82 protein-coding genes and 5 tRNA genes (2 of these 87 only partly in view) are annotated in these 115343 nt (G+C 41.5%); 60 read left to right on the forward strand and 27 right to left on the reverse strand.

Annotated elements, in window-relative coordinates; translation table 11 throughout:
• On the reverse strand, positions 1–402 hold the 5' end (the start) of the coding sequence (locus E2P86_RS02695; RefSeq protein WP_134430562.1) for a BamA/TamA family outer membrane protein. It extends 879 nt beyond the left edge of the window; the window shows 402 of its 1281 coding nt (coding positions 1–402); the start codon lies at positions 400–402; its stop codon lies off the left edge, out of view.
• 202 nt (positions 403–604) lie between these two features.
• Between E2P86_RS02695 and E2P86_RS02700 the strand changes: the two genes are divergently transcribed.
• The 15 genes from E2P86_RS02700 to rpoC all read left to right on the forward strand — a co-directional run bounded on the left by E2P86_RS02700 (position 605) and on the right by rpoC (position 15391).
• A tRNA-Thr gene (locus tag E2P86_RS02700) sits at positions 605–677 on the forward strand.
• 28 nt (positions 678–705) lie between these two features.
• A tRNA-Tyr gene (locus tag E2P86_RS02705) sits at positions 706–786 on the forward strand.
• 47 nt (positions 787–833) lie between these two features.
• A tRNA-Gly gene (locus E2P86_RS02710) sits at positions 834–906 on the forward strand.
• 89 nt (positions 907–995) lie between these two features.
• Positions 996–1067, forward strand: a tRNA-Thr gene (locus E2P86_RS02715).
• A gap of 77 nt (positions 1068–1144) precedes the next feature.
• Positions 1145–2332 (forward strand): elongation factor Tu, encoded by a 1188-nt coding sequence (gene tuf / locus E2P86_RS02720; protein WP_085472253.1) that lies wholly within the window; start codon positions 1145–1147, stop codon positions 2330–2332.
• Between the two features lie 228 nt (positions 2333–2560).
• Positions 2561–2631: transfer RNA gene (locus tag E2P86_RS02725), tRNA-Trp, on the forward strand.
• 25 nt (positions 2632–2656) lie between these two features.
• The gene (secE, locus tag E2P86_RS02730) at positions 2657–2851 is read left to right on the forward strand and encodes a preprotein translocase subunit SecE (protein WP_085472252.1); all 195 of its coding nucleotides are present in this window, start codon (positions 2657–2659) and stop codon (positions 2849–2851) included.
• A gap of 16 nt (positions 2852–2867) precedes the next feature.
• The gene (gene nusG / locus E2P86_RS02735; protein ID WP_085472251.1) at positions 2868–3413 is read left to right on the forward strand and encodes a transcription termination/antitermination protein NusG; all 546 of its coding nucleotides are present in this window, start codon (positions 2868–2870) and stop codon (positions 3411–3413) included.
• Positions 3414–3726: 313 nt separating this feature from the next.
• On the forward strand, positions 3727–4755 hold the full coding sequence (locus E2P86_RS02740) for a glycoside hydrolase family 18 protein (RefSeq protein ID WP_134430566.1): 1029 nt from the start codon (positions 3727–3729) through the stop codon (positions 4753–4755).
• Between the two features lie 170 nt (positions 4756–4925).
• Positions 4926–5369, forward strand: a complete 444-nt coding sequence (rplK, locus tag E2P86_RS02745; protein ID WP_085472249.1) for a 50S ribosomal protein L11 — start codon at positions 4926–4928, stop codon at positions 5367–5369.
• A 22-nt stretch (positions 5370–5391) separates the two neighbouring features.
• Positions 5392–6090, forward strand: coding sequence for a 50S ribosomal protein L1 (rplA, locus tag E2P86_RS02750; RefSeq protein WP_085472248.1), 699 nt, complete (start codon positions 5392–5394; stop codon positions 6088–6090).
• Positions 6091–6092: 2 nt separating this feature from the next.
• Positions 6093–6611, forward strand: coding sequence for a 50S ribosomal protein L10 (rplJ, locus tag E2P86_RS02755; protein ID WP_085472247.1), 519 nt, complete (start codon positions 6093–6095; stop codon positions 6609–6611).
• A 77-nt stretch (positions 6612–6688) separates the two neighbouring features.
• Positions 6689–7066 (forward strand): 50S ribosomal protein L7/L12, encoded by a 378-nt coding sequence (rplL, locus tag E2P86_RS02760; protein WP_085472246.1) that lies wholly within the window; start codon positions 6689–6691, stop codon positions 7064–7066.
• A 164-nt stretch (positions 7067–7230) separates the two neighbouring features.
• Positions 7231–11040, forward strand: a complete 3810-nt coding sequence (gene rpoB, locus E2P86_RS02765) for a DNA-directed RNA polymerase subunit beta (protein WP_085472245.1) — start codon at positions 7231–7233, stop codon at positions 11038–11040.
• 73 nt (positions 11041–11113) lie between these two features.
• Complete coding sequence (rpoC, locus tag E2P86_RS02770) at positions 11114–15391, forward strand: DNA-directed RNA polymerase subunit beta' (protein WP_085472244.1); 4278 nt, start codon at positions 11114–11116, stop codon at positions 15389–15391.
• 41 nt (positions 15392–15432) lie between these two features.
• Here rpoC and E2P86_RS02775 read toward each other — a convergent pair whose 3' ends face one another.
• Both E2P86_RS02775 and E2P86_RS02780 read right to left on the reverse strand, forming a co-directional pair.
• Positions 15433–16080, reverse strand: a complete 648-nt coding sequence (locus tag E2P86_RS02775) for a beta/alpha barrel domain-containing protein (RefSeq protein ID WP_134430568.1) — start codon at positions 16078–16080, stop codon at positions 15433–15435.
• Position 16081: 1 nt separating this feature from the next.
• The gene (locus E2P86_RS02780) at positions 16082–17074 is read right to left on the reverse strand and encodes a sugar kinase (RefSeq protein ID WP_134430571.1); all 993 of its coding nucleotides are present in this window, start codon (positions 17072–17074) and stop codon (positions 16082–16084) included.
• Between the two features lie 153 nt (positions 17075–17227).
• Here E2P86_RS02780 and E2P86_RS02785 point away from each other — a divergent pair, with 153 nt between their 5' ends.
• The 3 genes from E2P86_RS02785 to E2P86_RS02795 are packed head-to-tail and all read left to right on the forward strand — an operon-like array spanning position 17228 to position 20697.
• Entirely contained in the window at positions 17228–18049 is an 822-nt protein-coding gene (locus E2P86_RS02785) for an SDR family oxidoreductase (RefSeq protein WP_085472241.1), read from the forward strand.
• Positions 18034–19218: a mannonate dehydratase gene (uxuA, locus tag E2P86_RS02790; protein ID WP_240775564.1), complete on the forward strand. Its 1185-nt coding sequence runs from the start codon at positions 18034–18036 to the stop codon at positions 19216–19218. Before E2P86_RS02785 ends, uxuA begins: the two co-directional genes overlap by 16 nt.
• Before the next feature lie 42 nt (positions 19219–19260).
• Positions 19261–20697, forward strand: a complete 1437-nt coding sequence (locus E2P86_RS02795; protein WP_134430575.1) for an MFS transporter — start codon at positions 19261–19263, stop codon at positions 20695–20697.
• On the opposite strand, the gene E2P86_RS02800 is transcribed toward E2P86_RS02795, so the two are convergent.
• The 6 genes from E2P86_RS02800 to tyrS form a co-directional block, all read right to left on the reverse strand.
• Positions 20692–21723, reverse strand: a complete 1032-nt coding sequence (locus tag E2P86_RS02800; RefSeq protein WP_134430577.1) for a LacI family DNA-binding transcriptional regulator — start codon at positions 21721–21723, stop codon at positions 20692–20694. The two genes, E2P86_RS02795 and E2P86_RS02800, sit on opposite strands and share 6 nt — an antisense overlap.
• 17 nt (positions 21724–21740) lie before the next feature.
• Positions 21741–22382 (reverse strand): LolA family protein, encoded by a 642-nt coding sequence (locus E2P86_RS02805; RefSeq protein ID WP_240775565.1) that lies wholly within the window; start codon positions 22380–22382, stop codon positions 21741–21743.
• Position 22383: 1 nt separating this feature from the next.
• The gene (locus tag E2P86_RS02810; RefSeq protein ID WP_085472236.1) at positions 22384–25029 is read right to left on the reverse strand and encodes an FtsK/SpoIIIE family DNA translocase; all 2646 of its coding nucleotides are present in this window, start codon (positions 25027–25029) and stop codon (positions 22384–22386) included.
• A 134-nt stretch (positions 25030–25163) separates the two neighbouring features.
• Positions 25164–26114, reverse strand: a complete 951-nt coding sequence (locus E2P86_RS02815) for an energy transducer TonB (RefSeq protein ID WP_134430583.1) — start codon at positions 26112–26114, stop codon at positions 25164–25166.
• Positions 26115–26195: 81 nt separating this feature from the next.
• Entirely contained in the window at positions 26196–27164 is a 969-nt protein-coding gene (locus E2P86_RS02820; protein ID WP_134430586.1) for an energy transducer TonB, read from the reverse strand.
• A gap of 116 nt (positions 27165–27280) precedes the next feature.
• Complete coding sequence (gene tyrS / locus E2P86_RS02825; RefSeq protein WP_085472233.1) at positions 27281–28564, reverse strand: tyrosine--tRNA ligase; 1284 nt, start codon at positions 28562–28564, stop codon at positions 27281–27283.
• A 90-nt stretch (positions 28565–28654) separates the two neighbouring features.
• Here tyrS and E2P86_RS02830 point away from each other — a divergent pair, with 90 nt between their 5' ends.
• Together E2P86_RS02830 and E2P86_RS02835 are read left to right on the forward strand one after the other, a co-directional pair.
• Positions 28655–29329: a hypothetical protein gene (locus E2P86_RS02830; RefSeq protein WP_134430589.1), complete on the forward strand. Its 675-nt coding sequence runs from the start codon at positions 28655–28657 to the stop codon at positions 29327–29329.
• Between the two features lie 121 nt (positions 29330–29450).
• Complete coding sequence (locus tag E2P86_RS02835) at positions 29451–31142, forward strand: amino acid permease (protein ID WP_085472231.1); 1692 nt, start codon at positions 29451–29453, stop codon at positions 31140–31142.
• Between the two features lie 137 nt (positions 31143–31279).
• Here the strand turns inward: E2P86_RS02835 and E2P86_RS02840 are convergent, their stop codons facing one another.
• Entirely contained in the window at positions 31280–33226 is a 1947-nt protein-coding gene (locus E2P86_RS02840) for a KUP/HAK/KT family potassium transporter (RefSeq protein ID WP_085472230.1), read from the reverse strand.
• Positions 33227–33453: 227 nt separating this feature from the next.
• Between E2P86_RS02840 and E2P86_RS02845 the strand changes: the two genes are divergently transcribed.
• Together E2P86_RS02845 and E2P86_RS02850 are read left to right on the forward strand one after the other, a co-directional pair.
• Entirely contained in the window at positions 33454–33858 is a 405-nt protein-coding gene (locus E2P86_RS02845) for a T9SS type A sorting domain-containing protein (RefSeq protein ID WP_134430593.1), read from the forward strand.
• A gap of 87 nt (positions 33859–33945) precedes the next feature.
• Complete coding sequence (locus E2P86_RS02850) at positions 33946–34362, forward strand: copper resistance protein NlpE (RefSeq protein WP_085472228.1); 417 nt, start codon at positions 33946–33948, stop codon at positions 34360–34362.
• Positions 34363–34376: 14 nt separating this feature from the next.
• On the opposite strand, the gene E2P86_RS02855 is transcribed toward E2P86_RS02850, so the two are convergent.
• From E2P86_RS02855 to rsmI, 4 genes are all read right to left on the reverse strand, one after another.
• The gene (locus E2P86_RS02855) at positions 34377–35510 is read right to left on the reverse strand and encodes a cysteine desulfurase family protein (RefSeq protein ID WP_085472227.1); all 1134 of its coding nucleotides are present in this window, start codon (positions 35508–35510) and stop codon (positions 34377–34379) included.
• Positions 35511–35546: 36 nt separating this feature from the next.
• A complete protein-coding gene (gene lnt, locus E2P86_RS02860) occupies positions 35547–37157 on the reverse strand; it encodes an apolipoprotein N-acyltransferase (protein WP_134430596.1) in 1611 nt (536 codons plus the stop codon).
• A 3-nt stretch (positions 37158–37160) separates the two neighbouring features.
• Positions 37161–37883: a PH domain-containing protein gene (locus E2P86_RS02865; RefSeq protein WP_134430599.1), complete on the reverse strand. Its 723-nt coding sequence runs from the start codon at positions 37881–37883 to the stop codon at positions 37161–37163.
• A 70-nt stretch (positions 37884–37953) separates the two neighbouring features.
• Positions 37954–38622: a 16S rRNA (cytidine(1402)-2'-O)-methyltransferase gene (rsmI, locus tag E2P86_RS02870; RefSeq protein ID WP_085472224.1), complete on the reverse strand. Its 669-nt coding sequence runs from the start codon at positions 38620–38622 to the stop codon at positions 37954–37956.
• Between the two features lie 433 nt (positions 38623–39055).
• Here rsmI and serS point away from each other — a divergent pair, with 433 nt between their 5' ends.
• The 4 genes from serS (at position 39056) to E2P86_RS02890 (ending at position 43921) form a co-directional block, all read left to right on the forward strand.
• Positions 39056–40327 (forward strand): serine--tRNA ligase, encoded by a 1272-nt coding sequence (gene serS, locus E2P86_RS02875; RefSeq protein WP_085472223.1) that lies wholly within the window; start codon positions 39056–39058, stop codon positions 40325–40327.
• 217 nt (positions 40328–40544) lie between these two features.
• The gene (locus E2P86_RS02880) at positions 40545–41855 is read left to right on the forward strand and encodes a DUF6600 domain-containing protein (protein WP_134430602.1); all 1311 of its coding nucleotides are present in this window, start codon (positions 40545–40547) and stop codon (positions 41853–41855) included.
• Positions 41856–42035: 180 nt separating this feature from the next.
• Positions 42036–43208 (forward strand): nicotinate phosphoribosyltransferase, encoded by a 1173-nt coding sequence (gene pncB / locus E2P86_RS02885; RefSeq protein ID WP_134430605.1) that lies wholly within the window; start codon positions 42036–42038, stop codon positions 43206–43208.
• Positions 43208–43921, forward strand: a complete 714-nt coding sequence (locus E2P86_RS02890) for a class I SAM-dependent methyltransferase (protein WP_085472220.1) — start codon at positions 43208–43210, stop codon at positions 43919–43921. The genes pncB and E2P86_RS02890 overlap by 1 nt, the downstream gene beginning before the upstream one ends.
• On the opposite strand, the gene E2P86_RS02895 is transcribed toward E2P86_RS02890, so the two are convergent.
• The 5 genes from E2P86_RS02895 to E2P86_RS02915 all read right to left on the reverse strand — a co-directional run bounded on the left by E2P86_RS02895 (position 43918) and on the right by E2P86_RS02915 (position 50574).
• Positions 43918–44940, reverse strand: coding sequence for an asparaginase (locus E2P86_RS02895; protein ID WP_134430607.1), 1023 nt, complete (start codon positions 44938–44940; stop codon positions 43918–43920). The genes E2P86_RS02890 and E2P86_RS02895 overlap by 4 nt on opposite strands.
• A 9-nt stretch (positions 44941–44949) precedes the next feature.
• Positions 44950–45732, reverse strand: a complete 783-nt coding sequence (locus E2P86_RS02900) for a TatD family hydrolase (protein ID WP_134430610.1) — start codon at positions 45730–45732, stop codon at positions 44950–44952.
• 116 nt (positions 45733–45848) lie between these two features.
• Positions 45849–46832, reverse strand: coding sequence for an FKBP-type peptidyl-prolyl cis-trans isomerase (locus E2P86_RS02905; RefSeq protein ID WP_134430613.1), 984 nt, complete (start codon positions 46830–46832; stop codon positions 45849–45851).
• A 21-nt stretch (positions 46833–46853) separates the two neighbouring features.
• Entirely contained in the window at positions 46854–47864 is a 1011-nt protein-coding gene (locus E2P86_RS02910) for a DHH family phosphoesterase (RefSeq protein WP_085472216.1), read from the reverse strand.
• An 88-nt stretch (positions 47865–47952) separates the two neighbouring features.
• Positions 47953–50574, reverse strand: coding sequence for a PQQ-binding-like beta-propeller repeat protein (locus E2P86_RS02915; RefSeq protein ID WP_134430616.1), 2622 nt, complete (start codon positions 50572–50574; stop codon positions 47953–47955).
• 309 nt (positions 50575–50883) lie between these two features.
• On the opposite strand from E2P86_RS02915, the gene E2P86_RS02920 reads away from it, so the two are divergent.
• From E2P86_RS02920 to priA, 4 genes are all read left to right on the forward strand, one after another.
• Positions 50884–51273 (forward strand): DUF423 domain-containing protein, encoded by a 390-nt coding sequence (locus tag E2P86_RS02920; RefSeq protein ID WP_085472214.1) that lies wholly within the window; start codon positions 50884–50886, stop codon positions 51271–51273.
• Positions 51274–51455: 182 nt separating this feature from the next.
• Positions 51456–52748 carry a Gfo/Idh/MocA family protein gene (locus E2P86_RS02925; protein WP_134430619.1) on the forward strand — a complete coding sequence of 431 codons (1293 nt, stop codon included), beginning with the start codon at positions 51456–51458 and terminating at the stop codon, positions 52746–52748.
• A gap of 51 nt (positions 52749–52799) precedes the next feature.
• A complete protein-coding gene (locus tag E2P86_RS02930; RefSeq protein WP_134430622.1) occupies positions 52800–54635 on the forward strand; it encodes a glycoside hydrolase family 2 protein in 1836 nt (611 codons plus the stop codon).
• Between the two features lie 110 nt (positions 54636–54745).
• The gene (gene priA, locus E2P86_RS02935; RefSeq protein WP_134430625.1) at positions 54746–57226 is read left to right on the forward strand and encodes a replication restart helicase PriA; all 2481 of its coding nucleotides are present in this window, start codon (positions 54746–54748) and stop codon (positions 57224–57226) included.
• Positions 57227–57247: 21 nt separating this feature from the next.
• On the opposite strand, the gene ispG is transcribed toward priA, so the two are convergent.
• Complete coding sequence (gene ispG / locus E2P86_RS02940; protein ID WP_134430629.1) at positions 57248–59269, reverse strand: (E)-4-hydroxy-3-methylbut-2-enyl-diphosphate synthase; 2022 nt, start codon at positions 59267–59269, stop codon at positions 57248–57250.
• A 29-nt stretch (positions 59270–59298) separates the two neighbouring features.
• The gene (locus E2P86_RS02945; RefSeq protein WP_134430631.1) at positions 59299–60228 is read right to left on the reverse strand and encodes a LiaI-LiaF-like domain-containing protein; all 930 of its coding nucleotides are present in this window, start codon (positions 60226–60228) and stop codon (positions 59299–59301) included.
• A 286-nt stretch (positions 60229–60514) separates the two neighbouring features.
• Here E2P86_RS02945 and E2P86_RS02950 point away from each other — a divergent pair, with 286 nt between their 5' ends.
• From E2P86_RS02950 to E2P86_RS02960, 3 genes are read left to right on the forward strand one after another with little or no spacing between them, the layout of a single operon-like run.
• Entirely contained in the window at positions 60515–61249 is a 735-nt protein-coding gene (locus E2P86_RS02950; protein ID WP_085472208.1) for an MlaE family ABC transporter permease, read from the forward strand.
• A gap of 2 nt (positions 61250–61251) precedes the next feature.
• Positions 61252–62007 (forward strand): ABC transporter ATP-binding protein, encoded by a 756-nt coding sequence (locus E2P86_RS02955; protein WP_085472207.1) that lies wholly within the window; start codon positions 61252–61254, stop codon positions 62005–62007.
• Positions 62008–62038: 31 nt separating this feature from the next.
• Positions 62039–62941, forward strand: coding sequence for a class I SAM-dependent methyltransferase (locus E2P86_RS02960; protein ID WP_134430634.1), 903 nt, complete (start codon positions 62039–62041; stop codon positions 62939–62941).
• An 87-nt stretch (positions 62942–63028) separates the two neighbouring features.
• Here the strand turns inward: E2P86_RS02960 and E2P86_RS02965 are convergent, their stop codons facing one another.
• Positions 63029–65080, reverse strand: a complete 2052-nt coding sequence (locus tag E2P86_RS02965) for a RagB/SusD family nutrient uptake outer membrane protein (RefSeq protein WP_134430637.1) — start codon at positions 65078–65080, stop codon at positions 63029–63031.
• Between the two features lie 13 nt (positions 65081–65093).
• A complete protein-coding gene (locus E2P86_RS02970) occupies positions 65094–68318 on the reverse strand; it encodes a SusC/RagA family TonB-linked outer membrane protein (RefSeq protein WP_085472204.1) in 3225 nt (1074 codons plus the stop codon).
• Positions 68319–69046: 728 nt separating this feature from the next.
• Between E2P86_RS02970 and E2P86_RS02975 the strand changes: the two genes are divergently transcribed.
• The 11 genes from E2P86_RS02975 (at position 69047) to E2P86_RS03025 (ending at position 86578) form a co-directional block, all read left to right on the forward strand.
• Positions 69047–70552 carry a glycoside hydrolase family 30 protein gene (locus tag E2P86_RS02975; RefSeq protein ID WP_134430640.1) on the forward strand — a complete coding sequence of 502 codons (1506 nt, stop codon included), beginning with the start codon at positions 69047–69049 and terminating at the stop codon, positions 70550–70552.
• A 16-nt stretch (positions 70553–70568) separates the two neighbouring features.
• Complete coding sequence (locus tag E2P86_RS02980) at positions 70569–71771, forward strand: alginate lyase family protein (RefSeq protein ID WP_085472202.1); 1203 nt, start codon at positions 70569–70571, stop codon at positions 71769–71771.
• A 30-nt stretch (positions 71772–71801) separates the two neighbouring features.
• The gene (locus E2P86_RS02985; RefSeq protein WP_134430643.1) at positions 71802–73838 is read left to right on the forward strand and encodes a glycoside hydrolase family 16; all 2037 of its coding nucleotides are present in this window, start codon (positions 71802–71804) and stop codon (positions 73836–73838) included.
• Positions 73839–73978: 140 nt separating this feature from the next.
• On the forward strand, positions 73979–75631 hold the full coding sequence (locus tag E2P86_RS02990; RefSeq protein WP_085472200.1) for a DUF6377 domain-containing protein: 1653 nt from the start codon (positions 73979–73981) through the stop codon (positions 75629–75631).
• A gap of 79 nt (positions 75632–75710) precedes the next feature.
• Positions 75711–77123: a sensor histidine kinase gene (locus E2P86_RS02995; RefSeq protein WP_134430646.1), complete on the forward strand. Its 1413-nt coding sequence runs from the start codon at positions 75711–75713 to the stop codon at positions 77121–77123.
• A gap of 16 nt (positions 77124–77139) precedes the next feature.
• Complete coding sequence (locus tag E2P86_RS03000) at positions 77140–77826, forward strand: response regulator transcription factor (protein WP_085472198.1); 687 nt, start codon at positions 77140–77142, stop codon at positions 77824–77826.
• 97 nt (positions 77827–77923) lie between these two features.
• Positions 77924–78490, forward strand: coding sequence for a discoidin/SUN/FTP domain-containing protein (locus E2P86_RS03005; protein ID WP_240775566.1), 567 nt, complete (start codon positions 77924–77926; stop codon positions 78488–78490).
• A 16-nt stretch (positions 78491–78506) separates the two neighbouring features.
• A complete protein-coding gene (locus E2P86_RS03010; protein WP_085472197.1) occupies positions 78507–81596 on the forward strand; it encodes a SusC/RagA family TonB-linked outer membrane protein in 3090 nt (1029 codons plus the stop codon).
• 27 nt (positions 81597–81623) lie between these two features.
• On the forward strand, positions 81624–83432 hold the full coding sequence (locus E2P86_RS03015; protein WP_134430649.1) for a RagB/SusD family nutrient uptake outer membrane protein: 1809 nt from the start codon (positions 81624–81626) through the stop codon (positions 83430–83432).
• A 96-nt stretch (positions 83433–83528) separates the two neighbouring features.
• On the forward strand, positions 83529–85868 hold the full coding sequence (locus E2P86_RS03020) for a GH92 family glycosyl hydrolase (protein WP_394346505.1): 2340 nt from the start codon (positions 83529–83531) through the stop codon (positions 85866–85868).
• A complete protein-coding gene (locus E2P86_RS03025) occupies positions 85865–86578 on the forward strand; it encodes a basic secretory family protein (protein WP_240775567.1) in 714 nt (237 codons plus the stop codon). Before E2P86_RS03020 ends, E2P86_RS03025 begins: the two co-directional genes overlap by 4 nt.
• A 115-nt stretch (positions 86579–86693) precedes the next feature.
• On the opposite strand, the gene E2P86_RS03030 is transcribed toward E2P86_RS03025, so the two are convergent.
• Positions 86694–87653: a glycoside hydrolase family 43 protein gene (locus tag E2P86_RS03030; protein WP_134430653.1), complete on the reverse strand. Its 960-nt coding sequence runs from the start codon at positions 87651–87653 to the stop codon at positions 86694–86696.
• Between the two features lie 199 nt (positions 87654–87852).
• Here E2P86_RS03030 and E2P86_RS03035 point away from each other — a divergent pair, with 199 nt between their 5' ends.
• Positions 87853–88977, forward strand: coding sequence for a lipid II:glycine glycyltransferase FemX (locus E2P86_RS03035; protein WP_085472194.1), 1125 nt, complete (start codon positions 87853–87855; stop codon positions 88975–88977).
• Positions 88978–89083: 106 nt separating this feature from the next.
• Here the strand turns inward: E2P86_RS03035 and E2P86_RS03040 are convergent, their stop codons facing one another.
• Positions 89084–90157 (reverse strand): cytochrome-c peroxidase, encoded by a 1074-nt coding sequence (locus tag E2P86_RS03040; protein WP_240775568.1) that lies wholly within the window; start codon positions 90155–90157, stop codon positions 89084–89086.
• A gap of 153 nt (positions 90158–90310) precedes the next feature.
• Here E2P86_RS03040 and E2P86_RS03045 point away from each other — a divergent pair, with 153 nt between their 5' ends.
• From E2P86_RS03045 to E2P86_RS03055, 3 genes are read left to right on the forward strand one after another with little or no spacing between them, the layout of a single operon-like run.
• Entirely contained in the window at positions 90311–93025 is a 2715-nt protein-coding gene (locus E2P86_RS03045; RefSeq protein ID WP_134430659.1) for a TonB-dependent receptor, read from the forward strand.
• Between the two features lie 4 nt (positions 93026–93029).
• Positions 93030–94391, forward strand: coding sequence for a DUF4876 domain-containing protein (locus E2P86_RS03050; RefSeq protein ID WP_134430662.1), 1362 nt, complete (start codon positions 93030–93032; stop codon positions 94389–94391).
• A 26-nt stretch (positions 94392–94417) separates the two neighbouring features.
• Positions 94418–95935 (forward strand): DUF6850 family outer membrane beta-barrel protein, encoded by a 1518-nt coding sequence (locus tag E2P86_RS03055; protein WP_166785132.1) that lies wholly within the window; start codon positions 94418–94420, stop codon positions 95933–95935.
• A 24-nt stretch (positions 95936–95959) separates the two neighbouring features.
• On the opposite strand, the gene E2P86_RS03060 is transcribed toward E2P86_RS03055, so the two are convergent.
• The gene (locus E2P86_RS03060) at positions 95960–96541 is read right to left on the reverse strand and encodes a pentapeptide repeat-containing protein (RefSeq protein ID WP_134430669.1); all 582 of its coding nucleotides are present in this window, start codon (positions 96539–96541) and stop codon (positions 95960–95962) included.
• A gap of 97 nt (positions 96542–96638) precedes the next feature.
• Here E2P86_RS03060 and E2P86_RS03065 point away from each other — a divergent pair, with 97 nt between their 5' ends.
• The 8 genes from E2P86_RS03065 (at position 96639) to E2P86_RS03100 (ending at position 107110) form a co-directional block, all read left to right on the forward strand.
• On the forward strand, positions 96639–97043 hold the full coding sequence (locus E2P86_RS03065) for a DUF1801 domain-containing protein (RefSeq protein WP_134430672.1): 405 nt from the start codon (positions 96639–96641) through the stop codon (positions 97041–97043).
• Between the two features lie 120 nt (positions 97044–97163).
• Positions 97164–97757, forward strand: coding sequence for an RNA polymerase sigma factor (locus tag E2P86_RS03070; RefSeq protein WP_166785133.1), 594 nt, complete (start codon positions 97164–97166; stop codon positions 97755–97757).
• 91 nt (positions 97758–97848) lie between these two features.
• Positions 97849–99027: a FecR family protein gene (locus tag E2P86_RS03075; RefSeq protein WP_134430678.1), complete on the forward strand. Its 1179-nt coding sequence runs from the start codon at positions 97849–97851 to the stop codon at positions 99025–99027.
• Between the two features lie 258 nt (positions 99028–99285).
• A complete protein-coding gene (locus E2P86_RS03080) occupies positions 99286–102834 on the forward strand; it encodes a SusC/RagA family TonB-linked outer membrane protein (RefSeq protein WP_234991118.1) in 3549 nt (1182 codons plus the stop codon).
• Between the two features lie 11 nt (positions 102835–102845).
• On the forward strand, positions 102846–104300 hold the full coding sequence (locus E2P86_RS03085; protein WP_085472184.1) for a RagB/SusD family nutrient uptake outer membrane protein: 1455 nt from the start codon (positions 102846–102848) through the stop codon (positions 104298–104300).
• Between the two features lie 3 nt (positions 104301–104303).
• Complete coding sequence (locus E2P86_RS03090) at positions 104304–105188, forward strand: putative zinc-binding metallopeptidase (protein ID WP_085472183.1); 885 nt, start codon at positions 104304–104306, stop codon at positions 105186–105188.
• Between the two features lie 11 nt (positions 105189–105199).
• On the forward strand, positions 105200–106201 hold the full coding sequence (locus E2P86_RS03095) for a DUF4302 domain-containing protein (RefSeq protein ID WP_134430681.1): 1002 nt from the start codon (positions 105200–105202) through the stop codon (positions 106199–106201).
• A 69-nt stretch (positions 106202–106270) separates the two neighbouring features.
• Positions 106271–107110 (forward strand): hypothetical protein, encoded by an 840-nt coding sequence (locus E2P86_RS03100; protein WP_134430684.1) that lies wholly within the window; start codon positions 106271–106273, stop codon positions 107108–107110.
• A gap of 16 nt (positions 107111–107126) precedes the next feature.
• Here the strand turns inward: E2P86_RS03100 and E2P86_RS03105 are convergent, their stop codons facing one another.
• Positions 107127–108287: an aspartyl protease family protein gene (locus tag E2P86_RS03105; protein WP_134430687.1), complete on the reverse strand. Its 1161-nt coding sequence runs from the start codon at positions 108285–108287 to the stop codon at positions 107127–107129.
• Between the two features lie 292 nt (positions 108288–108579).
• Between E2P86_RS03105 and E2P86_RS03110 the strand changes: the two genes are divergently transcribed.
• The 4 genes from E2P86_RS03110 to E2P86_RS03125 form a co-directional block, all read left to right on the forward strand.
• Positions 108580–109413 carry a glycoside hydrolase family 16 protein gene (locus tag E2P86_RS03110; RefSeq protein WP_085472179.1) on the forward strand — a complete coding sequence of 278 codons (834 nt, stop codon included), beginning with the start codon at positions 108580–108582 and terminating at the stop codon, positions 109411–109413.
• Positions 109414–109607: 194 nt separating this feature from the next.
• Positions 109608–112847 (forward strand): SusC/RagA family TonB-linked outer membrane protein, encoded by a 3240-nt coding sequence (locus E2P86_RS03115; RefSeq protein WP_134430690.1) that lies wholly within the window; start codon positions 109608–109610, stop codon positions 112845–112847.
• A 21-nt stretch (positions 112848–112868) separates the two neighbouring features.
• The gene (locus E2P86_RS03120; RefSeq protein ID WP_134430694.1) at positions 112869–114650 is read left to right on the forward strand and encodes a RagB/SusD family nutrient uptake outer membrane protein; all 1782 of its coding nucleotides are present in this window, start codon (positions 112869–112871) and stop codon (positions 114648–114650) included.
• A gap of 65 nt (positions 114651–114715) precedes the next feature.
• Positions 114716–115343, forward strand: the start of a protein-coding gene (locus E2P86_RS03125) for an arylsulfatase (protein WP_134430697.1). The gene runs 863 nt beyond the window's last position; only the first 628 of its 1491 coding nucleotides appear in the window; its start codon is at positions 114716–114718; its stop codon lies beyond the right edge, outside the window.

Consider the following 115343-nt stretch of genomic DNA (forward strand, 5'->3'; position numbering starts at 1 on the left):
GATCAAAATAATGTTTGATGTCCGGCTTTCCGGGTTATTTTTATCGGTAAAAAAATTATAAGTACTAGCAATTCCATACTCGAGTCCTGTTTCTTGTGCGTAGCCAACCGCAGGAATTACCATGAAACTTCCGTTCTTAGTCGAGTCTTTTTCGGTCGACAGAAATTTTTTCATGGTTTTTTTTATGATATTATTGTCTTGTGCGAAGCTTTCTTTGGCCGGTAAGATACCAAGTATGATGATCGAAATAAGGGAGGTGTTGCGAATAAAATTAAAAGCCATGAATAGTGAATTAAAATATGTGCCTGAAAAAGGCGTCGCAAGTTGTAAATTATTTCCTTGCATATCAAGTATATCGTAGAAAAAGCCATTTTTTTTTGTCAAATATTTTTGAAGTTTCATCTGAGTCGCTATCTTTGCATCATCAAAATCAAACGGATGTATTTCCAAAATGATTTAGAAAAAGAAAACGTTCTTTAACACGAAAAAAAAGTTTAAAAAAACTTGCAGATATCAAAAAATAATTAGATTTTTGCACTCGCTATCCGAAAGGAAGAGAGTTCTTGAAATAACGAGAAGTTTAAATTAAGCTTTAAAAATATTAGCCTCCTTAGCTCAGCTGGTAGAGCAACTGACTTGTAATCAGTAGGTCATTGGTTCGATTCCGATAGGAGGCTCAATAAATGCAGTGTAAGCTGCAGGTCTGGAGGGGTTCCAGAGCGGTCAAATGGGACGGACTGTAAATCCGTTGCTTCGGCTTCGAAGGTTCGAATCCTTCTCCCTCCACACTACTTATTTCGTTTCGCTAGCTTCGGCTAGCGAGCGAAATTATTGCGGAAGTAGCTCAGTTGGTAGAGCGATAGCCTTCCAAGCTATAGGTCGCGAGTTCGAACCTCGTCTTCCGCTCATTTTTTAACATTTGATTTACGTCTCTGCTTTTTTGATAAATATGTCTAATAAGGTGGGGGCATTAATCTGTAAATAAGGTTTTAGAAGCCGAAGTAGCTCAGGGGTAGAGCACTTCCTTGGTAAGGAAGAGGTCGTGGGTTCAAATCCCATCTTTGGCTCGAAAGGAAAACGTAAGTTTTCGCTTTAACAAAGGATTTAATTAAGAAATATTTTATAATTACTAATTCGCATAAACATGGCAAAAGAAAAATTTGACCGTAGTAAACCGCACTTAAACATTGGTACAATCGGTCACGTTGACCACGGTAAAACAACTACTACAGCTGCTATCACAAAAGTATTGTCTGATAAAGGTTTATCGGAAGCTCGTTCATTTGATTCGATTGACTCCGCTCCTGAAGAAAAAGAACGTGGTATCACTATTAATACAGCACACGTTGAGTACTCAACAGCGAACCGTCACTATGCACACGTTGACTGTCCAGGTCACGCGGATTACGTTAAAAACATGGTAACTGGTGCTGCTCAGATGGACGGTGCTATCATCGTAGTTGCGGCTACTGATGGTCCAATGCCTCAAACTCGTGAGCACATCTTATTAGGTCGTCAGGTAGGTATCCCTGCTTTGGTTGTTTTCTTGAACAAAACTGACTTAGTAGATGATGAAGAATTATTAGATCTAGTTGAAATGGAAGTTCGTGAATTATTATCATTCTACGACTACCCAGGAGATGATGTTCCAGTAATCAAAGGTTCTGCTTTAGGTGCATTGAATGGTGAGCCTGAGTGGGTTGAGAAAATCATGGAATTAATGGATGCTGTAGATAACTACATTCCAATTCCTCCACGTTTGACTGATCTTCCTTTCTTGATGCCTATCGAAGACGTATTCTCGATCACTGGTCGTGGTACAGTTGCAACAGGTCGTATCGAAAGAGGTGTAATCAACTCTGGTGACCCAGTTGAAATCTTAGGTATGGGTGCTGAGAACTTGAAATCTACAGTAACAGGTGTTGAGATGTTCCGTAAAATCTTAGATTACGGTGAGGCTGGTGATAACGTAGGTTTATTATTACGTGGTATTGAGAAAACTGATATCCGTCGTGGTATGGTTATCTGTAAACCAGGTTCTGTGAACCCACATACTGATTTCAAAGCTGAGGTTTACGTATTATCAAAAGCTGAAGGTGGTCGTCACACTCCATTCTTCAACAAATACCGTCCTCAATTCTATTTCCGTACAACAGACGTAACAGGAGAGATCTCGTTACCAGAAGGTACTGAAATGGTTATGCCAGGTGATAACGTTACAATCACTGTTAAGTTGATCAACGCTATCGCAATGGAAAAAGGTCTACGTTTCGCTATCCGTGAAGGTGGTAGAACAGTAGGTGCTGGTCAGGTAACTGAAATCTTAGGTTAATCTTTTAGATTATACTTGAAAATAAAAACAAGCTAATCGGCGTATGCTGGTTAGCTTGTTCTTTTCTTAGGAAAGAACGTTCTTATACATCTAAATCGTAATTGCTTCTAGCACAAGCTTTATGGTTCTCCCGCTGACATCTCGGGTAAAAAATGTTAAAAAAAGGCAAATATTATTTGCGTCAATAAGGCTTAAACGCTATATTTGCAGCAGTAAAAGAAATTCTACACGGGCATAGTTTAAAGGTAGAACGAAGGTCTCCAAAACCTTTGGTCTGGGTTCGAGTCCTGGTGCCCGTGCTAACATAATTTAGGTAAACTAAAAATGGCTAAAGTACTTGATTTTTTTAAAGACTCTTACGTCGAGATTACGGAGAAGGTAACTTGGCCTACGTGGTCACAACTGCAAAACTCTGCAGTTATCGTACTTGTGGCTTCTATTATCATTGCGTTATTAGTTTTCGTAATGGATAAAGCAGCAAGTAACTTGTTAGAGTTATTGTACGGAATCACTTCCTAATTATCATTAAATATTTATGGCAGATCAATCTTTAAAATGGTATGTAGTTCGTGCCGTTAGCGGAAAAGAGAAGAAGGTAAAACAATACGTTGAAGCAGAAGTAAGCCGCTTGGGTATACAACATTTAGTTCCACAGGTATTAATCCCTATGGAAAAGTATTACCAAATGAGAGATGGTAAGAAAGTTGCCAAAGAACGTAACTATTATCCTGGTTATGTGTTGATCGAAGCCGCTTTAGATGGTGAGATAGAGCACGCAATCAAAAACTTGAATAGCGTAATCGGTTTCTTAGGAGATAAAGCAGGTAATGCGATTCCGTTGAGACCATCTGAAGTAAACCGTATTTTAGGTAAGGTTGATGAGATGGCGGAGCAAGGTGAAGCAATCAATGTTCCTTACTACGTTGGTGAAACAGTAAAAGTAAACGATGGTCCATTCAATGGTTTCACCGGAGAAATTGAAGAAGTTCACGAGGATAAGAAGAAGCTTACGGTTATGGTTAAAGTATTCGGTCGTAAAACACCACTTGAACTTAACTACATGCAAGTAGAAAAAGAATAAGCAATGCGCTTAATAGATATAAAGAAACCCAATCATGTCAAATGGTTGGGTTTCTTTTTTTTGATTTATTTTGTTATTTTGGTTGTTAACCTGACGAATATAAGATGAAGAAAAAAACACGTGCTAGATTTATGATAGTGATTACTGTTGTGGTACTCCTAGTGGTAGGGCTTGAGCTTTTCCGAGAATTTAAATGGAGTATGTTTGGTGCATTTGTATGTCTGCTAGTTGCGTGCGGTCTGTTTGTTACGGCATATAAGCGCGCAGAAACTGAAACCTAATTTATCTATTATACATCCTAAACCTAACCAACATGAACACCCACAAAAGATTATTAAAACTAATTTTTCTTTTACCTTTTTTATTATGGGCATTATTACCTGGCTCCTTGTTTGCAAAAACTAAAGATAAGGTTATTGTGGCTTATGTTACGTCGTGGACTTCCGTTATTCCAGATCCCGCTTATGTCACCCATATTAATTATGCATTTGGGCACGTTAATAAAACCTTTGATGGTATACGTGTTGATAATGAAGCACGATTACGAGATGTTATTCTTTTAAAGAAGAAGCATCCGCATTTAAAGGTTTTACTTTCTATCGGTGGCTGGGGTTCAGGTGGCTTTAGCGAGATGGCTGCTGATCCTGGACGTCGGGGTCAGTTCGCTGCTGATTGCTTACGTGTTGTTGAATTATTTGGTCTAGATGGAATTGATATTGATTGGGAGTATCCAACAAGCAATGCTGCGGGAATTTCTTATGCGGCTGAAGATACGGATAATTTTACGTTGCTTATGAAAGATATTCGTACGGCCATCGGCGTGGAGAAGCTATTAACATTAGCTACAGCAGCTAATGGGAAGTATATCGCCTTTGCTTCGATAAATCCTTTTGTTGATTTTGTGAATATCATGACCTACGACTCTGGGAATCCACCTTTCCATCATGCGAGTCTGTTTCGTTCCGATAAGTCGGGAGGTGTTACCTGTGAGGAAGCCATTGCAGCTCATGTTGCTGCAGGCATGCCCATAGAGAAGTTGGTTCTTGGGCTTCCATTTTATGGTCGGGGTAATAAAACGGATGTAAAAACATTTATTGATTACAGAGACATATTGCAACTGGAGGGCTTGGAGCGGAAGTGGGATGATGTTGCGAAGGCGGATTATATGGTGAATAAGGGCGGTGATTTTGTCTTGACCTTTGAGACACCAGAATCGATTCGGCTAAAGTGTGAATATCTGTTACAACGAAACATGAAAGGGGCCATGTATTGGGAGTACGCCGGAGATACGAATGACGGTATTTTGCGGAAGACAGTATTCGAGGGTGTATTTGGAAAGTAGTGGGCGGGATAAAAATATTTACAACGTAACCTTTTGTAATTCAAAACTTATTATTATCTTTGCACCTCGTTTAGTTGTATAACTGTGTTGTACGCTAATCGAGAAAAATAAATGTTACAGTTTGCTTCCAACTTACTAACAGACATTTAACATATTAAATTCAAAACAAAATGGCAAAAGAAGTCGGTGCGTTAGTAAAATTACAAGTTAAGGGCGGTGCTGCAAATCCATCTCCACCAGTAGGACCTGCATTAGGTGCTAAAGGTGTGAACATTATGGATTTTTGTAAGCAGTTCAATGCACGTACGCAAGACAAACCAGGGCAAGTATTGCCTGTTGTCATTACCGTTTACACGGACAAGTCGTTTGACTTTATTATCAAGACTCCACCAGTAGCGATTCAGTTGAAAGATGCTGCAAAGCTTAAAAGTGGATCTGGCGAGCCTAACCGTAAAAAAGTTGCTAACATTACATGGGAGCAAGTTGAGGTTATCGCGAAAGATAAAATGGTCGATTTGAACGCGTTTACAGTAGAGGCAGCAATGAAAATGGTTGCTGGTACGGCGCGTAGTATGGGAATTACCGTATCCGGTAACGCTCCTTGGAACAATTAATTAACGAAATCAATTTAAGAAAGTGGCTAGATTAACAAAAAATCAAAAAGCGGCACTATCCAAAATTGAAGCTGGTAAAGCATATTCTTTATTAGAAGCTGCGGCTTTAGTAAAGGATATTACAACGACCAAGTTTGATGCTTCTGTGGATATCGACGTTCGTTTAGGCGTGGATCCTCGTAAGGCAAATCAAATGGTTCGTGGTATAGCAACATTACCTCACGGAACTGGTAAAACCGTTCGCGTTTTAGTTTTGTGTACTCCTGATAAGGAAGAAGAAGCAAAAGCGGCTGGTGCAGATCACGTAGGTCTTGACGATTATATCAGCAAAATCGAAGGTGGTTGGACTGACGTTGATATCATTATTACTATGCCTAGTGTGATGGCTAAAGTTGGTAAACTTGGACGTATTTTAGGTCCTCGTAACTTGATGCCTAACCCTAAAACTGGTACAGTTACTACAGAAGTAGGAAAAGCTGTAACAGATGTAAAAGGCGGTAAGATCGATTTCAAAGTAGACAAAACAGGAATCATCCATACTTCAGTTGGTAAAGTGTCATTCTCTCCAGAGAAGATTTATGAAAACGCGTTAGAGGTATTACAAACTATCTCTCGCCTTAAACCTTCAGCTGCAAAGGGAACATACTTCAAAAGTATTCACATCTCTTCAACTATGAGTCCTGGTATTCATATTGAAACTAAATCAGTAGCGGGTATTTAATCATGAGAAAAGAAGAAAAACAAGAAATTGTTCAAGCTTTAGCCGAACAGATTAAATCTTATGGTAATTTTTACATTACTGACACTGCTGATCTTAGTGTAGAGAAAATCAACAACATTCGTCGCAAATGTTTTGAGCAAGGTATTGTGATCAAAGTGGCTAAGAACACGTTGATCAGTAAAGCCTTACTTGAAGCTGGTATCGATTCAGAAGAATTACGTAGCGTTCTTAAAGGCGCTTCTACATTATTCCTTTCTGAGAGTGGAAATGCGCCTGCTAAGTTGATCAAACAATTACGTAAAGAAGGTGATAAGCCTGTTTTAAAAGCAGCTTACATCCAAGAAACTGCGTTTGTTGGTGATGATCAATTGAATGCATTAGTTACCCTTAAATCTAAGGACGAGCTTATTGCAGACGTTATCGCATTACTACAATCACCTGCGAAAAATGTTATTTCTGCACTTCAATCAGGTGGAAATACTATTTCAGGTTTAGTAAAAGCTTTAGAACAAAGAGACTAACGAACACTCTTTTCAAAAAACAGTTCGTGCATTAATTAAAAATTATTTATTAAGTACATTCAAAAATTCAAAATAAAATGGCAGATTTAAAACAACTTGCTGAACAGTTGGTTAACTTAACGGTAAAAGAAGTTAAAGAATTAGCTGATATCTTAAAAGACGAGTACGGTATTGAGCCTGCTGCTGCTGCTGTTGCAGTTGCTGCTGCTCCTGCTGAAGGCGGTGCTGCTGCTGCTGAAGAGAAAACATCTTTTGATGTTATCTTGAAAGAAGCTGGTGGTCAGAAATTAGCTGTAGTTAAATTGGTTAAAGATTTAGCTGGTCTAGGCTTGAAAGAAGCTAAAGATTTAGTAGACGGCGCTCCTAAAGAGTTGAAAGCTGGTGTTACTAAAGACGAAGCTGAAGCGTTGAAAAAACAATTAGAAGAAGCTGGAGCTGTTGTTGAGATCAAGTAATCTCACATATTAAAGCACCTAAAAGGTTTAGACTCTGTCAAGTTTTTGACAGAGTCTATTCCTGTTTTATATTATTACATGTGTCAAATGGGTGCTGACATTTGACAAAACCATGATTTCAGCATAGTTAGCTCAGTTTTTTTAAAACTAAAAATCTTATTCCCTTGGCAAACAATAATATTCAAAACGAAAGAGTGAATTTTGCTACAAGTAAGAAGGTAATCGATTATCCGGATTTCTTGGACGTGCAATTGCAATCTTTCAAGGAGTTTTTTCAACTTGAAACTACTTCTGACAACCGCCATCAGGAAGGGCTGTTCAAGGTTTTCGCAGAAAACTTCCCTATTTCTGATTCAAGAAACATCTTTGTACTGGAGTTTTTGGATTACTTTATTGATCCACCGCGTTACGATATCCGAGAGTGTATTGAACGAGGGCTCACATATAGCGTTCCATTGAAGGCTAAGTTAAAGTTGTCTTGTAATGATGAGGAGCACGAGGATTTCGAAACCATTGTACAGGATGTATATCTTGGAACAATCCCTTACATGACACCAAAAGGTACATTTGTTATCAATGGTGCCGAGCGCGTAATCGTTTCGCAGTTACACCGCTCACCTGGCGTATTCTTTGGTCAGAGTAGACACACAAACGGTACTAAACTTTATTCTGCAAGGGTAATTCCTTTTAAAGGATCATGGATCGAGTTTGCTACAGACGTAAACAACGTGATGTATGCTTACATCGACCGTAAGAAAAAATTCCCAGTTACTACTTTATTACGTGCGATCGGTTACGATTCGGATAAAGATATCTTAGAATTATTTGATCTTGCAGACGAGGTTAAGGTTAGTAAATCGGGATTAAAGAAATACGTTGGTCGTCGTTTAGCGGCTAGGGTATTGAAAAAATGGATCGAAGATTTCGTTGATGAGGACACTGGTGAGGTGGTTTCTATCGATAGAAATGAGATCATTTTAGAACGTGAAACTGTTTTAGAGGAAGATCACATTGACTTGATCATTGACGCGGGTGTTAAATCTATCATTCTTGCAAAAGAAGATGCTTCGAACAACGCGGATTACTCTATCATATATAATACATTACAGAAGGATACTTCAAACTCCGAAAAAGAAGCGGTGGAGCATATCTACCGTCAATTGCGTAACGCGGAACCACCTGATGAAGAAACAGCACGTGGTATCATCGAACGCTTGTTCTTCTCGGATAAACGTTACGATTTAGGTGATGTTGGTCGTTACCGCATCAACCGTAAATTGAAACTTGATACGCCTGATGAAACAAAAGTATTAACGCGCGAAGATATTATCGCGATCGTGAAGTACTTAATCAACTTGATCAACTCTAAGGCTGAGGTGGATGATATTGACCACTTATCGAATCGTCGTGTACGTACGGTAGGTGAGCAATTATACGCTCAATTTGGTGTTGGTCTTTCTCGTATGGCTCGTACAATCCGTGAGCGTATGAATATTCGTGATAACGAGGTATTCACGCCTACAGATTTGATTAACGCGCGTACGTTATCATCGGTAATCAACTCCTTCTTCGGAACGAACCAATTGTCTCAGTTTATGGACCAAACCAACCCATTGGCGGAGATTACGCACAAGCGTCGTCTGTCAGCTTTAGGTCCTGGTGGTCTTTCTCGTGAGCGTGCCGGTTTCGAGGTTCGTGACGTTCACTACACACACTACGGTCGTCTTTGTACTATTGAAACGCCAGAGGGTCCAAACATTGGTTTGATTTCTTCTCTAGCGGTACACGCGAAGATCAATAACTTAGGTTTCATCGAAACACCATACCGTAAGGTAGAAGATGGTAAAGTCGTTGTTGACCAGCCAGTTGTTTATCTATCTGCGGAAGATGAAGACGGTAAAACTATCGCACAAGCAAACGCACAGTACGATGATAAAGGTAACTTTGAGGATCCAAAAGTAAAAGCAAGATACGAGGGTGACTTCCCGATTATTGAGCCTGAGCGTTTGGATTATATGGACGTTGCGCCAAACCAAATTACATCTATCGCGGCTTCATTAATTCCTTTCTTGGAGCATGATGATGCCAACCGTGCCTTGATGGGATCGAACATGCAGCGCCAAGCGGTGCCATTGTTGCGCCCATCTGCACCGATCGTAGGTACAGGATTGGAAGGACGTGTTGCTTCTGATTCACGTACATTGATCAACGCAGAAGGTAATGGTGTTGTGGAGTATGTAGATGCCAATGAAATTAAGATTCGTTACGAACGTACAGACGATGATCGTTTGGTTTCGTTTGATGATGATATTAAGACATATACTCTTACTAAGTTCAAGAAAACCAACCAGAATACATGTATCAACTTGAAACCAATCGTTATCAAAGGCGAGAAAGTTTTCAAAGGTCAAGTATTATGTGAAGGTTATGCGACAGAAAATGGTGAGTTAGCATTAGGTCGTAACTTAAAAGTAGCGTTCATGCCTTGGCAAGGATATAACTTTGAGGATGCGATCGTAATCTCTGAGCGTGTTGTATCACAAGATTTGTTCACTTCATTACATATTGAAGAGTTCGAATTAGAAGTACGTGACACCAAACGTGGTGAGGAGGAATTAACAGCTGATATCCCGAACGTATCAGAAGAAGCGACTAAAGACTTAGACGAAAACGGTATTATCCGTATTGGTGCTGAAGTTAATGGTGGTGATATCTTGATCGGTAAGATTACGCCAAAAGGAGAGTCTGATCCTTCACCGGAAGAGAAACTTCTACGTGCGATCTTTGGTGATAAAGCAGGTGATGTGAAAGATGCTTCTTTGAAAGCTTCTCCATCATTGAAAGGTGTTGTTATCGACACTAAATTGTTCTCGCGTGCGAAGAAAATGTCTAAAGAAGTTGAAAGAAAAGCTTTAGATAAACTAGAAGTAGCGCACGATAGAGCGGTGAAGTCATTGAAAGAGCGTTTGGTTGAGAAATTATTTACAGTTGTAAATGGTAAAACGAGCCAAGGTGTATACAATGTGTATAAAGAGCTTTTAGTACCTAAAGGAGCGAAGTTCACACAAAAAATCCTTATGGATTTAGATTATACGCACATCAACCCAACTGGATGGACTACAGACGACGATAAAAACGAGTTGATCAAATTGGCTCTACACTTCTATAACATTAAAGTTAATGAAGAGCTAGGTGCTTTCAAACGCGATAAATTCGCTATTTCAGTCGGTGATGAGCTTCCTTCAGGTATTGTTCAGATGGCTAAAGTTTATGTTGCTAAAAAGCGTAAACTAAAAGTAGGTGATAAGATGGCGGGTCGTCACGGTAACAAAGGTATCGTTGCACGTATTGTACGTGATGAAGATATGCCTTTCTTAGCAGACGGAACACCAGTCGATATCGTTTTGAATCCACTAGGGGTACCTTCACGTATGAACTTGGGTCAGATTTACGAAACCGTTTTAGGTTGGGCTGGCCAGAAGTTAGGTATGAAGTTCGCTACACCAATCTTCGATGGTGCCGAAATGGGACAAGTAGAAGAGTGGATCGAGAAAGCAGAATTACCAAAATCAGGTAGAACATACTTGTACAACGGTCTTACTGGTGAGCGTTTCGATCAGCCGACTACCGTGGGTGTTATCTACATGTTGAAATTAGGTCACATGGTAGATGATAAGATGCACGCACGTTCAATCGGACCATACTCATTGATTACGCAGCAACCGTTAGGTGGTAAGGCACAATTTGGTGGTCAGCGTTTCGGAGAGATGGAGGTTTGGGCACTTGAGGCATTCGGTGCATCTAACATCTTGCAAGAGATCTTGACTGTTAAGTCCGATGATGTTGTGGGTCGTGCTAAAACTTACGAAGCGATCGTGAAAGGCAATAACTTGCCGACACCTTCCGTTCCTGAATCTTTCAACGTATTGGTTCACGAATTGCGCGGATTAGGTTTAGATATCACATTAGATTAATAAAAGTAATAGGTCTGACAAGTATGCATGTACTTGTTAGACTTTTACATACAGCTTTAACTTTTTATAAGGTATGTCTTACAAAAAAGATAATAAAATTAAAAGTAACTTCACATCGATTACGATTAGCTTATCGTCTCCAGAAACAATTTTGGAGCGTTCTAGCGGTGAGGTTACGAAACCAGAGACGATCAACTACCGTACGTACAAACCCGAGCGTGATGGTTTATTCTGTGAGCGTATTTTTGGTCCTGTAAAGGACTACGAATGTCACTGTGGTAAATACAAGCGTATCCGTTATAAAGGTATCGTATGTGACCGTTGTGGTGTTGAAGTTACAGAGAAGAAAGTACGTCGTGAGCGTATGGGACATATCAGCTTGGTTGTTCCTGTAGCACACATTTGGTACTTCCGTTCGCTTCCGAACAAGATTGGTTATTTACTAGGTCTTCCAACTAAGAAGTTGGATATGATCATCTACTACGAAAGATATGTGGTTATCCAAGCCGGTATCAAAGAGGATGATGGTATCAGCTTTATGGACTTCTTAACGGAAGAGGAATATCTAGATATCTTAGATACGTTACCAAAAGAAAACCAATACTTGGATGATAATGATCCACAGAAATTCATCGCTAAGATGGGTGCTGAGGCATTAGAAGAGTTATTGAAACGTATTGATTTAGATCAGTTATCATACGACTTGCGTCACCAAGCGGCGAACGAAACTTCGCAGCAGCGTAAAAATGAGGCGTTAAAGCGTCTTCACGTGGTGGAAGCATTCCGTGGTGCTAATACACGTATCGAGAACCGTCCGGAGTGGATGATCGTGAAGATCGTTCCTATTATTCCACCAGAGTTGCGCCCATTGGTGCCTTTGGATGGTGGTCGTTTCGCTACATCCGATTTGAACGATTTATACCGTCGTGTAATTATCCGTAACAACCGTCTTAAGCGTTTGATCGAGATTAAAGCACCAGAGGTAATCTTACGTAACGAGAAGCGTATGCTTCAAGAAGCGGTAGATTCATTGTTCGATAACTCGCGTAAAGTAAATGCGGTTAAGACAGAAGGTAACCGTGCTTTAAAATCATTATCCGATATCTTAAAAGGTAAGCAAGGTCGTTTCCGTCAGAACTTACTTGGTAAGCGTGTGGATTACTCGGCACGTTCGGTAATTGTTGTAGGACCTCACTTGAAGCTCCACGAATGTGGTCTTCCTAAAGATATGGCTGCGGAGCTTTACAAACCGTTCATCATTCGTAAGATGATTGAGAGAGGTATCGTAAAGACTGTAAAATCAGCTAAGAAAATCGTTGACCGTAAGGATCCGGTTGTATGGGATATCCTAGAGAATGTATTGAAAGGACACCCAGTGTTATTAAACCGTGCACCTACGCTTCACCGTTTGGGTATCCAGGCTTTCCAACCAACCTTAGTTGAGGGTAAAGCAATTCAGTTACACCCATTGGTATGTACGGCCTTCAACGCGGATTTTGACGGTGACCAGATGGCGGTTCACTTACCTTTAGGTAATGCTGCAATTTTGGAAGCCCAAATCTTAATGCTTGCTTCGCACAACATTCTTAACCCGGCTAACGGTTCTCCAGTAACGGTACCATCTCAGGATATGGTATTGGGTCTTTACTATATTACTAAAGGCCGTCGTTCAACTGCAGACCGTAAGGTGCGTGGTGAGGACATGACTTTCTATTCTGCTGAAGAGGTAATCATTGCCTTGAATGAGAATCAGATTGATCTACATGCCCACATCAAGGTTAAGACAAACAATAAAAACAAACAAGGACAAATCGTTAATTCGATTATCCCAACAACAGTAGGACGTGTAATCTTTAACCAGATTGTTCCTGAGGAGATGGGCTTCATTGACGAATTGTTGACTAAGAAATCGTTGCGTAATGTCATCGGTGAGATTGTGAAAAATACGGGTATGGCTCGTGCTGCACAGTTCTTGGATGATATGAAAGAGTTAGGATTCCAAACAGCCTTCAAAGGTGGTTTGTCATTCAACTTGCAAGATTTAAATATCCCAGCTGCTAAAGTTGATTTGATTGCACAAGCGACCAATGAGGTTGATGAGGTAATGAACAACTATAACATGGGTTTCATTACGAACAACGAGCGTTACAACCAGATTATCGATATCTGGACGCGTATCAACAACAAGTTGACGGCACACGTAATGGATATTTTATCGAACGATAATCAAGGTTTCAACTCGGTATACATGATGTTGGATTCTGGAGCGCGTGGTTCCAAAGAGCAGATTCGTCAGCTTTGTGGTATGCGTGGTTTGATGGCTAAGCCACAGAAATCTGGTACATCAGGCGGGGAGATTATCGAAAACCCGATTTTGTCCAACTTTAAAGAAGGACTATCGGTACTCGAGTACTTTATCTCTACCCACGGTGCGCGTAAAGGTCTTGCCGATACGGCCTTGAAAACAGCCGATGCGGGTTACTTAACTCGTCGTTTACATGACGTTGCTCAAGATATGATCGTTGTTGAACAAGATTGTAACGGTCTTCGTGGTATCTATAAGTCTGCACTTAAAGAGAACGACGATATCGTTGAACCATTGTTCGATCGTATCTTAGGTCGTACGCCTCTAAATGATGTTGTTCACCCGGAGACAGACGAACTTATCGTTGCTGCGAATGGCGAGATCGATGAGGAGATTGCAGCAGCTATCGAAGCGGCTGGTATTGAAGGTATCGAAATTCGTTCGGTATTGACATGTGAGTCTAAGCGTGGTGTTTGTGCTTCCTGTTACGGACGTAACTTGGCGTCTGGTAAACGTGTACAACTTGGAGAAGCGGTTGGTGTTATTGCAGCACAGTCTGTCGGTGAGCCAGGTACACAGCTTACACTTCGTACTTTCCACGTGGGTGGTACGGCCTCTAACATTGCGGCCGACTCTAGTATCGTGGCGAAGTATGAAGGTAAAATCGAATTTGAAAACGTTCGTACGGTTGCGAAAGAAGGCGAAGATGGCCCTTACCAAGCGGTAATTGGTCGTTCTGGCGAGCTTCGTATCGTAAATGATGATAAGAAAGTTCTTTATACACAAGTTATTCCTTACGGAGCTAACTTGTATGTAAATGAAGGTGATAAAGTTGAAAAAGGAAAGCTTCTTGTTGACTGGGATCCATATAACGCTGTTATTATCTCTGAGTTTGCAGGTAAGATTGAATTTGAGGCGATTATCGAAGGTGTAACCTTCCGTGACGAATCTGATGATCAGACAGGTCACAAAGAGAAAGTTATTATCGAGACTCGTGATAAAACGAAAAACCCGACGATCAAAATTACAGATCTAACAGGCGATGCGTTACGTTCATACAACATTCCTGTAGGGGCACACGTTTCGGTTCAGGATGGTCAGAAAATCAAAGAAGGTACGATCTTAGTTAAGATTCCTCGTGCGACAGGTAAGACCCGAGATATTACAGGTGGTTTACCACGTGTAACGGAATTATTCGAAGCGCGTAACCCTTCTAACCCAGCTGTTGTAACAGAGATTGATGGTGTGGTAACCTTAGGTGGTGTTAAACGTGGTAACCGTGAGATTTCGATCGAGTCTAGAGATGGACAGATCAAGAAATACTTGGTTCCACTTTCTAAACACATCCTAGTACAGGATAATGACTTCGTGAAAGCGGGTATGCCATTATCTGATGGTTCGATTTCACCTTCTGATATCCTTTCGATCAAAGGCCCTGCAGCGGTTCAAGAGTATATCGTTAATGGTATCCAAGAGGTTTACCGCTTGCAAGGGGTAAAAATCAATGATAAACACTTTGAAACCATCGTTCACCAAATGATGCAGAAAGTGAATATCGAGGATCCAGGAGATACACGTTTCTTAGAGAAAGAAGCTGCTAACAAATGGGACTTCATGATCGAGAACGATTCGTTGTTCGACAAGAAAGTTGTTGTTGATGCAGGTGATTCTACAACCCTTCGTCCAGGACAGATTGTAACGTTGCGTAAGTTACGTGAAGAGAATTCTACTTTGAGACGTCAGGATCAAAAAACAGTAGAAGTGCGTGATGCTATTCCTGCAACTTCGAGTCCATTGTTACAAGGTATTACAAGAGCCTCTTTAGGTACGAAATCGTTCATTTCAGCAGCTTCCTTCCAGGAAACTACGAAAGTGTTGAACGAGGCCGCTATCGCAGGTAAACGTGATGACTTGTTAGGCTTGAAAGAAAACGTAATTGTTGGTCACTTGATTCCTTCAGGTACTGGTTTACGTGAGTACGGAAGTATCATCGTAGGTTCTCGCGAAGAGTACGATCAATTGTTAGCTTCTAAAGAAGAAGATTAATTAGACGATACTATTTAATAAAAAAGGTTAGTGCGCAAGCACTAACCTTTTTTTTGTACCCAAGATAGGAGTAATTTGCAGCGCTCAGACAACCACTCGTCGTTTGTCGCATCTGGAGGTGCTTGAAACAGTTTGGACCCGAGTCCTACAGCGTATACCCCCGCTTTGAACCATGCGTCAATATTGTTTTCTTCCACATCAACCCCACCGGTTGGCATAAATTTGGTATTCGGGAAGAGTGGCTTAATGGATTTTAAGAAGTTGGGTCCTAATGTATCACCCGGAAACAATTTTACTAAAGGAGCTTGTACTGCTTCCGCTTGCGCGATTTCAGTTGGCGTCATACAGCCTGGAATCCAAAGAATACCTTTTTCCAGTGTTTCTTTTGCGATAGCGGGTACGATGACAGGACTCACAATAAATTCAGCACCAAGTTTAACGTATGTTTTCGCTAACTCGGGGGTCTTAATGGTTCCGATGCCTAGTTTTAAGTCGATCAGGTGTTTCTTTTTATACGCCAATAATGCTTCAAAATTTTCGACCGCTTTTTCTCCACGGTGTACGAATTCAAATACGCGTATCCCGCCACGGTAGCATGCATCTACAACCGCAATACAGGTCTCCAGATCGTCGTGATAAAAAACGGGAATCGCGGGATATGTTTTAATGTGGTTCAGTATATTTTCCATGTTAGTCTATTTTTCCATTTCCAAAATCACCTTTTACGAATAGCTTTTGAAAGCCTGCTCCGGTGGCTGTATCGACGATTTGCTGGGGCGTCATCTCGTGTCGAAGCGCGTGTATAAAACCGGCCATAAAGGCGTCGCCGCTCCCGATCCGATCGATTACCGCGTTGGTTTCATGCGTTGCGGATACGGTATGGTTTTCTCTTGTATGGTATGTTCCGTAAAAAAGATTATGTGTCGGGTTATCCATAAAGCGGAACGTATAAGCGATATGTTTACAGGTTGTGAATTTTTGAAATATTTCATTTGCCGACTGTTGAGCGGCTTTCATATATGTCTCTTTCGATGTGTAGCGGTCTAGGTTGCTATCCACTTGGGTTCCCAACATTTTGTTAGCGGCCCAAATATTACCCATTATCACATCACAATACGATATGAGCGTTGGCATTACCTCCAATGGTTCCACACCATATTGCCATAACTTGTTTCGATAATTTAGGTCTACGGAGATTATGATTCCTCTTTCCTTTGCGGCCTGTAGTATCTGTTGCATCACTAGCGTGAGGTTTTCATTTAATGCGGGGGTCAAGGCTGTCCAGTGTAACCAATCTACATCTTGTAGGAGATCGTCTATATCGATATCTGCGCGGGTTAGTTGGCTGAAACTGGAGTACTTTCGATCGTAGATGACTTCTCCTTTGGATAAACCATTTGCTGACAGTAGGAGATAGGTTCCTATGCGATCACCCTTGAAAAGTGTTTTAGCAGTATCTACGCCATACTTCTTCAAGATATCAATAATCTCGTTCGACAATGCATTTTCGGGAAAAGCACTTACATAGCTGACGGCATTATCCATCTGTGCCAATGCGGTTGCGACATTGGCTTCTGAGCCGCCAGGGTAAATAGATAAAAAATTATTTTCTGCTTCGAAAAAGCTTGTACCAACACTTTGCTGCCGGATAAGGATTTCGCCAAATGCAAGAATCTTTTTCATACTGAGTTTTCGGTTTAATGGCTTTAAGTTACTTTAATTTTCTCTATTTGACGCTTTCGTTTTTACGCAATCGTTATCGTTGATTATTAGGCGAAAATTCGTTGTGCCCACAGAAAATAAGTATTATTGGGTATTATAAACTGTGTTATCAAAATGAATGTTTTAGAGCGTTTCTCTTTAAAAGGGAAAGTTATCGTGATCACCGGCGGAACGGGCGTTTTGGGGGGATCTTTTGTAAAGGCGATCGCCGAGGCGGGTGCTAAGTTGTGTATTATTGGGCGAAGTGAAGAAAAAGCGTTAGAACGGGTCCGGTTAGCGGAATCGTATGGAGCGGAAGCTATTGCCGTTGTGGCCGATGTGATGGATGAACAGTCCATGATATTGGCAAAGGATGTTATCCTGCGTAAATGGGGAACGATAGATGGCTTGGTCAACGCGGCGGGTGGTAACATCCCTGGGGCAACTATTGGGCCGGATCAGGATCTTTTCGATAATAAGATTTCGGATACTATTAAGGCAATTGAGCTTAATTTATATGGAACGATTATTCCCACGCTAGTTTTAGGCGAGGTAATCGCCAAGCGGGGGAGTGGCGCAATCGTGAATATTTCTTCATTGACTGCCAAAAGACCTTTTACACGGGTGCTCGGCTATACCGTTGCGAAGCACGGTATTGATGGTTTTACCAAATGGATGGCTGCTGAATTGGCTTTACGTTATTCGGACAAGGTTCGTGTAAATGCTATTGCACCGGGGGTATTTTTGACGGAGCAGAATCGTTCTTTACTAACAAAAGAAGACGGCAGCTATACGGATCGTGCGCAACGTATTGTTAATGGGACTCCATTTTCGCGTTTAGGTGATCCATCCGAATTGGAGGGGACGTTAATTTATCTTCTGAGTGATGCTGCAAGCTTTATATCGGGGGAGACAGTTTTTGTGGATGGTGGTTTTAATGCATGGACTGGTGTATAATGGGGAAACTTTTCTTAGAACAAACATGGCGTTGGTACGGTCCCAATGATCCTGTAACATTACAAGATATCAAGCAAGCAGGCGCGACTGGTGTAGTCACGGCATTACATCATATTCCGCATGGGGAGATATGGCCGATAGCTGATATAATGGAGCGAAAACGTATCATTGAAGAGGCTGGGTTACGCTGGTCGGTGGTAGAAAGTGTGACCGTGCACGAAGCAATTAAGACGCGTTCAGGAAATGTTACACATTACCTCGAAAACTATAAACAGAGTTTACGCAATCTTGGGGCCTGTGGTATAAAGACTGTTTGTTACAACTTTATGCCGGTCCTCGACTGGACGCGGACGGCGCTTGATTTGACGATGACCGACGGTTCAAAAGCACTTTACTTCAATTGGATCGATCTGGCTATCTTTGATATTTTTATCCTCGAAAGACCTGACGCAAGAGATTCCTATTCAGAAGCTGTTGTAGAGCAGGCACAGGAGAAATACAGTTCTTTTGTGGAGGCCGATAAAAAAGCATTGAAAAATAATGTCCTTATGGGCATTCCCGGAGAGAAGGATGCGTCTTTGCTTGATCTTAAAAATAGTATTGAGGTTTATCAAAAAATTGGTTTCGAAGGACTGCGGGACAATCTTCTTTTCTTCTTGTCGGCTATTGCCGGTGTTTGTGAGGAGCTTGGTATAAAGATGACAATTCATCCTGATGATCCACCATATCCCATATTGGGATTACCTCGAATAGCGAGTAACCTATCAGACCTATTATATATTCTTCAAGGTGTTGATAAGCCATTTAATGGGATTTGTTTTTGTACGGGTTCACTAGGTGCAGGACCAATGAATGACCTTCCTGATATGTTTCGACAAGTTAAAGATCGTGTTCATTTTGCGCATTTAAGAAATGTAAAGCGCGATGTGTTGGGTAGCTTCTATGAAGCTGATCATTTGGATGGGGATGTTGATATGTATGCGGTGATGAAAGAGTTGGTCGCTGAAAATCAAAAGCGAGATGTGCCTATTCCGTTTCGACCTGACCATGGCCATCAGATGTTGGATGATTTACATAAAGAGACTTTTCCGGGCTATTCGGCTATTGGAAGACTACGTGGATTGGCCGAATTGCGGGGATTAGAATTGGGGATTATTCGCTCTTCCTAAATAAAACCAAACTGATTTTTAACCTTGTATGATAAACCAATTATGATGACTAAACCGACAACGTATAGATGGACCATCTGTGCTTTACTGTTCTTCGCTACAACTATAAATTACCTTGACCGACAAGTGTTGTCTTTGACTTGGAAAGACTTCATTGCGCCGGAATTTCATTGGACAAATAATGATTACGGAAATATTACAGCTTTGTTTTCTATTTTCTACGCTGTCTCCATGCTATTTGCGGGGCGTTTTGTGGATTGGATGGATACGAAGAAGGGATTTCAATGGGCGATTGGTGTATGGTCAGTAGGTGCAATTTTACATGCTTTTTGTGGGATTGCTACGTCAGGCGTTATCACGGGCAACTGGTGGGTTGGTTTTCATGAGTCTAAGGCGATTATTGCGACAGTAAAGGATGTATCTCGGGTCATTAACGTGAGTGTTGTTTTATTTATTTTTGCGCGCTTTGTGCTCGCTGTTGGAGAGGCTGGGAATTTTCCGGCGGCGATTAAAGCCACTGCGGAGTATTTTCCCAAAAAGGACCGTGCTTTCGCCACGAGTATCTTTAATGCGGGCGCGACTATTGGCGCATTGTTGGCTCCATTGACTATTCCTTTGATTGCAAAGCAATGGGGGTGGGAGATGTCCTTTATTATTATAGGTGCTTTAGGATTTGTTTGGATGGGCTTTTGGCACTTTATGTACTATAAACCAAAGCAGAATCCTAAAGTAAATCAAGCGGAGTTGGATTATATTGATCACGATACCTTGTTGAAAGATCAAGATTCGCCCGCTGCTTTGGCAGAGAAGGTATCTATATTAAAGTGTTTGAAATATAGCCAAACCTGGGCTTTTATTGTGGGCAAGTTTATGACCGACGGGGTATGGTGGTTCTTTTTGTTTTGGATGCCTGCTTATCTGAGTTCTGTGTATGATATTAAATCCTCTGATACAGAAGGACAGGTTGCCATTTTTGTGCTTTACATGATTACGTTATTGTCTATTATTGGCGGTTGGTTACCTACGTATTTTGTTGAAAAGAAAGGTTTGAATGCATACGAAGGACGGATGCGTGCGATGTTGATTTTCGCTTTTTTCCCATTAGTCGTATTGTTGGCACAGCCTTTAGGCCATATTTCATACTGGGTTCCTGTTATTTTAATTGGAATTGGAGGGGCTGCCCATCAGTCTTGGTCGGCAAATATTTTTTCGACGATAGGAGATATGTTTCCAAAAAAAGCGATAGCAACGGTTACTGGAATTGGTGGTTTGGCCGGTGGTGTAGGGGCTTTTATCATTAATAAAACTTCGGGTGTTTTATTTGATTACGCCGAAACCGCAGGCCTGTCATTCTTTGGGTTTCACGGATTGGAAGCCGGTTATTTTATTATATTCTCGATCTGCGGTATTTCTTATTTGATCGCTTGGTGTATTATGAAAAAGTTGGTTCCACAAATGAAAATCGTAACAGACCTATAGGTTTATTTTTGTGGATTCTCGAAGTTGAATGGTAGTGGGAAGTTTAATATCTTCCCATTCTATTTGATTTCTATACTTTTTATTCAATATAGCTAACACCTTGGCAAATGAAATTGCTCCAATATCTTTGGCGGGTTGATATATGGTGCTCAATGATGGATTGAGTGAGAATGCTAAGTCTGTATTTGCAAATCCGATAACGGCAATCTCTTGTGGCACTTTAATACCGAGTTGTGATAAAATCCCTAAAGAATGCGTGGTGATGGTATCAGAAATACCAACTACAGCGGTTGGTGGTTCTGGGAGGTTTCGTAGTTTCTGTATGTTCCGACTTAAGCCTTCATGTAGTTCTGCAACACTTTTTACATTGAGGTAAATAATATATTCTTCTTGAACGGGGATATCAGCTTCCTTGTGTGCTTGTTTATAGCCTGCAACTCGATCTGCTGTAATACCTTGATGTGCTCCTCCTAAGATGGCTACTTTTCGGTGCCCCATATCAAAGAGGTGCTGACAAGCCGCATGTGTACCTTCTGTATTCAGAACACCAATTTTATGTGTATCTATGGCGTAGTTGGTGCGGTCAAAAATAACGAATGGTGTGTTTTCTGAGATCTGTTTAACCAGATTAATGTTGGAGTGCTCATGGATAGGACAAAAGAGTATTCCATCGACCCCTTTAGCGACCATAGAGCTGATATTACTCTTCTCCATGGCTTCATTTTCCATGCTGTTCATAATCACCACACGGAAATTCTCTTTGGTTGCTGCCTCTTGTATTCCTTCTATAATCTGGGATTCAAAAGGGCTACTCATTTTGGGAATTATAACGCCAATTGTATTCGTTTTCCCTGTTTTGAGCGTTTGCGCTATAATATTAGGTTGGTAGTTATGCGCGGTGGCATACGCTTTAACCTTTGATTTTGTTTCCTCACTGATTTCATAGCTGTCATTTAATGCTTTAGAAACAGTGGAGACGGACATATTTAATCCTTTCGCTAGACTCTTTAAGGTAACTTTTGCCATAGACAAACTACTTCGTATTATCGTAAATCAACAATTTCGTACTTTGGATAATCTTTTGCATTGAACGTAAACTGAGACGCATTGATTGGATGGTTTACGTAAAGCGATTTTATGGTATAGGTATATTTTGCTCCAGATTTATCAAAGATCAGTACATCATGAATATGTTTGTTCTTGTTAATGCGGAGTTTGATCTTAAAGTAGTTTTTCTTTGTATCAATAGGGCTTAGCTCGATGACGTTAAGAACGTCTTGACCTACGCGCTCGTTATCCATACTGACATATTTAAAACCTGTTTTGTAGAAGGTAAATAAATTGTTAGGACCAATAGCATCGTTGCTGTTATCTGCTGCCGTTACCTGCACCTCTTGGTCTTCCTTAAGGACGGACCAGGTCGATTTACCATCGCTGATCAAGTTTTGGGTGGTCAGTTGAATTCTATATTGATTTTTAGGTTTATTTAAATAAAGTACTCCTTTGTCCGAATAAGGTGCGCCCTGCGGTTGTTGTGCATCAAAGGTGAAATCCGCTTGGATTGTCCGGTAGCTATCGTACTTTTTAGAGACCTCATCCAGTAATTTTTTTGCGGCAGCATCTGTCTGCGCAAATGCACTGATCAGGGCAAATACGCTTAGCAATAATAATACTGTTTTTTTCATGTTAATCATTTTTTCGCAACGTTTCTAAATATTGTTCCAGCGAGTATTCATCAGGGTAAAGCACTTCTCGTGCTTTACTGCCTTCAAATGGACCGACAATACCAGCCGCTTCCAATTGATCGATTATTCGCCCCGCTCTGTTGTAGCCGAGTTTTAATTTACGTTGAATCAATGATGTGGATCCCTGTTGGTGCATTACGATCAATCGTGCTGCTTCTTCGAACAGTTGATCTCTACTTGAAGCATCAAAATCCATTACGGCACCTTCCTCTCCATTCGGGTCAATATACTCCGGAAGAAGGAATGCTGATGGATATCCGCGTTGGCTACCGATATAATCAGAGATTTTATCGACCTCCGGTGTATCGACAAAGGCACACTGAATCCGTGTCAAATCACTTCCTGTAGACAATAACATATCCCCTCGACCGATCAACTGATCAGCTCCACCTGTATCCAAAATTGTACGGGAATCGATTTTTGACAATACCCTAAATGCTAATCGAGCCGGGAAATTCGCCTTGATCGTACCTGTAATAATATTGACGGATGGGCGCTGTGTCGCAATCACTAAGTGAATACCCACGGCACGTGCTAATTGTGCTAATCGCGCTATTGGTGTTTCTACCTCTTTACCTGCGGTCATCATCAAGTCTGCAAACTCATCAACTACCAGAACTATAAAAGGTAAGAATCGATGACCCTCCTGAGGGTTTAATCGGCGGTTTACAAATTTTACATTATACTCTTTTAAATTACGTACCTGCGCATTTTTTAGTAGGTCGTAACGTTGATCCATTTCGATACACAATGAGTTCAATGTGTTGATTACTTTTTTGGTATCGGTTATGATGGCCTCTTCTTCGTTTGGAAGCTTCGCTAAAAAGTGTCGTTCAATTTTTTTGAATAAGGATAACTCTACTTTCTTTGGATCGACCATCACGAACTTCAGTTCGGCTGGATGTTTTTTATATAATAGCGAGGTGAGGATGGCATTGATACCTACTGATTTACCTTGCCCTGTTGCTCCGGCAACCAGTAAGTGAGGCATCTTGGCCAAGTCCGCAATAAAGACCTCGTTGGATATTGTTTTTCCTAATGCTATCGGCAAGTCCATATCTGTCTTTTGGAACTTTTCTGTTGCCAGTACAGACCGCATGGAGACCATTTCCGGGCTGCTATTTGGCACTTCGATACCAATTGTTCCTTTACCCGGCATTGGAGCAATAATACGAATGCCGAGCGCGGCAAGGCTTAATGCGATATCGTCTTCCAGATTTTTGATACGAGAGATACGTACGCCAGGTTTTGGGATAATTTCATACAGGGTTACCGTTGGGCCGATAGTTGCCTTGATATGTTCAATCTCAATATTGTAATTGCGAAGGGTTTCGACGATTCTGTTTTTATTGGCTTCGAGTTCCTGTTGGTTAATCGTAATTTTACCTGCACCGTAATCTTTTAATAGATCCAATGTTGGATATTTATAACCAGATAGGTCTAATTTAGGGTCATATTCACCGAATTGAGCAACCAAGTCATCTGAAGTGATTGCTTTTTCTTCAATGATATCTTCAACGGCTAGCGATAAATCTTCCTCTTCTTCCGGAATTTCTACTGCAGGATCAATAGAGAGCGGGATGCTTGTTGCATCACTTTCAGGTGCTGAGATTGAAAATGAAAAGTTAAGTTCTTCTTCGTTTGCTTCTTCCTCTTCTTCAGCTTCAGGAGTGATCGCAGATAATTCTTCTTGAAAAGGTGCTTTTATGAGGTTATGTTGTGCTTCTGCGGTGTTCGAAATAATATCTTCTTCCTCGATTGTACGATCCGGACTAGTTGTTCGGTCGAAGCTACGGTTCTGTGCATTTACACGCGTGAACGATTCAAAATTATCTTCGGCATGGTCTTCTAGATCTTCCTCCGGAATTTCTTTGCGCGGGAACCAGGTTAGTTTGAGGTCAAAATTATAGATGACGATGAGCGCAGTTAAGTAGGCGAAGATAAGAAGCCCTGCGACTCCGGTGGAGCCGATTTGTGCTTTTAAGAGTTGGTTGGTCCAGTATCCAAATTTTCCTTCAAGGATATGCGGTGAATCCGTTATAAAATCTTGGAGAAAACCGAGGGTTACGGAGATGAAAATAATACCTAGAAAAGTATATACTATAGTTTTCCAAATTGGGAGTACAGATTTTTTGTACAAAAATTTATACCCCACAACAAAGAAGACCAAGACGAAGAGAAAAGAGGCTACTCCAAACCATTCATATATGAATTGATTGGCTAGAAGCGCACCAAGTTTCCCGAGTTTATTCTCAACGACGGGCAGATCGATTGCTTCATCGGCTATTTCATCGGCCGATTGAAATAGCGTTGACCAACCTCCATTTGTTTGTGCAATATAGCTTTGATCTTGCTTCCATGTGAATAGGTAAGAGACAAAGGATACGGCAAAGATAAAAGATAGGAAAAGCAAGAATATTCCCAATATCTTGAGTGCCTTACGTTGTCCTTCCGAGAAATTTATATGCTCAAACGACTTAAATCGTTCTTTTTTAGCTTGTATGGTGTTGTTTGGGACACGCGCTGTGCGCTTGCTCGAAACACTATTTCCACCTGAACTTTTGAAACTATTTCCTTTATTTGACATGAAAAATCGATAACCCTCCTAAATACAAACATAAACAAAATTGCCCGATTATAGTGGGAGATTATATGTGTTTTAGTGTGCTATTTCTTACAGAATAATTGTCAGGCTGAAGCTGGCGTGCTATTGCCTTGTTATTACTGCAGATTCAGGGTCAGGGGAATTCGATATGCGACTCGTACGGGTTTCCCTCTTTGTATTCCTGGTTTCCACTTTTGGCTGGTTTGGCGAAGTGCCCTAATGGCTTCTTGGCCGGTACCATGTCCAAGATCTTGTTCTACTTTAAAGTTGCTCATTGTGCCGTCACGTTCTATAATAAAGCCAACAATTACAGTCCCGGAAACGCCTTCGGCCATGGCTTTTGAAGGATATCGATAGTTGTTTCCAAGATTTCTGCGTAAGGTGTTTAATCCACCCGGATATTCCGGTTCCAGGTAATAATTGTCTTTATTGTAGGTTGATGAAACACCGGAGGAGTCTTTAAGTGTACCGCTGACGAGCTCTTCGTTTTCCCAAATTTCGACAAAAGTATCCTTCATATACTTTCCTGTCCATTGTCCATCTTTCTTGTTGTTGACTATAGGTCCTGATTCGTAATAGTTGTCACTATACACGAGACGTAAGAAGCCATTTCCATTGACAACGAGTTTTTTACCAAGGCTATCTTGTAAGAGTATATATTCGATTTTATCGGCATTTTTTTTCTCTGGGTTGTACACTTTTATGGATTCTATCGCTCCGTTTTGATAGTACTGATAAGCGGTGTCTGTTAACTGGTGCCATTGATTGTATTGTTCCCGTGTATATAGTTTTCCGTTTGGATAATAAGCCAGCTTTTGTCCAATGACCGAACTCACCACATGGGGTGTTTTAACGAAGGCAGAAACCCGTAATACATCTCCCTTTAGGTAATATTCTGCATACTTAAAATAGGTTGGATTCAAGCTGTCCTTTGAGAATGTACGATACACGTAAGCACTCGTGGAGTCTGTTGCCTTGTTACCTTTTCGATCAAAATATGTCTTTTGCTGCGCAATGGATGCGAAATAACAGACCATGCCTAACAGGAAAAATGTGATGTGTTTCATAATATATTCATAGTACAATTCAACAAATATAGTTTTTCTGTTTGAGGGACTGTCAGAAAAAATACGGACTAAGTTTACCTGTTACTGATTTAAGCTTAAGGTAATAGGTAGACGATAAGCTACTCGTACTTTGTTGCCGCGCAGAATACCTGGGCTCCATTTTTGTCTTACCTGGCGGAGCGCATCCATGGCCGCTTCTCCGGTGCCACTGCCTAAATCTTGTTCGATCTTGATGGTACTCATGCTTCCATCTTTTTCTACGAGAAAACTCAGTATCACCGTTCCAGAGAGACCTTCACGTACGGCCTTCGCTGGGTATTGGTAATTGGCTCCCACAATTTTGCGTAATGCATTGATGCCGCCTGGGTATTCGGGAGATACCTCGTAGTTGTCTTTATCATACGTGGTAATCGTTCCTGTCGAGTCTGTCGAAACACCACTGATTAAAACGTCATTTTCCCATTGTTCGGTGTAGGAGCTTTTTTTACTTTTCCCCGTCCATTCTCCATTTTTTTTGTTGTTTACCAAAGGACCTTCTTCTATATTGTCGGCACTAAATCTATACCGTAGATTTCCATTCCCATGGATTACCTCTTTGTTACCTAAGCTATCTTGGGTCAATACAAAATAGACATCCTGTTTGGCATCTTTTTGGGGTTTGTATATTTTGATAGACTCGGTTACACCGTTAGCATAGTAGCGGTAGGCGGTATCGACCAATTGATATTTCTCATTGTATTGTTCACGGGTATGCAGCTGACCGTTGACATGGTAGGTTAGCTTTTCACCAACAGCGGTATGGGGAAGACTTGCATTTTTAATCCATGCGGTCGTTTTTACGAGGTCGCTCCCGGTGTAAAATTCCGCATATCTAAAAAGGTCCGGCTGTGCCGGATCTTTGACCACGATGCGGTAGGAGAATGATTGAGCTTCATCTTTTGTCGGTTTTCCTTTTTTATCGAGATGGATAACTTTGTTTTCCTGTGCGGTGGAAAAAGAACTGTACATAAGTCCGAAAAAAAAGAAGAGTAGGTATGCTTTAAATTTCATATATCTAGAAAAAGGTTAAAAACAAAAATAGCTTATTCTGGGTTAGAAAACTCCTGAATAAGCTATTTTTATATCGAGAAAAGTCGACTTGTAGCGCCTACTTTACAGCATTTGTGTTAATCTGCTATAATTAAGAAGTAGTTTTTCTTGCCGCGTTGCGCAACAAGGTAACGGTTGCTGATTAGATCTTTGGTGTCGATTATTTGTTCCAGATCGGTAAGTTTAGCTTTATTAAGCGAAACACCACCTCCCTGTAACATCTTTTTAGCTTCACCTTTCGATGGGAATACTTGTGTGTCTACCGCTAATAAATCCAGAATGTTTATGCCATTGGCAAGGGATTCTTTCGCGATGGTAAATTGTGGTACACCGTCAAAAACATCCAGTACGGCATCGTGCTCCAGGTTTTCTAGGAATTCCAAGGAACCATTGCCGAATAAGAATTCCGAAGTTTTTACTGCGGTTTCATAGTCTGCCTCCGAGTGCGTACGGATCGTAATATCTTTAGCAAGTGCTTTTTGTACCAATCGTAGGTGTGGTGCTGCATCATGTTCCGCAATAATGGATTCGATTTCAGCCTGTGTCTTTAGTGTAAAGATCTTTATCCATATTTTGGCATCGTCGTCCGTTGCGTTTAACCAAAACTGGTAGTATTTGTAAGGCGATGTCTTCTTCGGGTCTAACCATACGGCACCCGATTCCGTTTTACCGAATTTCTGTCCATCTGCTTTTTTGATCAATTGCGTGGTAATCGCATAGGCGGTACCTTGATCTTGGCGACGAATCATCTCGCTACCTGTCACAATATTTCCCCATTGGTCGGAGCCTCCCATCTGTACTTTACAGTTGTGGTGTTTCCACAAGTAGTAAAAATCGTATCCTTGGATCAGCTGATAGGTAAATTCTGTAAAAGAGAGACCATTTTCGCCTTCTAGGCGTTTTTTTACAGAGTCTTTTGACATCATGTAATTCACGGTAATCAATTTACCAACATCACGAATGAAGTCTAAAAATTTGAAATCTTTGAACCAGTCATAGTTGTTGACCATTTGGGCGTCATTTTCGCCTTCTCCAAAGTTCAAGAATTTTGTAAGTTGCTTTTTGAGGCTGTTTACGTTAAACTGTAAGGTCTCTTCATCGAGTAGGTTTCGCTCGGCGGATTTAAATGAAGGGTCACCAATCATACCCGTAGCGCCGCCCACCAAAGCAACAGGTTTGTGTCCTGCATTTTGGAAATGGATCAGCGTCATGATCTGTGTTAGGTGTCCCACATGTAATGAATCTCCGGTGGGATCAAAGCCTATATATCCGGACACTTTTTCTTTATTCAATAAGTCTTCGGTTCCAGGCATGATATCTTGAAGCATACCTCGCCAGCGTAATTCTTCTACAAAACTCATCTTTCTAGGGTTAAGATTTTTATATTTAAGATTGCAAAGATACGAGAATTAACCTGTATCTTACGATAAATAAAAGGATAAGTTAAGCTAGTGAATTTTCTATCACATTACTATTTTGAGCGTTATACGGGACATTCGGAGCGCGTGCTAGGAGGCTTGTTGCCTGATTTATTAAAGAATGTAGATAAGGGTTATAATTTTCAGCCGCAACGTTACGAGTCCCTTTTTTTTAACAGCCCCGATACGACGCATATCTTGGAGGGTTGGTACCGGCATGTGGAGGTAGATAAATTATTTCATGGTTCTCCATATTTTTTAAATCATTGTCATGTATTGCGTAAGCTTTTGGTTCCTGTATTAGCGGGAACGCCTATTCGACCTTCTTTCATGGCGCATATTGCGGTGGAGTTGTTATTGGATCATCTATTGATTGCTGAAGATCTGGTGAATCCTTTACGTCTGTATGAGCACTTAGAGGCTGTTAAGCGTCCCGTATTACAGCGGTCGATAGAGATTTTAGAAACCGTAGATGTAGCCCGTTTTATGGTTTTCTACGATCGATTTCTGGAATCTAAATATATTGTACAATACGCTGAAATTCCTAACCTGAGTTATGCGCTTTTCAATATTTGTAAACGTATATGGGCTTTTGAAGTGGATGCCGAGCGAAGAGAGGCATTAACCATTGTTTTACGCGATTATTGTTCTCAAAATATGCACGACTTTCGAGCTGTGTTCCATTTTGTACAGGATGGTTTAACGTAACCCATTTCTAATTCTCGGAGTCGTCGTTAACTTTTATGTTATATGTCATCGATTTATACTGTGTATGAAAGCAAATTTATCTAAGTTTGTAATACATAAGTCAAATTATTAACATAAACGTATGATGAGTAAACTTTTCAGGAAGAAGAGCGTAGACCAGATTCTTATAGATGCGCAAGAAGGATCGGGCCTATCGAAAGTGTTGGGGGTTAGAGATTTAGTTTCTTTAGGGATTGCCGCCATTGTTGGCGCAGGTATATTCAGTACCATTGGGTTGGCCAGTTTTGAGGGTGGACCTGCTATATCTTTGTTATTTGTGTTTACCGCATTTGCCTGTGTATTTACGGCGCTTGCTTATGCGCAATTTGCATCTACCGTTCCCGTTTCGGGGAGTGCGTATACGTACGCTTATGTAGCCTTCGGGGAACTTTTTGCATGGATTATTGGTTGGGCGTTAGTGCTTGAATATGCGGTTTCCAATACGGTAATCGCTATTTCTTGGTCTCAGTATTTTTGCTCGATGCTAGAAGGATTTGGCATCCATATTCCGGGATGGCTGAGCATGGCCCCGGCCTATGCGATTGAAGCTCATGATAAGTACCTCGCGGAGGGAATGTCTGCTTTATCTATCGCAGATAAAGCAGGGTTAGAGGCTTACTTATCGGCACCACGCATTGGTGATATTCCTATTATTTTTGACTTTCCCGCTGGGCTTATTACGGTGCTCGTTACGTGGTTGGTATACGTGGGAATTAAGGAGTCTCAGCGCGCTAGCAATATCATGGTAATGATTAAGGTTGGGATTATTTTGGCTGTCATTATTGGGGGTGTATTCTTTATTAAACCAGAGAATTGGTCTCCTTTTGCGCCGAACGGTGTTAAAGGTGTCTTACGTTCTGTAGCCGCTGTTTTCTTTGCTTTTATCGGTTTTGATTCTATTTCAACTACGGCTGAGGAGTGTAAAAATCCACAACGTGATTTGCCTCGAGCTATGATTTGGTGTTTGATTATCTGTACGGTTCTTTATGTTGCGATTACTTTGGTTTTGACGGGGATGGTTCATTATACGGAGTTAAATGTAAAAGATCCGTTAGCCTTTGTCTTTAAGTATGTCGGTTTTGACCATATGGCTGGGATCATCTCTGTTACATCGGTTATAGCTATTACAAGTGCTTTGTTGGTTTATCAGTTAGCGCAACCTCGGATCTGGATGACGATGAGTCGAGATGGCTTATTGTCAAAGAAATTCGCACGTATCCACCCGAAATACAAGACTCCATCTTTTGCGACGATTGTAACGGGTCTTGTGGTGGCAGTACCTTCCTTATTTTTTAAGATGGACTTCTTTGTCGATCTTACCAGTGTGGGGACATTTTTTGCATTTATTTTAGTCTGTGCGGGTGTATTGTATATGGATCATTCGGGATTGTCTAAGAAATCGAAATTTAAGGTTCCCTATATCAATGGTAAATATCTAGTGGGTTTAGGTTTTGTTGCGGCTTGTTTTGTGCTGTTTTACTATGGGCAGGATGTTATTAATGAATGGAAAAGTTTAAGTGCGCTGTACATTATAGAGCATAAATCGTTAACGATCCTTTTCTGGCTTGTGTGGATTGTGCTTGCTGGTATGGCGTATAAGTTTAATTTCTCGCTATTGCCTGTGATGGGGATTTTGGTGAATTTGTATTTAATGACAGAACTGGGGGCGAGCAATTGGATTATCTTTTTAATTTGGCTGGCGATTGGATTAACGGTGTACTTTGTGTACGGTTATAAACATTCAAAATTGAACAAAAAGGTGGAAGCTAATTAAGCCTTCTCTTTGTTATAAAAAAAGCCTCTTTCATATCGAAAGAGGCTTTTTTACTTTTCTCCTAAGCGATGGTCATCCTGCGCCTGTCGAAGTGTTATCTAAGGACAGATAGCTCTGTTAAGAGATCTCTTTTTGTGTTATTTTGTTAATCGTGTCAGTTTTACATCCGTTGTAGTTGGGATGTTTAACGGGACACGTTCTAGTGTCACAAAACTGCTGTCCAAGCCAAATCCTTTTTCTTCAGAAAGGGAGAAGCGTTTTAGTAGTTTATAGATCTCCAGGATGATTTTCTCATGCCACTTTAGGTCGTGTGTTTTAGAAATGATTTTTTCAAGAACTACAAAGTTAAAATCACCAGCTATTTTGTGCTTTTTCAATGTTTCATAGTTACTTGTGATATCTATTTCACCCTTCTGCACCATATCTTCCACTACTTTACGGAACAGTAAGCTAATGCGTTGTTCTTCGCGGAAACCGAGTTTAAAGTCGACCCGTATTAGTTTGTTCGGGATGAGTTGGTCTACGACATAATCGCGTGTGTGTGGATTATCCATCACGTCTACGTGAACCAACCAATACACGTCAGCACGCTTTGGTTTTTTATTGATAATCGAATAAATTATTTTTGATTCAATTTCGTTCTTTTTGTTGGCACTTGTCAAGTATACAAGATGCGAGGCATATAAAGGAACACTTTTATCTTCTGTTAATTCGGAGATAATAGGGTAATAGTTTCGGATGTCATTGAACTTAACAAACCTATTTTTGATTTTGCGCGCCCCATACCAAGAAAACATGGCGGTGAATAAAACGGCTGCCAATAGTAATGTTAACCAACCTCCATGGTGTATTTTGGAGAGGTTACCAAAAAGAAACCCAAATTCTATTACAAAGTAAAAGGTACCAAATAAGGCGATCCAAATTTTGTGTACATGAACACGAGCTAAGAAGAAGCACATTAAGATCGTTGTGGTCAGGAATGTTAGATTGATTGCTAAACCGTATGCTGCGTCCATTTTACTGGAGTCTTTAAATACAGCGATAACTAGCATACAACCGAGATACAAAATAAGATTAATCGAAGGGACATATAGTTGTCCTTTTTGGTCACTTGGGTATCGTATAGCTACTTTAGGCCATATATTTAATCGCACGGCTTCTGATATTAAGGTATAAGACCCCGAGATCATGGCTTGACTGGCAATTACTGCTGCCATTGTTGCAATGGCAATACCATATACAATGAAACCATCGGGCATAATGGCGTAGAAAGGGTTTCTGTCGCCGAGGACACTCCCTTGATGTTCTAGGAGCCAAGCTCCTTGTCCCAAGTAGTTGAGAACCAGTGCAATTTTAACAAAGATCCAGCTTATACGTATATTTTTCTTTCCGCAGTGCCCCATATCTGAGTATAATGCCTCGGCACCTGTTGTACATAGGAAAATAGCACCGATAAGAATTAAAGCTTGTGGGTGATTTACAATTGTTTTAATGGCATAATACGGATTAAGGGCGTATAGTACTTCGGGCGAATGGTGCACATACATTGCGCCTAGGGTGGCTATTGTTGTAAACCAAATAAGCATTAAGGGGCCAAATACCCGGCCTACTATGGATGTTCCAAAGCGTTGGATCAGGAACAGCAGGCTGATAATGACGACAACAATCGGAACTGTTGGTACGGTTGGGTTATGAATGGCGATCCCTTCAATTGCTGAGGAGATCGTGATGGCCGGCGTAATCATACCGTCAGCAAGAAGTGCACTGGCACCAATAATTGCCGGAATAATCAGCCATTTGGCTTTTTTGCGTACTAAAGAATACAAGGATAGGATACCGCCTTCGCCTTTGTTGTCTGCGTTTAAAGTAATCCAAACATATTTAACTGTTGTTTGTAACGTTAATGTCCAAAAAACGCAGGACAGACTTCCAATAATTAAATCCCGATCGATAGTACCTTGGTGGAATACGGCTTTGAATACATAGAGAGGAGAGGTACCAATGTCTCCAAAAACTATCCCTAAGCTAATTAAAAGCCCCGCGAGGCTTAATTTGTGCACGTCATCGTGCTTTGTTGGTTTCATTTAGTAAAGATTATGCGAAACACCTGTGTTAAAAAGTGTGCCAATCTAGGCAAAAAAGTTTGATAACGTATAATCTTGTTAAAAATTGTTAAATGCAAAACTTTATTTCAATTATTACACTTTACTTCTATAAAAAAGAACTAGATTTGTATGAGGTGATTGGGACTTGAAGCGTGAAATTATAAAGTATTTAAACCAAACAACCTTTTGTTAGTCAGTATACCAAGATGATAAAATCGATAACTAAAGCAGCTGTATTCTTTATGCTTTGCGTTTATACGCTAGGTGCGGGGACAGTTGTTGCTCGTTCGGTCGAATCAACCCCAGGTTTTATTGATAAAAATGAACGTGCAGATGAAGCGGTTGAGAAGCTTATAAATAATGTGAAAGTTTTTTATAATCCGATCGCAGAACAAGTAACTGTAAATTTTAAGCTCGGTAAGCAAGCCAATGTTACCATTAAAGTAATGGATGCCTTAGGGAATGAGGTTTTAAATCTAATGAATGGACGTTTGGATGGCGGCATACAAAATTTATCTTTTGAAAGTAACAGTAAGCTGACTACTGGGGTTTACTTTGTTCGCGTGTCATCAGGTGCCGAAACTGTAGTAAAGCGTATCTCCGTACGCTAGTTTTATTCGGCTTTCTTTCGATATAACATTTCGTTAACATTTTGTGGTATTTTTTTTGATAAGGTATAGGTATTACATGATTTTGTTATGCGCTGGATTGTCTCTATTTCTGTATTATTTGTGCTCTCGGGTTTGTTTACCGCTTGTATGAATCAACATGCGACAAGTAATACCGCAGATACAGGGAAATTTGGTAAAGTAACAGAAAGTAAGGTAATAGGTGTTTATAAAGGAGACTTACCTTGTACAGATTGTGAAGCAATCAAGACTGTGCTTACGCTGACTGAAAATAAAGAGTATGTGCTAGAGTATATTTATGTTGGAAAAAGCCAAGAGGCATTTTCTAAATCTGGCAAATGGGAGTTATCCAACACGGAACTCGATCTCTCGGACTTAGACTATAGGTATAAAGTTGAGGATAAGCAATTGCGGCAGTTGGATCTTTCGGGAAAAGAGATTGCTGGAGAGTTAGCCGATCGCTATATACTACGGCAGCTTCCTTAAAGTAGGAAAATCTCCTACTTTTCCTCACATAAATCTTTTAACGTTTTTACTGCAAAATCAATATCTTCTTTTGTATTGTATTTACTAAATGAAAAACGTACGGATGGACGACTAGCATCGCAGTTCAAGGCTTGTAGTACATGGCTTCCAATCTCAGAGCCGGAACTACATGCGCTTCCTCCGGATGCAGAAACACCTGCAATATCGAGGCTAAACAATAGCATATCTGCAATTCCGGTACAAGGAAGAGAAACGTTTAGTACGGTATATAGCGAGTTATTTGCCGTTGTTACGCCATTGAATCGTACATCAGGGATAGCTTTTTGAAGCTCTTCTTTCATGTACTCTTTTAAGGCTTGAATATGGGCATGATGCTCGGCCATTTGTTCGTAGCTAATCTCAAGGGCCTTCGCCAGACCAACGATACCATAAACATTTTCGGTCCCTCCACGCATATTCCGTTCTTGCGCTCCCCCATAAATCATAGGCTTAATTTTGTTCTTTGCATTAATATACAAGAAACCTACGCCTTTTGGTCCGTGGAATTTATGTCCTGCTCCTGTAATAAAGTCAATGTCTATATCGGTAAGGTCATGTGGATAGTGCCCCATGGTTTGTACTGTATCGGAATGAAAAACAGCATTGAATTCACGGCATATTTGGGATACATTTTTGATATCGGTCAAATTACCGATTTCATTATTGGCATGCATCAACGATACAAAAGTACGCGGGTTCTCTGCTAAGAGCTCCCGGAGGTGTGCAAGATCAACATTGCCTTCTGCATCAACACGTACTAAATTAAGCGTTATATTTCCTAATTTCTCTTGCTCTTCTAGCGTATGCAAAACTGCGTGATGCTCTACGGGAGAAGTAATTGCATGCTTGATTCCTAGATCCATAATAGAGCGTACGATAGCCATATTGTCGGCTTCTGTACCTCCGGATGTGAAGAATATTTCAGCCGGCGAGGCTTTTAACAAATGCGCTACTGTTTTACGAGCCTTTTCTACAATAGTTTTTACTTGACGGCCGTGTGCATGGATAGATGATGGATTACCATAGTTTTCCTGCATCGTTTCGGTCATCACTTTTATAACTTCAGGGTCTAAAGGTGTCGTAGCTGCATTGTCTAAATATACTTTCATGCTGCAAATTTAAGGAATGGAATTGTAAAAATAATGTTATTTCCGCTTTGGAATGATAATTAGTAACAAGGAGAATAAACTTGAAACCAACACGATATATATTAGAAGGTCACCATGTTTGGTATAGAAGGTTAGTTCCTCATTGAGATTAATTTCTTGGGTAAGCGCATCGGGTTGCCACCAGGTTGTTTTTTGTACGATATCGCCACGCTGGTTAATGAAGCCTGATATTCCGGTGTTTGCTGACCGGGCTACCCAGCGTCGGTTCTCAATAGCTCGCAACTTTGCATATTGCAGGTGTTGATCTTTTCCGGACGTATTTCCCCACCAGCCGTCATTTGTTACGATGGCAATAAACTGTGCCCCTTGTCGTGCATATTCTGCGACATAGTCGCCCCAGATCGACTCATAACAAATCACTGGTGCCGCACCGATCCCACTGGCTGCGTAAAAAACCGAAGGCTCTTCTTGACTTCCATAACCTCCGGTTGTCCCGCCAAAGTGTGCAAATAGTGGCTTCATGAAAGCCAATGCGTCACTAAATGGCATTTGTTCGACGCCTGGTACGAGTTTAGATTTATGGTAAAATTGCAGCTTGCTGGATTGATCAACAAGGACTGCCGCATTAAAGGCATCTACATATGTATTGGCGCTCCATTTGCGTGCTGTTGGTGTTTTTTGTGCGTTATAGACGCGGTAGCTTTCAATTCCAGAAAGGACATTTCCGTTTTTGTACTTATCGAGAAAAGTTATAATTCGGCTGTAAGCAGTTTGCGATCTAAATTCATCTTCATTGATTCCTTGTTGCGCCGAGATTGCGGTTTCGGGCCAAATAAAGAACTCCGTGTTGGGTTTAGCGACTTTTTCGGATAGTGCTATCAAAGTCGTTAGCTGCTCTTCGGGTGTAATTCTACCGAATTTCTGGTACGGATCAATGTTCGGTTGCACCACCACGATTTCAGAAGGGTTGCTATGTTCTTCGAATGTGTTGTACTGAACGAGGGAAAGGACCGTTGGTATAGTAACGACAAGAAGCGTAATAATCCAAAGACGTAGATTGGGAATCGCTTCTATCTTATTCATCTTTTGCCAAATCAATAAGAAAAGGAGGATATTAACCATCCAAATCCATAGGCTACCGCCATAAACTCCCGTTATGCTATACCATTGAACAAGTTGATGGAAATTTGCGAAACCGTTTCCGAGTGTCATCCATGGGAAGGCTAGGTCCCATGATTGGTGCAAAAACTCGTAGCTCAACCAAAAAGAGACCAGCCCAATAAAACTGTATACGATTGATTTTTTCTTTCGCAGTTGATAATATAACCGAAAGGCTGTCGCCATCAATAGCGGTGCTAGGGTGAACGGGATGAGTGCGATCAGCAGCGATATATATCCTGGAAGGTAGGCGTTCATTGCATTATACACCCAGTAGATCGAAGCAGTGTTCCAAACAAACCCTGTCAGGAAGCTAAGCCAAAAAACCTGGCGTCCTTTATTGTTTTCGTGGCTACGGATCACTTGTTCGATTGCTACCAATAAAGGAACAAAGGCAACAAAGAGTACAGGTGCAGAGTAGGGCACTGGCGGCCACCCGAGCCATAGTAAAAATGCGCTCAGAAGAGCAAGTATAATTTTATTCTTCACAGATTATAGCTGAGAGAGTAAGTCAGACTTTTTGTTTTCGTATTCGGCTTGTGTGATCAGCTGACGGTCGTACAAGTTTTTGAGTTTTTTTAATTTCAGCGTTAATTCATCGTCTTCTACGATCGCTGGTTCTTCGTGGATCACTGGTTTTGGTTCAGTTACGCTAGGCAATTCCTCTGGGGTTTGTAAATTTGTGATTTCGAAAGTTGCTTCAGCTTCTTTGTTTACGACCGTGTGATCTTGCGGTGCATGGATTTCTACTTTAGGTTCATCCTGATAAGCCGGTGTTGTAGGAATCGGTGTTACCGTTGTTTCCGTTTCTATTTTGAAGGCAGGATTATTCACATTTTCTAAAGCTTCTTTTATTAGTTGATACAGTTTTCTTGCCTGTACCTTAGGGATGTAATCTACGGTAAGGTTTTCTCCTGTAAAGGGTATTACTGTTACTTTAGAGCCGAAAATCTCTTCTTTAAAGGCAATATCTTTGATGTCACTCCAAGAGAATATCTCGAAGTTCGTTGCGAGTCCCAATTTGGTAAATTCGCATAAGAAAATACGTTTGTTGCTTACCGTTATGCTATCCGGTAATAGGGTCACTGCCGGTTTTTTCTGTAGGGAAATATATTGTATAAATTCACCAGAAGTAAGCATGTCCAATATTTTGTCGTGAATTTTCTCAACAACCTTTGGATCTTGTCCGTCTTGTAGAAATTTTACTATGCTCATTATTAAATCAATCTATAAGTCAAAAAATAAAAACCATTTCTTGGTTTGGGTCAGAAGCGTCGTTTTACGATTAGTCTTCTAATCCTGCTACGCAAAATACGAATTCTCCTTTAATCGGATGGCTTTCAAAATGTAATTTTAAATCCTGAAGGGAACCGCGCACTGTTTCTTCATAAAGTTTACTGAGTTCACGTGATATTGAGGCTTGTCTTTCTGCGCCAAAGTAGGTGATGAACTCGTCTATTGTTTTGAGAATACGGTGCGGTGATTCATAAAAAATCATTGTTCTTTTCTCTTCTGTAAGCTGTTTCATTCGTGTTTGTCTTCCTTTTTTTACCGGTAGGAACCCTTCGAAACAGAAACGATCATTTGGAAGTCCGGAGTTCACCAATGCGGGGACAAATGCCGTTGCACCGGGGAGGCATTGTACATCAAGTCCCTCCTTGATTACTTCGCGAACAAGTAAAAAACCGGGGTCTGAAATTGCCGGTGTACCCGCATCGGAGATTAGGGCGATATTTTGCCCTTCTTTGAGAAATTTTATGATCTCAGCTACTGCTTTATGCTCGTTGTGCTGATGGTGTGCGAACACCCTTTTCTCGATTCCGAAGTGTTTTAATAGCGGGGCACTGGTACGCGTATCTTCCGCTAAAATAAGGTCGACCTCTTTTAGTATGCGGATAGCACGGAAAGTCATATCCTCCAGATTGCCAATAGGGGTGGGTACTAAATATAACATAGTCAAAGGTAAGATTTTTTTACCTTGGATTTTTGTTAAGAAAGTTGTTTTTGATTGAGATTGTTGGCGAGGAAATGCCAATAGGAATCGCGTTTTTTACGCTTAATCTTCGAAGTTCACGAAGTCATCACCGTCGTAAGAAAGCTCCTGGAGCTCTGTGTACGTTTCAAATTCAAATAGTTCTAAATCTTTAATCATATTCTTTTTATTTATTAATACAATGATCGTCTTTATGTGTAAACTCCGTATTATTCATACATGAATTTTTTGTTAAATAAATCACTATAATCGTAAATATATAAAATAAAGATAAAAGATGCAAGGTTTTGGTGTGATTATTTTATTTTTGACGGCATTTTGTTGCTGTTTTTACTAAAATACGGTATTTCAATTTCACTTCTTATCTTTGTACCTCATAATATTTATTCATTATATGTTACAGTTAAATTATATCCGGGAAAATCGGGATGCAGTAATCGAACGATTAGCTGTAAAGAATTTTAAAGATGTCGAAATCGTTGATGCCTTAATTCAGCTCGATGAGTCGCGTCGTAAAATTCAGAACGAATCTGATGCGATTGCGGCGGAAGCAAATGCTGCGGCAAAGCAGATTGGAGACTTAATGCGTCAAGGCAAGAAAGAAGAAGCTGAAGTCGTAAAGTCGCAGTCCTCCGGATATAAGGAACAAGTAAAACAATTGACAGACAAATTAGCGGAAGTAGAATTAGCTTTGCATAATAAATTGGTGCTTTTGCCTAATTTACCTCATATATCCGTGCCTGTTGGTTTTTCTGCGGATGATAATGAGGTTGTGCTGGAGCACGGTGAAATTCCAACTTTGTCAGAAGGAGCCCTGCAGCATTGGGACTTGCTTACGAAGTATGATATTGTTGATTTGGAGTTAGGCGTGAAAGTTACAGGTGCTGGTTTTCCGGTTTATAAAGGAAAAGGTGCGCGTCTGCAACGTGCTTTAATTAATTTTTTCTTGGATCAAGCTGCTGAGGCGGGATATGCAGAGGTACAGGTGCCTATTATGGTGAATGAAGCTTCAGCTTTTGCTACAGGCCAGCTACCAGACAAGGAGGGGCAGATGTATTATGTTACCGAGGATGATCTTTATTTGATTCCTACTGCGGAGGTTCCTGTCACTAATATGTATCGTGATGTGATCGTGAAAGAAGAACAGTTTCCGATTAAACATTGTGCTTACACGCCTTGTTTCCGTCGTGAGGCGGGTTCTTACGGTGCGCATGTACGTGGGTTGAACCGATTGCATCAATTTGATAAAGTAGAGGCAGTTCAGATCGTTCACCCAGAAAAGTCTTATGCGGTGTTGGAAGAAATGAGCAGCTATGTTCAAGGGTTGTTGCAAAAATTAGGGTTACCTTACCGCGTATTGCGTTTGTGTGGTGGGGATATGGGATTTGCATCTTCACTGACATACGATATGGAAGTGTATAGCTCTGCGCAGGAACGTTGGTTAGAAGTTTCTTCTGTTTCTAATTTTGAAACCTACCAGTCTAATCGTTTAAAGGTTCGCTTTAAAAATGAGGAAGGTAAGATGCAGTTGGCACATACATTAAATGGATCTGCTTTGGCATTACCCCGTATTGTGGCTTCTATTTTGGAAAATAATCAAACAGAAAAGGGAATTCGTATTCCTGCAGTTTTGGTTCCTTACACCGGATTCGAATATATCGATTAAGCGGGATTTTCCGTTCATATTGCGAAAGCGGAGTGGCCTTTGGGCGACTCCGCTTTTTTTATAAGTGCCTGGCAGGTCGTTGTTTTTGTGTTTTCTGTTTGGCGACGCTAAACCTTTGCACTCTTTTGATAGTCCTACTATCAAATTGCAAAACCACTGGTGTATGGTGACAGACAATAGGGGATGCAGAAAAATAAAAAGTGTAAATATTGGGCATATGAAAAGTAGAAAGACATCCGCATTTATTGTCGCGTTAGTAGCCATTTTACTAGGTTTTTTGGCGCCTAAGCATGGAGTAGCACAGCCTTTTGAGCGCGTTTCCTTTGACTTGTTTTACGATGAGCTTTCTCCGTACGGTTATTGGGAGCAGGATCCACAGTACGGTGATATTTGGTTTCCTCGTACTAATCGTGATTTTCGTCCGTATGGTACGAATGGTTATTGGGTGATGACGGAATATGGTAATACATGGGTTTCTAATTACGATTGGGGTTGGGCACCATTTCATTACGGCCGTTGGGTATATACCCGATACAATGGTTGGGGTTGGATTCCCGGATACGAGTGGGGACCTGCTTGGGTAGATTGGCGCACAGGTGGCGGTTACTACGGATGGGCACCAATGGGACCTTCTTTGCATGTATCGGTATCGGTTGGTTTGCCTATTGACTTGTGGATCTTTATGCCTTCGAGACGTATCTATGAACGGAATATGCCCCGCTATTGGAGCTATGGGCATAGAAATGTGTATAACAGAACTACGATAATTAATAACACGTATATTGTAAATAATCATCATTACTATGGCGGGCCTAGCCACCGCGATGTTGAACGTAGCATAGGACGTCGTGTAGATGTGCGTACAGTTCGATCGTCGAATTCGCGGACAGGTACACGGGTAGATGACCGTTCGGTTTCGATTTATAGACCGGATCGTAGTGCTACACGGGGTACATCTTCTTCACGCGGAGATGACCGTACATCGACACGTGATAACAGGATCGATAACTCTTCGCGTGTAGGAACGCGTACGGGAACAAGTTCACGCGGTGATGGTCGTGAAGGAACGGTGTCTCGCGAATCGGGACGTAGCGGAAGTACGGTAGGTACACGAGAGTCTTCTCGCGGTAATTCTTCCATATCAAGAACGGAAGGCGGTCGTTCGGACCGTAGTAACACAAACGTTGAACGTCGAACTACGCCGGAGCGTGGAACAAGCACCGATATGCGATCTGGTTCTACCCCTAACAATTCCGGTAGAGCGTCATCTGGCCGGGAAGCAATGCCATCCAATCGGGAAGCTACACCGAGACAACAACCTAGTCGGGAACAACCTACTAGGGAGCGTTCTAGTCGTGGGGAGGGGGCTCCTTCTAGACAATCAACGGGTAGTAGTGAACGTGTTTTCCAAGCGAGCCAACGGAGTACAAGCGCACCTGCTGTGGAGCGTAGTACAAGCTCTAGAGGGCAGTCTGAAGGTCGCTCTGCCAGTAGAGGAGAGCGTTCTGGCGAACGAGGAAGTAGATAAAGGTTTACTGTAAAAAAAATGCGCCCCTGTGTGTCGCCTGCTACTAGGCGACACACAGGGGCTTTTCTTTTATTTAGGTTTTTTGTACAACTTGATACTGAGTGTTTTTAGGATTATTAATTGTTTTGCCCTAACAATTTCATAACTTCATCTGTTATTTTTAGGAATAAAGGTATAAAGATGGCAAAACTAACGTCTATTTTAGATAATGATTTCTATAAGTTTACCATGCAGTATGCAGTGGTTAAATTATTTCCGAAGGCTCGTGCCCGGTATGCATTTATAAATCGGGGAAAACACAAGTTTCCCCCTGGTTTTGATCATAAATTAAAGGAGGCGATTGCCGAGATGGCGGGTTTGAAATTATCGAAACAAGAGAAGGTTTTCTTTGCCGCTAAGTGTCCCTATATAGATCCTACTTACTTTGATTTTCTAGAAGGCTATCGGTACGACCCGGAGGAGGTTCATATTGTTCAAGAAGGGGAAGACCTAACGGTACGTATCGAAGGCTATTGGTATCGTACGATTTTATGGGAAGTGCCTATCATGTCTTTGATCTGTGAGCTTTTTTATGAATTTACTGAACAAGAACGGATTGATGATGATGCGGTACGACAGATTGTGCAAGATAAAATGGTAAAGTACGACAAACTGAATATTACCATCGCCGATTTTGGTACGCGTCGTCGTCATTCCTACGCGGTGCACGATTTGGTTATTGAAACCCTAAAGGCAAATCTTTCGAAAACATTTATTGGGACGAGCAATGTACACTTTGCGATGAAATACCAAACCACGCCTATTGGCACGCATGCACATGAATGGTTTATGTTTCATGCGGCTAAGTATGGGTACAAAATGGCAAACCTTCTGGGTTTGGAACATTGGTCTGACGTGTATCGTGGGGACCTTGGTATTGCACTTTCGGATACCTATACGACAGAGGTGTTTTTTAAGCAGTTCGATAAGAAGCTCACCAAGCTTTTTGACGGTGTTCGACATGATAGTGGTGATCCTGTTGAGTTTGCCCAATTAACGATTGATCACTACAAAAGTAAGGGGATTGACCCGAGATCGAAGGAGATTATTTTTTCTGACGGATTAGATTACGATAAAGTAGAAACCATTGTTCGGTTCTGCGAAGGTAAGATTGGTCATTCCTTTGGTATCGGTACCGACTTTACGAATGATGTGGGTTTACCACGTATGAATATCGTGCTAAAGATGGTGGAGGCTAAGCCTGAGGATAGTGCTTGGACGCCTGTAATTAAACTATCGGATGAACCCAATAAACATACCGGTGAACAGGATGAGATAACGATTGCAAAAAAGATTCTTAATATAAACGATTAATGGAGAGAGATGTGTATGGCGAAGCGCTGTACGATTATTTAGCGCTCGGTGAGCTGGGTGAGCCCTTGCTTTTACATAGTAGCTATGGGGATATTGAAGAGATGCCTGTTGAGGTTTTTTACCGTGATGCCGATGATTTTCCTGAATTAGAGCATATTGCATTGGCACTGTGCGATGGTAAGGTGTTGGATGTCGGTGCTGGTGTTGGTAGTCACGCACTCTTTTTACAAGAAAAGGGATTTGATGTTACGGCTTTAGAGATATCTGCGACGGCATGCGATATTATGGCAAAACGGGGGGTGCAGCATTTGCTTCACGAAGACTTCTTTGAACTAAAAGAACAACGGTACGATACGTTACTCTTTTTGATGAATGGGATAGGTTTGGCCGGATCCGTAGAAGGCTTTAGAGATCTACTGCGGTACAGTAAAAATTTATTAACGGAAAGAGGCCAGTTGATTTTCGATTCTTCCGATATATCGTATCTCTATGAAGAGTACCGTATTGCTAAACCTAGCCATTACCTGGGGCAGATAAAATATCAATATGAGTATAAAGGGCATAAGGGGAAACCATTTGATTGGCTTTATATTGATCAAACGGAGTTGATACGTATTGCTCGGGAGGAGAATTGGGTGGTACAGATTCTCTTTGAGGATGAGAATGATCAGTATTTGGTACGTATGGAACCGAGAAAACCGGTTAACGACTAGTCGTTAACCGTAAGTTCTCCTCGAATATCTTTTTCAATCCAATAGGCCACAGATGCTTGGTCTTCGAAGTGGCCTTGTAAGTACATCAGTTTGGTTACAGCGGCCTCAAAAGTCATATCGTATCCATTCAATACGCCGAGTGCCTTTAGTCCTTGGGAAGTCTCGTAGCGCCCCAGCTCTACAGATCCAACTTTGCATTGGGAGATATCTAGAATGTTTTTTCCGTTACGGATTGCTTCACCGATAAGGTTTAGGAACCACTCGTCGGTCATCGTATTTCCGGAGCCGAATGTTTCCATAATGATACTTCGTGCATTAGAATTCAAGATTGCTTTGATCGTCTCGGGGTCTATGCCAGGGAAGAGTTTAAGCACGGCCACTTTGTTGTCTATTTTGGTGTGCATAATAAACTCTTTATCTGTATTGTCCAAAAGGGCTTCGCGGTTGTAGTTTATATAGATTCCTGCTTCTGCCAGAACCGGATAATTTGGTGAACGAAAGGCTTCAAATTTGGCTGAATTGTATTTAAAAGAGCGGTTGCCTCGGAATAACTTATTATCAAAAAGGACACATACCTCTTGAATAATAGATTTACCATTTTCTTTGGCAGATGCTATTTCTAATGCGGTCATAATATTCTCCCGGGCATCTGTTCGTATTTCTCCGATTGGAAGTTGTGACCCTGATAGGATGACGGGTTTTTGTAGTCCTTCCAACATAAAGCTGAGGATCGAAGCGGAAAAGGACATAGTATCTGAACCATGTAGAATTACAAAACCATCGTAATGGTCATAGTTATCTTTGATAATTTGTGCCATTTCTACCCATATCGAAGGCTTCATGTTTGAGGAGTCGATGATTGGGTTGAAGGAATGTACGGTAAGTTTGTAATTAAGGCGAGCTAGGTCTGGCAAATTACGTGCGATCAGCTCGAAGTCAAAAGGTACAAATGTGCCTGTTTCGGGATCCTGAACCATCCCGATCGTACCTCCTGTGTAAACAATAAATATATTCTGCATCGTTTGTTGTTAAATTCCAAAAATACGTTTCGCATTTTCGGTGGTAATTGTAGCTAGGGTCTCGATCGTTACTTCCTGTAGATCGGCGACTTTCTCGGCTACATGGTATAGGTAGCTGCTTTCGTTTTCTTTTCCTCGAAATGGGGTAGGTGCCAGGTAAGGTGCATCTGTTTCCAAAACGATATGTTTTAAATCAACTTGTTTAACTACTTGATCCAAGCCTGAATTTTTGTATGTCACTACGCCTCCGATACCGAGTGCAAATCCCAGGTCAATTGCCTGTTTAGCCTGCTCCAGCGTTCCTGTAAAGCAATGGAGGATGCCGAAGAGTTTGTCATCTTTCAGTTCTTTGAGTAAGACGAACAATTCATCAAATGCTGCTCTACAATGTATGTCTATGGGTAAGTTCAATGACTTGGCCCATGCTACTTGTGTCCGAAAGGCATCTTTTTGTATTTCGAGTGTTGTCTTGTCCCAATATAGATCTAAACCAATTTCACCAATCGCATATATTTTATGTTCTGCAATAGCTTTTTCTATGTTAGCCAATTCTTCCTTGTAATTTTCTTTTACGGAGCAAGGGTGTAGGCCGAGCATGGGGAAACAATGTGTTGGATATGCATGAACGGTATCCATTACCAAGGGTATTGACTCCGTATCGACATTTGGGAGGAACAGTTTCTGGATGTTCCGATCAAAGCAACGGTCCATCTGTTCCTTTAGCTTTTCTGTGCCGGCATGGTAGTAGATGTGCGTATGTGTGTCGGTAAGTATGTAGGGTTTAGAATGCATATATGCTTGATAATCGGCCTAAATTTAGGCTTTTCGTATTAGACGACCTAATAGAACATAAAAAAACGCAAGATTTTTAAAAATCTTGCGTTTTCCTTGCTATTTTTTCAGCGATGTTATTTTTTTGTTGCTGCTGAATCTACTGGTAAAGTTGCTGCTGGAGCATCCCCTTTTGGACCAGGAATGATATTCACAACCTCTACTTCGAATACCAAAGGAGCATATGGAGGGATTGTACCACCACCACGCTCGCCGTATCCTAAGTTCGAAGGAACTAAGAATGTAGCTTTTGCACCTTTGTTCAATAACTGCATACCTTCAGTCCATCCTTGGATAACCGGATCGTGACCTACGCGGAAACGAATAGGCTCGTATTGTTTCATCGGATTGAATGTTTTTTCTTTCTTCGCAGTCTCTGCACTGTTTGTGTCGAATACTTTACCGTTTACTAATTTTCCAGTGTAGTTTACAACAACTGTATCACCCACTACAACTTTATCACCTTTACCTTCTTGGCTGATGATGTACTGTAAACCAGAAGCAGATTTTTTAGGTTCTAATTTTTTGTCGGCAACGTATTTTGCTAATTTACCTTCTTCGGATTTTTTCAATCCTTCGATTTCGCCTTTAAAGTAAGTGTCGATTTGTGCATAAAGTGCCGAGTCTGTTAGGTTGCCTTTTTTGAAGTGCTTTCTAACTTTAACAGTGAATGTAACAAATTTATCTGCAAATTCAGGTTTTGGTTGACCTGTTTTTGCGGCCATTGTATCCAAGTTTAAACGGAAAACAGCGCTATCGCCTTCACCTAAGAATTTAAACATAGAGTTATAATCTCCCGCGTATAAGCCAGGGATTGAATCTGGTGCTATGTTGATAATTTGTGGTAAACCAATATCGTACGTACTTTGTAGCAACGAATCTTTACGGTCTGACGTTACTGTCATATCTACCGATAATAAATCACCTGCTTTTGCTTTTTCAGCACCTTCATCCTTCACGATCTTGTATTCAAGACCACCATCTCCCTTTTTGAAATTCTGACAAGCTGCCGTCGCTAATAGGGTAACAGCTGCCGATAGGAATAAAATTGATTTCTTCATTTTTTTGATATAATCACTAAGTTACTTTGTTAATATTTCTTTGTATTCTGGTAATATAGATTTGAACCGCTCTACAACAGCTTCGAGCTCTTCTGTTGAGCTACCACCTGATGCGTTGAGATGTCCTCCTCCGTTAAAATATTTCTTACAAATCTCATTGCAAGGGATTTCCCCTATCGAGCGCAAAGATAATTTAATTAATTCAGTTCTGTCAATAAATAAACCGGCCAAACGAATTCCTTTAATCGATAAAGCATAATTCACTAAACCTTCCGTGTCTCCGGTTGTAACCTGGAATTTTGCTAAATCTTCTTTGGTAATCGCAAAAAGAGCCGTGTTGTATTCGGGGATAACCTCTAAACAGTTTAAAAGACTATATCCTAAGAATTTCAACCGGTTTTCGGTGGAACTATTATATACTTTTTCGTGGATCTCCCAGTTTTTTGCCCCAGCATCAATAAGATGAGCTAGGATATGGTGTACGGCAGCGGTTGTGGATCGAAAGCGAAAAGATCCCGTATCTGTCATAATACCTGCATATAAACAGGTTGCAATATCTGCTGTTATGCCTTCACAATCGTTGTTTACTTCGGCAATAAAGGTGTAGATTAACTGGGCTGTTGCTGCGGCATTGGAGTCCCAATAGGTTAATTGTGCGAAATCTTCGGGGTCTAAATGGTGGTCAACCATCCACTTTTGTCCTTTGGCTTCGCGAATAAGAGGCTCCAAAATATTTGTCCGGCTCAACGCACTGTAGTCCAGGCAGAAGATGATATCCGCAGATTCAACTAATTTAGTTGTCCGTTCCACCTCTTGGGGGTAAATAATTACATTGTCCCGTCCAGGCATCCAATCCAAGAAGGATGGGAAGTCGGATGATAGAACCACCTCAACGTGATGTCCTTTGGCCTGCAACCAATGGTATAGTCCAAGTGATGAACCCAACGCATCGCCATCAGGCTTGTGATGTGTTGTGATGATAATGTTTTGCGGTGTGGCTAGTAATTGTAAATTATTTTCTCCTGTAAGCATAAATAGTATAAGACTGCAAACCTACTACAATTTTGTTGTTTATTGAAATTTTTTACTTGAGAGTATGTATTTCTAGGCGCAGTTTTTTTTAGTTTTTGAAAGCGTATAACTTCTTGTCTCTCCGTATACATAGCAGGTAGTTTCCACTGTTGTAATCGATCTTGCCGTAGTAGAAATTAGGAAGAGCCTCGATCGGAAAACCATTTACGACAGCCCCTTTTTCGTCGAATAGATAAATTAAGCTATTCGCGCGTTCTGCGACACCAATAAAGACACTGTTCGCGTCGTTTCGGAAAAATTGAGGCCTATCTGTTACTTCTTGCGTAAAGTTGAATCCGAATATTTTACTCGTGTCCCTTACGCTGTATGTGGCCAGCTCTTTCTTATTTAAACTAACCATCAACGGGTTGTTCCGGTTCACGGTACTTTCAAAGGCTAAGCGTGTTTTGCTATCCCAGTTGGATATCTTTCTTCTTGTTGGTTTGTTCACAAAGTCCAGGGTATACAGGTAACCATCGGTGTCGACCGTATATAATACAGATTTGTTGTCGCTGTTCGGGGCTACAGTAATAGGATTCTTAAAGGTCGTACTGTATAGAATTTCTTCCTTGAGAAGTTTTCCATGGTCATCATACTGGTAAAAATGCCCGTTATCTGTTCCAACATAGACATGACCTTCTTGTATTTTTATATCAAAGAGGATTTGTCCGTCTATTGTTTTATTCTTCCAACTTTCGACTTCTTTGCCCTGAATATCATATACGAGCATTCGGCGTCCCGCGGGTATGAATATCAATTGTTCGTTGTTTATTTGGGCAATCGTTGGCGTTGCTGTTGGCGTTGCTGGCAGTGAAATGGAGAAACCAGGCAAAGGTTTGCCGGATGTGTCAAAGCGATAAAGTCTGTCTTTATCGGTGAGAAGGATAATGGAGCGATCGTCTAGTTGTTGTGCTTCACCGACCACTCTGCCGGAGAATACGGTTGACCACAGTTTTTTTCCTGCGGGATGTATACCATGAATCGTATGGTCTTGTTCTTGTACTACAATAAACTGACTGGTATCGGAATGTTGGAAGACCCAGGGCTGCGTAATCGGTCGGTTCTCAAATTCGTATGTCCATTCCGGGGTGGCTCCCAGGGCAGCTTTGCTTTTGAAAATACCGTATATGCTTGATAAGAAACGACCATTGTTTCCCGAAATCTGGAACGACCAAGAGAAGAAATCTTGGTATCCATAGTTGTCTTTATTGGTCAATGTTTTCTGATAGGCTGGTTTCAACAATCGCTGAATTAACGAAGAGGATGTCCTCATGCGTAAGAAGTAGGTTATATTAGCTTCGTTACCTTGTATTTTTTCAAAGTTCTTAAATCCTAATGTGCCTACCAATAGGTTTGCGCGTCGCCAATCTTTTTGGTATTCCTGTAAAGTTTGTAAGCTATTTGCTAACACCAATACATCACCTATTTGTGTGAAATATGGCCGAGGGAAGGCTTTTGCGGGATCACCCAATAGGCTGTATAGAATATTTGATTGGTCAAACCGTTGTATGGAATCTGTTACTGCTGAGGCTAGTCGTGCCAATCGTGACGTAATGGTAGATTTGTCTTTTAGTCTTATAAAGAGAAGTTCTGCTTGGTTACTTTGCTCCACAACAGCGAATTCACTGCCCAGTATGGCACCGATGTCTGTTCCAATATGAATCCCTTTTTGTTTTTGAATATTTTCTTGCAAGGTGTTGACCGTCTTGAGTTCGTTCCTTTTTTCAAAAAGTTGGCGTAGGTCTTCTTTGAATCGATCATTATTGCTGATGGAGAACGATAAATAGGAGGCCGTATTGTCGGGGAAGTAATTGTATAAACTTTGTGTTGTTTTTGTTTGGTAACTGAACAATTCGATGTAGTTTTCTTTTTTGTGTTCCGTTTCACTCTCACCACTGAGAATGAGCGCATCGTTTTTAAAATTGAGATTCCATGCGGATTGTCCACCGAGATTATCGAAAAGGGCTATTGTCTTACCGTACTTGGAACGAAGTATATGCGACCCCATATTCTTTACCTGATCATGAATAAAATAGACGCTTAATGGCGCTTTTCTACTGTTGTTATCTACAAAATAATTGATATGGGCTTTATCTAGTTTAGGCTTGTTGTTATCCAGAACCAGGAGTATGAGTTCTTTCGATGGTGAGGCAAAGAAAATATCTTTTACATAGGTAACATATAATAGAGAGTCTTTAGCACCATAGTCCATACTAAAAAGGGTGTGACCCAAGGTATCTTGTTTGTTGACTTTAAAGCTTTTTTCTAAACTGGTGAGTAGAGCCGGAAGATCAACATCTTTAATTTTATCCACTGTAGGAATTGTGATCAAGGTGCTAATTTTATCTTTTTCGGGGTGGAAAGAGACGTATATTTCCGTTGCCTCCACATAGGGTTGCAATGCGGTGCTTCGTAGTAGTTTGGATTTTAGTAGTTGCAGTTGTTTTGTTTCTTGCTTTCCGAGGATGGCTTCAAATATTTCAAAATCCTTGAAAATATTATCGGTAGTTGGATCATTTTGAAAAGCAGTAATCAAAAAAGTCTCCTCAGGCAAGAAGGTAAGGGGTTTTACGGTTTCCTTTTTCTCGCTATTTAATCCTGAAAAATAGTATATCGAAGCACCTATTACGGCAATAAACAGTAAAACGGTGACAATTATGGTGTTTCTCATTACGCACAAATCTGTATCAAAACCAAAAGTAAACAATATCCTTAATGCCTTTGCTTATGTATCATAAAAATCATAAACATTCAGGTAATGTGTGTTTTCGGTTTAGGTTTTGATGGTGAATAAAACAAAAATAGTAAAATATCACTTAATTATATAGTTGTCATGTGCCGTTTTGGTGCCTCCTTTAAGGTCGTCCAATAAGGGGGCTAAATAGTGATTCTCGCCACAAAAAAGACAAAAATCGTGTTTTTATGGAGTATATTTTATACATTTATAAGCGTAATTAAGTTTGAGCAATTAATCCCTTTTATGAATAAACAGATTATATTAATGGCGTCGTTGTTTGGCGTATTTGCCGTGATATTAGGTGCCTTTGGAGCACATGGTTTGGAAGGTAAAGTTGATGAGTACCACTTGGGGACGTGGAAAACAGCAAACCAGTATCACTTTTATCATACGCTTGCTCTTTTGTTTTTATCTACTTTTTCGCGGGCAAAAAATGCTTCTATCCGGGTTTCTTTTTGGGCATTTACGGTAGGTATTATTTTGTTTTCGGGCTCCTTATATCTCTTAAGTGTGCGAGATTTAATAGGCTTAGAGGGGTTTAAATTTTTGGGTCCAGTGACCCCGATCGGTGGATTGTTTTTCATTGTCGGTTGGATTGGGTTATTTATCGCCGCCTTGAGAAATCGTTCCTAAGGCACGTAAAGAATAAATGGAAAGCCACGCTGCTCGCAGCGTGGCTTTTGTTGTTTTTAGGACATTGTAATATTTTTGTAGCATAGTGTTGGTCTTTCGAAAATTCGCGAAACAATGCTATCTTACAGTGTGATACGAAAAAGTGCGGGAGCCTTTTACCAGCTAATCAATAACTAAACCGAATGAATAGAAAAGATTTTATTAAAGCATCTGCTATATTAGCAGCTTCTACTGTTTACCTGAAGTCGTTTGCTCATCCTCTTACCTCCTTTAATCAACAGATTCGCGTCGCTCTTATTGGCGCTAATGGTATGGGATGGTCTAATTTAAATGCCTTGTTAAAAACGAATCGAGCAGTTTGTACTGTATTGTGCGATATCGATGAGAATGTGTTACAAAAACGTGCCAATGAGCTCAAAGAGCGTGGTATCGAGGTGAAGACTTGTGTGGATTATAAAGATGTGCTTCGTGATAGTAATGTGGATGCCGTTATTATTGCTACGCCTGATCATTGGCATTGTCTGCAGTTTGTTGATGCCGTGAAGGCCGGAAAGCATGTCTATGTAGAAAAACCAATTGGGAACTCTATCCGCGAGTGTGAGGTTATGCTAGCTGCGGAAAAGAAGGGGAATGTTATTGTACAGGTTGGGCAATGGCAACGTAGCCAGCAGCACTTTCAAGATGCGTTAGACTATGTTCACTCAGGTAAGCTCGGGAATATACGACTTGTGAAAGCGTGGTCCTACGTTGGGTGGAAAAAGAATATTGTAAAGAAACCGGACACCGCTGTGCCCGCTGGTGTGCATTATGATAGATGGCTGGGCCCAGCACAAAAAAGAGCTTTTAATCCCAATCGTTTTCACTTTGAATTTCGTTGGTTCTGGGATTATGCCGGGGGATTGATGACAGACTGGGGGGTGCATATGTTGGACTATGCGTTGATGGGGATGAAGGCGACTACTCCAAAATCGATTATGGCTACCGGTGGTAATTTTGCGGATCCTAATGGTGCTGCTGAAACACCTGATACATTGACTGCTGTTTATGAATTTGATAATTTTTATATCCAATGGGAGCATGCATTGGGGATGGATCTAGGTCCTTATGACCGGACACATGGCGTTGCATTTATTGGGAATAACGGGACATTGATTGTGAATCGAAACGGTTGGGAAGTTATTCCGGAGAAAGATGGCGGGCCGGCTGTTCCGTTGCAGAAATCAAGTGATAATGGACTAGAAAAGCATATGGTTAATTTTGTAGATGCTATTGTTGCTAAAGATAAAGGGATGTTAAAAGCACCCTTAGAAGCGGGGGCTCATATCGCTATTTTTTCGCAGATGGGAAATGTGGCGTATCGGACGGGGCGAAAAATCTACTGGGATAAGGGTAAGCAGCGGTTTACCGATAGTGAGGCGAACAAATACCTGGCCGCACCGTACCACAACGGATATAAAATTCCGCACGAAAGCTAAATAAGATTTAAATCAAACTAAACTAATCACCTATAAAAACCACATTATTTTATGAAAATGAAAATGACCGCCTTTTGCTTGATGATGGTAAGCTTTTTTTCCACGTCTGGGCAGGAGGGAAATGTCGTTGGGCATAAGATAAAGACGAGATGGGGGGAGACCCTTGATCCACTACGTCCGCATCAAGAGTACCCACGGCCACAGCTTGAGCGAAAAGGCAATTGGAAAAATTTAAATGGAAAATGGCGATATACCGTTGTTGACCAAGATCAAAAAGAGATTCCAACACATTGGGATGGCGATATTGTTGTTCCTTTCGCGATCGAATCTGCGCTTTCTGGCGTGGGGAGAACCGTTGCTACCAACCAATCTTTATGGTATCAACGGGAAATATCCGTAGATAACAGCTTACGGAAAGGAAAAGTGTTGTTGCATTTTGGCGCTGTGGATTGGCGTTGTGATGTGTACGTGAATAAGCAGCATATCGGTCAACATGAGGGAGGTTTTGATCCTTTTAGTTTTGATATTACCGACGTGTTAAAAAAAGGAGAGCGGCAAGAGATTGTGGTGCGTGTTTGGGATCCGACAGACGACGGCCCTCAGCCTCGTGGGAAGCAAATTAGAAATCCACATGGTATCTGGTATACCCCTGTTACTGGTATTTGGCAGACCGTTTGGTTAGAAGGTGTGCCGACCAGTTATATTGCTAAAACAAAACAGACGCCAAATGTTGATGAATCCGCTTTGTTCTTTTCGGCGGATATTGCATCGGCTCGGGGGGATGAGGAGGTGGTTGTGGAGGCGTATGATGGTGCGACTAAAATTGGAGATTGGAAAACGAAGCATGGTGTAGAGACTAAGCTGTCGTTACCGGGTGTTTCTTTGTGGAGCCCGGACCATCCTAAGCTTTACGATTTACGCGTGAAATTGATGCGAAGTGGGAAGGTTGTGGATGAGGTGAAGAGTTATTTCGCTATGCGGAAGATCAGTATGCAAAAAGATGATAAAGGGATTCAGCGCATGTTGTTGAACAATAAGTTTGTTTTCCATTACGGACCATTGGATCAGGGCTGGTGGCCGGACGGTTTACATACTGCTCCGTCGGACGAAGCATTGAAGTTTGATATCGAAAAGACGAAGGAGATGGGATTCAATATGATTCGTAAGCATATCAAAGTAGAACCTGCTCGCTGGTATCGTTACTGCGATAGCATTGGTATTTTGGTGTGGCAAGACATGCCTAGCGGGGATTTAGGCGGGAATGCATGGGATATGCATCCCGGAAAGATTTCCAGTGGCCAGCATGATAAAGATAGGAGTGCTGATTCTGAAAAGATGTATAGAAAGGAGTGGCGGTCAATAATGGATGCTTTACACAATTTCCCAAGCATTGTTATTTGGGTTCCTTTTAATGAAGCGTGGGGGCAATTTAAGACGAAAGAAATTACAGATTGGACCATGAAGTATGATCCTTCCCGATTGGTCAATAGTGCTAGTGGAGGTAACTTTGCGTATGTGGGCCATATCCTTGATCTACATAATTACCCGGATGCTGCAATGCCTGATCCAGGGCTGTTTGGAAAGGATTTTGTCTTGGCGTTGGGCGAATTTGGAGGATTAGGTCTACCGGTAGAAGGACACACCTGGCAACAAAAAGATAACTGGGGTTATCAGTCTTTTAAAAATGGGGAGGAGCTTAAGAAAAGGTATGCGGGTTTGGTAAAAGACCTTCATAAGTTGATCCCACGTGGTCTATCGGCTGCTGTCTATACCCAGACTACCGATGTGGAGATTGAAACGAATGGATTGATGACGTATGATCGTAAAATTATTAAGATACCTGTTGACGAGTTGCATGAAATGCATCAGGTGTTGTATACCTATTAATACGTTTATGTTTTAGATTTTATAGGAGATACGTTACCATGAAAAGGTAACGTATCTTTTTATAGGTACCCACTATAGAGACCGAAAAACTTCCGTTATATTTGTTGGGTATGGTAGCATCATCTTTGTTTAGTGCCGGTCGGGAAACCTACTTCGTGGAAGTTATTTTGCCTTTGTATATCGCAAAGACCTATACGTATCGTGTTCCTGTGGAATGGAACGATCATGTGGCGGTAGGGAAGCGCGTTATTGTGCAATTTGGGCGCAATAAGATCTATGCTGCAGTTGTACATAAGGTTAGCCATGAGGCTCCTTTGGGCTATGAAGCAAAATATATCCTGAATGTAATCGATGATCAACCGATCCTCGATCCCACGCAATTGACTTTATGGGAATGGATGGCAGATTATTATTTGTGCTATCTGGGGGAGATTATGCAGGCCGCATTACCTGCGGCTATGAAAATGGCCAGTGAGACCAAAATTGTTGCTGCGGAAAATGAAGACCTGGATCGTTCTCTCCTTACCGATAAGGGATATATGATTATGGAGGCGTTGGATGTTGCTGGAGAATTAACGATTAACGATGTCGTTAAGTTATTGGGACAGAAAACAGTTTTTCCGCTATTAAAAACCTTGTTTGACGAAGGATACCTTTTGATTTCAGAGGAAATTAAGGATCGGTATAAGCCGAAAGTCAAGACGTTTCTTTCTTTGGATTCTCAATTTTCGGATGCGGAGGGGAAACGTATTTTGTTAGATTCCTTGAATAAAGCTCCTAAGCAGCAAGATGCGGTGTTGGCTTTGTTGCAGTTACAAAAGACGAAAGAAGATATTACTCGGCAAGATATTATGGAGGCGGCAGGTATTAGTGCCGGCGTGGTTGCTTCGTTAATTGAGAAGGGCGTATTTGTCCTTCAAGAAAAGATTGTTTCTCGCTTGGGTGGGGAAGATCTGGAGATTACGGCCGACTTTACATTGAATGAGAGGCAGGAGGCAGCATTGGCGAGCATTGAGGCTGACTTTCAAGCAAAGGATGTGGTTTTGCTCCATGGTGTTACCGCTTCAGGGAAAACCCAACTTTACATTCGATTAATCGAATCTGCGATTGCATCTGGAAAAAAAGTATTGTACCTGTTGCCGGAAATTGCACTAACTGCGCAAATTACGGAGCGGTTGCGTCTTCATTTTGGAGATAAACTAGGAGTATACCATTCGAAGTTCAATGATAATGAACGTGCGGAGGTGTGGCGTAAGGTTCTAAATGGGGAGTATGAAGTTGTTATTGGTGCACGATCATCTGTGTTTTTACCGTTCCAGGAGTTGGGATTGATTATTGTTGATGAGGAACATGAGAGTTCCTATAAACAATATGAACCAGCCCCACGTTACCATGCACGGGATACCGCGATTTATTTAGCTGGTATTCATAAAGCGAAGGTATTATTGGGATCGGCCACGCCATCGATCGAATCCTATTACAATGCAAAAGCAGGAAAATATGGTTTGGTGGAAATGAAGGAACGTTACGGTGCTTCTCAACTTCCAATCATCGAATTGGTGGATGTTGCGGAGGCCGGCCGCAAAGGACAAATGTTCAATTATTTTAGTGGTACTCTATTGCAGGGGATCACGGATGCACTCGGACGAAAGGAGCAGGTTATTCTTTTTCAGAACCGACGTGGACATACGCCTTTTGTGCAATGTAACACCTGTGGGTGGGTGGCAAAATGTGTGAACTGTGATGTGAGCTTAACGTATCATAAGTCGACCAATCACCTACATTGCCATTACTGTGGACATCATGAACCACCGATTCAGATTTGTCCGGGGTGTGGGATGGCACATATTGAAAGTAAAGGCTTTGGTACGGAGCGGATCGAGGAGGAGCTTGAGCTGCTGTTGCCTGAAGCGCGCATCGGTCGACTTGATATGGATTCGGCAAAGGGGAAGCATGGCTTTGATAAGATTATAACATCATTTGATGATCATGAGTTTGATATTCTGATCGGAACGCAAATGGTGGCCAAAGGATTAGACTTCGGTCGTGTTAGTCTTATTGGTATTATCAGTGCAGATGCGATGATTAATTTCCCAGACTTCCGCGCTTATGAACGGGCCTTTTCTTTGTTCTCTCAAGTGGCCGGAAGAGCGGGACGTCGGGATCAACAAGGAAAGGTGATTATTCAGACACATACGCCCAATCATCGGGTTTTAGAGCAAGTGCTGCACAATGATTATGAGGGGATGTTCATGACGGAGGTGAAGGAGCGAAAAAATTATCAATATCCACCGTTTTATCGTATCATTAAACTTGATGTGAAACATACAGACTTGCAGCTAACTCATGATGCTGCAGTGCGATTGGCGAGTTTGCTTCGCGGAAGTTTAGGCGCACGTGTTTTAGGTCCTGAGCCGCCTTTGATATCACGGGTAAGGAATTATTTTATTCAAACGATTACGTTAAAAATTGAACGTGGGCAGGTTAGCATCGTAAAAGTGAAGGAGCTGATCCGACAGGCGATCACCCATTTTGAGATTGATAAACAGAATAGATCCGTACGGATTTCAATTGATGTCGATCCGTACTAAGTACGGATCGTTTTTTTTGGATTAATTTTCGATCGATTCCGCAAGGTCGACATCGACCCAAAGTCCGTCGTTCTTGATAATATCTATGAGTTCATCGAGCGCTTTTGTCGCGCCTACATTTCTTTTTACGACTTCCTTTCCACGGTATAAAGTAATCTTGTCTGGGCCTGCGCCAACATATCCATAATCGGCATCTGCCATTTCACCTGGGCCATTTACAATACAGCCCATAATGGCTATTTTTAGTCCTTTTAGATGGCTTGTGCGGCTTCGGATCATCTGTGTTGTCTCTTGCAGATCAAAAAGTGTACGGCCACAACTTGGGCACGATATATACTCGGTCTTTGAGATGCGTGAGCGCGTAGCTTGTAACACACCAAAGGAAATCGAAGCCAGGTGGTTTATTGATGTGGCAGGAGAGTCGATCCAAATACCGGAGCCTAGTCCATCGATTAACAAAGCACCTAAGTCAGTCGCTGCGTATAGCTGTAATTTGGAAATCGGTTCTTCCGGGTCCATGATGTCGCCTACAGGTCCTGAAAATTCAGCTGCGGGGTAGCTTCTTCGGATGATCACCGGTGTGTCGAGACCGATTGACTTTATATTATTAAAAAATTGACGCTGGTCTGCCATACCGTGGGTATGTGTTGTTTCGAGTAGGAAAACGACAGTCTTATCCAACGATAGATGTGCAAACTCATCTGTCAGGAGGTCGTCATTCGTGATTCGAACGAGGTTCAAGGAGGCGTCCTTATCGGTTGCGTCCAAAAATGCAGTAAGGGTGTATACCGGATGTTTATTCGCTTTGTCTTTTAGTGTCAACCATGTTGCATAATTGTACAAGACTTTCAGGTTTCCTGGTAAAGTGAACGATGGCAAGGCATCTCCTAAATACACAAAATCGACAGACTGATCGCCCATATGGTATTTGTCATTTAGGGCATCGTATCGATATCCTACGGCGGTCAAGATGAACGGGTCTTTAAGGTTTTCGCGAGAGATATCTACGATTACACGTGGAACCAAGGCTCCGCCCACAAATGTATTTACTTCGGCAGCTTGATAGGGTTCGGTCTTTGTGTTTCCTGATATATTAATGATTTCGCGCGTTGGCGCAGTGGATAATTGCTTGGCTCTGTTGCTGTACCTGTTGACTAGAGCAATGGCTACAGGGGCTTCTTTTTCTGGCTCTTCGGTAAGCGAAACACGCACCGTGTCCCCGAGACCGTCTTCCAATAAAGTGCCGATGCCGACTGCCGATTTTATCCGGCCATCTTCACCGTCTCCCGCTTCGGTGACTCCCAAGTGGAGCGGGTAGTTCATTTGTTCGGCCACCATTTTCTCCACCAGCAAACGGTACGCTTGTACCATCACTTGTGGGTTGGACGATTTCATTGAGACCGTAAGATTATAGAAGTTGAGATCCTCACAGATACGCATAAACTCCAGGGCTGATTCTACCATCCCTTCTGGGGTATCGCCGTAGCGGCTCATAATGCGATCCGATAGGGATCCATGATTGGTGCCGATACGCATGGCTGTCCCGTATTCTTTACAGATACCGACTAATGGGGCAAACTTTTTATAGATACGTTCGAGCTCCCCCTGGTAAGCCATATCGGTATATTCCAGTTGGTCGAACTTCTTCTTGTCGGCATAATTTCCGGGATTGACACGTACTTTTTCGACGATCCGTGCTGCAACTTCGGCTGCATTCGGCGTAAAATGTATATCTGCTACTAGGGGCACATTATATCCTCGTAGACGAAGTTCTTTTTTTATGTTACCAAGATTTTCTGCTTCCTTGATACTTGGAGCCGTGATACGCACATATTCACAACCGGCATCAACCATCTTCATGGTTTGGGCTACGGATCCCATCGTATCCATGGTATCGACTGTTGTCATACTTTGGATACGGATTGGGTGATGTGCGCCCATTGGAACATCTCCAATGGTAACTTCTCTGGTTAAAAAGCGACTATATGTTGTTTTGGAGTTACAATATAACCCCGGCAGTGTGCTTGCGTTTTCTGTGTCCATCTCTACCTACAAAGTTAGGTATTTTCTACTTAGTAACGGTGAATCGAAAAGGTATTTGCTGCTCCATCAATCTGGATTTCATATTTGTTTGTAGCGGCATCAAAGTTTTGTGTCTGCGCGACTCCCTTTCCTTTGGTTTCTAATCCTTCGAAACTGTTGCTGGATAAGAAGGCTGAATATTTCACGCGTACCGCTGCATCCTTTGGAATATTGAAATCAATTGTGGATGCTCCTGTTGCGATTTCAATTGATGATACTCCCGATTGGGGCATGCCTAGCTTCAGGCTCATTGTACTTGCTCCGGTATTAATTTCCAGTGTTTTAACCCGTAGGGTCGAAAGGTCTCCGGCAATGGTTGCTGCGCCATAATTTAACTCCATGTTCCATAGTACATTGGAATTAAGTGTGATGTCTGTTGGACCAGCTTTCTTTTGTTTTTTTTCCAAAGGTTTCACGTTGAGTTCTACCTTTGGCATGCTATCTGACACCGTTCCTTTTACGTATAGTCCCGAAGAGTTGTCTTTGTTGATTCCGTGAATGAGGTTATTTGAGGCTTCAGCTTTTAAGTTGAATGTGCCTGCTCCACCATTGAATTCCAGTTTTGCTTCTGTGGTGAGGCTGTCTAATGGTAAACTGACCTCACTAGCGAAGTGCTCATCACCATCCAGGTCGCTTATGTTTACGTTCCTGTTTGTAAATAATGCTTCCCGCCAATCGGAACTGCGGGAGGTAAGACCGACGAATAATATCCATCCCAAAAAGAGAACGTTCGCGCCAATCTTAATATAGGTGCCATATGTTTTATTTTGTACCATCAGATTTATTCCGATGATCACAATCAGGAGCGGCCAAAATTTTAGGGTAGCCCAGAAATTGAAGTCAATAACGTTTAAATTATGCAGCAGCAGAATCAATCCTATAAAGACAAACCAGATTCCCGAAGTTATTTTATTTTCCATACGTTCTAATTCTATGTAAACTTATATAATTTTGCTTTCATGTGCAATTTTTAATGGCGCACGGATAAGCGTTCCAAAAGCACCTTCACTTTGCTTTAATTCACCTTGTGTCCGGTTTGCAGCGCGTCACTTTGTATGATGCGAAAGTAAAATTTACGGTCGTTTTATCAAACCTCTTTTAGGCTACTTTGTTATTATAGTCGGTGAAATAAACCTTTGTATCGGTAAGTTTTCTTCCCCTAATGCGTATATTGCGATAGTATTAACAATAAATGAATAGCATTCTATGATATTCCACCACTTCGGTAAGTATGTACTCCTGCTACGGAGCGTTTTTAGAAGACCAGAGAAATGGAAAATTTATTTGAAAGAGATTTTTCATGAAATGAATGAAATAGGTATCGGTTCATTGGGGTTGATTTTGATTATTTCTACTTTTATCGGTGCCGTCATGACCTTGCAAATCGCGTTTCAGTTGGTTTCCGATTTGATTCCGTCGACTGTAATTGGGCAGATAAATCGAGATTCTAATATTTTAGAATTAGGCCCTACGATTTCGGCATTGGTTCTTATGGGAAAGGTCGGTTCTTCCATCTCTTCGCAGATCGGTTCTATGCGTGTGACAGAGCAGATTGATGCTTTAGAAATTATGGGTGTTAACGCGCCGGGTTACTTGATTTTACCTAAAATAGTTGCCGGCATTATTATGATGCCCGTACTCGTTATTATCGCTATATTTTGTGCTATTTGTGGAGGTTTGATCGGTGGGGCTATGTCAGGTGCCGTTGCACCGAATGACTATATTCAGGGTATTCAGGGTGGCTTTAATGGTTTTACCATTGTCGTTGCACTAGTGAAAGCGTTTATATTCGGTTTTATTATTACTTCGGTACCGGCGTACAAAGGATTCTATGTGCGTGGGGGAGCGCTCGAAGTTGGGCAGGCAGGGACGCAAGCGGTGGTAATCGGTTGTATTGCTATTCTTGCTTGTGATTATATAATTACTGCATTGATGTTGTAAAGATGATTGAAATACAAAATATTCATAAGTCCTTTGGTGATAATCATGTCCTTAACGGGATTGATGCTACTTTTGAGCCGGGGAAAGTGAGTTTGATTATTGGAGGGTCAGGATCGGGAAAGAGTACCTTATTAAAGTGTATTGTTGGTTTGCATGAACCGGAGGAAGGCCATGTTTTCTTCGATGCACAGGAGTTTACGGTCATGAATGCCGATGAACGCGTATCTATTCGTCGAGAGATTGGTATGTTGTTTCAAAATTCGGCTCTTTTTGATTCTATGACGGTGGAACAGAATATTGTTTTTGCTTTAGATATGTTTACGGACATGAGTCGTAAAGAGAAGTTGGAGCGTGCAAATTTTTGCTTGGATCGGGTAAACTTAAAGGACACAAATAAGCTTTATCCTTCAGAGCTGTCTGGCGGAATGAAGAAGCGGGTGGGAATTGCTCGGGCGATTAGTATGAGTCCGAAGTACCTTTTTTGTGATGAACCTAACTCTGGACTTGATCCGGCAACAGCCATCCTTATTGATGAGCTGATTCAGGAACTTACCGAGGAGTATCAGTGTACAACTATTGTGGTTACGCACGATATGAATTCGGTAATGGGTATTGGAGATTACATTCTCTTTTTGTACAAAGGAATGAAGTTTTGGGAAGGTTCGAACAAAGATATGCTTCAATCAGACGTTCAGGAATTAAACGATTTTGTGTTTGCCAGTCCGTTGATGAAAGCCGCACGATCAACAATAAAATAAATGATGTATCTTTGCCCCAAATTTTAATACTTTGTCGACAACAACACAAATACAACTTCTTACACCACAACATTGGAAAGATTATGAATTAATCGACTGTGGTGATTTCGAAAAATTAGAACGTTTTGGTGATCTAATTTTGATTCGTCCGGAGCCACAGGCCGTTTGGCCGAAAACTTTAGGCGATGCCGAATGGAATAAACGTTACCACATTAAATTTAGGGGACGGTCGGCAACTTCTGGGGAGTGGATGAAGAAGAATCCACATACACCGGATCGTTGGCACATTACGTATAAAAATAAAGACGCTGCGATTAAATTTCGCTTAGGATTGACTTCGTTTAAACATGTTGGTATTTTTCCGGAGCAGGCTGTCAATTGGGACTATATCTCGGAATCTGTAAAGAGTTTCCAGACGGAGAAACCTAAAGTACTTAACCTTTTTGCGTATACGGGTGGAGCTTCATTAATGGCGAAGGCCGCTGGGGCAGATACAACGCATGTTGACTCGATCAAGCAGGTTGTAACCTGGGCCAATGAGAATCAGGAGATTTCGGATTTAGATAATATCCGTTGGGTTGTTGAAGATGCGTTGAAGTTTGTGAAACGCGAGCTGAAACGTGGGAATACGTATAATGGTATTATCTTGGACCCACCAGCCTATGGGCATGGTCCTAAAGGGGAGAAATGGAAACTCGAAGATCATATCATGGAAATGATGACGGATGTTGTGCAGTTGTTGGATCCGAAGGAGCACTTCTTGATTTTAAATACCTATTCGTTAGGTTTTTCTTCTGTAATTGTAGAGAATTTGATTAAAACTGCTTTTCCGGCGGTAGAGAATTTAGAAATTGGTGAATTGTATTTGCAAGCGACAGCAGGACCTAAATTACCTTTAGGGGTGTTTGGTAAGTTTCGCAAGTTTGCAAAATAGTACGCACCGACGCTAGTTTTTTAAATAATAAAAGCGCCCTGATTAGTAGGGCGCTTTTTTATTGGAAAGCATTAAAATTGATTGCGATTAAATAACAACAGGCCATAATGGATTTTGCACCAACAGGCGGCCTTTGCTTTTATTAATTTCATTTTGTGGCACCGGATACCAGTAGTATTCTTTGACCCATCGACGGTTTTCTATTTTTGTTCGTTGGAAGAAAGAGTCTGGATCTCCCAAAGGCTTTACCGTTGTTGTGGTATTACCATATTTTATTGCGACATTATCAAAACCATTCATATTCATCCCTGACATTCGTGTCATATCACCATCGACTCCGCCTTTATCGGGTTGATTTGTCTCTACGGGATCACAGATCATCCAGCGGCGTAAATCAAACCAACGTTGGCCTTCTCCGAGTAATTCCACGTGACGTTCTTGTACAATAGCTTTGAATTGTGCCTCTTTATTGCCTATCACGCCGGTCTTTGTTTGGTTCGCGTTCATTTGCGCGTAGCCTGGTATGCCTGCTCGGATCCGAATTTTGTCTATGTATTCAATAATTTTGGGATCATTTGGATTAATCTCGTTTAACACTTCTGCATAGTACAAGTAGAAATCTGCCAGTCGGAATAGGATGGATGGCCTAGACCATGAGGTGTACACGGTAAATGGTGATCCTGGTGCGCCAGCAACTGCTATAGATGTCCTTCCTTGTGCAATTCTGCGATGCTTGAATTTGTACAACAGATATCCGGCTCTAGGCCAGTTTTCGCCTCCTGCAATTCCCGATGGTTTTCCTCGACCATACCATTGGTAGTAAACGCCACTTGGATTATTATGTTCATTGGCATGAAGGTGCCAGCTTTTACCGTTGTATCCTACCGCAGCATAAAAACGGGGTTCTCTATCTGCATACATATTGTACACATTTTGATCTCCATTGTTGTTTACGTGCGTTGGGTTTTTTACGGTAATAAAGTTGTTTTCTTTATACCCTGAACCTGAATCGTAGATTGTTTTTCCATTACTCATAAAAAAGGCATCTACCGTTTCTTGGGAGACTCCAATATTTGCAAAATTGGTCGGACTGGCGTATAGATCTACTGGATTTGAACGTCGTTCTTGCGCATTTGGATCACTGTAGTTGTTATATGCCGTCGCCCAGATAATTTCGTCATTGTATTTTTGGAATACCTGATAGACGGACTCATGTGGGTTGATCACTGTTCCTCCTGTGTTGTACTCCACATGTAATTTATGGCCTAAACCATGTGCATACGCTAGAAATTCTTCCAGACGTTGTTTTGCTGTTTGCCATTTCTCAGGATTGTAGTCTGGAAAGAGGCGTGCTCCATCTTTATTGGCAATGGATAAACTTTCCGTGAAACCTCCGTTAAAAAGCTTTGAGGCGGCATAAGTCCATAATTTGGCGCGCAAGGCATAAGCGGTTAAGAGTGTAGGGCGTACCATTTCCCCGGTGTTGTATGGGGTAACGGTGCTTTCGCTTTTGATGGTTGCCGGTAAATTTTTGGATGTAATAACGGCGGCCAAAAGACCGTCGATATAATTGATTACATCATCCATAGATGCTCTTGCATAATCAATATTTTGGTTTTCCGCATCGGCAAGCTCGGTTATTAAAGGGACCGGGCCGTATAACTCCAATAACGTGAAATAGGCGTAGGCAAGAAGAAAACGTGATTCATCTTTCATGCGATCTACTTCATCTTGCGGGAGTGCTGTGTTTCCGGTGCCTGAAATAGCTTTGGCCCGTTGTAAGAAGATGGTCGCTTGTCGGATATACTGGTATTGGGTTGCCCAGCGGTGGTACCCCGCGCTTCCCGCGGTGTAACCGGAAACCATAATGTTTCGTGCAAAGTTACTGACCAACTCGCCTGATATAGCTGACCATGGGTTACTCATAGCATCTGCGCTTGAGGCATTTTTGGAATACTCGATGATACAGTTAAACGTGTTTGCATGCCAACGTTTTGTATAATCTGCGTTCTCAAAGACCCCCTCTATCGTTAGGTTATCCGCTAATTCAGAGGATACGTCTAAGTATTTTTTACAGGATACGGACAAGGCCGTTGTGGCGACCACTGTACATAAAAGAATTTTATTGAAAATTTTCATCGTTTAAATCGTATTAAAATGTTGCGTTCAAACCAAAAGTCCATGTCGAACTGATCGGGTAGCGTGACCCAGAGCGTGCTGTTACTTCAGGATCCCAGAACTTTACTTTGTCCCAGGTGTGTAAGTTTTCTCCTTGCAGATATAGGCGCACTGCATTTATATGCATCTTTTTCACCCAGTCAGACTTTACGGTATATCCCAATTCTATATTTTTCAAACGTATATAGGAGGCATCGCGATACCACCAGGTACTGGTGCGTGTATTGTTGCCATTGTTTGCGGTGCTAAGTCTTGGGAAAAGAACATCCTGATTGTATGGGTCTAGGTGTGTCCAGCGATTTGTTGCTTCTTCGCGAAGTGCAGCATCGGTAATGGAACGCTGGAAGGGGAAGAAATTCTCTGTTTTGCCTAAGAGATTGGTCGAAAACTGACCCGCTCCCTGGAAAAAGATGCCAGCTGTAAATCCTTTCCAGTCTGCTGTTAATCCGAATCCATAAACGATTCCCGGTGCACTTGCGGAAAAGTACCCGTTATTATACGTTTGATCGTAGTTGTCTATGATGCCGTCTCCATTGAGATCCAGGTATTTTATATCACCGGGAGCGACAGCAAAGCGTGGATCTGGAAGATCTGGTTTTAACTGGTAGGTTTCGCCCCCATTACCATTGCGTGTGATGATAAAATCATCTGGCGTATATAAGCCCTGAGATATATACATAAACGGTTGTCCTATACGCTGGCCGGTGTAGGATTGGTACGGGAACGATGGTGTAATTTCATCGTACTCCATAATTTTGTTTTTAGAGTAGGTGTAATTAACGCGTACACCCAAATTTACCTGATTGATTTTTTGTGTTCCTGTCACGTTAAAATCGAAGCCTCGGTTGTTCGTGCGGCCAAAATTCTGTACGGGATTAACGCGTAAACCAGCGGCAGTAGGTACGGTGTTACGGCGTATTAATATATCTTTCCGTTGATTGTAAAAAAAGTCGATCGTTGCGTCGATTCGGTTACCAAAGAGACCAATGTCGATCCCGGTATTAAATTTGTCCTCTTCTTCCCACTTCAAGGTCGGTGTGTAATAGTCATTTTCTATTATCCCCGCTCCGGGACTACCTGATCCTTGGCCACTGTTGCCTACACCTGCTCCCCCGGTCCAACTGTAATTATAGCCCGAACTTCCTTCATTAAGTTTCTCCCGATATGGAAAACGTGTTAGGTCAGCCGAAACGATATCGTTTCCAACGCGACCGTAAGAGACACGAAACTTTAGCTTACTAACGGTCTTTTCGATGGGCTCCCAGAATTTTTCGTTGCTTACCCACCAGGCTGCACCTACGGAAGGAAAAATTCCCCAACGGTTTCCTTCTGCAAAGTTTTCGCTACCTGTCATCCCCATACTGGCTTCCAAGAGATAGCGGTTGTCGAAACCATATGTTCCGCGAGCTACGAGACTTTGTTTACGAAAAGGAAGCATATCGAGGCCGTCCGTTCTATTTTGATATTGACGTTCTTTTTGATTGTATAATAGTAAACCTGTTACATCATGGAGGTTGATTGTTCGTTTATAATCGAGCGCGGTTTCCAGGTATATGTTTCGTTCTCCCGAACTTCCTGCAGATGCGGGGTTCGATAAAGCCGCTCCCCCTCGAATCTGACCAAAGATTAGGTTGCCATTGTCATCGCGGGAGTTCGCGTAGTAAGAGCGTGCTTCTTTCGTTCTGTTTGTTCGCCCCTGTGAAAGGTTGTCAAAGCCCACCGCACCTCGCCATGATAATCCTTTGGTCAGCACATCGAGCTGTTGCACGAGGTTAACCTTGGATTGTAACGTTACTTCTTGATTGCGGCTGTATCCCATATTGTTTAGCATATTGTATGGGTTTGCTCGTTCACCGGTTCCGACATTTCCTGCCGAATACATTGGGTGTTCGGAAAACGTACCATCTGAATACATCATCGGAAAAAGATAGCGGGGAGAGAGGGTAATAATGCTCCACAACTGGTCGGCGGTGGCGATTGGCGCATTTTGTTTTACAAAATAACCAGCAAGATCTACCGACATCTTTGTGGTATTGGTCAAGTCCATATCAATATTTGAGCGGAGGTTAAACCGTTCGTATTTTAGATTGGCGTTGTAGTTTTCGACGGTATTACTTTTGTATAAACCATCTTCGGTATAATAAGCGCCCGATGTAAAGAAGCGTACGCGATCACCTCCACCGCGGAAATTAACGGTGTATCGCGAAACATTTGTATTGGGTTTTAAAAGATCTAACCAATCGGTGTTCGGATAAAGATCGGGATCAATGTTCGTGCGATATTTTTCTAAGGTATTATCATCATAGGTTGGTAACCAGCCGGACGTCGGGTTTCCCTTTTCATTCCATGTAGCTTCATTGTATAGTTTTAATGTCTGGTAAGAGTCCAGTGATTTTGGCAAGCGTAATGGGGTACGAATCGCATGCTGTAGATCGGTCGATATCATCGTCTTTTGCGGCATTCCTCGTTTTGTTGTGACAATCACTACGCCGTTAGCCCCTTCGGCACCGAATACGGCTGTTGCCGCGGCATCCTTAAGTACCGAGAAACTTTCGATATCTTCAACTGGAATATTGCTCATATCGGCTTTGCTTCGTGGTATTCCATCGATAATAATGAGTGGGCTTGTTCCACCAGCAAAGGAGCTCATACCTCGTATCCAGAAGTTGGAGTCGTCGTATCCGGGCTCACCGGATGGTTGTATGGCGATAATACCCGGTAATTTGCCGGCTAATGAATTGGATAATCCGCGGCCTGTTACCGCGAGTTCTTTAGCAGAAATTGTACTGATGGAAGAAACGACACTTGTCTTTTTTTGCTGACCATACCCCACTACGACGACCTCGTCAAGATCGGCAGCGCTCTCTGTCAATCGGATATTGACGATATTTTCATTTGCTTTTAGGGGGCGTTCTTCTGTTTGGTAACCAATATAGGTGAATGTCAGGATATCCCCAGGGGATGCCTGTATGCTGTATTGCCCCGAGGAGCTGGTGTTGGTTTGGTGATTTGTCTGATTCTTGATGGATACGGTTACGCCTGTTACAGGGTTCCCTTTGGCATCGGTAACCAACCCCGATACTTTTACTTCCTGGGCAGATAAACCAAATGATATTCCCGAAAGCAAGAATAGAAATAGTAGTTTCCAAACGAGCGAATTTCGTGTAAACATTTTTTTTGCTGTTTTTTTTGTTTTCATAATTTCAGTTTACTGCTTGTTCCAGATAGTTTGATCTTCTTTTCGACACCTCATAATCCGAGGAGCTAACGGACGTGATTTTTTTAATTCTCATGATAGCGATAAGTTGGTTAGCAGGTTTTTTTGTTTTGTGATTTTAGAGGGAAGCACTTCCAAATGCATCCTTGTTGGGGCGTTATGTGTCGTTAAATACGATACAACTACCCGAGACTTCGTGTGTAATTGTTACATCATGATTAGATTTTGATTTATAAGTTTGGTTTTACTGGTTCGTTTGTTTCTGCATGGCCATGGTCGCGGAATACAATTGTAACAGGACAAATCTATTAGTAAAGGGCTCTAAATAATAGGGGGGGCATTCAAAAGTGAGATGTGTGGGACTGTTGTTTTTGCTGAATCGTCTTATTATGAGTAATTTATGTTTTTGTGTGCTCGTTGAAAAAGTGGATGCAAGGGTTCTTTTTAAGTGAAAAATCGAAATTTACCAGCGCGTCATGAGGATGGATAAATTCCCTCTTTTTATGGAATTGGTTATAAATTAACTACTTTTTCACTGCGATCTTTTATTTTTAACATGTTGTTTTTTAGTAGTTTATGGTTTTGTTCGGTAAGTGGAAATCTCATTTTTTAATCCTTTGGATTTTTTGAACTGTTTGAAAGAATAAATTTGTAATCAAGTGGGCTGCAAAAAAAATACTTGCCCGAGAATAGTATAATCTAAACCTTTTATGAGAATTCTAAATTTCTACAATCTATTATGTTGTCACCTTATTGTACGCCCGTATCTAATCGGTCTTTCGATTCTATTCACCTTTTTACTGTCTATTTATCATCCGGTTTTTGCGGTTGATGGATTAGGTAAAGGAGAGGTGGAAGCTTATGTAACAACAAATACGAGATCGCATGAACTAAAACGAGTAACCTTTAAAGCAAACTCCTTAAGCAGTAGGACGACAATCCATCTTGATCGGAATACACGATTTCAGGAAATGGATGGCTTTGGTGCTGCAGTGACTGGATCGACATGTTATAATTTGTTAAAGATGGATAAGAAGTCGCGCACCCAGTTTTTGAGGGAGACTTTTGATCCTGTTGCAGGATATGGGCATAGTTATATTCGTATCGCTATCGGGTGTTCTGATTTCTCGCTCAGTGAATATACGTGTTGCGATGCAGAAGGGATCGAGAATTTTGCGTTGCAAGAGGAAGAGCTCCAATACGTGATACCTGTGCTAAAGGAAATTCTTGCCATCAACCCTACGATAAAAATCTTAGGCTCACCATGGACAAGTCCTCAATGGATGAAAGTCGATAACCTTACTGACCTAAACCCTTTCCATTCTTGGACGAGTGGCCACCTTAATCCCCAATATTATCAGGATTATGCGATCTATTTTGTGCGATGGATTGAAGCTTTTCAACAAGAAGGGATTGATATTTTTGCTATTACCCCACAGAATGAACCCTTAAATAGACGTAATTCGGCATCGCTATTTATGGGGTGGTTGGAGCAACGGGATTTTATAAAATCAGCATTAGGGCCTCAGTTAAAAAAGGCAGGACTTCGTACGAAAATATTTGCCTTCGATCATAACTATAACTACGATAATATGGCGGACCAGCAAGGTTACCCTTTGCATATTTATGAAGATGATGCAGCGGCTCAGTATATAACAGGTGCAGCTTATCATAATTATGGCGGCAATAGACAGGAGCTTTTGCGGGTTCATGATCGTCGACCTGATAAGCAGCTTCTTTTTACGGAGACATCGATCGGAACATGGAACCATGGTCGAGATTTTGATAAACGCTTGATCGAGGATATGGAAGAGGTTGGTCTAGGAACGGTCAATAATTGGTGTACGGGCGTGATGGTTTGGAATTTAATGCTGGATTCTGATCGTGGGCCATGGCGAGAAGGAGGTTGTAAAACCTGTTACGGGGCGGTTGATATCGATCGAAAAGATTATAAAACAATTACCAAAAACTCGCACTACTATGTTATTAGTCATCTTTCGGTGGTTGTTAAACCTGGAGCTGTACGGATCGGTAGTACTGGTATGGGGGACGAGGAGTTGGTGTATACGGGTTTTGAAAATAAGGACGGTTCGATTGCGCTCGTTTTGCTGAATAAAAGCAAGGAGGCTCGGACTATTTCGGTGGTTGATAAAGCAACGCGCTTTTCTTATACCGTACCGGCAAAATCTGTTGTTTCTTATTTATGGAAAGGTTAATTAAGATAGAAAGCGGATGCGTACTAAATATTGTGTGTTTATTTTGGTTTTTCTATGTGTCTCAACCGGTGTGGAAGCACAGTGGCTTTGGCAGAAAGAGAACATGGAAAGTATTAAACAAAAGAAAAAATCGCCGTTTTATGCTCCTGCGTACCGGGCATTAATTGTGCAAGCCGAGGAGGAGGTGCGGAAAGGTTCGTATTCCGTTGTATACAAGAAGGGTATAGCACCTAGTGGGGATAAGCATGACTACGTCAGCTTAAGTCGTTACTGGTGGCGAAACCCCAGCACGTCAAATGGGTTACCGTATGTATTCAAAGATGGGGAATCAAACCCCGAGCTGAACCATTATGATCGAAACACACTAGGCAATATGTGTAATGCCGTAAGTACGTTGTCGCTGGCTTTCTTTTATAGCGGGTCCGAAAAATATGCGGAGAAAGCATTCGATTTATTGAAGATATGGTTTTTGAATAGCGATACAAAAATGAATCCTAATCTGGAATATTCACAGTTTATTCCGGGGAGGGATGATTCAAAAGGAAGGCCAGAGGGGCTTATTGATAGCTATTCTTTTGTTGGGATGTTGAACAGTATTCCTCTTTTACGTACTTCGGCACACTATAGCGAGGCCGATGAAGTGGAACTGAAAAAATGGTTTAGCGACTTTGTGCATTGGTTGCAAGTGAGTGAGCAGGGGAAGAAAGAAAATAATGCCAAGAATAACCACGCAACAGCGTACGATGCACAATTGATAACGTACTTGCTTTTTTCAGGCGATGAGGATGGGGCACGACGTATTATCCGTGACTTTCCGACGAAGCGGATCTTTGCACAGATAGAGCCGGATGGGAAGCAGCCCAATGAGTTGTGGCGCACCTTAGCTTACCATTACTCCTGGTATAATTTGAGCCATATGGTGGATGTTTGTGCTACGGCGCAAAAGTTAGGCGTGAATCTGTTGGATGAAAAATCCGTGGATGGGAGGTCTATTTATGGGGCAATGGATTATTTAGCATCCTTTATTGGGAAAAATGCGAGTAGCTGGCCCTATCAACAGATTAGCGGATGGGAAGCGAAGCAGCAAGATGTGTGTCATACGATGTTCCGAATTTTCGAACTAGCCCCTACTCGGCATCGGTATCAAGAAATTGCGCAGAAATACGCGAAACATAATGAGACGGATAGGTGGAGACTCCTGTATGGTGAAAGTTTTTAAAGGAATAAATTTCAAATAGTATCTGTATATATGCTACAAAAGATTGTTTTATCGCTTTTTTTTATTGTTTCCCTGCTATTAGGGTATGCACAACAGCGGGACGTTTCATTGAAAGATGGGAAGATTGTATTAGACTTTAGTCGATCTCTTGACGGTGTAAACAAGTCGAAAACTTATACGATTAAACGAGCCTCGAGCAGGTTTGGACATTACAAAACGATTGGGAAGACAACAAAGTCCATTTTCACGGATAATAAGGTCGTGGAAAATCCATATAACTATTATTATCAGATATGTGTGGATGATCGTTTGGTTGTACTTTTAGGGTTGGAGATCGAGCTTTTTGGGGCAAATACATTTATCTACAGTGCGTCTGATGATCCTTCAAAAATAGGAGAAGAGGTAAATGCGTTGCATGAACGTATGTTTGGCAAGGAATTTAGCCCGAATCGTTATGGTATTTTCTTTAAAAAGGGTGACTATCGGGCATCAGGATTATTGAAGGTTCCCTTTTATGTCCAGATCGCTGGACTAGGGCATACGCCGTATGATGTGCAACTATCCAATATACATACTCCTCCACATTTAGCTGATGGGAATGGTACTTGTACCTTTTGGCGATCAGCGGAAAATTTGTCTGTCATAGGTCCAGAAACGTATGTAGAAGAGGAGACATTTAAATGGGCGGTATCGCAAGCGGCTCCTTTACGACGTATTTACTCCACGCGTGTTGTTCGAAATCAATGGGGAAATGGTTGGGTAAGTGGTGGATATACCGCGGATTGTTACTTCGAGAGTGCTGCTGGCTCAAAGAATCAGCAACAATGGTATACTCGAAATTCATACCTCGGCAAGGGACGTGGGAATTTCGAAGAAATCAAGTACAATTATTGTTTTCAAGGGGTTGAGTTTAGTCCTTCTGTGGATCAGGCTAGTTATACGAATAATTGGGACAAAGGAGGGAATGTTACGGTGTTACCACATACACCTATTATTCGGGAAAAACCGTTTCTCTTTTTTGATCAAGACCAGCGTTACAAGGTTTTCCGACCTGCATTAAAACGTAATCATATCGGTGTGTCGTATGCCGCCGGAGACATGGGGGAAGGGGAGGTTATTGATGTTTTAGATGATTTTTATGTGGTCAAGCCTGGGGTTGATGCTGTTGAGATCAATAGGCAGTTAGCACGTGGTAAGCACCTATTATTTACACCGGGTATGTATGAGCTGTCGGAGAGCTTACAGGTGACTCGTCCGAATACCATTGTTCTGGGCTTGGGGCTTGCGACGTTGATTCCCGGTAAAGAAAATGGAACGACAGCGATTACGGTTGCTGATGTGGATGGTGTAACCGTTGCTTCATTGATGTTTGACGCCCATTATAGTTCGCAAAGTTTGCTACAGGTGGGAACGGAGAAGACGGCAGATCGGCATGCCGAAAATCCAACCCTATTAGCGGATTTGTTTTTTCGTGTAGGTGGATTTAGGGAAGGTGAAGTTCATGTGGAAGAAACGGTCTTGTTGCATAGTAATGATATTATTGGGGACCACTTTTGGATCTGGCGGGCGGACCATGGCGTGAAAGGCAGCGTGGGTTGGTACATAAACACCGCAAAAAATGGATTAGTGGTAAATGGGGATTACGTGACTATTTATGCCTTGTTTAACGAACATTTCCAAGGCTATCAAACGTTATGGAATGGGGAATATGGTCGCACTTATTTTTTTCAGTGCGAAAGTCCGTATGATGCACCGAATCAATCGGCTTATCGCAGTGAGGGTGGTAAAAAGAATGGCTATGCTGCTTATAAAGTTGCTGAGGAGGTGGATCACCATGAAGCTTATGCATTTGGTATTTATGATGTTTTGATCCATGAAATTATGATTCACAGTTCGGTTGAAGTGCCGGAAAAGAGGGGTGTAGTATTAAAAAATATCTGCAATAACAGTTTGTCTAATGGACGTTATAGAGGTTTTAAATTTGTGATTAATGAGACGCAAAAAAGTACGTATGACACCTGGCGCGATAATCGTACTTACGTTGTTGATTTTCCTGTGATGGAGTGATCGGAAAATAACCCTTGGTAAAATATAGTTATTTTAGTGAAATTACTATATTTAGTCACTTAATTCCAATAGGCCCCGTAAACAATAATCTTTGTGCAAAAGTGGTGCTGGTGAGGAGATGATGTTTTAGTGACTAACCAATGAAAAAAAACCTATTAACAGTAACACTTGTGTTGTTCTATTTTGTTGGCGCTGTAGCGCAAAGCGATCTCCGTGTCTTGCTGTCCAAGATCGATGACGAAATAAAACATAAGGATGTTTACATCGATTTGAAGGAGAGAAAAATAGAAAATCTAAAAGCGCGAAAAAAAGCGCTGCGGGGTGCTGCTTTAGAAGAGTACGCAATCAACGATACCCTGTTTAACGAATACAAAAATTACATTTCTGATTCAGCAATTTATTACCTCCATCTAAATTTGGATATTGCTAACACCTTATCGGATGAAAAGAAAGGGAATGACGTACGTATTGCTTCTTCTTTTCTTTTTGCTCGGTTAGGTATGTATAAGGAAGCATCGGATCTTCTGGCATCTATTCCTGTCGATGCATTGGATAGCCAGGAATTGTTGGCGTACCATGCTTCCGGGAGAGAGCTTTACCTGGGTTTGGGACAGTATAGTCAGAATACGAGAGAAAGGCATCGCTACTGGGAAATGGCGAATGTACATAATGATGCCTTGAAAAGGTTGGCCGAACCCGGGTCGGAAGAATATTTGAGGGTGGAGGAGAAGGCTTTACGGTTAACGAATGACTACCAGGGTGCGTTGGCTGTTAATGATCAGCGCCTTAAGCTGGCGAAGCCGAATACGCCTGTTTATGCCTTGGTGACTTTTCATCGGTCGTTGATTTATCGAAAAATGCAGGATGTAGCGAAGGAAAAACAATATTTGGCATTGTCTGCCTTATCGGATATACAGCTAGCGATTAAAGACAATGCCTCTATTTCCTTGTTGGCAGACCTGCTTATGCATGAAGGCGATGTAAACCGAGCATATCAGTATATCCGTTTTTCATTAGAAAATGCAAAGGATTATAATACGCGAATACGAAGTGCTGAGATCCTAAAGATTCAAACGATAATTGATAAGGCGTATCAGCTGAGGAATGATCGGAAGAACAGGGAGTTGCAAATCTTGCTGGGTGTGCTGTGTGTTTTATCCATATTGTTGGTGATTTCTGTTTTGTATGTGTATAAGCATATGCGAAAAGGTCAGGTATTTAGTCAGAAATTGAAGGAGATTAATGAAGAGTTAGAATCTTTTAATGCACGGCTGCACGATATGAATATGGAGCTTACGAAACGGAATAATGAAGTCGCTGAGGCGAACCATATTAAAGAAGAATACATCGCCTATTTCTTAGACGAATGTTCTAAATACATCGTGAAGTTGGACAACTACCGAAAGATGGTATATAAAAAGGTCCAGGATAAGCAATATGAGGAATTGTACAAGATAACGAGAAGCACTTCTTTGAGAGAGGAAGAGTTGCGGGAGTTGTTTGTTAATTTTGATACCATGTTTATTACTATTTTCCCCGATTTTTTGATACAGTTTAATGCACTATTGCTTGAAGAGGAGCAGATTTCACTAAAGCGTGACGAAGGCTTGAATACGGAGCTTCGAATTTTTGCCCTTATCCGATTAGGAATTAGTGATAGTTCAAAGATTGCAAATTTCTTGGGTTACTCCGTAAATACAATTTATAACTACCGGACCAAGATGAAAAACAAATCGCGGGTCTCTCGGGAAGATTTTGAATATAGGGTTAAGAAGATTGGTGCTTTCATGTAAATGTGGACGTTGAAACAATAATTTGTTCCAGAAAACTATTTTATCTAAGTTTGATCTAGCTACTTTGCTACGCTAAACCATGAAATTATTAACGCCCACTAGATTATTAAAAATTGTAGTCTCCGTATGTTTTCTCATATTGTTAGGTCTTCAATATAAACTTATTTCTGGTGTGTACGAAGCCAAGCGCAATGAGCTTTTTCGTGTAAAAATGGGGGAGATTAAACAAGCGTACAATCGATCCATAATAAACGATAAATTGTTTCCCGGAGGCCAGGCCATCATTGATAATTATCTCAATAAAGACAAAGTAGGAGAACTGGCTGTGGTTTTTCATCGTAATGAAGATGCATTTGTCATGACTGCCGATAGCATATATGAAAGTATCGTGCAAGACTTAAGGGGGAAAAGCAATATTGACTCTGTCTTACAGGCTATTCAGAAAGAAATAAATCTCGATTCGATTCCGATTCGTTATGCATTAGTGTTGAATTCTTTATCGACGACTTTTGATGGGCAAGTGTATCACGATCTGGCCTCTAGCGCCAATCCTTATGGACATGACGTACTAATTTCAGGATCGTCTACTCTTATCAAAGAGTCTAATCTTGTTAGTGCTTTCACGGTATCTTCTCCGACCGCTTTTTCAAATCGAGTTGAATTTACATTCTATGCCAATCGGGAAAGCCTGACCTGGGCGACATTTGTGGCTATTCTTCCTTTACTGGCTCTTTCGGGCATCTGTATATTGGTTATGATCTTCGTGTTTTATTTCACTATACACCATTGGGCAAAACAAAAGAAATTGACAGAGATGTCAACCGATTTTGTAAATAGTATTACGCATGAGTTTAAAACACCCATTTCTACCATTAAGGTCTGTGTAAAAAATTTACAACGTGAATTAAACGCTACAACGGGGAATGACAAGTTTTCCGATGGTTTTAAAGTAATTGAAAGGCAATCTGAGCGATTAAATAAGCTGATTGACCAGGCTATTCATACCAGTGTGTTTAACTTGAGCCAAACGAAGAAAGAATGGCGGCTTGTCGAGGAAGATGTGTATATTCTGCTGAAGGATCTTAAACTAAAATATGCCCACGAAGCGGATGTTTGTATTCAGACAGGTAGCTTAGAGACGAACAGTTTTGTTCGGTACGACCCTTTCCTTTTTACGACCGCTGTATCTAATATTATCCAGAACGGTATAAAACACAACAGCAGTCCGGTGAAAAATATTCATGTTGACTCTCAAATCGAAGGTGATAGACTTGTTCTTCGGTTTCGGGATAACGGAGATGGAATCCCTAAAGAAGAGGAGTCTAAGATTTTCGATCAATTTTATCAGGGTAAAGCGGGGAAGAAGAATGGTGGGTTGGGATTGGGGTTATTTTACGTGCGAAAACTCTTAGATCTTCATGATTGGAAGATAAAAATAGAATCGGCAGTACAAAAAGGAACGGTCATAAGTATTTCCATTCCAGTTAATTAACTAAATGCTGTAAGTTATGAAAGGTACAATTCTTTTGATCGAGGATGATCTTGATTTAGGAAAGCAGACGCAAATGTTTTTAGAATCCTCTGGTTTTAATGTTGCCCATGCTATGGATGGACGTTCAGCTGTTCATTTTTTTGATAACCAGAAATTCGATCTTTTAGTGGTGGATATCCAAATGCCAGATGCCGACGGATTTGATCTTGTTTCGTCCTTTTTGGATCGCTTTCCAGATCAACGTTTTTTGTTTTTAACAGCAAGGAATACCCGGGAAAGTAAACTGAAGGGTTTGCAGCTCGGAGGCGATGATTATATCACGAAACCTTTTGATGTGGAAGAGTTGTCTTGGCGTATCCATAATATATTAAATAGAGCCGCCGCTGCTGACACAACCAGTTTGAGTGTTGCTGATGTGCGCTTGGATATGGCATTGATGGAAGTTAGTTTTGACCGTGGACATCGGTTAACGTTGACCTCCCGGGAATATGATCTGTGGAAGTACTTTTTAACCCATCCGAATACTGTACTTAAACGGGAAGAAATCCTACTGGATGTGTGGGGGGAGAATGATTATTTCTTAGGACGTAGCCTTGATGTTTATATCGCGCGCATGCGCAAACAATTGCAATTTTCTTCCTACCTCACTTTAAACACAGTCTTTAAGGTCGGTTTTGTTCTGAAGACAGCCGCTACGGACTAGTTTTAATTGTCATTAACATCTGGTTAACAACTTTTTGTTCGGGGTCTGTTTAAATTAGCAACTAATTCGTTTTAGTTAATTTAATAGACCTATTTTTATGAACAGATTCTTTACCAAAAAATCAAGGTGGCTTGTCCCCCTTTTTCTACTCACGCTGGGGAGTTGTGAGAAGAGCGAAAAAAGAGAATATCCGCTTCTGCCTACAGAAAAGGACCCTGAGATGGATATCACTTCTTATGGTGTATTATCCGTAAACCGGGAAAATTCGGGGGGTAATACGGCAAAAGAAGGGTCGCTGAAAGTTGTTGATAATGACTATAGCACCAAGTTTCTGATCAACCCCTATCAAAATGATCTTTATATCCAACTCGCTTTCCCGGGGGGCATTGCGGTGACTAGTTATATCGTTGCTTCTGCCGACGATGCTCCTGCTCGTGATCCTAAAGATTGGGAACTCGTAGGCTCTAATGATATGCAAGCCTGGACGGTGATTGATAAAAAGGAAGGGTATGTTTTTTCCGCTCGGAATCAGAAAGTGCGTTTCGATACCTCGAATAAAGAGAAGTACAGGTATTATCGTTTCAACGTAAAAGCTATCAGTGGTGGAACAGGTTTGTTCCAGATGGCGGAACTCCGTTTAATCAATGATCCTCAAGTCCAATAACTTAACCAATTGAATTATGAACTTTAAACTATTAACGTGGTTTATATTATTTGTTAGTGCTACGAATATAAACCATATCAAGGCTCAGGAGAATGCGCAAATCAGTGTCATCGGGGTTGTAAAAGATGAGATGAGCCAACCGATAACAGGGGTCACGGTACTGAATAAAAGAACTCAGGTAGCAACAGCGACCAATGAACAAGGGAATTTTGATATCAAAGCCAACAGAGGGGATACGTTGCTATTTAAATTCGTGGGATATGAAGAATATCAAACTGTAATCGCGAATTCGATTAATCTAAATATTGTGCTAAAAGCCGATAACAACAGTATTAATGAAGTGGTTGTTATCGGTTTTGGTCAACAGAAAAAAATTAGTGTGGTGGGTGCCCAGTCGACCGTTAAAGTTGAAGATTTGAAAACTCCGGTAGCTAATTTAAGTGCCGCTTTGGCAGGTCGTATTGCGGGATTAGTCGGTGTACAACGGACCGGTTTGCCGGGATCCGATGGAGCGGACCTATGGATTCGAGGAATTGCGACTTTTAACCGCTCAGGAAATAATGCGGGACCTCTGATCGTGGTTGATGGGGTGCAGGATAGGGATATCAATAGTTTTGACCCGGAGGATATTTCGTCTTTTTCAATTCTGAAGGATGCTGCAGCAACAGCTGTTTATGGTGTGGCTGGAGCAAATGGCGTTATCTTGATTACAACAAAAAAGGGAAATGTAGGCAAGCCAGCTCTTATGTTTAACTACAACCAAGGGATTACCAGTTTCACAAAACGTCCTGAGCTCACCGATGGCATTAGCTATATGATGCTACGGAATGAGGCGCGTTTAGCTTCTGGTCTGGACAAGGAGTACTCCAACAATTATATTAACAATACAATTCTGGGTACGGATCCTTACCTATATCCGAATGTAGATTGGATGGAGGAGTTATTCCGGAAAACATCCGGTAATAAACGGGCTAATTTTAGTGCGCGTGGTGGTTCAGACTTCGCTACTTACTATGTCTCTGGCGCATATTACGATGAAGAAAGCTTGTTGCGTACCGATGCTCTTCAGAGTTATGATGCTTCTACTCGGTTTAAGCGCTATAACTTTACTTCTAATGTATCCATGAATTGGACGAAGACCACGAAGTTTGATCTCGGTATACAGGGATATATCGGAAATATCAACTATCCGGGTGTAAATCCACAAGATGCTTTCGCCAGTGTGATGCAAACTAACCCTGTGCTTTATCCGGTGATGTATCCTGGCAATTTTGTTCCGGGGGTTAGTTCGGCGGGGGCACAGCCCAATCCGTACGGACAGGTTACCCAGACAGGGTTTCAGAATATTTTCTCGAACCAAGTGATGTCAAATGCTCGTTTGACTCAAGATCTGGGATTCTGGGTGAAAGGATTGAATTTCTCCGCTTTATATTCTTTTGATATCTGGAATTCGCATACGATAAATAGGACACGTACACGGAGTACCTACTTGATCAATAGGTTGTTTCCATATGATGATCAAGGGAATCCTATTTTAAATCTGATTTCTTCGGGCAGTGATGATTTAGGTTTTTCGAAAGATAATAATGCACGCCGGCAGTTCTACACGGAGGCATCGCTAAATTATAGTACGACGATTGCTTCTGATCACCAACTTTCGGCGATGCTTTTGTATAATCAGCGGGAACGCACGGAAGCCTTTGCAACGAGCGTAACGTCTTCGTTGCCTTATCGAAGTCGTGGTATAGCGGGTCGACTTACCTATTCGTATGGTGAGCGTTATTTTGTAGAAGGTAATTTTGGTTACAATGGTTCAGAGAACTTTGCGCCAGGTCTTAAATATGGATTCTTCCCTTCATTTGGGGTGGGGTGGGTGCTTTCTAATGAGCCGTTCTTCAAGCCATTGTTGCCTGTGGTGGATTACTTTAAATTACGATATTCCAATGGTATTGTTGGCGATGGCGGAAATGGAGGGCGTCGGTTTGGGTACCTAACGTTGGTAAACACAGGAAGTACTGGCTATACGTTTGGTAACGGAACGAGTAACATTGGGTACGGCGGAACAGCAATATCTGATTATGGATCGAATGTACAGTGGGCTGAATCCCATAAGCAAAACTTGGGTATTGAGTTTAATACCCTGAGATCGAAGTTATCTGTTAACGTAGACTTTTTTAAAGAAAAAAGAAGTGGTGTTTTCTTGCAGCGAGAGTCCCTTCCGGGCTATGTGGGGTTGAATAACTCACCATGGGGGAATTTAGGCATCATTGAAAACAAAGGAATTGACGGGACGATAGAGCTGGCACCGTTTCCAATCGGAAACATCACACTGGATTTACGTGCCACTTATACATACAATAAAGATAAGGTGATTGAAAATGATCAACCAAAACAGCCTTTTGACTATATGGAGCGTAGAGGCGTCAATTACTTGTCTTATTTCGGATATGTTGCGGAAGGTTTATTCCAATCGCAGGCAGAGATCGATCAACGACCAAATCAATCTGCAATCGGTAGTCCTCGTGTGGGTGATATTAAGTATAGAGATTTAAATGGAGACGGTATTATCGATGCGAATGATATTACACGCATCGGAAATGGAGATCTTCCTAATTCGATTTTCGGTTTCGGCTTTAATGTCACCTACAAACGTTTCTATGTTGGCGCATTCTTTCAAGGAACCTCAGGCGCCGAACGTCTTATTTCGGGTGATGGTATTATTCCGTTTAATAATAGCACGGGTGCTGAGCGTAGTAATTTATACGCTATTGCGGAAAGCAGATGGACGGAAGAAAACCCAGATCCGAACCCTTTTTATCCGCGGTTGGCATATGGAAATGCGGCTAACAAAAATAATTCGGTGGCTTCTACCTGGTGGGTTAAGGACATCGATTTCTTGAGACTTAAAACAGTTGATCTAGGCTATAATTTCAATAAAGACCTTTTCGGGAAGCTCGGTGTTCGAAATGCACGTGTCTATATTCAAGGGGTTAACCTGTTGTATTGGAGTAAGTTTAAGTTATGGGATCCAGAGCTAAATACGGGAAATGGATCTCGCTACCCGAATGTAAGAACCGTTACACTTGGCCTTCAAGCTACTCTTTAATTGCTGTTATTGATTAATACTGAAAAAATGAAAAAAGCGATATGGATATTATGTGGACTTCTGGTGATGTCTTCATTAAATAGTTGTAAAAATTACCTGGATCAGGTGCCTGACGATGTATTAACGATCGATGATATATTCAAATCGAAAGCGAACACGGATAAGTTCTTGGCGAATATTTACAGCACCGTGCCGAATGAGTTGAGGCAGCGTTTTGTCGTGACCCAAAATTCGGGTCCCTGGACTGCGGCTTCGGATGAAGCTAAATATACCTGGGATTTTAACTATGCAAACAACATGACGGCTGGTGTTTGGAGCCGTACGGATGGAACCATCCAAAATTTTTGGAATAATTATTACCGAGGGATTCGTAATGCATCATATTTTATTGAAAATATCGACCAATCCAATGCATACGAGGTTACAGATGTGATGCGTAAAACTTACAAGGCGGAGGCACGTGCACTTCGTGCCCTGTATTATTTCTATTTGGTACGCAGTTTCGGTGCTGTTCCTATCCTTGGGGAAAGCTATTTGGATCTTAATTCGCCTATTGCGGAGCTTAAGCTTCCACGTACACCTTTTGACGATTGTATCACCTTTATTGTTTCAGAATTGGATAAAGCATATCAGGATCTGCCATATGAACCGATCAGTGAGGAATATGGACGGCTAACAAAAGGCGTGGCGAAGGGGTATAAAGCGGAAGCGTTGCTATTAGCTGCCAGTCCATTATTTAATGGAAATACAGCTTATGCAAATTTGAAGAACGTTGACGGAACAGCCTTGTACGCCAGTGTAAACGATCCCAATAAATGGCGACTTGCGGCTACGGCAGCAAAAGAATTTATTGATGAGTTTGTGCCGAGATATTACGATCTGTATAAAGTGACGGACGCCAATCCTTTTCGAGCAGCCTATTTGTCGTGCCGCAATGTAATGACTGCTGATTGGAACAAGGAATGGATTTTTGCCCGTTCTGTCAGCGAAAATAATACCCAGTACGATCGTACGCCCAAGCATGTTGGCTTTCCTTCGGGGGCGCAGGGGGGAGGTGCGTTGGGGGCTACGCAATTTATGGTCGATGCTTACTTGATGGCCAATGGTCTGCCGATAAATGATGCTAACTCCGGTTATAGTGAGCAAGGTTTTTCGAACTATCAAGCACCTTACGATGTAGCAGGGCGTACGACCTTTAATATGTATGTGAATCGAGAGCCTCGGTTTTATGTGGGGATCACCTATAGTGGAAGTTATTGGTTAAATCAATCCAATAGTAGTACGGTTGTGCTGTCTCTATTTAATTATAGTGGAAACTCGGGTCGATCGCAAAGTACATCTGATGTGACGCCTACGGGATATACGGTACGTAAGAATGTGGGTGCAAATGGCAACAATAGAGGGGCTCTTTTGTTGCGGCTTGCCAATGTGTACTTGAATTATGCCGAGGCCTTGAATGAAGGACAACCCGGGGATGCTGATATTCTCAAGTATGTAAATCTGATTCGAGAGCGTGCCGGTATACCGGTGTATGGTAGCGCGAATATCCCTGTTCCCAGTAATCAGGAGGCTATGCGTGAAGCTATACGGCGCGAACGGCAGATTGAGCTTGCTTTTGAGAATGTCCGTTTCTTCGATACGCGAAGGTGGAAAATTGCAGAGCAGACACACCATGGTGCCGTGTATGGCATGAATCTAAGCGCTGACGGGGATAACTTCTTTAAGCGAACGCTGATTGAAAACCGGGTGTTCAATAAAGATCGCGATTACTTATTCCCCATACCTAACACGGAAGTCCTTCGGAACGAAAAAATGATTCAAAATCCAGGTTGGTAGAAAAACTGCCTAAGGATGGAATCGATATAGAACCAAAGGCGTGAGCTACAGCTGATCCCGTCTTTGGTTCTTCTATCTATTTAGATGAAACTTTATATGATGATGATTAAACACTATTATTTACGCGAACTACTTTTTTTGGGGCTTTGTTCCCTTGTATGTTGTCAGGCGTTCGGACAAAAGCTCAATGGCAAAAGTATTGATCCTGTAGACCTGGTAAACCCTTTGATGGGCACGCTTTCCAAAGTGTCTCTATCCAATGGGAATACCTATCCTGCCGTGGGGCTTCCTTGGGGCATGAATATGTGGACCCCCCAAACCGGTAAAAATGGGGATGGTTGGCAGTACGTCTATACGGCCGATAAAATAAGAGGGATAAAGCAAACGCATCAGCCTTCGCCCTGGATGAATGATTACGGTCAGTTCTCGCTTATGCCGGTGAGCGGTACGGGGGTCTTTGATCAAGAAAAAAGAGCGAGCTGGTTCTCGCATAAATCAGAGGTTGCCAAACCGTATTATTACTCGGTATATTTAGCGGATCACGATGTCACCGCAGAGGTAACCCCAACAGAGCGAGCAGCCATACATCGCTTTACGTTTAGCCCGACAGATAGTGCCTTTATTGTGTTGGATGCTTTTGATAGAGGCTCGGAGGTAGAGATTATTCCTGAAAAAAATATGGTGATAGGCTATTCTTCGCGCTATTCGAGAGGTAAGTTGCCCAATTTTCGAAACTATTTTGTTCTGGTCTTCGACCAACCATTTGATAACTATTCTACGTGGGAGGGTGATAACCGATTGGTTGGACAGCGTAAGTCAACGGCGGGGCAAACCGGCGCTATCTTAGGATTTAAAGTAAAAGACAAAGCACGGCCTATTGAGGTGCGCGTGGCGTCGTCTTTTATAAGCGCTGATCAGGCCTTACAGAACTTGAAAGAAGTCGACACGAAGAGTTTTGCCCAAGTAAAGCAGGATGGCCGGAACAGTTGGAACGAAAAACTTGGACGGTTGTCTGTCGAGGGAAAGGATATCGATCAGTTACGAACCTTTTATTCTACGTTGTACCGCACGTTGTTTTTTCCTAACAAGTTGTACGAGATAAACAAAGCCGGGGAGGTGGTACACTACAGTCCTTATAATGGTAAGGTCCTTCCGGGTTACCTTTTTGGTGGCACGGGGTTTTGGGATACCTTTCGGGCGTTGTATCCATTTCTTAACCTGATGTATCCTTCGATTAATACCGAAATGCAAGAGGGTTTGCTGAATGCGTATTTGGAAGGTGGATTCTTGCCGGAGTGGAGCAGCCCGGGCTATGCCGATATTATGATCGGTAATAATTCCGCTTCCGTGGTGTCCGAAGCCTATTTAAAAGGGGCTCGAGGTTACGATATCCAAACCTTGTACCAGGGCCTGCTGCATGGTGCCAACAACGAGGGACCAATGACTGCAGTTGGCCGTAAGGGGGTGCAATATTATAATGATCTAGGCTATGTTCCTTATGATGTGGGTATCAATGAGAATGCCGCTCGAACCTTGGAGTATGCTTATGATGATTTTGCTATTTATCAGTTAGCCAAAGCATTGAATCGCCCCAAAGAGGAGATTGATCTTTATGCTAAACGTGCCCAGAATTATAGGCACCTCTTTGATCCATCCACCAACTTGATGCGTGGAAAAAATAAAGATGGCCGTTTCCAGTCTCCTTTTAATCCGCTGAAATGGGGGGATGCTTTTACCGAGGGTAACAGCTGGCATTACTCTTGGAGTGTTTTTCATGATGTTCAGGGGTTAATTGATTTGATGGGAGGAAAGCATACGTTTGTCCATATGCTGGATAGTGTATTTAATCAACCTCCTTTATTTGATGACTCCTATTATGGCGGAACGATTCACGAGATTCGCGAGATGCAAATTGCGAATATGGGACAATATGCACATGGTAACCAACCTATCCAGCACATGATTTATTTATATAATTATGCGGGTGAGCCATGGAAGGCACAATATTGGGTGCGTCAGGTTCTCGATCGGATGTATCAAGCCACGCCAGATGGTTACTGCGGGGATGAGGATAATGGGCAAACATCAGCCTGGTATGTCTTTTCTGCGTTAGGCTTTTATCCCGTTTGCCCAGCTACGGACGAATATGTTTTGGGTGCACCATTGTTTGATAAAGCAACTTTGTTGTTTGAGAATGGTAAAAAACTAACCATCGATGCTCGAAATGGAGGAAAAGATAATGTATATGTGCAAAAATTAATGTTTAACGGTAAGAACCACGACAAAAATTGGGTGGGACACCACGCTTTGCTTCAGGGAGGGTCGCTTGTTTTTGATATGGGCGTTGTACCAAACAAGAAACGTGGAGTTGATAACAGTAGTGTCCCGTACTCGATGACGAGTGAACTTCAAGAAACTAAAAAAGGTAAAAAATGATGAAAAGAATGAAAGTAGTTTTATTAGGTATGCTTGTACTGATATGCCTTAACAGTAGTGCGCAGAACTGGGAACATGCACGTGACGATGCTCAAGTTGCGGTAGAGGTGGATACCATGCACAAAAAAGGGTTTACCTTAATTTGGATCAACAAGGAGAAGGGTTTTGATGCTCGATTAAAACAACGTTTGATCGATACCTACTTTTTGAACTACCCCAAGCTGGTGAAAAAGTATAATAAAAAGAGCCGACGCTCGGTGACGTTCGTCATCGATCCTGATTATGATGGGGTTGCTGCCACGGCCGGTGGAATCGTCCGTTACAGTCCGAAGTGGTTTGCTAAGAATCCGGGGGACATCGATGTGGTGACGCATGAGGTGATGCATATTGTGCAGGGTTATCCAAATGGTTCGGGACCTTGGTGGATTACAGAAGGGATCGCAGATTATGTACGTTTTGTGGATGGTGTAGACAATGCAGGCGCAAATTGGCGATTGCCAGATTTTAAGGAGACACAGCAGTATACGGATGCTTATCGTATTACGGCACGTTTTTTTTACTGGATGGAGACAAAAGTAAGAAAAGGGGTTATTCAAAAACTTGACTTAGCCATGCGTACTAAGACATATTCCGATGATTTTTGGAAAAGAGAAACGGGGTCTACAGTTGATGAGTTATGGATGCGGTATGCAAAAAATCCGGCAATTTAGTTTAAAAGTAGATATGGTTGGATCATAGACTGGTACCACCTCAAGGTAAGCAACACCGGTTTGTCGTTGTTTTTGTTAGTTTGAATCAGGGGTCTTTTTGACCCCTGTTTTGTGGTTAATCCAGTACATGGGTGACACCCGAGAATGTCATCTTTATTGGATTAATATGACCATTTTGATCAAAAGTCATGCTGTCGATACAGGTTTCGCGCTCATTAGCACCTGTTTTTCCCAAGGGCCTGCGGTGGTATACTATAAAGTATTTGTCTTGGTTGGGCACTTGGATTACCGAATGATGGCCCGCGCCGGTTGCGACAAGTTCGTCTTGCTCTAGCACGGTGCCTATCCGCCGAAACGGTCCCAATGGGCTGTCACTGATTGCGTAGGCTACCTTGTAATGGGGGCCACCCCAACCGCCTTCAGACCACATAAAATAATACTTGTTATTACGAATAAACATAAAAGGGCCTTCAACATAAGCTTCTGGTGTTACTTCTTTGTAGAGGGAACCATCTGCAAAAGGGACAATACCGGTGAAGTCTGCATTTAACCGCACAACATTGCAGTGACGCCAGCCCCCGTAAAACATGTAATATGAATTGTCCTTATCCTTAAATACAAATTGATCTATGGGTTGGGCGCCGTTTATAATTTGGTTGATTAGCGGCTTTCCAATTAGATCTTTGTAGGGACCTTCTGGTCGATCTGCGACGGAAACCCCAATCCCGCCAACCTCTCCCTCATGGACATCATTGGCACTAAAAAAAAGATAGTACTTTCCTTCCTTTTCGATAACACTAGGGGCCCACATTGCCTCTTTTGCCCATTTAATGGCGGCCGTGTCCAGCACCCGCGCATGTTTCGTCCAGCTTGCCATATCTTTGGAAGAAAAAGCGTCAAAGAATACCTGTTTTTCATAAGGGGCAGAGTACGTAGGGAACAACCAATATTTATTGTTGTAAATAATGCCTTCTGGATCGGCATACCAACCTTTTATGACTGGATTTTGCTGTGCGGATGCCTCACCAAAGCTAGCCATCAACGCCAGTAATACATAATTTTTTAGTTTATTCATTTGTGTTTTGTTTAGGTGTGTTTTAAATATACAAAAACCTTTTAGCAATTTGTGTATTAGCTTTTTAACATATTCGTGACATGGCTTCAGGCCTTTGTCAAATGATTTAGGTATCTTTGTGGTTTTTGGGCATTAAAATTGGATCTGATTATAGTTTTTTGAGAACATGTATGCCTTATAACTAGAATAGTAGAAAATCATGATTGCTGATGTAGAGGATAAAGAAATCAAGGAAGTATTTCGGACATCCATTATCCAACAGACTTCGTATTGGTCTGAGGTAAAGAAGATGCAGGGCGTAGAGTCTAAAGCATACAATTTTAAGGTAAAAAAATCAGACCTCTTTTCTGATAGTGAGGATAATACGTATTTCGTGGGTGATTTATTGATTCTGATTCAGAACATAGATCAGGAACACTGTATTGCTTATGTGCCTTACGGGCCTGAAATTGAGCCTTCGGCCGAAAATCAAGGTTATTTCTTGGAGCAGCTTTCAGAGAGCTTACGTTCTTTTTTACCGAGTAATTGTATCATGATACGCTATGATCTTTCCTGGGAATCACTATGGGCTAAAGATGAAGATTGTTATGATCTGCATGGCAATTGGATCGGTGTGCCTGATCGGAAGATACAAGAGATTCGGTTCAATTTCAGTACCGAGAACTGGAACCTAAAGAAAGCGAATACCGATATTCTACCTTCGAACACTATTTTCATGGATCTGAAAAAAAATCACGATCTATTGTTGGGGGAGATGAAGCCTAAGACACGCTACAACATCAATCTTTCTAAACGGAAAGGGGTGAAGGTTCGTTCACTGGGATTGGAAAGTTTGGAAATTTGGTACGAATTATATCGGCAGACGGCACAGCGTAATAATTTCTTTTTACACGATATCAGTTATTTTAGAATTGTACTTACCGCACGTGCAAATGATACCTTATCTCCGGCCGATGTTTATCTGCTTGTGGCGGAGGTAGACGATGTTCCTTTAGCAGCCATGTTTTTAGTGGTTTCTGCAAATCGCGGTACCTATCTTTATGGCGCGTCGGCTACCGAAAATAGAAACTATATGGCGACCTATGCGTTGCAGTGGCGTGCTATGGAATTGGCGAAGGAGAAAGGGTGTACGGAGTATGATTTTTTTGGTGTGGCGCCTAAGGCGGATCCCTCGCACCCTATGTATGGACTGTATCGTTTCAAAACGGGATTTGGTGGAAGTATGTATCACCGAATGGGGTGTTGGGATTATCCATTAAATAAAGATAAATACCAGTATTATATCTCGATGGAGTTTAAAAACCAAAGCTACCATTTGAGTTAAAAAGAAGACCGTTAGTTTCATTGAGCTAACGGTCTTCTTTTTTTACTGTTGATACAAAAATTGTTTTACCCTCGTGTCAACAACTTCTAAAGACGGATTACCTTTGTTATCGAGGTAATTTTTCTGGTCTATGCATTCGATATTTGGTGGCTGTGATAGACTCTAAGAATGCTTTCAAATCCTGAATTTCATCTTTACTTAGATTTAATTTTTTCATCAATGGATCGGTGACAGGATATAGAGGGTCTGCTTCTTTTTCGTCCGCTTTTGGGGAATTCATTTGCATGCCACTGTTGTACATATTTAGGAGACCGGTCATATCCCAAAACAAACCGTTGTGCATCCAAGGATCAGTATTCATGACATCTCGTAAAGATGGTGTGCGAAATTTACCTACGTCTTCCGCCTTTTTTGTTACCTCATAACGTCCTAGATCTTGGTACTTTCTTTTATAGTAGGTTAATCCTATATTATGAAAACTTTCGTCTGTAAAAAACTGACCATGGTGGCAATTCATACAGCGTGCCTTTGTTCGGAACAAATGAAGTCCGCGAATCTCGCTGCTGTTGAGCATTTTATAGTTTCCGTCTAAAAATTCGTCAAAGCGGCTACGACGACTGGTTAGTGTACGTTGGAAGGCAGCGAGTGCTTTCATCACTTCCGGCAAAGAATAGTCTGCATCCCCATACGCTGCGATAAAAAGATCATTATATGCGGGGATCGCTTTGAGTTTAGGAATCAACTTAGTGATTTCCATGTTCATTTCGTGATGTGCTTCGATTGGACCTAACGCTTGCTCTTCTAAGGAACCTGCACGACCATCCCAAAAGAAGGATTTTCTTGCGTAGACGTTAAGCAATGAAGGTGTATTTCGAGTTCCTTCCAAGTGATCGTGGCCCACTGGTACCGTTAATTTGTCTGCCCACGATGTTTGTGGGTTGTGGCAGCTGCTGCATGATATTTGATTTGAACCGGATAAGATCGGGTCAAAAAATAGAAACTTCCCAAGTTTAATATCCGGTTGTTCCATTAAGGCGAAATAGCTGGTGTCAACTTTTGGTAGGGACCTAAATTCGCTCCATGCAATACCTGAGTCTATTTGTGGTTTTGGCCATTCGCTAATTGGTTTGTTATAGAGAGCCAAAACATAGTCTTGAGAAACGGCTTCTTGTCCTCTCATACTAATAAAGGATATTAATCCTAAAATTATAAACAGTATAAAAAATGCTTTCTTCATCTTTGAAATCCTATGCAAAAATAATATTTTATTTAGAATTGGTATAAATAAAAAAGATGTTTTACATTTGCTGCCAGATTAGATTTATTCTAAATAATGAAATTGGTCAGATTATTACTCTTTATTTCTGCTATTCTAGTATTGCAGACCCAACTGAACGCGCAACAGGAGCGAATTTCTGGTGTTGTGGTTGATATGAAGGATACTCCTTTGCAATTTGCTAGTATCTATATGGAGGAGTTGTTAACGACGGTATCTTCTGATGAAAATGGAAATTTTTCACTTGTTGTACCCAAAAACTATAATGAGATCCATCTACGTATTACGATGGTTGGAAAAAAGACAGAGCAGCTTGTTATTAAAAGGGGACAGTTTTCTCGTGTACTGAGGATAAAAATGGAAGAATTGAGTTACACGCTTAAAGAGATCACTGTTAATCCTATTCTTCAAAATACCATCAATTCCAATAGTTCTATTGTATTTGATGAAGAAGCTATAGAACGAATTCAGGCTTTTAGTTTGATGGATATTCTAAATACAATTCCCGGAAAAGCGACGGTAGCTCCCAATATTGACAAACCACAAATGTTGAATCTCAGAGGTAATCAAGAGGGGAACTATGCATTAAATAATTCATTGGGTATTGCCATCGTCGTGGATGGTGTTAATCTTTCCAATGACGCAAACATGCAGACGCGTTCTTTGTCGCAGTTTTCGATGGGCGGAGGAGCGTTATCAGGCGCCAAGTCCTATACAGGTGGTGATGTTCCATTCCAAGGCATCGACTTGCGGGATATCCCTGTTGAGACCATTGAAAAGGTAGAGATCATTCAAGGTGTTGCTTCGGCACAGTTCTCCGAACTGACGGATGGTGCTATCCTTATCGATCGAAAAGCTGCCAAGACCCCTTGGTCTTTTGTGACGAATGTTAATGGTGGTTCCACAAATTTCAGTCTTTCAAAAGGGGTAGAACTGTCAAAAAAAGCAGGAGCCTTAAATTTAGCAGTTAATTATGCGATTAGTAACCCCGATCCACGCGATAAGGTAAAGCAGTTTAATCGTTTGAGTACATCGGCTATGTGGAGTAAAAATTTCACGAAAAAGCTAAGAAATACGTTGAGTTTAGATTTTAATAAAAAGATTGATCAAGTTAAGCAAGATCCTGATGATGAAACAGAGCAGCTTTCTTATTCGAGGGACTATGGCTTACGGATTAGCAATCGCTTAAATCTAAGGACGGAAAGCTCCTTTGCAAAAAATATCAATTTAACATTCTCATATAGTCAGGGGCAGCAGCATAGCTACAAACAATGGAAATTGAACCAAAGCCCCAAGGGATATAGTTACAAGGATACCACGGGTATCTATGAAGGCGTGTTATTATCGGGACGTTACATAGCCGAAGAGGAAATTAGCGGAAAGCCTGTTACCGGGAGTATGAACCTGAATGCGAATGCTCATGTGTATACAGGCGATGTTTTGCATGTGCTGTCGTATGGTTTTTCTGGAAACTATTCGAATAATGGTGGTAAGGGAATTATTGCAGATCCTGATAAGCCCCGATGGATCAATCAGGGAGGACAAAATGCAAGACCATATTCTTTCGAATATCTAGATCCGCTTATAAACTATGGTTTCTTTGTTTCAGATAATTTTTCGGTTAAAGTTGGCGAGCGCAAGCTTATTTCAAACTTAGGTATGCGTTTGGATCAGCAGAATGGATCATGGTCTGTACAGCCTAGATTGAGCACGGTACTTAAATGGAACCGTAATCTGGACTTTACGGCTGCTTTTGGAGTTTCATCCAAGAGTCCTACAATGGCACACCGTTATCCAGCACCCACCTTCTTAGATATTCCTCTTATCCTAGCCTATAATTCGGACGCTTCTTTATACCTAGTTTATACCGAGAAGATGATAGCCGATAATAGTCATCTGAAACCGTCGAAATCTATGCAAGCTGAGGTTGGAGTTCGTTACCAACACCCTTGGTTCAGTTCTTCTTTGACCGCATATTGGAAAAATAACACAGACGGATTTTCGACCGTCAAAAAATATAAACAAACCACCTTGCCGGAGTACACATATTATTTTGATGCGGTGCAGAAAAAGATGATCTATGATCAAACAGGAGGTTTTGTCAATTTCTATGGTTATGGAGACTATCGGATGGATAATCTACTAAACTTAATGACTTATGGATTGGATTGGATGGTCAACGTCAAAAAGATTGAGCCTATACATACTTCGTTGAATTTTAGCACCTCCGTCATGGTATCACAGGAACGGCCTAGAGGTACGGATATCGTATCGCTGAGCGAAGGGATTGATATCCAGGGTGAAAAAATATGGTATGTCCTATTTCCGCCAAGTTCCTATGATACCAAACTAAACGTGATGAGTAAACTAGGAACAACGACACATATCCCCCGCTTGGGCTTTATCGTGATGGCGAATTTTGATTTATTTTGGACAAGAAGGACCCGTAGTAAGTATGGAGACAAAATACAGCAGTCTACTTTTTATCAAGACTTGGCTGGCAATGCCAAGCCTTATCCCGCAGATTTTGAGAAAATTCCCGTTCGTGATTTAAGTTTATCAAAAAATAACCAACCGTTTATCTATGGTTGCTTGAATCTTTCGGTAGCCAAAGAGCTTAAAAAGAGATTTAGAATTGCAGTGACAGCGTATAACGTACTCAATATACAACCCGAAAACCTTATCTATTCACCGACTAATGTGGAGAGTTTTACCGTTGAGAAATTTAACGCACCATTAAGTATAACAGGAGGTATCTCCTTTAAATTCTAGTAAAATGAAAATCAAACTATCTTTACTTTTTATCTTGACCCTAACTATTTTACAAGGGTGTAAAAAGGATGTTGATACGGTTCAGTCAATCGGTCTAACGTATCAACTTACTGTAGACCCCAATAGTATAACATTCAAGGTCCCTTTTGAAAAAGCTAATATTGTTTTAACGAATAAGCTTAATAACGAAAAATATACCGCTAAGGCAACTTCGGATGGTAAGGTACAGTTTGCAGGGATAACGCCGGGTACTTATTCTGTTAATGTCTCCCTTGTGCTTACCGCAGCGGAAGTAAGCACGTTGACGGGCTTAGCTATCTCCGAAGAGTTGCATTTGAATTACAGTATGGATAATCAAATGTACGTCGAGAACCACGCTTCTGATGTTCAGTTGGTATCTAGTGCTCCCTTGGGAAACTGGGTGTTTAAGCAGATTTATTATGCCGGTTCGAACACGTCAAAAGGTGCTGGTGTACGTGATTTTTTTGTCGAGATTTATAACAATTCGAACGAAGTATTATATGCAGACAGTCTATGTTTCGCGATCGTATATGGAAAGGCGAATAATACCAAGGAAGACTATCTGTTGCCAAATCTTCAGTATGATTGGACACAATCGCTTAATATGAGTGCTATTGGTAATGCGAATGAGGATTATGTCTACACAAAAGCTATCTTTATGGTGCCTTCGAACGGTGCCGGGAATAAATATCCAGTTCAACCGGGAAGTAGTTTCATCATAGCTGAAACTGCGATAGACCACACCAAGCCATATACCTTGAACAGTGATAAAGTTCAAGAAATTGAAGATGCCACGTTGACCATTGACCTAAGCAAAGCGGACTTTGAGGTGTATTTGTATCCGTATGAGCAGAAGATACAGCCAGGACGGGCGAAGTTTGCCTCTGATATTGATAACCCCAGTGTTACTGACGTGGAAACGATCTTTGCAACAGGAATGCGCGATATGATTTTAAACCCGCAAGGTAAAGAGTCTTATGCGTTGTTCAAGGCTGATGCGCAAGTTGATATACATAGTTTTCCGAAGTACGCCAACCCTACAGAAAGAGCGTTTACAGATAAAACAACGTATTATCCACAAGTTCCTGTGAAGTATCTCGTTGATGCTGTCGAAGTATCCTCTGTTATTGAAAAAGATAAAACACCGAGAAGATTACCCTTAAAACAAGATGCCGGAAGTAAAGCGATAGATGCAGGTCCGTACTCCAGTCAGTCTATTGTTCGCAAAACTAAACAGGTGGTGAATGGTCGTAGAATTCTGCAAGATACCAATAATTCGTTAAATGACTTTGGCGTGCTGCCTAAAGCAGACCCGTATAAAGGTAACGCTTCTTTTATCGACTAAAAATGAGAAACACCTTTCTTATTATCATGTTTTTTATATTGTTACCGACCTGTTTGTTCGCACAGGTCGGTAATGATTCTATATATATGTCTGATATTTCGAAAAGAATATATCACGAGAATTTTTTAAAGCACAATCAGACATCACCGGATATGTTTGGCGAGGTCTCTTTAACATATGGTAGGGATAAAGGTAATTTTCGACTGGCACAATCTCCATATAGGGAAAGTGTCGTTGATTTCTATGCAATTGGCGCAAATTCATTAGGCCGTTTTACGATCTCGGGAGATTTTCGCTTCAATAAGATTTTCGTAGATAGTCTCGCATATGGTCAGAAAAGTGTTGTCGATATATGGTCTCCGTATCATTATTTTGCGGCTAAGGCAGGCGAATATGAACGACAGAATTATGAAAGCAATTTTACGCTTTCCTATAAGTTGTCGAAAAGGCTTTCGCCCTTTATGAACGTGTATTACCTCAGTCATTGGACCACCGGTTCGGTGGATCCTCGGTTTGACAACAAGGTGTTTACATTTAAATATAATCCTGGAGTTATTATGAATTTTGATGGCTTTAATGTTGGTTTAAAGGCAATTCTTGGACGAGGGAATGAGACGCAAAACATATCCTACAAGAACAAAAATTATAGCCAAAGTCTACAGTTCCCAGATCGGATACATTATGCAAGTTTTGGATATGGAAATATCAGTATCAAAGATTCGCTGAACGCGCGGAAATATAGAGATTATCTAGGGGGGGAGCTTACGTTTCATAAAAGTGGTAAAAGAATGAAAATTGATTTGAGCGTGGGGTATGAGAAAAGTAAGGAGGAGCTCACTACAGATTTGAAGGCAACAAGTAAGGTTTATAATATTAGGGGGAAATATGCGGAGGATCGTTATAAATTTTCGGGTTTAGTGCAGTTTCCGATACGTAATTCTTGGCATTTGCTGGCCTTCAAAGGAGATTATGTGACAGGAAGAGATGGCTTTATTACTTTTTCACCCACCCTTAATAAAGTAAATTATGAAGTAGACTTATTGACGAGTCAATTGGATTATATGGGTGAATCTCGACACTCTAGTCGATGGAATTATACCTATGGCGTGTCAATAGAGCATTTTAATATACACCGTAAAGACCACGCTACGTTGGTCGATGTCACTAATACGTATGCTAGGATAATCCCCAAAGTAGGGTTGAATTTGAAGGCTAATGAAAAGAACCAGATTAAGGGCGGCTTGAACATGGCGTATCGCTTTTCTTTATCAGATAATTTATCTTACTCTGAAAATGCAAACAACAATTACATAAAAAATGTAGTATTGTGGGATTACTATTTTTACAAGATGAGTGCTTTTTCAAGCGAGCTGTCGACCGAGTGGTTAACAAAGACAACTACCTCACAGTACCTCGTAGGTTTTAAGTTTGCGTATCAAATTGAAAAGGGAAGTCCTCCAAAAAGTGAACAGCTTTCTTTTCTAAATTTTCCTAGTAATCCAAGACGTAATAACTTTATGGTTGGTATTAATTTATATTTTTAACACCCTTAATCGGTTGCTTAACGTTTATTCTGTTGAGATCTCTAGTTGGTAATGAGAAAGCAATCCACTTAAGTTAAGGACGGAGAATTTGGCTTTCTTCATTTTGTTGGCTTCGGGGAATATGGTGAAATTACGTGCGGTACGGAAATCGGCTTTTTCCAAATTGGTGTTTAAGAAACGTGCATCCGTAAGGTCACAGTTATCAAATAGGGATCCTGATAAATCTGTTTCGCTAAAGTCTACTTCTTTCAGTGTACAGCCTACGAACTTTGTGTTTTTAAGTTTCCGGCCATAGAAAATGGAGTAGTCCAAAAAACTGTTTGTAAAGGAAAATGAAAACATGTATTTGTTACATTTGGTAAAGTCTACTCCCAATACTTTGCACTCTATAAAGGTTACATCTCGCATACCCGCACCATTCAATATCGTCATGGAGAAGTTACAGTTCTGAAATACACAATCTTCAAAACTATTATCGCTTAGGTCGCTTTTATGGAAGTTACAGTTTAAAAATGTACAGTGTACAAACTCGCGATCACGTAATTTTGTTTCAGCATAATTGATATTAGAGAACGTTTTGTCCTCATGAAATACGGTTTCTTCCATGTGCTTGTGGCGCTTGTTCGTTGTTGTCAGGCTCTTGTAAAGGTACTAAAGTTTCTTATTTTTATATGTAGCAATAGTACGTTAACATGCTACCAGTATGAAAAAGATAACTTATGCAGCGGACGTTTTGCAATACAATGCGTTGTTGCAACCCGCGGACCAAGAGATGGCGAACCACTTGATGGAAGAGATCTGTAGGGGACTGCAGGAAGCCGAAAATAAGGTATGGCATGCGCATCCTGTTTGGTTCCTAGAAGGCAACCCTATTGTGGGGTATAGCAAGCAAAAGAAGGGGATGCGTTTGATGTTTTGGAGTGGTGCAGACTTCGATGAAGAAAAGTTAGTTGTTCGCGGAACGAAGTTTAAGGATGCTTCTATTTTTTATCGAACGATGGCGGATATCGATGTCGCTGATCTGAGGCGATGGCTTGAAAAGTCGCGCACGATACAGTGGGACTACAAGAATATCGTGAAGCGAAAGGGCGTGTTGGTGAAGATATAAGTATGTGTGTGTGCTCTGTTTGGTTGTTTTTTGTGTTTCTGAAGTAATGCGTTTAACCTTTATTTTTGGAAATACTCTGACAATAGATTACATTTACTTTATGTTAACCTAATATGAATAGTGGGCACGGGTAAAATTAATAGATCGGTCTTATCCCTTTTTACGGAGGGAGACAAAGAAGCTTTCGAGTTTATTTATCGGGAGTGTTCAGCCTTAATTTACCGTCGATTGGTTTATATTCTCAAAGACACAGAGGATGCAAAAGAGGTGTTGCAGGCGGTTTTTGTAAAACTATGGATTGGGCGAGAAAGCATAGATACAGAACGAAATTTTGAGCATTATCTTTATCGGATGGCCGATTCGATGGCTATCGACCTTATTCGCCGCAATACACGGAGTAATGCAATTTTTAACACCCTGTTTACGGAGCATGATCTCATATCTGAGTCTATGGAAGATCAATATGTACGTCGTGAAGACTGGAGTATACTAGAAGAAGCTATTGAACAACTCCCCCCACAGCAAAAGCTGACTTTTCGCTTGTGTAAGCTGGAAGGTAAATCCTATGATGAGGTTAGTAAATTACTCAATATTTCTACATCCACCATCAGTAATCATCTTGTTGCTGCAACTAAAACGCTGCGCCAGTTCACGGCTAAATATCACAAAGAGTTAAAAATTATCCTTCTATGGTGGATTTTGAAAGAAATTTGATTTTTTTTCAAAATAAACTAGTGAGTTCCTCTTTTTCGTTCGTAATAATAGTAGTAAAAGACATAAAAAGGTTTGTGTCTGCTGCCTAATTATGAATTATATATACCTGAAAGAATTACTTCTGCATTATTTTGAAGGCACCATTAGGGAAGAGGAGCTGTACAAGCTTATGGAGTTATTGGAAGATGTGTCTGATGAAGACTTTGAGCGAATACTTGCTGAGATAGAAACGCCCATATCCGTTCGGGCTCACTTATCGGAGGAGTCTGCCAATCAAGTGTTGGCGAAAGTACTGCACGAAATTGAGCGTATCGAAGGAAGTCCCAATCATGTAGCAGCGGTTTCAGGTAAGACAGTCTGGTTTACTCCATGGCTCCGTATAGCGGCTGCCGTTTGTGTTTTGCTTGTTGGGGCAGCTTGGTATTGGAGTCAAATTTTGAATAAGGATGAAACGACATCTTCTTCACGGGGTGTGTATGATGTGGATCCAGCCAGTCCGATGGCTACGGTAACCTTGGAAAATGGGGAAGTGGTACGTATTGATTCTTCGGCCGTCGGTCTTGTTTACAGCAAAGACGGAATGCAAATCTATAAAGATGAAAATGGTGCGTTAACCTACCAAGATTCAACGCAAAATGAGCCTATTTATTTGACTGTGAGCACGCCTAAAGGCGGGATAATGAAGGTGCGTTTGGATGATAGTACGGTAGTGGAACTCAATGCAGGAGCGACGCTCCGTTATCCGTCTGCTTTTACGGCAAAAAAGAGGGAAGTATATCTAGAGGGAGAAGCTTTTTTCTCTGTGGCGCACGATGCGACCAAACCTTTTGAAGTTCATATGGAGAAACAGATCATTGAAGTTTTAGGGACATCTTTTAATGTAGTATCTCGAGCGGATTATGCACGAACAACCCTGGTGGAAGGGCGTGTTAAAATTCTAACCGGTGGTAAGGCTTATTTTCTTAAACCTGGAGAACAAGCCATGGTAACGAACGAGGTTAAGATTTCGTCTCTTAATCCGACGCAGAAAGTAGCCTGGAAGAATGAAGAGTTTACCTTCGATCATAGTACTTTTTATGAGATTTTACAAGAAATTGAAAGCTGGTATAATGTGCAGGTTGTCTTTGCGGATAATAACCTGGAAGACGTACATCTCTCAGGAACAGTTTCTCGAAAGGTTAAATTATCTGCGCTATTAAAAGTTCTTGAAATGAATACAAACTATAAATTTACAATTGAAGAAAGGAGGGTTTTAGTGACAAAAAACTAAACATAATTTAACTATGAAACAAAAAACTGGAGGTGTTGGAGCACCCCCAGCTATAGGGTTTCAAAATTCGTTACGGTAATAAAAAATTTTTCTAACCAGTGCAAATATAGTGAATCTGATAGACTTACCTTCTATCGCCATTTTTGCACTTAACTAGTAATTATGAATAAAAAGAAGTTTTGGGGTCTTCTCCATGTCTATTTACATAGGTACAAATTGAAGACTCGGCTTTTGGTCAACCACCAAATCCTACTAGCAATGAAACTAACCATACTGCTCATGGTGTCTTTTTTGGTCCAAGTCTCTGCGAATAGCTTTGGCCAAAATGTAAAAGTTAACTTTAAAAGCCAACGACTTGAGGTCGTCCTTAATGAGCTAAAAAAACAAACAGGGTATAGCTTTTTAATTAATTCCAACTATTTAAAAAACGCCCGTCCTGTCTCTATCGAAGCTTACAATGTACCTTTAGCGAAGGTTTTGGATGAAGTTTTTTCTAAACAACCTTTCAACTATATTGTGTCGGATCGGATTATCACGATTAATCCCGAACCGAAAGATGAAGAAGAGGTGGTTCAGCAGAGCATTTCCGGTCGCGTTTTGGGCGATGGGGGAAAGGGACTTGCGGGTGTCACCATTGTCGAAGTTGGGACGACCAATACAACGAATTCTGGTGAGGGTGGTCATTTCTCTATTCGTATGACCAACCCTAATGGAGCCTTGCGCTTTAGTTCTATCGGATATATTTCTGTCGATAAACCTGCGGCGAATAATATGACGGTCAGATTAGCTATTGAAGATAAAAATATAGATGAAGTTGTTGTCACGGGCTTCCAGAAGATTGATAAGAGTAAATTTACAGGTTCCGTCAGTCAAGTGGATAAGAAAAACATTGACCGATCTGGAGCTTTGGACGTGTCACGCATGCTTCAGGGTGCTGCGGCGGGTGTATCCGTGCAAAATACATCGGGAACGTTTGGTGCAACACCAAAAATCCGTATCCGGGGTAACTCTTCAATAAGTGCGAATCAGGAGCCACTCTATGTAGTTAACGGAGTGCCGATCACTTCCCCAGCAAATGTTGCTGTCAACCAGTTGTATAGCGGAGATCCTGCTTCGGTACTGGGTTCTGCAATTGCCGGCTTGAATGCGCAAGATATCGAGGATATCCAGATCTTAAAGGATGGAGCTGCATCGGCACTGTATGGAACGCGGGCGGCGAATGGTGTTATCTCGATTACCACCAAAAAGGGGGCTTACAATTCGAAGAGTGTTAATCTTAGTACCGCCTTGTCTGTGGGTTTAAAGCCTAGTATTGGTTCTTTCAACTTGATGAACTCAGCACAAGAGATGCAGTTGTATAAGGAAATGTATGACCGCGGTTATCTTTCAAATGCGAACTGGCCAACCTATACTGGTGCATTTACGGAAGCCTACCGTCAACTCGCATTGCGAAACTATACGTTAGACCAGGCTTACGATGAATTGAATAGGTCCGCAAAAGCAAATACAAATTGGTTTGATGTTCTGTTCCGTAATAATTTGATCCAAGAACACAGTCTTTCGTTTTCTGGAGGGGGTGATAAACACACGTATTATGTGTCGGGTAGTTTTGCCGATGATAATGGACAGTCGATTGGTTTTGGCACGAAGCGCTATACCACAGATGCTCGCACAGTGTTTAATATTACGCCTAAAATTGACTTAGACGTTAACCTAAATTGGAGTGCTAGAGATCAAAAAACACCGGGTACGAATGAGTCAAAAACGCTGGCTTCAAGTAATTATTTTGAGGTGACACGCGAATTTGAGATCAACCCGTTTTTGTATGCCATGCAGACGAGTCGCGCCATGTATCCATACAAAGCGGACGGCTCTTATAATTACTACCTGGAGAACTTAACGCCTTTTAATATTGTAGAGGAGCTGAAAGAGAATTTCAACGACATAAAAGCGCAAGAGGTTCGTTTAATTTTACGTCCAACCTATCGGATACTGAAGAACTTACGTTACGATGGTACGTTTGCTATCCGGAGAAACCAAAGTAAAGTAAGCCATATTGTAACAGAACGTTCGAATATGGCCAATGCGTACCGTGTTGATTATAATGATGTTTTGCGTACTCAAAACGCTTTGTTGTATCAAGATCCACGGGATCCATACGCTTATAGAGAAAGTATTTTACCGGAGGGAGGTTATCGTTATCTGTGGAATACAATGCAGTCTTTTTGGAGTGCTCGAAATCAATTGTCTTTTACGGAGCGCTTTGGAGACCATAATTTGAGTGTTATGGCTGGGGTAGAGATTGAGAAAACATATGTGGACCGTGACTACTCTAAAGCATATGGCTATATGTACTACGGAGGAAAGGTTGCGGCTCCTTCTGCATTAGCAATGATTTACGCGGTGAATAGAGATGACCGTACTTACATAGAAACCTTTCAAGATCGGAGATCCGTAGGTTTTTATGGAAATATTCAGTATTCATTTAAAGATAAGTACAATTTTGATGTAAGTGGACGTCAAGACGGGAGTAACATGTTTGGACGGATGCAACGTTCTAAATTTTTACCAAACTACGGCCTTGGTTTTGCCTGGAATGCGCATAAGGAAGCTTTCTTTGAGAACTTAAATAGCAGTGGTAAGATCGACTACTTGAAATTTCGTGTGAGCCATGCCTTACGTGGGAATAGTTTTGAAACCTCGCCAATGCTCAATGCCAATTACATCAATATGGTTCGTTTAGATCCTGTTAACAGTAGTAAAGGTATCAACGTGTTAGATCCTGAGTTGTACAACCTCGCGTGGGAGAAAGATTACACGACCAATTTCGCTTTTGATTTATCCCTTTTTAATAGATTAACGTTAACGGCGGAATACTATACCCGTCGGAACAAGGATCTTGTTGTACCATTTGATATTGCACAAGAGGATGGATATGTTTCTAAGCGAATCAATTTTGGTACGATGCGAAACAATGGGGTTGATATTACTTTAGGATACCGTAACCTTTTAAACAAAGAAGACTTCAAGTGGGATGTAACATTGATCTACGGTTATGTAAAGAACAAGCTGATCGATGGCGAAGCGCAATCGGCTCAATTATCACGGATTACGAATCCGAACGGTTACCCTATAACTGACTATCCGTTGGAAGGGTTGTTTGGTTTTAACTATTCGAGATTGAGTACGGAGGGGAGACCATTATTCAATAGCGATAAAGGAGAAACCCAAGGGATTGCTTTGGCGTCACGGGATCGGTCGTTGATCACGTATTTAGGTAGTCGCCAACCTTTAGGAACGGGATCTATTGCAAACTCGTTTCAATATAAAGGGTTAGAGTTTCGTGTTTTCTTAACCTATTCCTACGGACATAAGGTATTTACACAACCTATTTACCAACGAGCTTATGATGATTCTGGTTCTAAATCTGGAGACTTGAACTATAGGTGGCAAACGATTGGAGACGAGAAATATACGAATATACCGGGCTTGATGAGCACGATTCAACGTATCCATGTAGGTACCCAAAGTAATATGGATGAGACGGCTTATAACAGAAGTGATTTTAGAGCGGCCGATGCGAGTAATCTTCGTTTAAGCGAGGTTTTGCTTGCTTATGATATTGGACAATTCTTGAACAGAAGGGTGCCAACTGTTAAAAATGCACGCGTCATGTTATCGGCTAACAATCTGTATTACTGGGCAAGTGGACGCTTACGCGGTGTAGACCCAGATCTATACTTAAGCGGCGGTACGTCATTGCCGAATCCACGCTCATTTAGTTTACGTTTATTGTTAGGCTTTTAGGAGGAGATTATATGAAAAAGATACTATATATGGTGGTGATGACTGCCATACTGGGAATGACAAGTTCCTGTGATAAATTTTTAGATGCACCTTATGACAACCGGGTCGAGATTAACGATGTGGAGGATGTCAACCTTTTACTTGCTAATGCTTATCCTGTACGTGCGGATGTGTTTACCGAGATTATGACGGACAATCTACATCATTACGCATCAACTATGCAAGCGAGTAATGGTGCGACCTATCTACCGATTTATCGTTGGGAGGATGAGTTTTCGGATGCAATCACGACGGCTACACCCACGCATGCGTATACACATTATTATCGGAAAGTATACGACGCCAACCTGGCTTTGGAGCAATTGGAAAAGGCAACGGGCAGTCAAGGACAAAAGGATGCATTACGTGCGGAAGCCTTGATTTTGAGAGCTTACAACTATTTTAGCTTGGTGAACTTGTTCAGTTTACATTATAATGAGGCTGAGAATGCAACAAATTTGGGGGTGCCTTTAGTCCTTGAAGTACCTAAGGGAAATAGAAACTTATATGATAGAGCGACGGTAAAGGAGGTTTATGATCAGATCGATAAGGATATGGAAGAGGGTTTGGCGTTAATGAAGAAGGGTGAAGCTTTTGTTCCACGGACGCCTTATCGTTTCTCTCTTGCCAGTGCCCATGCATTTATGTCGCGCTTGAACCTGTATAAAGGAAAATGGGATGAAGCTGCACGATATGCCGATTTAGTGGTTGGTGAACGTGGCGTTATCGTGCGTAAGATGAGTGAGGATGTGACACGTAAAGCGACCACTATGGAAACGTTTTGGGCGCAAGAGATTATGAGCCCTACGCAACATCCAAGTTTGTTGTTGGTGAATCAGACCAATCTTTTCCTTTGTCGTCCTTTTGGTTATCGTCTAGGCGGTTTTTATATCGCGCACAATATCTTTTACACGACACCTTCTCAAGATCTAAGAACACATATGTTTAGTTCTGGCGGAACGGTAATCGATAGTGTGGCATTGGTTGTAAAATATGCCAATCAACCCAACAATCCGAATGCGGCTCAATCTCGTTATGATTGTTTTACGATGGAGGAAGTGTTACTTAACAGAGCCGAAGCAAACCTCCGTAAATCAAGCCCTGACATAACCAAAGCCATGGCTGATATCGAGGCGATACGTAAGGAACGTTTTACGGCGGCAAATTACAGACCATTAACGACTCCGGGTAATCCGGCTGATGCTTTGACAGCGGTACTACGTGAACGTAAGTTGGAATTATTGGGACAGGGCTATCGTTGGTATGATATCAAACGCTTGGGTATCGAAGTAGAGCACCGCATGATTCGGACGGACCCTAAGACGGCAACCATCCTGAAAGCGAATGATAAGCGCACGGCCATACAAATTCCGATTCAAGCGCGTGTCGGAAATCCATTGTTAGAGAATCAATTAAATCCAAGATAGATTATGAAGAAGCTTTTTTATATCTTATTATCCATTGTCTTTCTTACCGCTTGTCAGAAGGACAATTATCCACTTGGAGAAATAGATGAGAGTACGGACTATTTTTCTAAGAGAGAACCTAAACCGAAATCGAAATGGAATGAGTTAGATTATTTGTGTGACTCTATCCAGAAGGCTTATGGTGTGGAAATTATATACGAATATACTCCCCGTATCATAGCCGGCACGACATTCTTTATGCCGCCGCAATATGATAAAGCATTGCCTTATACACGGACTATGCTTAGTAAAATATGGTTGAAGCCATTAAAGGAAAAATTTCCGAAATTTTTTGCAGGAGAAACGCCGATTGAGTTTATTCTAGCGGGTGGTTTTGTTCACTTTAACGATCCGACGACAACAGGAACGGCGGCTGGCGCGGGTATGAACGGTCAGTTTTATCGTTTGGGTATGGGTGGTGTAAATAACTACTCTACGTCTAAAGCCTGGTTGTATGACCATATTGTAACACTTTTTCATGAGCACGCCCACCAAATCGATCATAAGTACGGTCGTGGTTACTTGTATGATCGCGTGTCACAAGGCAAGTATTATGGGCTGGCGGGCTATTTTACAAACCCAGCAACAGGAAGGCCGCGTACCGATGCAGAAGCACAAGCCGATGGATTCTTTAAGCCCTATGGTGGTTATGCTCCGGAGGAAGATTTTGCAACATCCGTGGAGTATATGGTTAAGTTTCCGCAAAGTACGATTAGAACATACATCAGCCGCAACCGTGATCTAGAAACAAAGTACAAGATGGTACATCAGATGTACCAGACTATGGGTGTGAATCTACATGATTTACATGTTGTCGTGGATTCGGTTGTGAATAAAGTGAATTACTAAAATTATTGACGATGAAAAAAATAATATATTGGTTAATGCTGCTTGTCGGAGTTAGTACTTTTTTCGTCTCTTGTGAGAAGGATAATATCACGAATTCCTATTTCGACGAAAATACTGATCGTATGGATAAGGTAGCGCAAGAGGCAAGACGGGTGTTGGCATCTTCTGAAAAGGGATGGGTTATGATGGCAAAGACAGGATTAGGGGCAGATGTTTATACTCCTATTGTTCTTCGCTTCGATACAGCAGCAAACCGTGTTTATGTGAAGACGATCTACGGTGTGACTGCAGATACAGAATCGTATTTTAATATTACAAAAGGAACAGGGGCGCCTCAACTTATATTTAGCACCGGTTCGATTATGTCAACATTATATAGAGTGGGGGTTCAGGCTTCTGATATCACGGATCATATGTATAATATCATAGGTGTATCTGCGGACACGGTTTCTATTCAGTGTTATCGGAGTGGAAAGGTCTATGATAAAGAAGGAGGTGTAATTTATAAAATGTTTAAGCGTCCGGATTCATGGACCTGGGCAGATGACCCTATCGTCTTTGATTGGACCTCTACGCAGTTTACACAAAATGTAAACAGTGTGGTTGGAGAGATGAAGTTAGAAAATCTGAAAACTAATACCAGTGAAACGGTACAATGGCGTTTTTGGAGTTGGGCGGATCCTACCGTTTATAGAATTAGAGATCCCTTTTCTATCGGTTATAATATCGGGACAGGAGGTTTTAAACCCTCGAACTATTTTATTGTGACCGGTGGAGTAACAAATAATGTGAATACAACTGTTACGATGGGACATAATACAATATCGATGTTTCCGATCCCCTATAATACGGGTACGAACCAGGCAGTTATCGCATTAGGACAGCGAATTAAGACTCATTATTTGATATTGAAAAATCAAACGAGAACAGGTAATAACGTTAAGATGGAGTTCGAGGCGTATGATAAAAATGGTAAAGTTATCGTAAAAGCTTTTTACAATAACTTACTGTAGTCTTTGTTTCAAGTGTTGTTTGGAAGGTCTGGTGGCTACTCATCGGGCCTTCCTTTAATATATAGTAGTATGCGGATACTTTTTATGTTTATAGGGCTTTTTATTACCGGGGGCCTTCTTCAATGTCAAGCACCGGATAGTAAGTTGTTGAAGACGAAAAGCCTGGTGTTGGTCCTTGATAATCTGCCTGTCGATAGTTGCAGTGTTCGTGTACATCATATTATTACGGGGGAAGAGGTATATCATAATAGCACCTATAAAATTGGAGATACCCTTTACATTCCGTCTATAGATGATGATATGTATATTGCGGTTTTTTCATGGCCCAAAACACTTATTTCACATCGTATTTTTCATAGCAAACAGTTTAATAAGGAAGAAGATGCAGATTATTTTGAGCTCACGAAACCTATTTTTCTTCAAGATAGGACCGATTCACTCTATAAAATATCCGTAGTAAACGATGTCACGCTGGAAGAAATTGAGTCCAGTGGAGCGGAAGTTATTGCATTTAAAAACCTGAACTGTAAGGCTTGTGATTTAGCCGATGAGTATTGGGCACTTTATAGTTCTTTTTTCAGTCGGAAGAAAGATCATATTGATAGTGTTCGACAAGTTTATTATAACAATGTTAAAGCCACAAACCTAGAAAAAGCACGCGAAAGTTATTTGTTGGTTAACGACCTAGAACGTAATTATCAGAAAGATGATATTTTAGATGCCGCTCTAATTAAAAAAATCAAATCTAACGAAGATAGTCAAGTATCTATGTTTTTTTTGTTCTATCAACTGTACAATCATCGTGATTTTGATAAGTTTAGAGGTGTATTCAATGGGATGTCTGGGGATGCCCGGAAAAGCAAATACTATAATATGGTTTATAAACAATATCACCCCGCCGGAGTTTAGTTTTAAAAGACGAGGTCTAAAATTTGAAATATTCTTGTCTATGCAAGACAAAATTTGACACTTCGTTGTTACGCTTTACTTTTATGTGAATGGAATCTGTATCATTTTCAATTCGATGTAGCATATACTTACAACTAGCCTCTTCATTTAAGTTTTCAAAACTTCGGTTATTAATCTGAAGTATAATATCTCCAATTTGCAATGGAGAATCGCTGTTTTCCACAACGGAAGATATAATGGGATGATTCTCATAGAATCGGTAACTAAAGCCATATGTTTTAAGAGAAGGCCTAAGATCGGTTCCTATTGCATCTAAATACACTTTGTTTCCCCACCAGTCGAGTATAAATACAAAATTCTTAAGAAATTTATTTCCAATAAGATTCGAGGCTCCCGTTTCAACGATGATGTTGCGAAAAGTATCCCGATGAATTTTAAAATCATCTGCTTTAATCTGATAAAAAATATCTTGTTTAGAAGTGCCGAAGGCGCCGACAGATTTGCTTCCTTTATAGCTGATATAATCGTATTGATCCAAGTCAGTCGGTCTTATCGTCGATAGAAATCCGGAGTACCCTGTGTCAAACGTAAAACCAAGTTTTCTGTTAAACAGCTCTGTTGCTATAACCGGAGTTTTGGTGTCCTTTGTTGTGAAGGGGAGCTCATATTGGTATCGATCGGACATAAAGCTAGTTCGTGTTTTAGTGGCTTCTGCTGTCCTCTTGCTGTAGTCGATGCGCCAAAAAAGTTTAGCCATCTGGTTGGCTCCTAATATACCATCCATTTGGAGACACTTAAATTCTGGACTTTCAAAATCGAGAACTATAGCACCAATATCGTGAAATGTAATAGCGCCGACATGCATCTCCGGAATCAGGGTGAAAATTTGCTGTTTACTGTTTTTCTGCGAATCTGTTACCTTGCCTTGTGCTTTTTTCTTTAGTCCAAGGTCTTGAAAAATCTGTGAAGAGATGACTGTGGGGGCACCTGTATCGAATAGGAAATTATACGTTTTACCTTCGATATTTACTTTTACAAAGGGCATATCACTAATGTAGTCCAGTTCTATAGTTTCTATATTGTTTTTTAATTCAGCCTGACCCGAATCAAAAATTTTTGATGTTGTGTTACAGTTCGTAAGTAGCATCAAAAAGGAAAGGAGTAACAATGCTCGCATATCGTTTTTTTGTTGTTCGTAGGTGTTAGGACAAATAGGTCAGTGGTTTTGTTTGTTCAGACCGAAGTACGCGCCATTTTACTGACTTGCGTTGTGGGTAAGGTGTATATCCTTATGTTATTTTGCTTAAGCGTTTTAGCTTATTGTTTAGCCAAACGATTGCATGCTTGTTGCATTTGTAATCATTCTCATTTGTGAATATATTCGAGCCTAACATACCAAAGAATCAATTATAGATCGGCCAGCTTTTTATCGAGACAGCCTATCTCCATTTTTTTAATACCAACGAATAATGAAAAACAAACGCTGGATCATTATGCTTCTCGGACTAAGTGCCATTGCGTGCCATACGAACAAGCGACTCGCTAACCATCTGCCGGCTCATATCTATATACAGCAAGAAGGCCGGGAAAACAAAGCGTGGAAGCTGATTTGGAGTGAAGATTTTAACGGAACAAAACTGGACACCACAAAATGGAGTCGTATTCCGGCAGGGACGGCAGACTGGAATCGGCATATGAGCCAAGACGATCGGTGCTTCCGGATGGAGCATGGCAAGCTGTATCTTTTAGGGATTAATAATCCGGATACGACCTACGATAAACGCCCCTTTTTAACTGGTGGTATATGGAGTAAAGGAAAATTTGCGTTTCAATATGGACGTGTGGAGATTAAGGCCAAATTAGGTAGCGCACAAGGTGCATGGCCTGCGATGTGGATGCTCGCTGAACTCGATAAATATGGTAAGTATCCGCGGAATGGCGAGATTGATATTATGGAGCATCTAAACTTCGATAACATTATCTATCAGACCACACATTCTTACTACACCTTAGACCTGGGTGAAAAGAAAAACCCTCCACATCACGGTACGGCTTCTGTGGATGCCGGTGTATTTAATGTATACGGTATTAGTTGGTATCCCGACAAGATTGTTTTTCAGCTTAATGGTAAAGATACATTTACGTATCCGCGGATGAAAGGTGTTGATCCTTCCCAGTGGCCATATGACCAACCGTTTTACCTGTTGATCGATCAGCAATTGGGTGGAAGTTGGGTTGGTAAAGTGCAGAAAGAACAGTTACCGGTAGAGATGGTTGTCGATTGGGTAAAAGTGTACCAATAATTTTTTTTCATTTTTTTAAATCGTTTTAGCTTTTGCATAATATTTCTATTGTATGGGCATCACCCTAACACTTAATTAAGGACAATGAAAGGAGGATCGTATATACCATAAGATAGCGTAATCAATTTAAACCAGATTTTAGACCTATTTGACAACTAAACAGACTAAACACAGATTGTTAAACCAAAGTCTAAATGAGTAAAATTATAAACCTATCAAAACATGGACTCCTTATTGGGGCGTCTTGTTTATTAGCACTGGATTCGAGCTATGCTACTTCTAAAAACCTAGATAAGTTTGCGCTAGCGACCGCGGAGTGGACGAGCACTTCAGCAAGATTGGCTTTTTATGCGCAGGATCTTATACAGGGTATTGTTACGGATGAGGCCGGCTTACCTATTGTTGGGGCTACTGTTAGTATTCAAGGAAAGACTATAGGCGAAAGCACGGATGCGAGCGGTAGATTCACCATTAAAGCGTCAAAGGGCGATATGCTTGTTGTTACATCTGTCGGCTATGTTCGTCAACACATTCAGGTTGTTGGTGGTGCGGTAAAGGTCATATTGAAGAGCAATGCCGAGAACCTAGACGAAGTGGTTGTCGTGGGGTATGGCAAGCAAAATAAATCGCTTGTAACGGGGGCCGTTTCACAAATTGGTGGTGAGGCATTACAAAATAGATCGATCTCTCGCGTGAGCCAAGCATTACAAGGGCAATTACCGGGATTAAATATCCAAACCGGAACGGGAGGAGGGGCTCCAGGTGCGACACAAAGTATTAACGTGCGCGGTTTTACTGGCTTGGGTACCACGGCGTCTCCTTTGATCGTCATCGACGGTATCCAAGGGGGAGATATAAATACAATTAATGCAGATGATATTGAGAGTATTTCTGTGTTGAAGGATGCGGCTTCTTCGGCTATCTATGGTTCCAGTGCACCTTATGGCGTTATCTTAATCACAACGAAACAAGGCAAGAAAGGGGCGAAGCCCGTAATCTCTTACAACAACAATTTGAGTTGGGCTGAACCGATCAACCTACCGAAAATGATGAATTCGTTAGATTTTGCGACGCTTTACAATGAGGCGGCCAAGAATGGCGGTAGAAGTCCCATTTTTAGTGAGGATGCGTTGGGCCGGATTAAATCGTATCTGGACGGATCGCTGAAAACGGAGACAATAGCCAGCACGTTGCCGGGGGCAAATGAGTATCTCGCTTGGGGGGAGAGTAATGCCAATAACGACTGGTTTAAGGTGTATTTCAAAGATCTATCCTTCAGTCAGCAGCATAATGTGAATGTTTCGGGAGGGTCTGATCATACGAAGTACTTTATAGGGCTCGGCTATAATGATCGGAATGGGATGTATAAGTTTGGTTCTGACGATTATAAACGATTCAATGTACGTACAAATATCACAACTACCATCTCGAAAATGCTTGATTTTAGCTTGCGTGGTAGTTTCTCCAAGGAGCTTGAGGATGGTCCGAATACGTATAGCGGAAAAACTGGAGGAAACTATATGCACCAGATCGCGCGTAAATGGCCGACTGTAGCATTGTTTAATCCTGATGGTAACTACTCTGATCCGAGTGACGTTTTGTTGCATAAAGATGGTGGGCGTCGCCGTACGACGGTTGACAAAGCGTTGCTGACAGGTGAATTTGTTTTTCGATTAGCACCGGGATGGACAGCTACGACGAACTACACGTTTGACGGAACATTTCAAGATCTGAATTCGCATACAAAGACGCTTTTCACGGTACGACCTGATGGTTCGCAGGCGCAGATCGGCGGGACATTTCCTAATGGTTTTAGCCGGTCAAATTATCGAGTAGAGCATCATATTATCAATGCGTTTACAAAGTATGATAAACAGGTTGATGATCACTTCTTCTCGGTGATGGGAGGTTATGTTCGCGATTTAAACTCCTACCAGTATTATGCAGCAAGTAACAATCAACTGTATTCAGATAATGTTCCTGCATTGAGTTTAACATACGGTGTAGCAGCGACGGTAAGTGATCAAGTGAGACGTTTGGCATCGGATGGTTTTTTTGGACGTTTCAATTATAATTACAAGGAAAAATATGTGTTTGAATTTAACGGACGTTATGATGGTACATCTCGATTCTTATCGGATGTACGTTGGAAATTCTATCCGGGAGTATCGGTTGGATGGAATGTGGATAAAGAAGCTTTTTTCGAAGCGGTTAAACCTGTTGTTTCGACTTTTAAGTTAAGAGCATCTTATGGATCATTGGGTGACCAGGGGTTCCTGGATACGCCAGATTCACCCCAATGGTACCCTTTCTATCCGAGTCTACAGACCACACGACCGACCTCTTCAAATTGGCTGTTTGGAGGCAATCAACAGGCTACTGTGGCGCCTCCCGGTTTAATCTATCCAGATTTAACTTGGGTTACCACGACTTCATTAAATATGGGGGCTGAGGTGAACTTCTTCCAAAACAAGTTGACCACTACATTTGATTGGTATATCAGAAAAGCCGATGATTTTGCGGGTCCTGCTGAGGCTCTTCCGGGGTTATTGGGCGCTACGCCACCACGGAAGAACAACGCTGGTATGGAAACACGTGGCATGGAGTTGAGTATTGGATGGCGCGATAAAGTAGGTGAGGTATCGTATGGAGTACGCGCTAATTTAAGTGACTATAAAGGTAAAGTTACGCGGTATCCAAATCCTGCAGGTCTGACAAATACGTGGTACGAGGGACAGGTGATGAACGATATCTGGGGGTATGAGACCTATGGTCTCTTCCAGAGTGCGGAAGAGGTGGCTGCTGCACCGAAGCAGGTGAAGATATCGGGCGAAACCTGGACACCAGGGGATGTGCGTTATGTTGACCTCAATGGCAATGGAGAAATTGATTTTGGTACGGGTACTCTTTCGAATCCGGGTGATAGACGCGTTATCGGAAATAGTACGCCGCGTTATGCATACGGTTTTACTGGAGATGCGGCTTACAAAGGTTTTGACCTTTCTTTCTTTATTCAAGGAATCGCGAAGCGGGATGCTTGGATTGGATCCAATTATTTCTGGGGTATTGTAGGTGATGAGTGGCAAAGTTCACCTTTTGATGTGCATCAGGATAGATGGTCGGCAGAGAATCCTGATGGATACTTCCCGAAATTTTATTTAACGGGGCAAAATGGGAAAAATACGGTGGCACAAACACGTTATTTACAGAATGCTTCTTACCTCCGATTGAAAAATCTTCAGGTGGGCTACAGTTTACCAAAGCAAATGCTTGAACGGATAGGTTTTGGGAAGGTTCGTTTTTATGTGAGTATCGACAATGTCTTCACGATAACAGATTTAATTAAGACGATGGATCCGGAATTGTCCATCAGTGATTCGAAGATCTATCCGCTACAGCGTACTTATGCAGCGGGCGTTAATTTTTCCTTTTAATATACTTTGATAAAAACTAAGATGAAACAGATTCATTTATATAGCCTTGTCGCGTTATTTTCCGTGATTTTTACGGGCTGTCAAAAAGATTTTCTTGACCGTACCCCCGAAACCAATATCAGTGATGCTGACTATTGGAAAACATCAAATGACCTGAAACTCTACGCGAATAATTTTTACAACAATTTACTTCCCAATTATAATGGATGGGGGAGTATTGGAATCTACGGCTTAGATGCGGATGGTAGTGACAATATGATTTATGTGACCTACAATTCGGCGATGAATGGCGAACGTGTTATTCCAGGGAGTGGAGGTGGATACGGGGCTTATGACGATTGGAGTATGTTGCGCAATATGAATTATTTTATGGCGAACTATACGAAAGTAACGGAACCGTTTGATAATGTGAAAACCTATGTTGGGGAAGCTCTTTTCTTTCGGGCATATTTCTACTTCTCAAAGCTTAAGTCCTTTGGCGATTTACCGTGGGTATCCAAGCCATTGGAGACCAGTTCTCCAGAGGTGTACAATGAGCGGTTGCCGCGGAACCAGATTGTGGACTCTATTCTTCAGGATTTGGATTTGGCGGTGAGCTACCTTCCAACAAAAGCACAGGCACAGCCTTCTCGTATTACAAAGGAAGTAGCGATGCTGTTTTTGTCGCGTATAGCGCTGTTTGAAGGTACGTGGGAAAAGTATCATCAAGGGACAGTTTTTGGCGTTTCAGGTTCCGATGGTCGTAAATATTTGGAAAAGGCCGCGGCCGTAAGTGGTGCGTTGTTGACCACATCAGGCGGTTATGGGCTTCATGATCTAGGGGATGATCCTTATGGATATTGGAAATTATTCAATAAAGTGGACTATACCGGGAACAATGAAATTATGTTGTGGCGAGCATTCAATATCAATTTAGGTTTGGGACACCGGTGGCACCGATATACCAATACAGGGGCTGGTCGCGGTTTGTCCAAAGATTTGGTCGATGCATACCTTTGCAAAGATGGTTTGCCTATCGGAGTGAGTAGTCTTTATAAAGGGGATGCTACGTTGCAGGATGTGGTTACAGATCGGGATCCGCGACTTAGACAAACTATGTATGTGAATGACGGTGAGCATGTCGTGACCAACAATAGGCCGAACGGATTGGCTCCGGCTCTCTTTATGTATCCTACTTTTGAGGTGGCTAATGAGAATAAATCTATTACAGGATATCAGGTGTATAAGGGGCATAATCCGGATTACAACCAGCAGCAAGATCAGGGGACAACGGGGCAGATTATCTTTCGTTTTGCTGAAGGCTTGCTTATCTATGCGGAAGCGCGTGCCGAATTGGGTTTGTTGAGCCAAGATGATCTGGACAAAACGGTCAATTTATTGCGTAAGCGAGTGGGAATGCCCAAGCTAATGTTAGGTGCTGTTACGACGGATCCAAATCAAGAATTTAAGGATCTTAGCCCTATTCTCAATGAAATCCGCAGGGAGCGTCGTGTGGAGTTGGCGGCTGAGGGTTATCGTGCTGATGATCTTTACCGTTGGGCCGCGATGGATGAAAAGATCATTGGAAAGCGCCAGAAAGGTGCGAAACGACAGCAGTGGGAAGTGCCTGGCGTGCCAGAAAACACTGCTAAAGCAGCTAAGAACCTTCCGATAGATGATAAAGGTTATATTGATTTCTATCAAAATGTGGGCGGCCTTAAAAATGGTTTTCAGTTTAATAAGGATCGCGACTACTTAAGTCCGATACCGGTTGATCAACTGACTTTGAACCCGAAGATTAAACAAAATCCGGGTTGGAAATAATAGAAAAATAGGTACAGGTTGGGGTGTATATTTATCCCACCCTGTATCCATAATATCCTACATACATGTATCAAATTTTTAAGAAGATCGCGCTGTTGCTGCTGGTTCTGTTAGGAGCGATAAACCTCGTCGCACAGCCGCACAAGAAACCTAATATCATTTATATCTATGCTGATGATATGGGGTATGGTGAGCTTGGCGCGTATGGACAAAAGTTAATCCAAACGCCACATTTGGACCAAATGGCGAACGAAGGAATTCGGTTTACGCAGCATTATACCTCGACTCCGGTTTGCGCGCCAGCACGTGCCATGTTGCTTACAGGGAAACATGGTGGGCATTCTTACATTCGAGGAAATTACGAGATGGGCGGTTTCCCGGATGATAAAGAAGGCGGACAGATGCCGCTGCCGGAAGGCATCTTTACCCTCCCAAAAATGCTGAAAGAGCACGGGTATACTACGGGAATAGTAGGGAAATGGGGTTTAGGTATGCATTTTACGACTGGTGATCCGCAGAAACAAGGGTTTGATTACGCCTATGGTTATTTGGACCAGAAGCAAGCTCATAACTATTACCCCACGCATTTATGGGAGAACGGGAAGTGGGATAGTTTGGCAAACCCTTATGTGTTCGTACATCAGCAGGTAAAACCCGAGGCTGCCGTTGATGCGGTATTTGATACGTTTTCGG

Origin of the sequence: Sphingobacterium psychroaquaticum (assembly GCF_004421025.1) — a bacterium.
In the GTDB taxonomy this organism is placed as follows: Bacteria; Bacteroidota; Bacteroidia; order Sphingobacteriales; family Sphingobacteriaceae; genus Sphingobacterium; species Sphingobacterium psychroaquaticum.

What these genes read in the sequence shown, in the direction of transcription:
- tyrS (WP_085472233.1), bottom strand. Translation starts at nt 28,564, where the DNA reads ATGAGTTTTGTAGAAGAATTACGCTGGCGAGGTATGCTTCAAGATATC.
- E2P86_RS02865 (WP_134430599.1), bottom strand. Translation starts at nt 37,883, where the DNA reads ATGAGCATAGTAAAATTTCTACAAGACGGACAAGATCCAAAGGTTGTT.
- E2P86_RS03005 (WP_240775566.1), top strand. Translation starts at nt 77,924, where the DNA reads ATGAACAGATTCTTTACCAAAAAATCAAGGTGGCTTGTCCCCCTTTTT.
- E2P86_RS02785 (WP_085472241.1), top strand. Translation starts at nt 17,228, where the DNA reads ATGAATGTTTTAGAGCGTTTCTCTTTAAAAGGGAAAGTTATCGTGATC.
- E2P86_RS02980 (WP_085472202.1), top strand. Translation starts at nt 70,569, where the DNA reads ATGCGTACTAAATATTGTGTGTTTATTTTGGTTTTTCTATGTGTCTCA.
- priA (WP_134430625.1), top strand. Translation starts at nt 54,746, where the DNA reads ATGGTAGCATCATCTTTGTTTAGTGCCGGTCGGGAAACCTACTTCGTG.
- E2P86_RS02740 (WP_134430566.1), top strand. Translation starts at nt 3,727, where the DNA reads ATGAACACCCACAAAAGATTATTAAAACTAATTTTTCTTTTACCTTTT.
- secE (WP_085472252.1), top strand. Translation starts at nt 2,657, where the DNA reads ATGGCTAAAGTACTTGATTTTTTTAAAGACTCTTACGTCGAGATTACG.
- rpoC (WP_085472244.1), top strand. Translation starts at nt 11,114, where the DNA reads ATGTCTTACAAAAAAGATAATAAAATTAAAAGTAACTTCACATCGATT.
- E2P86_RS02970 (WP_085472204.1), bottom strand. Translation starts at nt 68,318, where the DNA reads ATGAAAACAAAAAAAACAGCAAAAAAAATGTTTACACGAAATTCGCTC.
- E2P86_RS03090 (WP_085472183.1), top strand. Translation starts at nt 104,304, where the DNA reads ATGAAGAAGCTTTTTTATATCTTATTATCCATTGTCTTTCTTACCGCT.
- E2P86_RS03080 (WP_234991118.1), top strand. Translation starts at nt 99,286, where the DNA reads ATGAAACTAACCATACTGCTCATGGTGTCTTTTTTGGTCCAAGTCTCT.
- ispG (WP_134430629.1), bottom strand. Translation starts at nt 59,269, where the DNA reads ATGGACACAGAAAACGCAAGCACACTGCCGGGGTTATATTGTAACTCC.
- E2P86_RS02965 (WP_134430637.1), bottom strand. Translation starts at nt 65,080, where the DNA reads ATGAAAATTTTCAATAAAATTCTTTTATGTACAGTGGTCGCCACAACG.
- E2P86_RS02995 (WP_134430646.1), top strand. Translation starts at nt 75,711, where the DNA reads ATGAAATTATTAACGCCCACTAGATTATTAAAAATTGTAGTCTCCGTA.
- E2P86_RS02930 (WP_134430622.1), top strand. Translation starts at nt 52,800, where the DNA reads ATGAAAATGAAAATGACCGCCTTTTGCTTGATGATGGTAAGCTTTTTT.
- rsmI (WP_085472224.1), bottom strand. Translation starts at nt 38,622, where the DNA reads ATGTTATATTTAGTACCCACCCCTATTGGCAATCTGGAGGATATGACT.
- E2P86_RS03055 (WP_166785132.1), top strand. Translation starts at nt 94,418, where the DNA reads ATGTTTTTTATATTGTTACCGACCTGTTTGTTCGCACAGGTCGGTAAT.
- E2P86_RS03075 (WP_134430678.1), top strand. Translation starts at nt 97,849, where the DNA reads ATGAATTATATATACCTGAAAGAATTACTTCTGCATTATTTTGAAGGC.
- E2P86_RS02920 (WP_085472214.1), top strand. Translation starts at nt 50,884, where the DNA reads ATGAATAAACAGATTATATTAATGGCGTCGTTGTTTGGCGTATTTGCC.
- E2P86_RS02780 (WP_134430571.1), bottom strand. Translation starts at nt 17,074, where the DNA reads ATGAAAAAGATTCTTGCATTTGGCGAAATCCTTATCCGGCAGCAAAGT.
- E2P86_RS02895 (WP_134430607.1), bottom strand. Translation starts at nt 44,940, where the DNA reads ATGCAGAATATATTTATTGTTTACACAGGAGGTACGATCGGGATGGTT.
- E2P86_RS02805 (WP_240775565.1), bottom strand. Translation starts at nt 22,382, where the DNA reads ATGAAAAAAACAGTATTATTATTGCTAAGCGTATTTGCCCTGATCAGT.
- rplJ (WP_085472247.1), top strand. Translation starts at nt 6,093, where the DNA reads ATGAGAAAAGAAGAAAAACAAGAAATTGTTCAAGCTTTAGCCGAACAG.
- E2P86_RS03060 (WP_134430669.1), bottom strand. Translation starts at nt 96,541, where the DNA reads ATGGAAGAAACCGTATTTCATGAGGACAAAACGTTCTCTAATATCAAT.
- rplK (WP_085472249.1), top strand. Translation starts at nt 4,926, where the DNA reads ATGGCAAAAGAAGTCGGTGCGTTAGTAAAATTACAAGTTAAGGGCGGT.
- E2P86_RS02880 (WP_134430602.1), top strand. Translation starts at nt 40,545, where the DNA reads ATGAAAAGTAGAAAGACATCCGCATTTATTGTCGCGTTAGTAGCCATT.
- E2P86_RS02915 (WP_134430616.1), bottom strand. Translation starts at nt 50,574, where the DNA reads ATGAGAAACACCATAATTGTCACCGTTTTACTGTTTATTGCCGTAATA.
- E2P86_RS02905 (WP_134430613.1), bottom strand. Translation starts at nt 46,832, where the DNA reads ATGAAGAAATCAATTTTATTCCTATCGGCAGCTGTTACCCTATTAGCG.
- E2P86_RS02810 (WP_085472236.1), bottom strand. Translation starts at nt 25,029, where the DNA reads ATGTCAAATAAAGGAAATAGTTTCAAAAGTTCAGGTGGAAATAGTGTT.
- E2P86_RS02815 (WP_134430583.1), bottom strand. Translation starts at nt 26,114, where the DNA reads ATGAAACACATCACATTTTTCCTGTTAGGCATGGTCTGTTATTTCGCA.
- E2P86_RS03065 (WP_134430672.1), top strand. Translation starts at nt 96,639, where the DNA reads ATGAAAAAGATAACTTATGCAGCGGACGTTTTGCAATACAATGCGTTG.
- E2P86_RS03025 (WP_240775567.1), top strand. Translation starts at nt 85,865, where the DNA reads ATGATGAAAAGAATGAAAGTAGTTTTATTAGGTATGCTTGTACTGATA.
- E2P86_RS03110 (WP_085472179.1), top strand. Translation starts at nt 108,580, where the DNA reads ATGAAAAACAAACGCTGGATCATTATGCTTCTCGGACTAAGTGCCATT.
- E2P86_RS03030 (WP_134430653.1), bottom strand. Translation starts at nt 87,653, where the DNA reads ATGAATAAACTAAAAAATTATGTATTACTGGCGTTGATGGCTAGCTTT.
- nusG (WP_085472251.1), top strand. Translation starts at nt 2,868, where the DNA reads ATGGCAGATCAATCTTTAAAATGGTATGTAGTTCGTGCCGTTAGCGGA.
- E2P86_RS03015 (WP_134430649.1), top strand. Translation starts at nt 81,624, where the DNA reads ATGAAAAAAGCGATATGGATATTATGTGGACTTCTGGTGATGTCTTCA.
- E2P86_RS02910 (WP_085472216.1), bottom strand. Translation starts at nt 47,864, where the DNA reads ATGCTTACAGGAGAAAATAATTTACAATTACTAGCCACACCGCAAAAC.
- E2P86_RS03085 (WP_085472184.1), top strand. Translation starts at nt 102,846, where the DNA reads ATGAAAAAGATACTATATATGGTGGTGATGACTGCCATACTGGGAATG.
- E2P86_RS02775 (WP_134430568.1), bottom strand. Translation starts at nt 16,080, where the DNA reads ATGGAAAATATACTGAACCACATTAAAACATATCCCGCGATTCCCGTT.
- pncB (WP_134430605.1), top strand. Translation starts at nt 42,036, where the DNA reads ATGGCAAAACTAACGTCTATTTTAGATAATGATTTCTATAAGTTTACC.
- E2P86_RS03035 (WP_085472194.1), top strand. Translation starts at nt 87,853, where the DNA reads ATGATTGCTGATGTAGAGGATAAAGAAATCAAGGAAGTATTTCGGACA.
- E2P86_RS02985 (WP_134430643.1), top strand. Translation starts at nt 71,802, where the DNA reads ATGCTACAAAAGATTGTTTTATCGCTTTTTTTTATTGTTTCCCTGCTA.
- E2P86_RS02945 (WP_134430631.1), bottom strand. Translation starts at nt 60,228, where the DNA reads ATGGAAAATAAAATAACTTCGGGAATCTGGTTTGTCTTTATAGGATTG.
- E2P86_RS03000 (WP_085472198.1), top strand. Translation starts at nt 77,140, where the DNA reads ATGAAAGGTACAATTCTTTTGATCGAGGATGATCTTGATTTAGGAAAG.
- E2P86_RS02975 (WP_134430640.1), top strand. Translation starts at nt 69,047, where the DNA reads ATGAGAATTCTAAATTTCTACAATCTATTATGTTGTCACCTTATTGTA.
- tuf (WP_085472253.1), top strand. Translation starts at nt 1,145, where the DNA reads ATGGCAAAAGAAAAATTTGACCGTAGTAAACCGCACTTAAACATTGGT.
- E2P86_RS02795 (WP_134430575.1), top strand. Translation starts at nt 19,261, where the DNA reads ATGATGACTAAACCGACAACGTATAGATGGACCATCTGTGCTTTACTG.
- E2P86_RS03020 (WP_394346505.1), top strand. Translation starts at nt 83,529, where the DNA reads ATGATGATGATTAAACACTATTATTTACGCGAACTACTTTTTTTGGGG.
- E2P86_RS02990 (WP_085472200.1), top strand. Translation starts at nt 73,979, where the DNA reads ATGAAAAAAAACCTATTAACAGTAACACTTGTGTTGTTCTATTTTGTT.
- E2P86_RS02855 (WP_085472227.1), bottom strand. Translation starts at nt 35,510, where the DNA reads ATGAAAGTATATTTAGACAATGCAGCTACGACACCTTTAGACCCTGAA.
- E2P86_RS02900 (WP_134430610.1), bottom strand. Translation starts at nt 45,732, where the DNA reads ATGCATTCTAAACCCTACATACTTACCGACACACATACGCACATCTAC.
- E2P86_RS03115 (WP_134430690.1), top strand. Translation starts at nt 109,608, where the DNA reads ATGAGTAAAATTATAAACCTATCAAAACATGGACTCCTTATTGGGGCG.
- E2P86_RS02950 (WP_085472208.1), top strand. Translation starts at nt 60,515, where the DNA reads ATGATATTCCACCACTTCGGTAAGTATGTACTCCTGCTACGGAGCGTT.
- rplL (WP_085472246.1), top strand. Translation starts at nt 6,689, where the DNA reads ATGGCAGATTTAAAACAACTTGCTGAACAGTTGGTTAACTTAACGGTA.
- E2P86_RS02845 (WP_134430593.1), top strand. Translation starts at nt 33,454, where the DNA reads ATGATAAAATCGATAACTAAAGCAGCTGTATTCTTTATGCTTTGCGTT.
- E2P86_RS02925 (WP_134430619.1), top strand. Translation starts at nt 51,456, where the DNA reads ATGAATAGAAAAGATTTTATTAAAGCATCTGCTATATTAGCAGCTTCT.
- uxuA (WP_240775564.1), top strand. Translation starts at nt 18,034, where the DNA reads ATGGACTGGTGTATAATGGGGAAACTTTTCTTAGAACAAACATGGCGT.
- E2P86_RS03010 (WP_085472197.1), top strand. Translation starts at nt 78,507, where the DNA reads ATGAACTTTAAACTATTAACGTGGTTTATATTATTTGTTAGTGCTACG.
- E2P86_RS03095 (WP_134430681.1), top strand. Translation starts at nt 105,200, where the DNA reads ATGAAAAAAATAATATATTGGTTAATGCTGCTTGTCGGAGTTAGTACT.
- E2P86_RS02840 (WP_085472230.1), bottom strand. Translation starts at nt 33,226, where the DNA reads ATGAAACCAACAAAGCACGATGACGTGCACAAATTAAGCCTCGCGGGG.
- serS (WP_085472223.1), top strand. Translation starts at nt 39,056, where the DNA reads ATGTTACAGTTAAATTATATCCGGGAAAATCGGGATGCAGTAATCGAA.
- E2P86_RS03105 (WP_134430687.1), bottom strand. Translation starts at nt 108,287, where the DNA reads ATGCGAGCATTGTTACTCCTTTCCTTTTTGATGCTACTTACGAACTGT.
- E2P86_RS02820 (WP_134430586.1), bottom strand. Translation starts at nt 27,164, where the DNA reads ATGAAATTTAAAGCATACCTACTCTTCTTTTTTTTCGGACTTATGTAC.
- E2P86_RS03050 (WP_134430662.1), top strand. Translation starts at nt 93,030, where the DNA reads ATGAAAATCAAACTATCTTTACTTTTTATCTTGACCCTAACTATTTTA.
- E2P86_RS02955 (WP_085472207.1), top strand. Translation starts at nt 61,252, where the DNA reads ATGATTGAAATACAAAATATTCATAAGTCCTTTGGTGATAATCATGTC.
- E2P86_RS03040 (WP_240775568.1), bottom strand. Translation starts at nt 90,157, where the DNA reads ATGAGAGGACAAGAAGCCGTTTCTCAAGACTATGTTTTGGCTCTCTAT.
- E2P86_RS03100 (WP_134430684.1), top strand. Translation starts at nt 106,271, where the DNA reads ATGCGGATACTTTTTATGTTTATAGGGCTTTTTATTACCGGGGGCCTT.
- E2P86_RS03120 (WP_134430694.1), top strand. Translation starts at nt 112,869, where the DNA reads ATGAAACAGATTCATTTATATAGCCTTGTCGCGTTATTTTCCGTGATT.
- E2P86_RS02835 (WP_085472231.1), top strand. Translation starts at nt 29,451, where the DNA reads ATGATGAGTAAACTTTTCAGGAAGAAGAGCGTAGACCAGATTCTTATA.
- E2P86_RS02850 (WP_085472228.1), top strand. Translation starts at nt 33,946, where the DNA reads ATGCGCTGGATTGTCTCTATTTCTGTATTATTTGTGCTCTCGGGTTTG.
- E2P86_RS02890 (WP_085472220.1), top strand. Translation starts at nt 43,208, where the DNA reads ATGGAGAGAGATGTGTATGGCGAAGCGCTGTACGATTATTTAGCGCTC.
- E2P86_RS02800 (WP_134430577.1), bottom strand. Translation starts at nt 21,723, where the DNA reads ATGGCAAAAGTTACCTTAAAGAGTCTAGCGAAAGGATTAAATATGTCC.
- E2P86_RS03045 (WP_134430659.1), top strand. Translation starts at nt 90,311, where the DNA reads ATGAAATTGGTCAGATTATTACTCTTTATTTCTGCTATTCTAGTATTG.